At 38.1% G+C, this 115,343-nt stretch carries 127 protein-coding genes and 1 pseudogene (2 of these 128 cut by a window edge); 105 read left to right on the top strand and 23 right to left on the bottom strand.

Annotated elements, in window-relative coordinates:
- The 6 genes from IGI65_RS01545 to lepB (IGI65_RS01520) all read left to right on the top strand — a co-directional run.
- Nucleotides 1-369, top strand: the final stretch of a protein-coding gene (locus IGI65_RS01545; RefSeq protein ID WP_071864083.1) for a WxL domain-containing protein. 396 nt of this gene lie to the left of the window's left edge; 369 of the gene's 765 nt are visible here — the last part of the coding sequence; the start codon falls outside the window, past its left edge; the stop codon is at nucleotides 367-369.
- Between the two features lie 19 nt (nucleotides 370-388).
- Nucleotides 389-1,147, top strand: a complete 759-nt coding sequence (locus tag IGI65_RS01540; RefSeq protein WP_438773018.1) for a WxL domain-containing protein — start codon at nucleotides 389-391, stop codon at nucleotides 1,145-1,147.
- Nucleotides 1,148-1,238: 91 nt separating this feature from the next.
- Entirely contained in the window at nucleotides 1,239-2,330 is a 1,092-nt protein-coding gene (locus IGI65_RS01535) for a DUF916 and DUF3324 domain-containing protein (protein WP_438773017.1), read from the top strand.
- Nucleotides 2,331-2,342: 12 nt separating this feature from the next.
- The gene (locus IGI65_RS01530) at nucleotides 2,343-3,002 is read left to right on the top strand and encodes a hypothetical protein (protein WP_438773016.1); all 660 of its coding nucleotides are present in this window, start codon (nucleotides 2,343-2,345) and stop codon (nucleotides 3,000-3,002) included.
- 8 nt (nucleotides 3,003-3,010) lie between these two features.
- Nucleotides 3,011-3,622: a signal peptidase I gene (gene lepB / locus IGI65_RS01525; protein ID WP_438773015.1), complete on the top strand. Its 612-nt coding sequence runs from the start codon at nucleotides 3,011-3,013 to the stop codon at nucleotides 3,620-3,622.
- A gap of 5 nt (nucleotides 3,623-3,627) precedes the next feature.
- Complete coding sequence (lepB, locus tag IGI65_RS01520; RefSeq protein ID WP_438773014.1) at nucleotides 3,628-4,302, top strand: signal peptidase I; 675 nt, start codon at nucleotides 3,628-3,630, stop codon at nucleotides 4,300-4,302.
- 159 nt (nucleotides 4,303-4,461) lie between these two features.
- On the opposite strand, the gene IGI65_RS01515 is transcribed toward lepB (IGI65_RS01520), so the two are convergent.
- A complete protein-coding gene (locus IGI65_RS01515) occupies nucleotides 4,462-5,229 on the bottom strand; it encodes an alpha/beta hydrolase (protein WP_438774400.1) in 768 nt (255 codons plus the stop codon).
- A gap of 601 nt (nucleotides 5,230-5,830) precedes the next feature.
- Here IGI65_RS01515 and IGI65_RS01510 point away from each other — a divergent pair.
- Nucleotides 5,831-9,406 carry a SpaA isopeptide-forming pilin-related protein gene (locus IGI65_RS01510; RefSeq protein ID WP_438773013.1) on the top strand — a complete coding sequence of 1,192 codons (3,576 nt, stop codon included), beginning with the start codon at nucleotides 5,831-5,833 and terminating at the stop codon, nucleotides 9,404-9,406.
- 253 nt (nucleotides 9,407-9,659) lie between these two features.
- Nucleotides 9,660-10,700 (top strand): helix-turn-helix transcriptional regulator, encoded by a 1,041-nt coding sequence (locus IGI65_RS01505; RefSeq protein WP_438773012.1) that lies wholly within the window; start codon nucleotides 9,660-9,662, stop codon nucleotides 10,698-10,700.
- A 766-nt stretch (nucleotides 10,701-11,466) separates the two neighbouring features.
- Here the strand turns inward: IGI65_RS01505 and IGI65_RS01500 are convergent.
- The 5 genes from IGI65_RS01500 to IGI65_RS01480 form a co-directional block, all read right to left on the bottom strand.
- The gene (locus IGI65_RS01500; RefSeq protein ID WP_438773011.1) at nucleotides 11,467-12,015 is read right to left on the bottom strand and encodes an ECF transporter S component; all 549 of its coding nucleotides are present in this window, start codon (nucleotides 12,013-12,015) and stop codon (nucleotides 11,467-11,469) included.
- Between the two features lie 190 nt (nucleotides 12,016-12,205).
- Nucleotides 12,206-13,408, bottom strand: a complete 1,203-nt coding sequence (locus IGI65_RS01495) for a tyrosine-type recombinase/integrase (RefSeq protein ID WP_438773010.1) — start codon at nucleotides 13,406-13,408, stop codon at nucleotides 12,206-12,208.
- A gap of 2 nt (nucleotides 13,409-13,410) precedes the next feature.
- Nucleotides 13,411-13,605, bottom strand: coding sequence for a DUF3173 domain-containing protein (locus IGI65_RS01490; RefSeq protein ID WP_095803326.1), 195 nt, complete (start codon nucleotides 13,603-13,605; stop codon nucleotides 13,411-13,413).
- A 46-nt stretch (nucleotides 13,606-13,651) separates the two neighbouring features.
- Nucleotides 13,652-14,497: a rolling circle replication-associated protein gene (locus IGI65_RS01485; RefSeq protein WP_438773009.1), complete on the bottom strand. Its 846-nt coding sequence runs from the start codon at nucleotides 14,495-14,497 to the stop codon at nucleotides 13,652-13,654.
- A 204-nt stretch (nucleotides 14,498-14,701) separates the two neighbouring features.
- Nucleotides 14,702-15,052, bottom strand: coding sequence for a hypothetical protein (locus IGI65_RS01480; protein WP_424684367.1), 351 nt, complete (start codon nucleotides 15,050-15,052; stop codon nucleotides 14,702-14,704).
- Nucleotides 15,053-15,233: 181 nt separating this feature from the next.
- Here IGI65_RS01480 and IGI65_RS01475 point away from each other — a divergent pair.
- Together IGI65_RS01475 and IGI65_RS01470 are read left to right on the top strand one after the other, a co-directional pair.
- Nucleotides 15,234-16,096 (top strand): annotated as a pseudogene (locus IGI65_RS01475) (helix-turn-helix domain-containing protein).
- A gap of 27 nt (nucleotides 16,097-16,123) precedes the next feature.
- Nucleotides 16,124-16,651, top strand: coding sequence for a helix-turn-helix domain-containing protein (locus tag IGI65_RS01470; protein WP_161999956.1), 528 nt, complete (start codon nucleotides 16,124-16,126; stop codon nucleotides 16,649-16,651).
- Nucleotide 16,652: 1 nt separating this feature from the next.
- Here IGI65_RS01470 and IGI65_RS01465 read toward each other — a convergent pair whose 3' ends face one another.
- Complete coding sequence (locus tag IGI65_RS01465; RefSeq protein ID WP_438773008.1) at nucleotides 16,653-17,138, bottom strand: DUF5626 family protein; 486 nt, start codon at nucleotides 17,136-17,138, stop codon at nucleotides 16,653-16,655.
- Nucleotides 17,139-17,381: 243 nt separating this feature from the next.
- On the opposite strand from IGI65_RS01465, the gene IGI65_RS01460 reads away from it, so the two are divergent.
- Entirely contained in the window at nucleotides 17,382-18,032 is a 651-nt protein-coding gene (locus IGI65_RS01460) for a hypothetical protein (RefSeq protein ID WP_438773007.1), read from the top strand.
- Between the two features lie 19 nt (nucleotides 18,033-18,051).
- Nucleotides 18,052-18,480, top strand: a complete 429-nt coding sequence (locus tag IGI65_RS01455) for a hypothetical protein (protein ID WP_438773006.1) — start codon at nucleotides 18,052-18,054, stop codon at nucleotides 18,478-18,480.
- Nucleotides 18,481-18,703: 223 nt separating this feature from the next.
- Here the strand turns inward: IGI65_RS01455 and guaA are convergent, their stop codons facing one another.
- Both guaA and coaA read right to left on the bottom strand, forming a co-directional pair.
- Nucleotides 18,704-20,269 carry a glutamine-hydrolyzing GMP synthase gene (gene guaA, locus IGI65_RS01450; RefSeq protein ID WP_438773005.1) on the bottom strand — a complete coding sequence of 522 codons (1,566 nt, stop codon included), beginning with the start codon at nucleotides 20,267-20,269 and terminating at the stop codon, nucleotides 18,704-18,706.
- A gap of 82 nt (nucleotides 20,270-20,351) precedes the next feature.
- Nucleotides 20,352-21,275, bottom strand: coding sequence for a type I pantothenate kinase (gene coaA, locus IGI65_RS01445; RefSeq protein ID WP_438773004.1), 924 nt, complete (start codon nucleotides 21,273-21,275; stop codon nucleotides 20,352-20,354).
- 237 nt (nucleotides 21,276-21,512) lie between these two features.
- Here coaA and IGI65_RS01440 point away from each other — a divergent pair, with 237 nt between their 5' ends.
- The 17 genes from IGI65_RS01440 to IGI65_RS01360 all read left to right on the top strand — a co-directional run bounded on the left by IGI65_RS01440 (nucleotide 21,513) and on the right by IGI65_RS01360 (nucleotide 37,872).
- A complete protein-coding gene (locus tag IGI65_RS01440) occupies nucleotides 21,513-22,085 on the top strand; it encodes an SGNH/GDSL hydrolase family protein (RefSeq protein ID WP_438773003.1) in 573 nt (190 codons plus the stop codon).
- A 4-nt stretch (nucleotides 22,086-22,089) separates the two neighbouring features.
- Nucleotides 22,090-22,695 (top strand): class I SAM-dependent methyltransferase, encoded by a 606-nt coding sequence (locus IGI65_RS01435; RefSeq protein WP_438773002.1) that lies wholly within the window; start codon nucleotides 22,090-22,092, stop codon nucleotides 22,693-22,695.
- 430 nt (nucleotides 22,696-23,125) lie between these two features.
- Nucleotides 23,126-23,404, top strand: coding sequence for a hypothetical protein (locus IGI65_RS01430; protein WP_438773001.1), 279 nt, complete (start codon nucleotides 23,126-23,128; stop codon nucleotides 23,402-23,404).
- A gap of 25 nt (nucleotides 23,405-23,429) precedes the next feature.
- Nucleotides 23,430-24,353 carry a LacI family DNA-binding transcriptional regulator gene (locus IGI65_RS01425; RefSeq protein ID WP_438773000.1) on the top strand — a complete coding sequence of 308 codons (924 nt, stop codon included), beginning with the start codon at nucleotides 23,430-23,432 and terminating at the stop codon, nucleotides 24,351-24,353.
- A 177-nt stretch (nucleotides 24,354-24,530) separates the two neighbouring features.
- Nucleotides 24,531-25,550, top strand: a complete 1,020-nt coding sequence (locus IGI65_RS01420; RefSeq protein WP_071864059.1) for a LacI family DNA-binding transcriptional regulator — start codon at nucleotides 24,531-24,533, stop codon at nucleotides 25,548-25,550.
- Between the two features lie 124 nt (nucleotides 25,551-25,674).
- Nucleotides 25,675-26,976 carry a pyrimidine-nucleoside phosphorylase gene (locus IGI65_RS01415; protein WP_438772999.1) on the top strand — a complete coding sequence of 434 codons (1,302 nt, stop codon included), beginning with the start codon at nucleotides 25,675-25,677 and terminating at the stop codon, nucleotides 26,974-26,976.
- A gap of 131 nt (nucleotides 26,977-27,107) precedes the next feature.
- Nucleotides 27,108-27,770 (top strand): deoxyribose-phosphate aldolase, encoded by a 663-nt coding sequence (gene deoC, locus IGI65_RS01410; protein ID WP_071864057.1) that lies wholly within the window; start codon nucleotides 27,108-27,110, stop codon nucleotides 27,768-27,770.
- Nucleotides 27,771-27,819: 49 nt separating this feature from the next.
- Nucleotides 27,820-28,218 (top strand): cytidine deaminase, encoded by a 399-nt coding sequence (locus IGI65_RS01405; RefSeq protein WP_095006480.1) that lies wholly within the window; start codon nucleotides 27,820-27,822, stop codon nucleotides 28,216-28,218.
- A 78-nt stretch (nucleotides 28,219-28,296) separates the two neighbouring features.
- Nucleotides 28,297-29,418: a BMP family lipoprotein gene (locus IGI65_RS01400; protein WP_412257404.1), complete on the top strand. Its 1,122-nt coding sequence runs from the start codon at nucleotides 28,297-28,299 to the stop codon at nucleotides 29,416-29,418.
- Between the two features lie 262 nt (nucleotides 29,419-29,680).
- The gene (locus IGI65_RS01395; RefSeq protein WP_438774399.1) at nucleotides 29,681-31,243 is read left to right on the top strand and encodes an ABC transporter ATP-binding protein; all 1,563 of its coding nucleotides are present in this window, start codon (nucleotides 29,681-29,683) and stop codon (nucleotides 31,241-31,243) included.
- Nucleotides 31,236-32,387 (top strand): ABC transporter permease, encoded by a 1,152-nt coding sequence (locus IGI65_RS01390; RefSeq protein ID WP_438772998.1) that lies wholly within the window; start codon nucleotides 31,236-31,238, stop codon nucleotides 32,385-32,387. The genes IGI65_RS01395 and IGI65_RS01390 overlap by 8 nt, the downstream gene beginning before the upstream one ends.
- On the top strand, nucleotides 32,387-33,340 hold the full coding sequence (locus IGI65_RS01385) for an ABC transporter permease (RefSeq protein ID WP_438772997.1): 954 nt from the start codon (nucleotides 32,387-32,389) through the stop codon (nucleotides 33,338-33,340). The genes IGI65_RS01390 and IGI65_RS01385 overlap by 1 nt, the downstream gene beginning before the upstream one ends.
- A 130-nt stretch (nucleotides 33,341-33,470) precedes the next feature.
- A complete protein-coding gene (gene deoB, locus IGI65_RS01380; protein ID WP_071864052.1) occupies nucleotides 33,471-34,637 on the top strand; it encodes a phosphopentomutase in 1,167 nt (388 codons plus the stop codon).
- 106 nt (nucleotides 34,638-34,743) lie between these two features.
- Nucleotides 34,744-35,562 carry a purine-nucleoside phosphorylase gene (locus tag IGI65_RS01375; protein WP_438772996.1) on the top strand — a complete coding sequence of 273 codons (819 nt, stop codon included), beginning with the start codon at nucleotides 34,744-34,746 and terminating at the stop codon, nucleotides 35,560-35,562.
- A 39-nt stretch (nucleotides 35,563-35,601) separates the two neighbouring features.
- Nucleotides 35,602-36,309: a purine-nucleoside phosphorylase gene (deoD, locus tag IGI65_RS01370; protein WP_071864050.1), complete on the top strand. Its 708-nt coding sequence runs from the start codon at nucleotides 35,602-35,604 to the stop codon at nucleotides 36,307-36,309.
- Between the two features lie 132 nt (nucleotides 36,310-36,441).
- Complete coding sequence (locus IGI65_RS01365; RefSeq protein ID WP_438772995.1) at nucleotides 36,442-37,626, top strand: iron-containing alcohol dehydrogenase; 1,185 nt, start codon at nucleotides 36,442-36,444, stop codon at nucleotides 37,624-37,626.
- A gap of 15 nt (nucleotides 37,627-37,641) precedes the next feature.
- Nucleotides 37,642-37,872, top strand: a complete 231-nt coding sequence (locus tag IGI65_RS01360; protein ID WP_438772994.1) for a hypothetical protein — start codon at nucleotides 37,642-37,644, stop codon at nucleotides 37,870-37,872.
- A 177-nt stretch (nucleotides 37,873-38,049) separates the two neighbouring features.
- Here the strand turns inward: IGI65_RS01360 and IGI65_RS01355 are convergent, their stop codons facing one another.
- The 3 genes from IGI65_RS01355 to rpiA form a co-directional block, all read right to left on the bottom strand.
- Nucleotides 38,050-38,736: a 2,3-diphosphoglycerate-dependent phosphoglycerate mutase gene (locus IGI65_RS01355; protein WP_071864047.1), complete on the bottom strand. Its 687-nt coding sequence runs from the start codon at nucleotides 38,734-38,736 to the stop codon at nucleotides 38,050-38,052.
- Between the two features lie 136 nt (nucleotides 38,737-38,872).
- Nucleotides 38,873-39,457, bottom strand: a complete 585-nt coding sequence (locus IGI65_RS01350) for a recombinase family protein (protein ID WP_071864046.1) — start codon at nucleotides 39,455-39,457, stop codon at nucleotides 38,873-38,875.
- Between the two features lie 426 nt (nucleotides 39,458-39,883).
- Nucleotides 39,884-40,570: a ribose-5-phosphate isomerase RpiA gene (rpiA, locus tag IGI65_RS01345; RefSeq protein WP_438772993.1), complete on the bottom strand. Its 687-nt coding sequence runs from the start codon at nucleotides 40,568-40,570 to the stop codon at nucleotides 39,884-39,886.
- 409 nt (nucleotides 40,571-40,979) lie between these two features.
- On the opposite strand from rpiA, the gene rpsL reads away from it, so the two are divergent.
- The 4 genes from rpsL (at nucleotide 40,980) to tuf (ending at nucleotide 45,447) form a co-directional block, all read left to right on the top strand.
- The gene (rpsL, locus tag IGI65_RS01340) at nucleotides 40,980-41,393 is read left to right on the top strand and encodes a 30S ribosomal protein S12 (protein WP_003127956.1); all 414 of its coding nucleotides are present in this window, start codon (nucleotides 40,980-40,982) and stop codon (nucleotides 41,391-41,393) included.
- 59 nt (nucleotides 41,394-41,452) lie between these two features.
- Complete coding sequence (gene rpsG, locus IGI65_RS01335; protein ID WP_071864205.1) at nucleotides 41,453-41,923, top strand: 30S ribosomal protein S7; 471 nt, start codon at nucleotides 41,453-41,455, stop codon at nucleotides 41,921-41,923.
- Between the two features lie 100 nt (nucleotides 41,924-42,023).
- The gene (gene fusA / locus IGI65_RS01330) at nucleotides 42,024-44,108 is read left to right on the top strand and encodes an elongation factor G (protein ID WP_071864206.1); all 2,085 of its coding nucleotides are present in this window, start codon (nucleotides 42,024-42,026) and stop codon (nucleotides 44,106-44,108) included.
- A 151-nt stretch (nucleotides 44,109-44,259) separates the two neighbouring features.
- Nucleotides 44,260-45,447 carry an elongation factor Tu gene (tuf, locus tag IGI65_RS01325; protein WP_071864207.1) on the top strand — a complete coding sequence of 396 codons (1,188 nt, stop codon included), beginning with the start codon at nucleotides 44,260-44,262 and terminating at the stop codon, nucleotides 45,445-45,447.
- 177 nt (nucleotides 45,448-45,624) lie between these two features.
- On the opposite strand, the gene IGI65_RS01320 is transcribed toward tuf, so the two are convergent.
- Entirely contained in the window at nucleotides 45,625-46,347 is a 723-nt protein-coding gene (locus IGI65_RS01320; RefSeq protein WP_438772992.1) for an NADPH-dependent oxidoreductase, read from the bottom strand.
- A 30-nt stretch (nucleotides 46,348-46,377) separates the two neighbouring features.
- On the bottom strand, nucleotides 46,378-47,802 hold the full coding sequence (locus IGI65_RS01315) for a PLP-dependent aminotransferase family protein (RefSeq protein ID WP_438772991.1): 1,425 nt from the start codon (nucleotides 47,800-47,802) through the stop codon (nucleotides 46,378-46,380).
- Between the two features lie 174 nt (nucleotides 47,803-47,976).
- Between IGI65_RS01315 and thiD the strand changes: the two genes are divergently transcribed.
- The 39 genes from thiD (at nucleotide 47,977) to truA (ending at nucleotide 71,516) form a co-directional block, all read left to right on the top strand.
- Nucleotides 47,977-48,801, top strand: a complete 825-nt coding sequence (gene thiD / locus IGI65_RS01310) for a bifunctional hydroxymethylpyrimidine kinase/phosphomethylpyrimidine kinase (RefSeq protein ID WP_438772990.1) — start codon at nucleotides 47,977-47,979, stop codon at nucleotides 48,799-48,801.
- Nucleotides 48,798-49,346: an ECF transporter S component gene (locus tag IGI65_RS01305; RefSeq protein WP_438772989.1), complete on the top strand. Its 549-nt coding sequence runs from the start codon at nucleotides 48,798-48,800 to the stop codon at nucleotides 49,344-49,346. Before thiD ends, IGI65_RS01305 begins: the two co-directional genes overlap by 4 nt.
- Nucleotides 49,347-49,748: 402 nt before the next feature.
- Nucleotides 49,749-50,807, top strand: a complete 1,059-nt coding sequence (locus IGI65_RS01300) for a phosphate/phosphite/phosphonate ABC transporter substrate-binding protein (protein WP_438772988.1) — start codon at nucleotides 49,749-49,751, stop codon at nucleotides 50,805-50,807.
- Between the two features lie 373 nt (nucleotides 50,808-51,180).
- Nucleotides 51,181-51,933, top strand: a complete 753-nt coding sequence (phnC, locus tag IGI65_RS01295; RefSeq protein WP_412259432.1) for a phosphonate ABC transporter ATP-binding protein — start codon at nucleotides 51,181-51,183, stop codon at nucleotides 51,931-51,933.
- A gap of 9 nt (nucleotides 51,934-51,942) precedes the next feature.
- Complete coding sequence (gene phnE, locus IGI65_RS01290) at nucleotides 51,943-52,743, top strand: phosphonate ABC transporter, permease protein PhnE (protein ID WP_095006491.1); 801 nt, start codon at nucleotides 51,943-51,945, stop codon at nucleotides 52,741-52,743.
- Nucleotides 52,744-52,752: 9 nt separating this feature from the next.
- Nucleotides 52,753-53,562, top strand: a complete 810-nt coding sequence (gene phnE / locus IGI65_RS01285) for a phosphonate ABC transporter, permease protein PhnE (protein WP_438772987.1) — start codon at nucleotides 52,753-52,755, stop codon at nucleotides 53,560-53,562.
- Between the two features lie 346 nt (nucleotides 53,563-53,908).
- Nucleotides 53,909-54,217, top strand: a complete 309-nt coding sequence (gene rpsJ / locus IGI65_RS01280) for a 30S ribosomal protein S10 (protein ID WP_002290443.1) — start codon at nucleotides 53,909-53,911, stop codon at nucleotides 54,215-54,217.
- Nucleotides 54,218-54,245: 28 nt separating this feature from the next.
- Nucleotides 54,246-54,875, top strand: a complete 630-nt coding sequence (gene rplC, locus IGI65_RS01275) for a 50S ribosomal protein L3 (RefSeq protein WP_016173519.1) — start codon at nucleotides 54,246-54,248, stop codon at nucleotides 54,873-54,875.
- Nucleotides 54,876-54,903: 28 nt separating this feature from the next.
- Nucleotides 54,904-55,527, top strand: a complete 624-nt coding sequence (gene rplD / locus IGI65_RS01270) for a 50S ribosomal protein L4 (RefSeq protein ID WP_071864215.1) — start codon at nucleotides 54,904-54,906, stop codon at nucleotides 55,525-55,527.
- Nucleotides 55,527-55,817 carry a 50S ribosomal protein L23 gene (locus IGI65_RS01265; protein WP_016173521.1) on the top strand — a complete coding sequence of 97 codons (291 nt, stop codon included), beginning with the start codon at nucleotides 55,527-55,529 and terminating at the stop codon, nucleotides 55,815-55,817. The genes rplD and IGI65_RS01265 overlap by 1 nt, the downstream gene beginning before the upstream one ends.
- Before the next feature lie 37 nt (nucleotides 55,818-55,854).
- Nucleotides 55,855-56,688, top strand: a complete 834-nt coding sequence (rplB, locus tag IGI65_RS01260) for a 50S ribosomal protein L2 (protein ID WP_071864216.1) — start codon at nucleotides 55,855-55,857, stop codon at nucleotides 56,686-56,688.
- Between the two features lie 42 nt (nucleotides 56,689-56,730).
- Nucleotides 56,731-57,009, top strand: coding sequence for a 30S ribosomal protein S19 (rpsS, locus tag IGI65_RS01255; RefSeq protein ID WP_071864217.1), 279 nt, complete (start codon nucleotides 56,731-56,733; stop codon nucleotides 57,007-57,009).
- A gap of 22 nt (nucleotides 57,010-57,031) precedes the next feature.
- Nucleotides 57,032-57,379, top strand: a complete 348-nt coding sequence (gene rplV, locus IGI65_RS01250; protein ID WP_071864218.1) for a 50S ribosomal protein L22 — start codon at nucleotides 57,032-57,034, stop codon at nucleotides 57,377-57,379.
- 13 nt (nucleotides 57,380-57,392) lie between these two features.
- Nucleotides 57,393-58,058: a 30S ribosomal protein S3 gene (gene rpsC / locus IGI65_RS01245; RefSeq protein WP_016173525.1), complete on the top strand. Its 666-nt coding sequence runs from the start codon at nucleotides 57,393-57,395 to the stop codon at nucleotides 58,056-58,058.
- A gap of 2 nt (nucleotides 58,059-58,060) precedes the next feature.
- Complete coding sequence (gene rplP / locus IGI65_RS01240) at nucleotides 58,061-58,495, top strand: 50S ribosomal protein L16 (protein WP_071864219.1); 435 nt, start codon at nucleotides 58,061-58,063, stop codon at nucleotides 58,493-58,495.
- Complete coding sequence (gene rpmC, locus IGI65_RS01235) at nucleotides 58,485-58,673, top strand: 50S ribosomal protein L29 (protein WP_002288664.1); 189 nt, start codon at nucleotides 58,485-58,487, stop codon at nucleotides 58,671-58,673. Before rplP ends, rpmC begins: the two co-directional genes overlap by 11 nt.
- Nucleotides 58,674-58,697: 24 nt before the next feature.
- Complete coding sequence (gene rpsQ / locus IGI65_RS01230) at nucleotides 58,698-58,961, top strand: 30S ribosomal protein S17 (RefSeq protein WP_016173527.1); 264 nt, start codon at nucleotides 58,698-58,700, stop codon at nucleotides 58,959-58,961.
- A gap of 51 nt (nucleotides 58,962-59,012) precedes the next feature.
- A complete protein-coding gene (rplN, locus tag IGI65_RS01225) occupies nucleotides 59,013-59,381 on the top strand; it encodes a 50S ribosomal protein L14 (RefSeq protein WP_071864220.1) in 369 nt (122 codons plus the stop codon).
- Nucleotides 59,382-59,415: 34 nt separating this feature from the next.
- A complete protein-coding gene (gene rplX / locus IGI65_RS01220) occupies nucleotides 59,416-59,727 on the top strand; it encodes a 50S ribosomal protein L24 (RefSeq protein ID WP_016173529.1) in 312 nt (103 codons plus the stop codon).
- Nucleotides 59,728-59,750: 23 nt separating this feature from the next.
- Nucleotides 59,751-60,290: a 50S ribosomal protein L5 gene (gene rplE / locus IGI65_RS01215; RefSeq protein WP_016173530.1), complete on the top strand. Its 540-nt coding sequence runs from the start codon at nucleotides 59,751-59,753 to the stop codon at nucleotides 60,288-60,290.
- Between the two features lie 18 nt (nucleotides 60,291-60,308).
- Nucleotides 60,309-60,494, top strand: coding sequence for a type Z 30S ribosomal protein S14 (locus IGI65_RS01210; protein WP_016173531.1), 186 nt, complete (start codon nucleotides 60,309-60,311; stop codon nucleotides 60,492-60,494).
- 32 nt (nucleotides 60,495-60,526) lie between these two features.
- A complete protein-coding gene (gene rpsH, locus IGI65_RS01205) occupies nucleotides 60,527-60,925 on the top strand; it encodes a 30S ribosomal protein S8 (protein ID WP_071864221.1) in 399 nt (132 codons plus the stop codon).
- Between the two features lie 29 nt (nucleotides 60,926-60,954).
- Entirely contained in the window at nucleotides 60,955-61,491 is a 537-nt protein-coding gene (gene rplF, locus IGI65_RS01200; RefSeq protein ID WP_071864222.1) for a 50S ribosomal protein L6, read from the top strand.
- 111 nt (nucleotides 61,492-61,602) lie between these two features.
- Nucleotides 61,603-61,959: a 50S ribosomal protein L18 gene (gene rplR / locus IGI65_RS01195; RefSeq protein WP_071864223.1), complete on the top strand. Its 357-nt coding sequence runs from the start codon at nucleotides 61,603-61,605 to the stop codon at nucleotides 61,957-61,959.
- A gap of 20 nt (nucleotides 61,960-61,979) precedes the next feature.
- Nucleotides 61,980-62,480: a 30S ribosomal protein S5 gene (gene rpsE, locus IGI65_RS01190; RefSeq protein ID WP_016173535.1), complete on the top strand. Its 501-nt coding sequence runs from the start codon at nucleotides 61,980-61,982 to the stop codon at nucleotides 62,478-62,480.
- A gap of 14 nt (nucleotides 62,481-62,494) precedes the next feature.
- Nucleotides 62,495-62,674: a 50S ribosomal protein L30 gene (rpmD, locus tag IGI65_RS01185; RefSeq protein WP_071864224.1), complete on the top strand. Its 180-nt coding sequence runs from the start codon at nucleotides 62,495-62,497 to the stop codon at nucleotides 62,672-62,674.
- A 38-nt stretch (nucleotides 62,675-62,712) separates the two neighbouring features.
- On the top strand, nucleotides 62,713-63,153 hold the full coding sequence (gene rplO, locus IGI65_RS01180) for a 50S ribosomal protein L15 (RefSeq protein ID WP_071864225.1): 441 nt from the start codon (nucleotides 62,713-62,715) through the stop codon (nucleotides 63,151-63,153).
- Nucleotides 63,153-64,448: a preprotein translocase subunit SecY gene (gene secY / locus IGI65_RS01175; protein WP_438772986.1), complete on the top strand. Its 1,296-nt coding sequence runs from the start codon at nucleotides 63,153-63,155 to the stop codon at nucleotides 64,446-64,448. The genes rplO and secY overlap by 1 nt, the downstream gene beginning before the upstream one ends.
- A gap of 65 nt (nucleotides 64,449-64,513) precedes the next feature.
- On the top strand, nucleotides 64,514-65,158 hold the full coding sequence (locus tag IGI65_RS01170; protein ID WP_071864227.1) for an adenylate kinase: 645 nt from the start codon (nucleotides 64,514-64,516) through the stop codon (nucleotides 65,156-65,158).
- 182 nt (nucleotides 65,159-65,340) lie between these two features.
- The gene (gene infA, locus IGI65_RS01165; RefSeq protein ID WP_010754744.1) at nucleotides 65,341-65,559 is read left to right on the top strand and encodes a translation initiation factor IF-1; all 219 of its coding nucleotides are present in this window, start codon (nucleotides 65,341-65,343) and stop codon (nucleotides 65,557-65,559) included.
- 32 nt (nucleotides 65,560-65,591) lie between these two features.
- On the top strand, nucleotides 65,592-65,708 hold the full coding sequence (rpmJ, locus tag IGI65_RS01160) for a 50S ribosomal protein L36 (RefSeq protein ID WP_002288710.1): 117 nt from the start codon (nucleotides 65,592-65,594) through the stop codon (nucleotides 65,706-65,708).
- 18 nt (nucleotides 65,709-65,726) lie between these two features.
- Nucleotides 65,727-66,092 carry a 30S ribosomal protein S13 gene (gene rpsM, locus IGI65_RS01155; RefSeq protein ID WP_016173540.1) on the top strand — a complete coding sequence of 122 codons (366 nt, stop codon included), beginning with the start codon at nucleotides 65,727-65,729 and terminating at the stop codon, nucleotides 66,090-66,092.
- A gap of 27 nt (nucleotides 66,093-66,119) precedes the next feature.
- On the top strand, nucleotides 66,120-66,509 hold the full coding sequence (rpsK, locus tag IGI65_RS01150) for a 30S ribosomal protein S11 (protein WP_016173541.1): 390 nt from the start codon (nucleotides 66,120-66,122) through the stop codon (nucleotides 66,507-66,509).
- Nucleotides 66,510-66,591: 82 nt separating this feature from the next.
- On the top strand, nucleotides 66,592-67,530 hold the full coding sequence (locus tag IGI65_RS01145) for a DNA-directed RNA polymerase subunit alpha (RefSeq protein WP_071864228.1): 939 nt from the start codon (nucleotides 66,592-66,594) through the stop codon (nucleotides 67,528-67,530).
- Nucleotides 67,531-67,562: 32 nt separating this feature from the next.
- Nucleotides 67,563-67,943 carry a 50S ribosomal protein L17 gene (rplQ, locus tag IGI65_RS01140; protein ID WP_071864229.1) on the top strand — a complete coding sequence of 127 codons (381 nt, stop codon included), beginning with the start codon at nucleotides 67,563-67,565 and terminating at the stop codon, nucleotides 67,941-67,943.
- A 352-nt stretch (nucleotides 67,944-68,295) separates the two neighbouring features.
- The gene (locus IGI65_RS01135) at nucleotides 68,296-69,135 is read left to right on the top strand and encodes an energy-coupling factor ABC transporter ATP-binding protein (RefSeq protein WP_438772985.1); all 840 of its coding nucleotides are present in this window, start codon (nucleotides 68,296-68,298) and stop codon (nucleotides 69,133-69,135) included.
- On the top strand, nucleotides 69,111-69,968 hold the full coding sequence (locus tag IGI65_RS01130) for an energy-coupling factor ABC transporter ATP-binding protein (RefSeq protein WP_438772984.1): 858 nt from the start codon (nucleotides 69,111-69,113) through the stop codon (nucleotides 69,966-69,968). Before IGI65_RS01135 ends, IGI65_RS01130 begins: the two co-directional genes overlap by 25 nt.
- Complete coding sequence (locus IGI65_RS01125; RefSeq protein WP_412258329.1) at nucleotides 69,965-70,762, top strand: energy-coupling factor transporter transmembrane component T family protein; 798 nt, start codon at nucleotides 69,965-69,967, stop codon at nucleotides 70,760-70,762. Before IGI65_RS01130 ends, IGI65_RS01125 begins: the two co-directional genes overlap by 4 nt.
- A 10-nt stretch (nucleotides 70,763-70,772) precedes the next feature.
- On the top strand, nucleotides 70,773-71,516 hold the full coding sequence (truA, locus tag IGI65_RS01120) for a tRNA pseudouridine(38-40) synthase TruA (protein WP_412258326.1): 744 nt from the start codon (nucleotides 70,773-70,775) through the stop codon (nucleotides 71,514-71,516).
- Between the two features lie 49 nt (nucleotides 71,517-71,565).
- Here truA and IGI65_RS01115 read toward each other — a convergent pair whose 3' ends face one another.
- On the bottom strand, nucleotides 71,566-74,172 hold the full coding sequence (locus IGI65_RS01115; protein WP_438772983.1) for a YfhO family protein: 2,607 nt from the start codon (nucleotides 74,170-74,172) through the stop codon (nucleotides 71,566-71,568).
- A gap of 494 nt (nucleotides 74,173-74,666) precedes the next feature.
- Nucleotides 74,667-74,855, bottom strand: coding sequence for a 50S ribosomal protein L28 (gene rpmB / locus IGI65_RS01110; RefSeq protein WP_016173549.1), 189 nt, complete (start codon nucleotides 74,853-74,855; stop codon nucleotides 74,667-74,669).
- Between the two features lie 324 nt (nucleotides 74,856-75,179).
- Between rpmB and IGI65_RS01105 the strand changes: the two genes are divergently transcribed.
- The 15 genes from IGI65_RS01105 (at nucleotide 75,180) to IGI65_RS01035 (ending at nucleotide 94,956) form a co-directional block, all read left to right on the top strand.
- Nucleotides 75,180-75,542, top strand: a complete 363-nt coding sequence (locus IGI65_RS01105; protein ID WP_016173550.1) for an Asp23/Gls24 family envelope stress response protein — start codon at nucleotides 75,180-75,182, stop codon at nucleotides 75,540-75,542.
- Nucleotides 75,543-75,587: 45 nt separating this feature from the next.
- Nucleotides 75,588-77,276: a DAK2 domain-containing protein gene (locus tag IGI65_RS01100; RefSeq protein WP_438772982.1), complete on the top strand. Its 1,689-nt coding sequence runs from the start codon at nucleotides 75,588-75,590 to the stop codon at nucleotides 77,274-77,276.
- 121 nt (nucleotides 77,277-77,397) lie between these two features.
- The gene (gene recG / locus IGI65_RS01095; protein WP_438772981.1) at nucleotides 77,398-79,434 is read left to right on the top strand and encodes an ATP-dependent DNA helicase RecG; all 2,037 of its coding nucleotides are present in this window, start codon (nucleotides 77,398-77,400) and stop codon (nucleotides 79,432-79,434) included.
- 83 nt (nucleotides 79,435-79,517) lie between these two features.
- Nucleotides 79,518-80,528 (top strand): phosphate acyltransferase PlsX, encoded by a 1,011-nt coding sequence (plsX, locus tag IGI65_RS01090; protein WP_438774398.1) that lies wholly within the window; start codon nucleotides 79,518-79,520, stop codon nucleotides 80,526-80,528.
- A gap of 113 nt (nucleotides 80,529-80,641) precedes the next feature.
- Entirely contained in the window at nucleotides 80,642-80,884 is a 243-nt protein-coding gene (acpP, locus tag IGI65_RS01085; RefSeq protein WP_071864237.1) for an acyl carrier protein, read from the top strand.
- Between the two features lie 667 nt (nucleotides 80,885-81,551).
- Nucleotides 81,552-82,556 (top strand): ABC transporter ATP-binding protein, encoded by a 1,005-nt coding sequence (locus tag IGI65_RS01080; protein WP_438772980.1) that lies wholly within the window; start codon nucleotides 81,552-81,554, stop codon nucleotides 82,554-82,556.
- Nucleotides 82,557-83,501 carry an ABC transporter ATP-binding protein gene (locus tag IGI65_RS01075; protein ID WP_071864239.1) on the top strand — a complete coding sequence of 315 codons (945 nt, stop codon included), beginning with the start codon at nucleotides 82,557-82,559 and terminating at the stop codon, nucleotides 83,499-83,501.
- A gap of 1 nt (nucleotide 83,502) precedes the next feature.
- A complete protein-coding gene (opp4B, locus tag IGI65_RS01070; RefSeq protein ID WP_071864240.1) occupies nucleotides 83,503-84,465 on the top strand; it encodes an oligopeptide ABC transporter permease in 963 nt (320 codons plus the stop codon).
- A gap of 16 nt (nucleotides 84,466-84,481) precedes the next feature.
- A complete protein-coding gene (locus IGI65_RS01065; protein ID WP_438772979.1) occupies nucleotides 84,482-85,411 on the top strand; it encodes an ABC transporter permease in 930 nt (309 codons plus the stop codon).
- 74 nt (nucleotides 85,412-85,485) lie between these two features.
- Nucleotides 85,486-87,273 (top strand): oligopeptide ABC transporter substrate-binding protein, encoded by a 1,788-nt coding sequence (locus IGI65_RS01060; protein WP_438772978.1) that lies wholly within the window; start codon nucleotides 85,486-85,488, stop codon nucleotides 87,271-87,273.
- A 211-nt stretch (nucleotides 87,274-87,484) separates the two neighbouring features.
- A complete protein-coding gene (gene rnc / locus IGI65_RS01055; RefSeq protein WP_438772977.1) occupies nucleotides 87,485-88,177 on the top strand; it encodes a ribonuclease III in 693 nt (230 codons plus the stop codon).
- Nucleotides 88,178-88,203: 26 nt separating this feature from the next.
- Nucleotides 88,204-91,785, top strand: a complete 3,582-nt coding sequence (gene smc / locus IGI65_RS01050) for a chromosome segregation protein SMC (RefSeq protein ID WP_438772976.1) — start codon at nucleotides 88,204-88,206, stop codon at nucleotides 91,783-91,785.
- 33 nt (nucleotides 91,786-91,818) lie between these two features.
- Complete coding sequence (locus IGI65_RS01045) at nucleotides 91,819-92,628, top strand: Cof-type HAD-IIB family hydrolase (protein WP_438772975.1); 810 nt, start codon at nucleotides 91,819-91,821, stop codon at nucleotides 92,626-92,628.
- Between the two features lie 32 nt (nucleotides 92,629-92,660).
- Nucleotides 92,661-94,151 carry a signal recognition particle-docking protein FtsY gene (gene ftsY / locus IGI65_RS01040; RefSeq protein ID WP_438772974.1) on the top strand — a complete coding sequence of 497 codons (1,491 nt, stop codon included), beginning with the start codon at nucleotides 92,661-92,663 and terminating at the stop codon, nucleotides 94,149-94,151.
- Nucleotides 94,152-94,299: 148 nt separating this feature from the next.
- Nucleotides 94,300-94,956, top strand: coding sequence for a lysostaphin resistance A-like protein (locus IGI65_RS01035; protein WP_438772973.1), 657 nt, complete (start codon nucleotides 94,300-94,302; stop codon nucleotides 94,954-94,956).
- A gap of 108 nt (nucleotides 94,957-95,064) precedes the next feature.
- On the opposite strand, the gene IGI65_RS01030 is transcribed toward IGI65_RS01035, so the two are convergent.
- Entirely contained in the window at nucleotides 95,065-96,876 is a 1,812-nt protein-coding gene (locus IGI65_RS01030; protein WP_438772972.1) for a sensor histidine kinase, read from the bottom strand.
- Nucleotides 96,877-96,914: 38 nt separating this feature from the next.
- Between IGI65_RS01030 and IGI65_RS01025 the strand changes: the two genes are divergently transcribed.
- Complete coding sequence (locus IGI65_RS01025; RefSeq protein WP_438772971.1) at nucleotides 96,915-97,625, top strand: response regulator transcription factor; 711 nt, start codon at nucleotides 96,915-96,917, stop codon at nucleotides 97,623-97,625.
- Here the strand turns inward: IGI65_RS01025 and citG are convergent, their stop codons facing one another.
- The 3 genes from citG to IGI65_RS01010 all read right to left on the bottom strand — a co-directional run bounded on the left by citG (nucleotide 97,626) and on the right by IGI65_RS01010 (nucleotide 100,740).
- Nucleotides 97,626-98,483: a triphosphoribosyl-dephospho-CoA synthase CitG gene (citG, locus tag IGI65_RS01020; protein ID WP_438772970.1), complete on the bottom strand. Its 858-nt coding sequence runs from the start codon at nucleotides 98,481-98,483 to the stop codon at nucleotides 97,626-97,628.
- The gene (locus IGI65_RS01015; RefSeq protein WP_412258284.1) at nucleotides 98,476-99,171 is read right to left on the bottom strand and encodes a GntR family transcriptional regulator; all 696 of its coding nucleotides are present in this window, start codon (nucleotides 99,169-99,171) and stop codon (nucleotides 98,476-98,478) included. The genes citG and IGI65_RS01015 overlap by 8 nt, the downstream gene beginning before the upstream one ends.
- 174 nt (nucleotides 99,172-99,345) lie before the next feature.
- The gene (locus IGI65_RS01010; RefSeq protein ID WP_412258282.1) at nucleotides 99,346-100,740 is read right to left on the bottom strand and encodes a CitMHS family transporter; all 1,395 of its coding nucleotides are present in this window, start codon (nucleotides 100,738-100,740) and stop codon (nucleotides 99,346-99,348) included.
- Between the two features lie 430 nt (nucleotides 100,741-101,170).
- On the opposite strand from IGI65_RS01010, the gene IGI65_RS01005 reads away from it, so the two are divergent.
- The 13 genes from IGI65_RS01005 to IGI65_RS00945 all read left to right on the top strand — a co-directional run bounded on the left by IGI65_RS01005 (nucleotide 101,171) and on the right by IGI65_RS00945 (nucleotide 110,824).
- Nucleotides 101,171-101,488, top strand: a complete 318-nt coding sequence (locus IGI65_RS01005) for a hypothetical protein (RefSeq protein WP_438772969.1) — start codon at nucleotides 101,171-101,173, stop codon at nucleotides 101,486-101,488.
- A gap of 21 nt (nucleotides 101,489-101,509) precedes the next feature.
- Entirely contained in the window at nucleotides 101,510-101,911 is a 402-nt protein-coding gene (locus IGI65_RS01000) for an acetyl-CoA carboxylase biotin carboxyl carrier protein subunit (protein WP_438772968.1), read from the top strand.
- Nucleotides 101,912-101,950: 39 nt separating this feature from the next.
- A complete protein-coding gene (locus IGI65_RS00995) occupies nucleotides 101,951-103,066 on the top strand; it encodes a sodium ion-translocating decarboxylase subunit beta (RefSeq protein WP_071864255.1) in 1,116 nt (371 codons plus the stop codon).
- A 44-nt stretch (nucleotides 103,067-103,110) separates the two neighbouring features.
- The gene (locus IGI65_RS00990; RefSeq protein WP_095006513.1) at nucleotides 103,111-103,233 is read left to right on the top strand and encodes an OadG-related small transporter subunit; all 123 of its coding nucleotides are present in this window, start codon (nucleotides 103,111-103,113) and stop codon (nucleotides 103,231-103,233) included.
- 22 nt (nucleotides 103,234-103,255) lie between these two features.
- Complete coding sequence (gene citC / locus IGI65_RS00985) at nucleotides 103,256-104,251, top strand: [citrate (pro-3S)-lyase] ligase (RefSeq protein WP_438772967.1); 996 nt, start codon at nucleotides 103,256-103,258, stop codon at nucleotides 104,249-104,251.
- 10 nt (nucleotides 104,252-104,261) lie between these two features.
- Complete coding sequence (citD, locus tag IGI65_RS00980; RefSeq protein WP_095006515.1) at nucleotides 104,262-104,570, top strand: citrate lyase acyl carrier protein; 309 nt, start codon at nucleotides 104,262-104,264, stop codon at nucleotides 104,568-104,570.
- Nucleotides 104,558-105,445: a citrate (pro-3S)-lyase subunit beta gene (gene citE / locus IGI65_RS00975; RefSeq protein WP_071864258.1), complete on the top strand. Its 888-nt coding sequence runs from the start codon at nucleotides 104,558-104,560 to the stop codon at nucleotides 105,443-105,445. Before citD ends, citE begins: the two co-directional genes overlap by 13 nt.
- A gap of 1 nt (nucleotide 105,446) precedes the next feature.
- Nucleotides 105,447-106,979, top strand: coding sequence for a citrate lyase subunit alpha (citF, locus tag IGI65_RS00970; protein ID WP_071864259.1), 1,533 nt, complete (start codon nucleotides 105,447-105,449; stop codon nucleotides 106,977-106,979).
- Nucleotides 106,972-107,508, top strand: a complete 537-nt coding sequence (gene citX, locus IGI65_RS00965; RefSeq protein WP_438772966.1) for a citrate lyase holo-[acyl-carrier protein] synthase — start codon at nucleotides 106,972-106,974, stop codon at nucleotides 107,506-107,508. The genes citF and citX overlap by 8 nt, the downstream gene beginning before the upstream one ends.
- A gap of 4 nt (nucleotides 107,509-107,512) precedes the next feature.
- Nucleotides 107,513-108,907, top strand: a complete 1,395-nt coding sequence (locus IGI65_RS00960; protein ID WP_071864261.1) for an oxaloacetate decarboxylase subunit alpha — start codon at nucleotides 107,513-107,515, stop codon at nucleotides 108,905-108,907.
- Nucleotides 108,908-109,207: 300 nt separating this feature from the next.
- On the top strand, nucleotides 109,208-109,663 hold the full coding sequence (locus IGI65_RS00955; protein WP_438772965.1) for a GNAT family N-acetyltransferase: 456 nt from the start codon (nucleotides 109,208-109,210) through the stop codon (nucleotides 109,661-109,663).
- Between the two features lie 15 nt (nucleotides 109,664-109,678).
- Complete coding sequence (locus IGI65_RS00950) at nucleotides 109,679-110,251, top strand: GNAT family N-acetyltransferase (protein WP_438772964.1); 573 nt, start codon at nucleotides 109,679-109,681, stop codon at nucleotides 110,249-110,251.
- Nucleotides 110,252-110,320: 69 nt separating this feature from the next.
- Nucleotides 110,321-110,824, top strand: coding sequence for a hypothetical protein (locus tag IGI65_RS00945; RefSeq protein WP_438772963.1), 504 nt, complete (start codon nucleotides 110,321-110,323; stop codon nucleotides 110,822-110,824).
- A 43-nt stretch (nucleotides 110,825-110,867) separates the two neighbouring features.
- On the opposite strand, the gene IGI65_RS00940 is transcribed toward IGI65_RS00945, so the two are convergent.
- The gene (locus tag IGI65_RS00940) at nucleotides 110,868-111,032 is read right to left on the bottom strand and encodes a hypothetical protein (protein ID WP_412258254.1); all 165 of its coding nucleotides are present in this window, start codon (nucleotides 111,030-111,032) and stop codon (nucleotides 110,868-110,870) included.
- A gap of 89 nt (nucleotides 111,033-111,121) precedes the next feature.
- Between IGI65_RS00940 and IGI65_RS00935 the strand changes: the two genes are divergently transcribed.
- From IGI65_RS00935 to IGI65_RS00925, 3 genes are all read left to right on the top strand, one after another.
- Nucleotides 111,122-111,784: a cyclic nucleotide-binding domain-containing protein gene (locus IGI65_RS00935; RefSeq protein ID WP_438772962.1), complete on the top strand. Its 663-nt coding sequence runs from the start codon at nucleotides 111,122-111,124 to the stop codon at nucleotides 111,782-111,784.
- A gap of 161 nt (nucleotides 111,785-111,945) precedes the next feature.
- Nucleotides 111,946-112,716, top strand: a complete 771-nt coding sequence (locus IGI65_RS00930; protein ID WP_438772961.1) for a hypothetical protein — start codon at nucleotides 111,946-111,948, stop codon at nucleotides 112,714-112,716.
- Nucleotides 112,717-112,725: 9 nt separating this feature from the next.
- Entirely contained in the window at nucleotides 112,726-113,076 is a 351-nt protein-coding gene (locus tag IGI65_RS00925; protein ID WP_412258248.1) for a DUF2200 domain-containing protein, read from the top strand.
- Nucleotides 113,077-113,358: 282 nt separating this feature from the next.
- Here the strand turns inward: IGI65_RS00925 and IGI65_RS00920 are convergent, their stop codons facing one another.
- Together IGI65_RS00920 and IGI65_RS00915 are read right to left on the bottom strand one after the other, a co-directional pair.
- On the bottom strand, nucleotides 113,359-114,432 hold the full coding sequence (locus IGI65_RS00920; RefSeq protein ID WP_438772960.1) for an anti sigma factor C-terminal domain-containing protein: 1,074 nt from the start codon (nucleotides 114,430-114,432) through the stop codon (nucleotides 113,359-113,361).
- Entirely contained in the window at nucleotides 114,413-114,922 is a 510-nt protein-coding gene (locus IGI65_RS00915; RefSeq protein WP_438772959.1) for an RNA polymerase sigma factor, read from the bottom strand. Before IGI65_RS00915 ends, IGI65_RS00920 begins: the two co-directional genes overlap by 20 nt.
- Nucleotides 114,923-115,115: 193 nt before the next feature.
- Here IGI65_RS00915 and IGI65_RS00910 point away from each other — a divergent pair, with 193 nt between their 5' ends.
- Nucleotides 115,116-115,343, top strand: the start of a protein-coding gene (locus IGI65_RS00910; RefSeq protein ID WP_438772958.1) for a zinc-binding alcohol dehydrogenase family protein. Its footprint extends 801 nt past the window's final position; only the first 228 of its 1,029 coding nucleotides appear in the window; it begins with the start codon at nucleotides 115,116-115,118; its stop codon lies beyond the right edge, outside the window.

Genomic DNA, 115,343 nt, shown 5'->3' with positions numbered 1-115,343 from the left:
GACGGTGCGATGTTGTCTTTTGATTATTCTTGGACGAATGGTTCGGATAAAAACAAAGCACCAGTTGTAAAAAAAGACATCATTGAAATGAAAATTGGCGAAACACAAGAAATCGCCAATGCTAAAAAAGGTACAGGGGATGGTACTTGGTTTATCTCATTTGGCGCATCACAAAATAATTCGCAGGGTGTAAAAAATACTTTAGAACCGAGACTTGACCGTGACGATCAAGTAATTATGCACGATACGTTTAACAAACCATTATTTTTAAATTCTGCTATCCAACTGACAGTCCCAGGACGAACAGAAAAAGTTATCGGTAAACCTTATAAAACGGAGCTAACTTGGATTTTATCTGAGTTACCATAAAAAATTGGAGGAAAAGAAGATGAAAAACATTACAAAATTAACTACCACAGCATTACTAGGAGCATTGGCGTTAGGCGTGGTTGCCCCAGTCGCAAGTGCAGCCCCAGAAGAAGTTACGGGAAAAGGTGTGATTCGCTTTGACCAAAGTAATCCAGAAATTCCTGAAGTAACACCACCAGGAAAAGATGAACCTGAAATTGATGAACCCGAAATTAACCCAGATAAAGGGCCATTAATGATTGTATCGGTAACGGATTTAGACTTTGACACGCATTCAATTCCTGTCGGGAATGCGGATCGCGAATATTTTGCGAAACCTTTTACAACCAAAGCAACAGGTACAGAAGATGATGTAACAATGGCGCATTTTGTTCGCTATATGGATATTCGAGCTGATGGTCAACAAAATCATCATAGTATTATGGCGCAACTGACATCACCATTTACACACGAAACAAATGCGAGTAGTACATTAGAGGGTGCCTCGATTCTTTATGACGATATTTCTATTCTGCCAGTAACACCAACACCAACCGCACAAGTTCCTCAAACTGGAGTTAAAACGAGTGTTGAAATTTCAGATGAGCCGGTTGAAATAGTAAACAACAATCAAGATGCAGATGGCGGTCGTGGTCTATTTGATTTAGTTTTTGGTTACGATGAAAATGATAATTATGATAATTACGATAGCGTATCCTTAAAAGTACCGGCGGCAGTAAATATGCAAGAAGGTGAATATACCGGTGAGGTTACGTGGACAATTGGTGATGCACGATAATTTGTAAGACATAGTTTTACCATTCAGACGGCTGCGGTGTGTGGTCATTTTCAAGTAGCCGTCTGATTTAATGACTAAAGGGGTGTGTACCATGAATAAAAAGGCCTGGTTGGGAATAATCTTAGTCTACATAACAGGATTATTTCTCGGAAATGCAACCATCAGTTACGCTGATGAGAGCGGTGAGGTGGAAGGTGGCTTCTCTTATGAAGTCATCCGACCGGAAAATCAAATAGATAAGGGTGTCGGCTATTTTGATTTGTTAATGAAACCAGAACAAAAACAGACAGTCAAAATAAAGTTGAACAATACAGGTGACAAAGAAATCACCATTTTGGTGGGAGCCTATGGTGGAAAAACCAACAGTGGTGGTGTGATTGAGTATAGTAATAATGCGATTGAAAATGATAAATCATTAAAATATCCTTTTGAATCGATTATAAAAGTACCAAAAGAAGTCAAACTGGCGGCCAATTCATCAGAAGATTTAAATATCGAAATTACAATGCCTAAATCAGAATTTGAAGGCTATATTGCTGGTGGTATTTTATTACAGGAAAAAGATGCGGAAGGGGCAAAATCTCAAAGCCAACAAGGAATGGTAGTCAATAAGTTTGCCTATCTAACCGGCATGTTACTAAGTGAGAAGAAAACAGATAACATAAAACAAGAAATGAAATTAAATCGGGTTTATGCAACATCTAAAAATCATCGCAATGTGATCAATGTGAATTATTCCAATATCCAACCAGATTTTGTTGATGGTATGACGACAGATGTGCAGATTATGAAAGCAGATGCCGATGAAGTAGTATATGATGCGAAAAAATCACAAATGCGCATGGCCCCAAACTCGATGATTGATTTTCCGGTTAGTTTAGAAGGTTCGGAAATGGTGCCGGGAGATTATCGGGCTAAAATTTTAGTAACAACGGAAGCAGGTGGCCGGTGGGAATGGGAGCAAAAATTCACCATTACCGATGAAGAAGCAGATAAATACAATGCACGCGATTTAACCTTGGTACAAGAACCAGGACTGAACTGGCGTTTGATTTTACTAATTGTCGGCGGTCTATTACTGGTGTTGCTGCTCATTTATTTAATTGTCCGCAAAATGAATAAAGAGCGTCGCAAAAAAGAATTAATTGCCAAAAAATTAGCAGCGAAAAAGAAAAAAGAATAGGGGGAGGTAGTGATGGAACTACTTGATTGGCTTTTTGTCATCCTCTTATCACTGGCTATTTTCGCGGTAATTTTCTTAGTTATTTCACTGATTGGCTGGACTGTAGGTAGTCAAAAGTTAAGTAAAGTTAGTGCACTAAAGCCCAATAAAAAACAGCGACGTGCTTGGCTAGAGTATCGACTGGAATTGACGAATCAAATTAGTAAAAAAAGAAATCATGCAGTTTTTGCGCTGATCTTTGCAGCAGTTTTTGCTGGTGGAAGCTTTTATATTCAGTATCACCAATCTACCAGTTTGACCGCCAAAGACTCAGAAAATGTAGTGCAAGGCTATTTTATCTTGCAAGAATTGGAAAAACAATTAACCGAACTTCCCAATAGTAGTAATAAAAAAAAGACGCAAGCGACTATTTATGAACTGTCTTCGCGTTTGGTTAGTTATGGCTCAAATGTTCCTGAACCAAGATTAGGAAAAGAAGAAAAATTGGTCTTAAAACAACTCTACACCCGCATGAAACAATTAGGAATTAATTTAGCTGGACTTTCCATTACCCAGCTAAAAACAGAAGATGTCAATACCGGTTATTTAAATGATATAAAAAGAACGCAATTAGCCCAGGAAAAAGTTTTTGAGCACTTTAAGGTCAATAAAACTGCCCTCCAACAAGAATAGGAGGGCTAATGATGAAAAAGAAATTAACGCCCTATCAACTTAGTATCCTAGCTCGTCATATTGAGCAAAAAAGGCGTCAGCAAATTTGGCGGGACAGTCTGATTACAATCCTGATTTTTAGTCTATTGGTAATCGGTACTTTCTTAGCATTCTTTCGCGTTTGGCAAGTTGAAGATTTTAGCATGTTGCCTAATTTGCAAGCAGGTGATCATTTACTTTTAGCCAAACATAAAGAGATCACGCGCTTTGATTTAATCGCGTTTGACATCCCTGGGCAAAACAAACAAGCAATTCGGCGGGTAATTGGTTTACCGGGAGAAGATATTCGTTATTACGACGATATTTTATACGTGGGAAGTCGCGAAATACCGGAACGCTTCTTAAGTGAGGAGTTATTAGCAGCTAAAGAGCAAGATTATCAATTGACGCAAAATTTTACGTTGCAGGATATTCGTGGAACAAAAAAGCAACGAATTCCTGAAAATCATTATTTGGTTTTGGCAGATAACCGTAGTTTTGGTATGGATAGTCGTGACTATGGTCTGATTGCCAAAGAAAATATTTTAGGCGTTGCCAGTGGAATAATTTTTCCTATTTCTACGATGCAGTTTAGGAGTTGAAGGTGATGGCAGAAATAAAGAAAAAGCAGCAAAAATCACAAATTACATCGCCTACAATGACTCAAAAAAGAAAGCGTAAAAAGTTGTCACAAGCTCAAATCGCCCTTATTTTACGTCACCGTCGAAAGCAACGATTACAAAAGTATTGGGATTACTTTTTATTATTTGTAGCGATTGCATTTTGTATTTTCTTTTTGACCAACTACAAAGCCCATCAAATTGTTGGCAATTCTATGCTGCCAACCTTAGCAAACGGCGATCGTATTCTAATAAAAAAAACACAAAATATTCAACGTTTTGATATCGTTACCTTTCGTCCGGATGAAAAAAATACAGAAGAAACTTATATTAAACGGGTCATCGCAATGCCAGGTGATAAATTTGTGATTCAAGGAACGAATATGTATTTATTTTTCCAAAAAAGTATTGTAGAAGATTTTGAAGCTATGCGCTATACCAGTAATTTACCAGACAGTACGGAAGTTTTGCAGTTGGATAAAAAAGTGGCGGATAACTTACGCAATAAAACCCAAATTCCGAAAGACTATTATTTGGTTTTAGGAGATAATCGTAAAAATTCGGCAGATAGCCGCGTCTTAGGTCTTATCCCCAAAAATAATCTTGAAGGAGTAATGAAATTCCGCTTTTATCCACTCAGTAAAATAGAAATAGTCCACTAATTTAATCAAAAAAATAAGACGAGCTAGTCTGACTGTACTTGCTAAAAGAAGATAGATTTTAGCAAGCTAACACAGTAGCCTATTTCGTCTTTTTTGATTGCAAAAATTTACTTTTAGATTTGAGATTAGGGTCGCAAAAATGGCGAAACTAAAAATAAATTAATTTTGGCTTTGATAAAACGTTTTTGTTGCCATTTTGTAATTTTTCATCAAGTTATGATGGGCTTTTTTGGAAATTTTGGCTTTAGGAACGACTAAATCAAAAGCGTGAAATACGCCTTGATAGACGTCTAGCTGCGCTTTTATACCGGCTTTTTGCAACTGCTCGATATAATTTTTGGTCTCATCATAAAAGGGTTCTTCGCGGCCTACATAAGAATAAGTCGGCGGTAATCCTGCGTAGGTGTTAAGACGGGCTGGCGCAGCGTAAACAGAAACATCATCTGTTTTAAAAGCTGTACCTAGATAGAGTTTCCAGGCAGTTTTATTGGAGGTAATATTCCACAAGGGCCCATTATTATCTTGCATTGAAGGTGTTTGCATCCGGTCATCTAACATTGGATAAAGTGGTATCTGATAGGCAATGTTTACTTCACCTTTGTCTTTGGTATAAACAGAAAGACAACACGTCAGACCTCCGCCTGCACTTTCGCCACCAATAAATAATTGGTTTTTATTGATACCAAGCGTTTTTGCGTTGTTTTTCATCCATAAAAGACTAGCATAAGCATCTTCTAAAGCCGCAGGAAAAGGTGCTTCAATAGATAGACGATAATCTGGCGCAATTACGATTGTCTCACTTGTATGAATAAATTCTTCGATTGTTCCTGTTTCTTGTTCTGGCAAGCCATTGGCATAACCACCACCATGGAGCCAAAGTAGCCCGGTGGTAGGTTTTGTTGTCGTGGGGTTTTTAGGGCCGTAAATACAAAGACGAATCTTATTGCCGGCGTTTCCTTTAATCCATTCTTCACGATAAAAAATGTCGTCACTTTTGGGTCTTTTTTGGCATAAAGTTTTTTATAAAGCCATTGGACTTTTTTGAAAGTTTTGGGTGATTTTACTTGTGTGATAGGCTGCAAAAGGCACCTACGACACGTAGTTGCTTATCTAAATGACTCAATTTGAATTTCATCTGCTACGCTCCTTTTTCTACAGTGTAGCATTAATAAAAGGCGAGAAAAAATTGTTTGATTTTATTTATCTAGATAGAGATAAAAAGATTTAATTTAACGAAATAAATTTAGGTGGGCTCTTTTTAAAGAGGTTTATATTCGAAATGAAATTGAATCAATCATACTTGTGCGGTTTTGGTAAATTTTAAATTCCATTTTTGTTCGTTATTTTAATCGTTTTTTTTAACACGTTTTTCTAGGTTTTAGTCTTAAAGCTAGCAAAAATTAATTTGTCAAAAAGTTTGAATTATGGCGCTAATAACCCACTTCTTGTGATCGTTTTCTTGTCAAAATGGTAATTACTTGAAAGATTGATTTGAGAATTATATACTCGCAAAAAAGGGGGGATTAGCATGAAAAGAAAGGTTCAAAGGTTGGGTAAGTTTCTTTTTGCGGCAATGTTGGTTTTACCAATTTTATTGCCTGTTATTTTTTCTGGATCCGTACTGGCTGCAGATCAAAAATTGGCGTTAACATTTCAGCCACAGCCGACACAAGTTACAGATCAAGGTGAACTATTGGTAACAACTGCAAATCCTGATAATTTAATGGTTACGGTGACGCCAGATACAGGATTGCAATTGACTAAAAAGAATGTGATGGCTGGTATTGTTACATATCATTACAAGGTAGATGCGGTCGGAAAATACACGATTAGCGCCAAACAAGGTACAAATCAAAATGATGTAGAGTCTGTGACGGTTGATATTGCAGCAAAAAATACCACGACAACTAAAGATGTATCAGCAACGGCTACCAGCGGAGTGCAAACGAGTACACAAACTGCGCAAAGTCAAACTGCCACCAGCAGTAAAGAAAGTACAAGTATCAGTGAAAGTACACGTACACCAAAAACAAAGCAAATAACTAATCAAAGTACGTCTCAAACAACACAAGAAAAAGCAACAAGTAAAGCGGTAAAAGGAGCAACTGTCCCAGAATTACCAGCAGAAGATGAAGATAAGTTGGGGAATCTTTGGGATTACAATGCTTATTTAACCGGACAACATTCGGCAAACATGGCCGATACTGAAGGTGCATTAGCGGTAAAAGGCGATAGCGTTTTTCCTGATGATTTACAAACATTTACTTATGGTGCTTCATTTCGGGAAGTGAACACGACAATCGGAGACCCGATTCGACCAGATCAGTACGTCAATGTCTTGATTGGGGGTAAAATTGATAATCGCGCCAAAAATGATTGGGTAAAACCAGTCGTCGAAAATCGGACGAATGATGAGAAAACGCAAGGCTGGCTAGTAGGCCGGATGAATATGAACGATTGGATTTATAAAAATTTAGGGGAATGGTTTTCAGCTATTGCTTACAAAACTAGTGACAGTGTCATTGATAGTGCGTTTGCTAAACTGCAAGCACAACAAGACCAGTTAACTGAAAAATTAACGCAATTGACAACTAATTTAGGGGAAACAGTTTATGAAGGGGACAATTTTAACTTAGTCACTTCAAAAAGTGACGCCCAAGTATTGATTTTAAAACCAACGAGTACCCAAGATTCTTTAGAGCTTAAAACACTTTCTATTCCCGCAGAATATCTCCAAGGGAGTCGTTACAAACAAATTATTGTCAGTTCCACAGCTACAAAAGTTGTGATGAATGGAACCAGTATTGCTGGCGCTGTCCAACAAGATGTGGGGACGTATAGTCAATTAGCCAGTAAAGTTTCCTTTTATTTTCCCAATGCGCAAAGCATTACAAATTATTTAGAAGATGACGGTTCTTATCCTGACACATCACGCCCTGGTATTGCAGAAGATGGGTCGGATAACTATGGTAAAGATAATGGCAAAAATTATTACCATAGTTTTACCATTGGGAGTATGATCGCTCCTAATGCGACGATAGTTTATCACTCAGGTAGTATTAACGGTTACGTTTTTGCCAAAAATTTACATCAACGTGACGGCATGGAGATCCATAACTTCTATAATCCGTGGTTACCAGAGATTGAACAAGAACAAGACGGGGAAGTGCAGTTGCACAAAGAAGATGCCGCCGATAAAACGGCTCTTGCTGGAGCTGAATTTGGTATTCGTAAAAAAGGGGACACCGATTTTATCGCGGTGAAAGCAACAGATGAAGCTGGTGATTTAAGCTTTAATAATTTGGCCTATGGCGAATATGAAATAGTAGAAACAAAAGCGCCCGCAGGTTATCAATTATCTACAACTGTTCATGCAGTGACGATTAATGAAGAAAAAACAACAATTCAACTGACCTTAGAAAACAAAAAAGAACTGATGATGAAAGTTGGCCTTGAGATTCATAAATTTGATTCTGAAAATCAGGCATCCTTATCTGGTGCAGTCTTTGGTTTAAGAGGATTGCGGGAACATGATTTTATCAAAGAAGAAACAGATGCATATGGTAATGCTGAATTTGGTGATCTTCTACCTGGTTTTTATGAACTTGTTGAATTAACTTCACCAGAAGGTTATGAAATTGCGCCACAAACGCAAATTGTTTATGTGGATGGTCAAGAGCAAAAGAAAGTGATTAACTTTGAAAATAAAGCTAAAGTAGCAAAAAAAGGGAGCATTCAACTGAAAAAAATTGATGCCACAACAGGAGAAGCCTTAGCTGGCGTTGAGTTTGGGGTGCGGGAATTAGGACAACGAGATTTTATCACCAAAAAGACGGATAGTCAGGGTGTAGTTCAATTTACCGATCTAAAAGCAGGCGCATTTTATACGGTAGCAGAATTAAAAGCTATTCCGGGCTATGAATTAACACCCCGACCATTAATTGTAAAAGTCAGTGAAAAAGGACAAGATGTCAATATTGGCAACTGGACCAACCAAAAAGAAGTCTTCAAGACAGGTTCTTTACAAATTGAGAAAACCGATCAAGATACTGGTGCAGCACTCCCAGGGGCAATTTTTGGGGTGCGCGCATTAGGTCAAAGAGAATATAATGAAAAAGAAACAGATGCTAACGGTATGGTGCGTTTTGATGATTTAGCCCAAGGCGTTTATGAAGTGCGGGAATTAAAAGCCCCCCTTGGCTATGGAAGTACCAATCTGGTTAAAAAAGTTAGCGTCGGTTATGATGAAGAAAATGTGCTTACGGTTGAAAAGTGGACAAATGTGAAAACCGCAGTCCAACTTGGTAGTGGTAAAATCATTAAAACAGATGAAAGCGGCACACCACTCGCAGGGGCAGAATTTGCCATTCGTAACGATCATGAAAGAGAGTTTAGTCATAAGGCCACCACAAATGAACAGGGGGAAGCTTATTTTAATAATCTACCTTTTGGCAAATATGACGTAATTGAAACAAAAGCGCCTGCTGGCTATCAACCTGATGGGAAAATGTACCATCTCTTTGTCGGTAACGCCGAAACAGATGAAGAAACGCTAACGATTACAAACCAAAAGAAAACTACTACTACAGGCCAAGTTGCCCTTGAAAAAAGAGATACGAGTGACATGGTAATGAGTGGCGTTGTGTTCAGTTTGGAAAAAGCGGACGGTACGGCATTGGGTACTTATACGACAGATGAAAATGGCCGTATCTTTGTCAAAGATTTACCTTTTGGAGATTATCAATTTGTCGAACAAAAAACTTTGCCAGGCTATGTTCTTGATCAAACACCGTTAACTTTTAGTTTGACCCAAGAAAATGAGACACAAGTCCTGTTGTTAAATATGGTGAATGAAAAGGAAACACCAACTGAGTCGACAATAGACTCAACGACAAGTACAACAGATAGCACAACGACAACAGATTCCACGACAAGTACGACAAATTCTACGCCAGGGAAGTCTGATGCAACCACCAATAGACCCACCAGCTCAACTAATACCCATTATCCTAAAACAGGAGATCAGCCAAACTGGTATTTGGTGATTGGTGGAACGGGGCTATTAGCTGGAGTAGTTTATCTGTTTTATCGAAAAAATAAATAATGGCTAGGCAAAATTAAATTCTAAAAACCGCATCCAAAAGTACTCTTTAAAGCGTACTTTTGGTGCGGTTCTTCCTTTTTTAGCCCTTGTTGCCCCATTGAAACTGGATTAGTTTTTACTCGCATTTTAAGGAGTGGAGGAAATTGGTTTTGATGATAAGATAATTCGTAACTGAAGTTGTGGGAAAATATTATGTGCGAGAAATTTTAGTTTATAATAAAGAGTGAGAAGTAATGACAAGGAGGCCTTTTTTGTGAATGGACAAAAGCGCATATTAATGATTTTTTTGCAATTGTTGCGTGGTAGAAAGATTACGAAAAGAGAATTAATGGCAACATTTGACAAAAAAGAATCCACGATTCAGCGGGATATGGCGATTATTGATGAAGTTCTTTTAGAAGAAATAGAAGGAAAAACAATGCGTGAAACGGTTTTTGTAGCTCGTGATGGTAAAGGAAATTATCAATTAAAAGATTACGGGAATTTATTTGATTTAGAAAAACTTTCAGATGAAGAGTTACTGGTTTTGCTAAAAATTCTTTATGGCAGTCGCGTATTTAATGCCCATGAGTTAAAACAAATGCACGAAAAGTTACTTTCTATGGCCCAACAACCCGAAATATTGCAAAATTTCTTACGTAATGAAGAATTTTATTATGAAGGTGTAGCCAAAAATGACTTATTAGATCAAATTCAGCTAATTTGTGAAGCGATTCAAGAAAGTCGATTGGTAGAGTTTACTTATACAAAAAATGGAGTTACCAAAACGTTGAAACGTCTACCAGAAGCGATTCATTTTTCGGATATGTATTTTTATATGATTTCAGATAATCATTATGGTAAAGACAATGCAAATTTAACTGAGATGAATAAGTTTCGCATTAACAACATGGAAAACCTGCAAAAGCTAGCGGAGTATTTACCCCACAAAGCATACAAAGAACGTTATGAAGGGGGCGTGTTACGCAATCAGACCGGTAAATTTTCATATTTTGGTCAGCCCATTACCATGATAGTGGAATTTTATTTTGATCCAGTTTATGTCTTGGATCGCTTTCCCAATTCTAAAATTATTCGACAAGAAGATAATGTTTACACCATTGAAATGCAAGTTAATGATGGTTATGGAATGAAAATGTGGTTATTGAGCCAAGGAGATATGATTAAAGTGCTCTCGCCTGCGTCCATGCGGGATTATACTGTTAACGAGATGATTGGTGCTTTAGAAAGTTATGGTTTTGAAGTATATAAAGATGGCGAGCAAAAACATGTGCAAGATCTGGATAGTAATTGATTCTTTATAAAAATGGGGAAGTATGAAGCGTGTTGGTTTGATTTTTTTAAGTGATATATAGAAGTAAAAGGCAAGTGTATAAAGTAAGTAAATTTATAGGCAATGTTAAAGCCAGTGGTTTTTTCAACCCCTTACTGGTACATGGAAAAAATACTTAGATGTAACAAACTGCACTCTAAGTGTTGAAAATCAAGGATAGATTTTGTTTACTCCAAAAATTTGACTATTTTTAGTAACGTAAAACCCGCTGTAAGCAAACGCTTTTTATGCGTCTGTTTATAGCGGGTTATTTTAAAGATAAAGTGATTATATGCTTCACAATGATTTAGGTATTGTGTTTTTCTTTAGTTAAGCATTATAAACGAACGGGCTCCCTAGGATAGTAAGTTGTCGAAATTTTTTAATTTCAGTTTACTACTTGAGAGCCAAAACAGTTCGTTATACTTTTATGTGCTTATGAACTTTTTTTGTTCATAACAAAAGTGATGCTATGATATTAAATAAATCTTTGGTGTATGGAAATTACTGCTAAGAATACATCTGATGACAAACTGTGCCATTTGCTCAATTTGACAGATGTTGTTTTCTTTGGCGAAATTCCAGTTGCCAAAGAGTTATTAACACATGAATCGCGCACTTTGCAGAGAAAATTTTCCTTAGAGAAAGGTTTTATAATTCTCATCTCTTTTAGTATAACGTATTAGGTAGTCATCATATGACTGGTAAAAAATCACTTCTTTTTGAGAGGTGGCTTTTTAGTGACAGATTAAAAATGTAGGCGAGAACGATTCAAAAGGGGATGTTTCATTACCCAAGCGACAACTAAACAGGACAATATCTTATCAACTATGCTGTCAGTCACTGCTCCCCAATAAGCTGCTGTAATCATTTTTTGTCCGTTGGCTTTTAAACTAATAATCAAAAAATCAGTAATAGAATTTGAAAAGCCACCGAACATGATTAAGCGAATCGGCGCACTAATCAGAGAACCAAGTAAGGTTATCAAGATGCCTGTAAAAAAGGCCCGTTTGTAGTCAAAGCCATTTTTTGCTATCAGATTTGTAATAATCGCAATCGCGATACTGACGAAAATAAAAGGTAAAAAAAGTGGTCCACTGATGATACTAATCACTAAACTGGTAACGATTGCGGTCAAAATGCCATAACGCATTTCAAAATTTGCCGCTACAAAAATGGTCCCAACTACATCAAAATAAAGAAAAGGGATACGGGCAGAGGCAATAATTGTTCCCAAAATAATATTAACGCACACAGCTAGTGCACAAATAGCAAAAATTTTAGTCGAACGATTCATTATAATAGTATAGTCTCCTCTAAATAATTAAAACAAAAACCAGTCGAGATTACTCGACTGGTTCAGTACTCATAATTGAGATTTATTTCACCTGTTTTTTATTCCCACTCAATATGAGTAGCTTCGTTAAAAAGCTATTATACCAGTGTTTTTCCAGCCTGTTCTTCAATTTGGTAGGGAAATGGTAGGGTTAGATTTTTACTGCTTGATTTCCGTTAAAGTTCGCAACACTTGATTCTTTTGCATAGGTAAATTTGATATTCCCAGTCATTTGTTCTGCAATTCCTTCATCATTGCGGCTCCACAAATGTGCGTAGTGCTTCAATGTGATTTCGGGACTCGAATGTCCCAGTCGTTGAGATACGACTAGAATATCGGCATTAAATTCATTGATTAAGTAGCTGACGTGAGAATGGCGTAATCCTTTTCCTTGAATGATGGGAACTTTTGCTAATTTGGCGTAGCGCTGAATAATTCTCTGAACCGTTGAACGATAAAGAGGGAGATCAGTGTAACTAAGAATAAATTGCTCTACTCCATGATTCTTTTGAACCTTTTGCCACTCTTCAAGTACTTTAATGGTGTCATTATCCAAAGAAATGATTCGAAGACCACTTTCAGTTTTTGTATAGGGTTTTCGGATAAAATTTTTTTGATTTTCCATTTCCAAAGTATGGTGAATTCTTAGCTTTTTCCGCTTGAAATCTACATCATTCCAATTCAATGCCAAACCTTCGCTTACTCGAATTCCTGTCATATAGTACAACCAAATTAATACAAAGCACATATGTTCATAGAAATCGTCTTTATAGATTTTTGCCAAAACTTTTTCAAATTCTTCTTTCGTCCAATAGGGAACAATCGATTTTCCTTTTGGAATTGCTTTTGTCCTTTTGGAGATATTATCATTCAAGAATTGGAGAGTAACGGCATAATCGAGTGATTTGCGAAACATACCATACATAAGAGAACTGTATGCTTGGGAATAGCCACTTTCATTGAGTAGCCAGATTCGATAATTCTCACAGTCACGTACATTTATTTCGCGTAACTTTTTATCTCCAAAATGTTCAGTAATTTGAGTGAGTCCACATTCACGAGAACCCCACGTACTTTTTTGAACACATGCTTTGTAGTGAGGAACGTAAGATTGTTCCATGAAGTCTTTGTAGGTTAAATCATAATTAGCAAAGCCGTTTGCAACCATGTATTCGTTTTTGATGCGCATAACTTCTTTATGTGCTTCACGAGCGGATGAAAATCGTTTACCTAAAGAATCTTTTGTTCCTTTCTTCTGAATCCTTTTACCAGTTACTTGGTCTGTACCTAATTCAACTAGATAGGAAATCCGACCATTTTTATCTTGATAGACACATGGGTACTTCGTCTTCATAATTATTCCTCCTGCGAAAGAGGAATCCCTAGAATTTCTTCAATAACTTGTCGGGGAACGACCCCAACTCTTTTATTATTATAATATGGGTATCCCTGGTTTACCATTCTTACTTTAGCTTGTCTAATAATGGTGACAGCTTGATTCGTTTTGAATCCAAGTTCTTCTAAATCTTTTCGACAGATCATATTTTTCATTTCATAAACTCACTTTCATAGAAAACACAGACATTGATTAGTAGTGTTACTTCTTTATTTTTGTATAACGAACAGTGCTTTCTTGAAAATCCATCACTTGTTCTGGATTCCCATCTTCATTAACAGCACTGTAAAATATTGGACGTCTTACAAGATACTCATTGGTATAAAGCACGTCTTGATTTGTGGTATCAAAAGGTTGGTCCACGAGTTGTTTTGTGACACTAGGTATTTTGAGATTCTGAGATTTGAAGAACGCTTTTTTCTTATGCTCTTTCATATCCAAGTCCTTATCAAAATATTTACTGATATAGCATCCACGATTTTCGATACTATCCACATCAATCTTGTTGATTTTGACAAATCCATGTCCCCAGATGGTTGTAAGGCGATTGAAGGAGATAAAAGGAAAGTCAAACAGGATAATGTGATAATGGATGGCGCCTCGTTCTTGTTTTTCCCACGTGGCAAGGTATTTTAGTTTCGATTTTTTTGTGTGATAGAGTTCGTAGTTTAGTCGTTTGATAAATTTATTAAATTCATTATTCGCATAGGCAATGTCTTGAATGTTTTCTCTGAAAGTGAGGGTTAAAAATTTTGTCTGATTGTCAAAGTTCATATCCACGAGTCGAGCAATTTCAAATCGCATATTTTGATAGTGTTTTTGTTTTCGTTTTAAGCTATCGTATTGTCCTTGAGCGGATAGTTCATCATAGTTTTTTCTTTTATCAGTAGTCGTATTTTCTTCTTCATAAAGCCAGGCTAATTCTTTTTTTCGTTTTGGATTGGTTTCATTTTTGTCTGCTTTTTGTTTCGGAGTAATGATTGCTTCATAATCATAAATTTCAAGGTACGTGGGAGTTTCAATGATTTTCTGATTATAAGCCTTCAAAAATCATCACTCCTTGTTGTTTATTCAATTGTCAATGAGCCGTTTATTTTCTCTAGATGTTGTTCTATAAATCAAGTTAAGGGGAAGTCCTGCAAAGCAGTCCTTCCAGCCTATGTGTTTATTGGGCGGTCTTAACGGACAGAAGCGGCTCTATGGCGCTGCCCCGCCGTTTCGTCCTAACCACCCAACAAACCCATAGGAAAATTAGTCTTGCGCAGTGGGACCTTGTTTTTTCGGAATCAAAGTTGCCGCATCTGCCGTGGCTGATAAACCATAGCTGACAAATTGACCGTTAGAGCGACCCCAAGGTGCAATCACTAAATTGGCAAATGTAACCATGGCTAAACCTTGTTGGGTAAGTTCTTCCGGAGTAATCACAGGATATTCAGATTTGACTTTGACACTGATTTTCTCGTAGCGGAGTTTTGGTAGGATACATTCGTAACTCCAACCTAGAATTTCTCCGTCTTTTTGCCAGCGAGTAACATTGACAACTTGATATTCTTTTTCGAGTTTTTCTTTTGGTAAAGTGAGATCATTGATTTTAATTGGCATAATAGCCCTCCTTTTTTGATATACGATAATTTATACGATTGGGTTAAAAAAATATAGATGGCCATCTACGATTTGTATTTTATACGTTTATTTATACGAAGTCAAGAGATTTAGCAAAAAAATATATACGAAATTTTATACGAGTGATATAATAGGGAAAATGACAAGGAGGAAGTAATCTATGTTTGGCTTATTACAACCTGATAAAGTGAAGGTAGGACAACGAATCAAAGAAATCAAAGAGAGTATGAATCTGTCCTTTACAGAGTTAGGAAATCGCTTGGGGATAAAGAAACCAACAATCAGTTCCTATGTTCAAGGCTATGCGCTAGCTCCTGAAAGTGTCATTAATCAATTATCTAGTATTAGTGGGAAACCGGTAGGCTGGTTTTACTTTGGTGATATTGATGAATATATTGCGGACTATTTGCAGTTAAAAGGGCAGAATAGGATTGTGCAAGAACATCCAGAAGTTGTGAAAGAAATTAAAGAAGAGTTTTACACTGGGGAATTTAAAAATCCGGCATGGGAAAATGAAGTTGGTTATCCATGTGAGGAGTTTATGGATGATTATTTTTATGAACTGCAACAAGAAGTCATTAAAGAAGAACTTCAAAAAATGGTACGTGATCAGATAAAAAATTTACCGATTGCCGACGAATTATCTAAACAGAAGAAAGATGAGGCAGTCACCATTATTACGAGTGGTATCATCGAATACATGAATGTAGCCGGCGAATTTAACTATGAAAAAAAGATGATATGATAAAAGTAGTAAAAGAAGAGGTTGCGAAATTTGATTTTTTTGCAAATAGTAAATTTGAAGATAAATATTTGATTGGGAAATTGATCAATATACTTTCTGACAATCAGCAGACCATTCAGTTACTTAATCATTTGTCTAAAGAATTGACAGATAGAACATTTACAGGATTGTTTGGTGGCGAAGAGTTGGTGGAAACAATTCAGACATTAAGACCGGGGCTAATTAATCTGTCCAATAAAATTAGTGATGATCAGCTTGAGGATTGGTTTGAAAAGTAAACTTAATTTAAATTAGGGGTTGATGGTATGTCGCTAGGTGATCAATTGAGGCTGAACCGACAACGGATAGGGCTATCTCAGGGGGAAGTTGCAACTAAACTCAATATTACCCGTCAGTCTATTTCAAAATGGGAAACTGGTAAAGGGTATCCAGACTTAGATAATTTAGTTCTATTGAGTGAAATCTATAATGTTTCGATTGATGAGTTGCTTAAGGAAGATGAACGAAACAGAAATCGCAACGTAGACAATAGTAATGATACGATCTGTATTGAGGATAGTAAGATAGAGTCTAGAACAGAACCGCATAAAGAAATGAAAAGGGATGATAGTCTATTACTTATGATATTGGCAATAGTTTCTTGTGCTATACCGCCTTTAGGAATTATTATCCCTTTGATATTGTATAAAAAAATAACAACAACAGATAGATTTCATAAGTTACTGAAATTTATTTGTATCTGCTGCTGTCTTTTAAGCATATATAATAGCTTTTTATTGGCAAATTCTTGGATTTTTCACTATGGGGATAGTTCTGTTGAATTAGTAGAATAAATTAGAATCCAGATACTTTGAGGCTATTTCCAGAAATTATTGCTTTAATGCCATCTGAATTATTAACGTATCCTTTTGTCCAAATAAAAGAATAGCGACTTTCTTTTGAATTGATTAATCGTAAATTTTTTTGAGAGATAGTTCCGGTAGTAGGAATTGCATTACCTGAAAATACAGAGGTCATTTTGCCAGAGCTAATCTTTGTTTTAAAGCTGGCTTTCCAAGCATCTGGAGAAGAATATTTGATTAGGTAAGTACCAGATTTAATGGTTCGTAGTAAGTTAGTGGAGTAATCTGAAATCTCTTCGATAGATATTTCAATTATCCCTTCTTCGGTGGGGATATTAAAATATTGATCTCCATTTTGAATTAAGTCGTAAGATATTTCTACTTTGTTTTTTGAAGAAGTAATTTCGCTAGCAAAACTTATAGAACAACTCACAAAACTAGAAATAATAACGAATGCGAATAAAATTATTTTTTTCATTAAAAGAACTCCTTTCCATGTAGTTAACATACACGGAAAGGAGTTTCTTTTATAGCAACTAGTGGATGCAACCTAGCAACTGTTGGTTGCTATATAAATTAGTTGCTGAGTGTAAATTAATAGTTGCTAGGTTAAAAGAAAATTCAGTAATAATATAAAAATATAAATTACGAAAGGAGCTAGTGAAAAAAGTTAGAAAAGCTTGTTTAATGTATTCTATTTAAAGAGGAGAGTTGATTTGTTATGAAGAAAAAAATGATTCTATTTTCAACGTTTTTTTTGTTATTGATTTATCCATCTCAAGTATTTGCATCAAACTTAGAAAATGATGCTGCCAGGGAATTACTTAATCAGGCAGAGTTAGTTGCAAGCATAGCTAACCCGGATGAACAAGATAAAGAAGTAATTAAGCTACAAAAAATGTTAGAAAATTATGATGTAGATATTTCTGAATCATATTGGACTCCAGAAGAAAATGAAGCGTTGACACGTGGTTATGGACAGTGGCATGATTTAGGAAAAGGCTACAAGGTAAGGGTAGATAGACCGCATGGGAGTAATGACACAAAACCACATGTACATGTGAAAAAAGGAAATAAAGATGTTACTGAAAACGTTGATGGATCCAATTCTCACGGAACAAATATGACAAGAGGAGGAGTACCTAAAGATATTCAAAAAAAGGTTAAAGGGCTAAATGATTATAAAAAGGCTCAAAAAGATTTAAAAAGTATGAATGCAGCTCGTTCGAAAATTAAAGCTCGAAAATTAAATATGAAGAAAACGGCTGATATTGTAATTGCAATTGGAATATTTATTGCTGTAGTTGGCTTTGCAATTTTTGCTGCTTCTGCAATAGCTAGTTGGGGCGCGTTTTTCTTAGTATTCATTTAGATAAGGAGAATACCTATAAATGGAATATTTTGTTAATGATGAACACTGGGATATCGAAGGTTATTATAAAAATTTAGAACAATTATCTAAACGTTTGGGTACTTCATATCATTTTCTAAAAGATAATTCTCTTCATGACTATCGATTAGTAAAGATAGAAGTAGAAGAATTAGCAAATCTAGTAATAGAAGTCAATCTGTATTTACGTAATCTTTATGAAAATATTGACTATATTATTAAATGGAAAAATATACAGAAATTTTCTTTTCGGTATGATTGCTTACAGTACAAATTTGCTAATACGGATGATTTTGTTACAGATGACGGCTACGGGAGCGTTGCAGAAGATGAAATCACCGCCTATGATGACAAGTATTTGCAACATGAGCTTCTTTTTACTTCGAAAATGAAGCTCTACTTAGTGGGGGAAAGTGTTGAAGTATGTTAGGAACAACTATTAAAGTATTTTCAGTTGCTTGAAAAAAAGTTGAGCTAATTAGCTCTAAAAAGTAGTGAACAAAAGAAAAAGCCCTTGTCAGCCGTTAATCTGACAAGGGTTTTTTGGTAGGGAAAATGGTAGGGAACCATCTTATTTTTAATGAAAATCAAGTCTTTTAGCTATTGAAGAATGTTGATTTATCGGGATTCCCCTTCCATATTCTGTTGGCTCTTTATTCCCACTCCACAGTTGCAGGTGGCTTAGAGGTAATATCGTACACGATGCGGTTAACGTGATCTACTTCGTTAACGATGCGGACAGAAATTTTTTGCAATACATCCCAAGGGATACGGGCAAAATCGGCTGTCATTCCATCGATTGATGTTACTGCACGGATACCGACTGTGTAATCATAAGTTCTGCCATCACCCATAACACCGACAGAGCGGATGCCAGGTAATACAGTGAAGTATTGCCAGATGTCTCGATCAAGACCGGCTGCAGCGATTTCTTCTCGTAAAATGGCATCTGACTCACGGACGATTTCTAATTTTTCTTCGGTTAATTCACCTAAGACACGAATACCAAGACCTGGGCCTGGGAATGGTTGGCGCCAAACGATAGCATCGGGCATGCCTAGCTGTGTTCCTAATTCCCGCACTTCATCTTTAAATAAAGTGTTTAATGGTTCAATTAATTTGAACTGCATATCTTCAGGAAGACCACCAACATTATGGTGAGACTTAATGGTTTGGGCAGTTTCAGTTCCAGATTCGATTACGTCAGTGTAAAGTGTGCCTTGGGCTAAGAAGGAAATGCCTTCTTTACCGGCAAGTTTAGTTGCTTCATCGTCAAAGACGTAGACGAATTCATTCCCGATGATTTTGCGTTTTTGCTCAGGATCAGAGACACCTTTTAATTTGTCTAAGAAACGATCTTTGGCATCTACTTTAATAATGTTTAAACCAAATTTGCCGCCAAGACTTTCCATGACTTGTTTGCCTTCATCTTTACGCAACAAGCCGTGGTCTACAAAAATACAGGTTAATTGGTCGCCGATGGCTTTTTGTAATAAAACCCCAACAACAGAAGAATCTACCCCGCCTGATAGGCCAAGTAAAACTTTTTTGTCGCCAACAGTTTTGCGAATTTCAGCAATTTGCATGTCAATAAAGTTATCCATTGACCAGTCGCCTTTACATTGACAAACGTCCATTGCAAAGTGTCTTAATAATTCATTGCCGTGTTCTGAATGACGAACTTCAGCATGGAATTGGATACCGTAAATTTTGTCTGCTTTATTTTGGATGGAAGCAATTGGGCAATCTTTACTTGTTGCAACAACTTCAAAACCACTTGGTGTTTGGGTTACCAAGTCACCGTGGCTCATCCAAACGGTTTGTTTTTTCGGTGTGCCAGCAAAAAGCTCCGCGTCGTCTGCGGTTACTTCTAATTCGGCTTTACCATATTCTTTGTTTAATGCGGGCTCAACTTTACCACCTAATTTATAAGTGATTAGCTGCATGCCGTAACAAATACCTAAAACTGGGATTCCTAACTTCAAAATCTCTTCATCAATGCCAAAGGCGCCTTCATCATAAACGCTATTTGGTCCGCCAGAAAGAATAATTCCCTTTGGATTAATGGCTTTGACTTCTTCTGCAGTGATTTTGTGGCTCATCAATTCAGAAAAGACACCAAACTCACGGATGCGGCGTGTAATCAATTGGTTGTACTGGCTACCATAGTCTAAAACGATAATCTTTTCGACTGTGGGTAGGTGGTCAACATGTGTCACAGTTAAATCCCTCGATTCTTTAGATTATTTATTGTAAAGAAGTAAGCTTCTTACAAGCAGTTTAACAGGCATGAAAATAAAATCAATATTTTCGCAAATAGATTTCATCAATTAAATGATGGTTTGTTTTATGGAGAATTATATCTGCTCTGCTTCTAGTAGGCAAGATGTACTCCTCTAAATTTTTCAAATTCACATTTTGCCACACGTTTTCAGCCATAGCAAGCGCTTTTTTGCGGTCTCCAATAGCAAACTGATAGTAATAATTGGTTGGATCTAAAAAGGCGGTGTCGAGTAATTGTTCAAAGCGTTCCAGATACCATTGTTCAATTAATTCTGGGTTTGCATCCACAAAAAGAGAAAAGTCAAAAAAGTCGCTGACGTAAATTTGTTGATTTTGTGGCAGTTGTAAAGTATTGATTCCTTCAACGATTAAAATATCTGGTTGTTCAATTAATTCAAATTGATCGGGCACAATATCATAAACACTATGGGAGTAAACCGGCACTTTAATCTCTTTTTTGCCTGACTTGACTTCATTTAAAAATTGAATTAATCGCTCCATATCATAGCTTTCAGGAAAACCTTTGCGATCCATGATGCCTTTTTCTTGGAGTGTAGCATTAGGGTATAAAAAACCGTCTGTAGTTATCAATTGGACGTTGCGTCTTGGAAACAGGCGAGACAGCAAGGTTTGGACTAAGCGGGCAGTCGTTGATTTTCCTACAGCAACCGAACCGGCGATTCCAATAATAAAAGGCGGTGTTTTGACATAGCGATGTAAAAAAAGACCTTTACTTAAATTTAAAGATTCCGCTTCTTTCATATAAAGGTGAATCAAATGGCACAACGGAATATAAACATCTTCCACATCTTGCATGGATAAGCGATCATTTAAACTTTTAATGCCATCTAATTCTTCTTGGGTTAGTGGCATATTCTTACTATTGTAAAATCCTTGCCATTCTTGGCGCGAGATTTTGTAGTAATTGATTTTTTCCTCCATAAGCGACTCCTTTAGGTTGCTTTGCTACCATTAATTAATGCGTAATAAAAGATACTGACAAAATAATGGTGGACTACCTGATTGGCAGACTTCGCGAACATTTTAACACAAAACAGTCCGCTTTATTAGTGAAAACACAAATAAATGCAGTTTACCAACCTTTCTGCTAGTATAAAGAGGAAGAGTCTAACAAAAAGAGACAGAGTATGTGCGAAAATTAAAAAAGGAGCGAGGAAGATGAAAAAAATTGTCATCATGGGCGATAGCATCGCAGCTGGTTTTTTTGAAGGTGAAGTAACGAATTTGTTAAATGAATATGTTTTAGAAACTTTAACTGGCATGGGTTTTCCTGATTATACAGTCGTAAATTTAGGTGAAAGAGGAGCTTCAACGACTACAGCGTTAGAACAATTACCTAAAGCGGTGGCAGAAAATCCTGATTTTATCGCGCTAAATGTGGGGATTAATGACGCTTTAAATGATGGTCAAAATATCCAGGGCTATGGCGAAAACTTAAAGAAAATGATTGCTTCTTTCCCAGTTGAAAAAGTTATTTTGGTAGGACCGAGTTGGGTTGATTTTACAATTCGCACCATTGGCGATAAAGAAACACTACTAAAATACATTGCAATGGCAAAAGATATTGCACAAGAAACAGGGGTCAATTACATTGATATGTATCATCACATGTCAGTTTACCCAGAGCCAGAAGAATTTTTACAAAGTGATGGTTTACATCCTTCTAAATTTGGGTATCATTTATTAGGAGCTTTAATTGCTCGTGATATTAAAAATAAATTATTAGGATGAAATTATGAGTGATCATTATTATACCAACCAACCCCATGCGGCCCACGACTTTACTGAATTTGATTTTGAATTAAAAGGACATAAATTTCATTTTGTAACAGATAGTGGTGTTTTTTCCCGCAATACAATCGACTATGGTTCAAGAGTTTTAATTGAAACTTTTTCGGCTACGGATTTGCCTAAAGGGCCACTTTTAGACGTTGGTTGTGGCTATGGACCAATCGGTTTAACATTGGCCGCAACTACTGAGCGCTTTGTAGAAATGATCGATGTCAATCAACGTGCCATCGACTTAGCAAAACGCAATGCTGGGCGCAACCAGATTGAAAATGTGGTAATTCATGAAAGCAACATTTACGAAACTGTGAACGAGACAGCTTATGCGGCAATTTTAAGTAATCCGCCGATTCGCGCAGGTAAAAAAGTCGTCCACACGATTTTAAGTGACGCCTATCCGCTTTTAACAGAAGGTGGAACGCTAACTGTGGTCATTCAGAAAAAACAAGGTGCACCGAGCGCCGAGAAAAAAATGAAAGAAGTTTTTGGCAACTGCACAATTTTAACCAAAGATAAAGGCTACTATATTTTACAAAGCATCAAAGAAGATTAATGAAAAATCGTCAGCTTCTCGCAAACTTAATGAGGGGCTGGCGTTTTTTTGTAAGGCGGGATATATATTGATCTAGTTTTGCAAACGAAATCTTAGGGATATTCAGACGAAATGATACGAAATTGCCCCTCGAATTTCGTATCATTTTGCCTGAATGCTAAAGAGTTAAACGCATTTGTTTAGCTTTTCTATTGATCTAGCAGCATGAACGAATTCTCTGCGTTAATCAGCCGGAAATTTAAGAATTTTGCCAAACAATTTATCAAGATTATGGCTTATTACTTAAGAGCTAACCACGTTCATTCAGTTTTTCTGATAAAAAGTGAGTTTTTTTCCTTGCTCTGAAACGAGTTTCATAGATTATGCTTTGAATGTAGTTAAAAAAGCGCTTTTTAACCGGCAATCTGAAACGGAAATAGGAGGAAGGTTTATGTTTACTTATGTGAAATTAACTCAAAATGGCATTACGCAACTTTATTATGTGCAAGTGGAGATTAAAGCAGGAAAAATTATATTAACTGATGTTAGCGGCTTGCAATCAAAAGTGCTTTTAGCAGAAGATATTTGTAAACTAGATTGGCAGGTTTTTGATGAATATTATGGCGGTCGTCGCTTTTCTTTTGGCAAAGGAGAAATGAGTTGCCAAGTTTATGAAGCAGGCCTAGCTGTGATAGACTATCTTTATCAACAATTACCAGTAGCTGTCTAAGTAAGATAAATTAGAGGTGGGAAAAGTGGCAAATATTCGAGATATTGCAAAAATGACGGGGTATTCGGTGACGACCATTTCGCGGGTGATTAACAATCATCCTTATGTGGCAGAAGAAAAAAGACAAAAAGTTTTGGAAGTCATGAACGCCCTAGATTATAAGCCTAATCGAACGGCGCAAAATTTGAGCAAAGGCATTACGAAAAACGTGGGAGTTATCGTGCCTTTTGTCGATCACCCTTTTTATAATCAGTTATTAAAGGGAATTATGAAAGCCGCTTTTGCCCACCAATATAAAATTACATTATTACCGACAAATTATGACGAAAAATTGGAAAAAAGTTATCTGGAAGAATTAGCCGCTAAAAGTTTTGACGGTCTAATTGTCACCACGCGAGCCAATCATATGGATGTTTTTTTACCTTATTTAGCGAAAAATAATATTGTGTTTTGTGAAGCATCGGATTTAAAAGAAGTCCGTTTTGTCGCCATTGATCTGGCCGCTTCGTTAAAAGCCAGTATTCTATATTTAAAAAAGCAAGGTATAAAGCGTTTAGGCCTAACTTTAGGGCGTAGTAAACGGCTAAGTGGCAACTCAATTTTAACGATTGCCCAAAGCAAAAAGTATTTTCCTGCTTTTGATGAAGCGGATATTTTCTGGGACTGTATTCATGCTGAAGATGGTCTTCAAGCCGCGGAATTTTTCCAAAAGCGCCAAGTAGACGGGATTATTACTAATGGGGATGAAGTGGCAGCGATGATTTTAGCTCAATACCCGCCCGAGCAAAAGCCTTTTGTAATTGGTCGGGAGAATTTGTTAGTCAGCCAATTGTTGCAATTTTCGACTGTTGATCATCAATTAAAACAATGTGGCAAAGCGGCCTTCCAACTTTTTTATGAAGAAAAAAATGCTCAACTGACGATCCCACACCGCTTAATCATTCGTTAAAAATCTCTTCTGCCGATTTGGTGGAGGAGATTTTTTTGATGGAAAAAGGGGGGAAGATCTTTGATGCATGAATGTATTTTAGAAATGAAATAGCGCTTGTAATTTCTTACATCCTCTTTTAACTCCCTATTTTTTTAAAGTAGATTTTGGTACACTATTGCGTGTGGGGGGATAAAAATGAAGTTGACAATTAAGCAAATAGCAGAGATGGCGGGCGTTTCGGTGACGACGGTTTCGCAAATCTTAAATAACAAAGGAACACGTTTTAGTAGTGAAACACGACAAAGAGTTTGGGATATTGTGAATAAATACCATTATAAACCCGATTTTTTTGCCTCAAACTTAATTAATCGGCGTTCCAAAACGATTGGAATGATTATTCCAGATGTGACCGACTTTTTCTTTTCAAAAGTGGTGGAAGGCGCAGAACGCTATGTTAATCCACTCGGCTATATGATTATTCTTTGTAACTCCCAGCAAAGTCAGGAAAAAGAGATTACTTATCTGGAGGAATTGAGTCATCGTTCTGTCGATGGTGTTTTATTGGCGACACCGCATTTACTAGCAAGTGGCTATGAGTTGGGGAGTCCGATTTATAACAATATGCCAACGATTTTAATCGACCGTGGGATTAATCAGCGTAATAGTGGTCGTTTAATTGTGAAAGATTATGAAGGTGCTTACCAGGCGATTAATCATTTAATCTCACGAGGACATAAAAATATTGGTATGTTAAAGGAAAGTACGGGTTATTATCAACTCCAAGAACGTTTTAATGGTTACCGTCACTGTCTAAAAGATCACGGAATTGCTTATAAAAGTCGTTACGTGGTGGAAAATGAATTGACAGTAGCTGGTGGGTATCAGGCGGCTAAAGAATTACTACGGCAAAAAGAGTTAACGGCTATTTTTTGTAGCAACGATTCCATGGCGATTGGGTGTTACCAAGCTATTTACGAGTTAGGTAAAAAAGTACCAGAAGATATTTCTGTGATTGGTTTTGATGGTTTGAATTTAACAGAATACGTCACACCTCCACTGACAACGGTCTTACAGCCAGCTTTTGATATTGGTTTTTATGCCGCGAAGTTTTTAGTCGATGCAATTGAGTTTCCAGAACGTCGAATTCCGAATAAAGTATTTGATACTAAATTAATTATTCGTGAGAGTGTGAGGACCTTGACAAGCGAGAATTAATACAGTATATTGCTCCTGTAAGCGCTTTAGCGCGATGGAGTTTATTAGGTAAACTGTTTTACTAAAGTGGTTTACCAATCGAAAAATTGTTGTATAATGACACTGGACTTGAGGAGGAAAAAGCATGCGAATGGTCGATTTGATCGAAAAGAAGCGTGATGGTCAATTGTTATCTAAAGAAGAAATTGACTTTATTATTACGGAATACACTAAAGGTACAATTCCTGATTATCAAATGAGTGCCTTATTAATGGCAATTTATTTTACCGATATGACAGATGAGGAGATTACGAACTTAACCTTAGCGATGGCGCATTCTGGTGAAGTGATTGATTTGTCTTCTATTGACGGTATAAAAGTCGATAAACATTCTACTGGTGGTGTGGGAGACACGACGACTTTGGTTTTAGCTCCCCTTGTGGCAAGTGTCGGGGTTCCAGTCGCTAAAATGTCTGGTCGTGGTCTTGGTTTTACTGGTGGCACATTGGATAAATTAGAAGCAATTCCTGGTTTTAAAATTGAACTTACGGATGAAGAATTTATTCGGGTTGTAAATGAAAGTAAAGTAGCGGTGATTGGCCAATCAGGTGATTTAGCCCCTGCGGATAAAAAACTTTATGCCCTGCGAGATGTGACGGCGACAGTAAGCTCGATTCCATTAATAGCTAGCTCCATTATGAGTAAAAAAATTGCGGCCGGTGCAGATGCTATCGTCTTAGATGTAACTACAGGAGATGGCGCCTTTATGAAAGACATTAAAGATGCCCGCCGCCTTGCTCATACGATGGTACGAATTGGGAAATTAGCCAATCGCCAAGTAATGGCAGTAGTTTCTGATATGTCCCAACCTTTAGGTGAAGCCATTGGTAATAGTTTAGAAGTAGTGGAAGCAATTGAAACGCTACAAGGTAATGGCCCTGAAGATTTAGTCGAAATGTGTTATGCCTTAGGAAGCCAAATGGTAGTGTTAGCCAAACAAGCGCAAACATTAGAAGAGGCGCGGAAAATGTTAGCAGAAGCCCTATCTTCTGGTAAGGCATTAGCAAAATTCAAAGAGATGATTAAAAATCAAGGTGGCGACGAAACAATAGTTGATGCGCCCCAACGTTTACTAACCGCTCAATATGAGATTGCTTTACCGGCTAAAAAAAGCGGGGTAGTGACCCAACTTGTTGCCAATGAAATTGGTATTGCCGCCATGCTTTTAGGGGCGGGAAGAAAAACCAAAGAAGATGAAATTGACTATGCAGTCGGGTTAAAACTGCATAAAAAAGTTGGTGACAAAGTAGCAAAAGGTGAATCGTTACTGACAATTTACAGCAACACAGAAGATGTCACAAATGTTAAAGAATTGCTTTATAACAATATTACCATTGGTGAAAACGGTAGTGAACCACCACTTATTCATGACATTATTACTGAATAAGTGTCTTTACAGGAATCATTTTTTGATTAGCTGAATACATGGTAAAATAAGTATGATGAAAGTTTTTTAAAAAATTGGGTTTTGTAAAGGATAAAAAAATTTACAAACTAAATATTTAGGAGTTGTCCAAAATGGAATTAAATCGCATGATTGACCACACTATTTTAAAAGCAGACGCGACACAAGAAGACGTATTGCGAATTATTGAAGAAGCAAAAAAATATCATTTTTATTCTGTCTGCATCAATCCAACGTGGGTAAGTTTTGCAGCGGAACAATTAAAAGGTGAACCAACAGCGGTTTGTACCGTAATTGGGTTTCCTTTAGGTGCAAATACATCTGAAGTGAAAGCCTATGAAACAACAGATGCGATTCATAATGGTGCTGATGAAGTTGATATGGTCATTAATGTTGGTGCGTTAAAATCTGCCCAATACAAAAAAGTACAACAAGATATTGAAGCAGTGGTTCATGCTGCTAAAGATAAAGCGTTAGTCAAAGTAATTATTGAAACGGCGCTGTTAACGAATGAAGAAATTGTCAAAGCTTGTGAGCTAGCCAAAGCTGCGGGAGCGGATTTTGTTAAGACATCTACTGGTTTTTCAACTGGTGGGGCAACGGTAGAAGATGTTCGTTTAATGCGTCAAACTGTAGGACCTGAAATGGGTGTGAAAGCATCTGGTGGCATCCACAACGAACAAGAAGCAATGGCAATGGTGGAAGCTGGTGCTAACCGCTTAGGTACTTCTGCTAGTATTGCGATTGTAACTGGTGCACAAGGTGGCGGCTATTAAACGCAATTAATATGCAATCTGAGATCTATAATTAAGGTCAGGTGAAAAAATGAAAGCAAAAGAAGAATGGATTGAAGTGGCTACAGATGCGCTAACAAAAGCCTATGTGCCTTATTCTCATTTTCCTGTGGGGGCTTGTTTAGTCACAAAACAAGGCAAAGTTTATCAAGGGCTAAATATTGAAAATGCTTCTTATGGGCTAGCCAATTGCGCCGAGCGGACCGCTTTTTTTAAAGCAGTTTCTGAAGGCGAAAGAGAATTTAGTCATTTAGTGGTAGCTGGAAATACGCCAGAACCCATTTCACCATGTGGCGCTTGTCGCCAAGTGATGGCAGAATTTTGCCCGCCGGATATGCCTGTTACATTAGTGGGTAAAAACGGTGTAACAAAAGAGATGACAGTAGGAGAATTATTACCATATTCTTTTACTGACAAAGATTTTGACTAGTTTTGACTAGTCGCTAACTATGTTCATTCAGTCATTCGGGCTGTTGAAAAAAACTTACTTTTAGGGGGCTTTACAGAAATGAAAAAAGCAAAATTATTTGGTCTGGCAACAGTTGCGTTAGCATCAATCATGTTGTTGGGTGCCTGCGGTAGCGGCGGTAGCAACAGCACTGATAGCACAGGTGGCGGTTCAGATGAAGGCAAAGATCCAAAACACAGTGCAGCAATCGTAACAGATATTGGCGGGATTGATGACCGTTCTTTCAACCAATCTGCTTGGGAAGGTTTACAAGCTTGGGGTAAAGAACACAAGTTGGAAAAAGGTGTGGGCGGTTTTAACTACTTCCAATCAAATGATGCGTCACAATACACAACAAACATTGACAATGCTGTTTCAAATGGTTTTAAAACTGTCTTTGGTGTAGGTTATTTATTAACAGATGCAATCAGCCAAGCAGCAGATCAAAATCCTGATACTAATTTTGTTATCATCGACAGCGTTATCGATGGCAAAAACAACGTCGCTTCTGCAACTTTTAAAGATAATGAAGCTTCTTATTTAGCAGGTTACGCAGCAGCTTATACAACAAAAACTAATAAAGTTGGTTTTATCGGTGGTGAAGAAGGTGCCGTAATCGACCGCTTCGATGCTGGTTTCACACAAGGTGTTAAAGATGCAGCGAAAAAATTAAACAAAGAAATTACAATTGAAAACGAATATGCAGCTTCATTTAACGATGCCGCTAAAGGGAAAGCTTTAGCAGCAGCAATGTACCGTGATGGCGTAGACGTAATTTTCCACGCTTCTGGTGGTACTGGTGCCGGTGTCTTTTCTGAAGCAAAAGAATTAAACAAAAAATCAACTGAAGCAGAATTAAAAGACAACAAAGTTTGGGTTATCGGTGTAGATAGCGACCAAGAAGCAGAAGGTAAATTTGAAACTGCCGATGGTAAAGAAGACAATTGTACACTGGCTTCTACGCTTAAAGGTGTTGGTGCAGCAGTACAAGATATTTCTAACCGTGCTTTAGAAGACAAATTCCCTGGTGGCGAACACTTAGTATATGGTCTTAAAGACGGCGGTGTTGATTTAACAGAAGGTTTCTTATCAGACGATGCTAAAAAAGCAATTGACGAAGTGAAAACTGAAGTTGCTGACGGTAAAGTTGAAGTTCCTGAAACACCAAAAGATGTTAAATAATTAATTTTTCAGGTCTTGTCTGTTTGACGGGCAAGACCTGATTTTTCAATTGATTTCTTTAATAGTGAGTTTGACTGGCTTAAATTTACGCGCAAAAAACGGTAAAGTAAGCCAAACTTAGTTTTAAGGAAAGCAATTTCCTGGCGGGAATGCCGCAAAAATTTTTGCATTTATAGATAACGTATTTCATTTTACAAGTTGCGCAAGACAAAAAGTAAGGATGTGAAAAAATTTGGCACAAGAAGAGAAATATGTCATTGAGATGCGACATATCACCAAAGCTTTTGGCGATTTCAAAGCCAATGACGATATCAATCTACGGGTCAAACCAGGAGAAATTCACGCTCTCTTAGGAGAAAATGGTGCCGGTAAGTCAACCTTGATGAATGTTTTGTCCGGATTATTAGAGCCTACTTCTGGCGATATTTTTATGAAAGGGCAAAAAGTGAATATCACGAGCCCAACTGCTGCCAATAAGTTAGGTATCGGTATGGTGCATCAACACTTTATGTTAGTGGATGCTTTTACTGTAACTGAAAATATCGTATTAGGCAGTGAACCGACAAAAGGCGGCGTCATTGATCGGAAAAAAGCACGGGAAGAAATCATGCGGGTTTCTGAACAATATGGTTTAGCTGTTGATCCGGATGCCTATGTGCGGGATATTTCAGTCGGGATGCAACAACGGGTAGAAATTTTAAAAACTTTGTATCGTGGTGCCGAAGTGTTGATTTTTGACGAACCAACGGCCGTTTTAACGCCTCAAGAAATTGATGAATTAATTGCTATCATGCATGGGTTAGTTAAAGAAGGCAAATCCATTATTTTAATTACTCACAAATTGGATGAAATCAAAAAAGTTGCCGATCAATGTACCGTCATTAGACGTGGTAAAGGAATTGGCACGGTGGCAGTTAAAGATGTGACCAGTCAAGAATTAGCCGATATGATGGTAGGACGTGCTGTTTCGTTTAAAACACCGAAAAAAGATGCCAATCCGCAAGAAGTTATTTTGTCAGTTGAAAATCTAGTTGTAAAAGAAAGCCATGGTTTAGAAGCGGTGAAAAATTTAAGCTTACAAGTGCGGGCAGGAGAAGTTTTAGGGATTGCCGGAATTGACGGCAATGGTCAGTCTGAACTGATTCAAGCACTAACGGGATTGCGGAAAGTCGAAAGTGGTAAAGTCTTTTTAGATGGCGATGATATTACCAATAAAAAACCACGGCAAATCGTGGAAAAAGGGGTCGGCCATGTACCGGAAGACCGGCATAAATATGGGCTTGTCTTAGAGATGACATTAGCTGAAAATATGGCATTACAAACGTATTATCAAGAACCGTTAAGCAAAAATGGTTTTTTAAATTATAGTGAAATTAACGAAAAAGCCCGGGACTTAATTAAAGAATACGATGTGCGGACCACAAATGAATTGGTGCCTGCTAAAGCATTATCTGGTGGGAATCAACAAAAAGCAATTATCGCACGAGAAGTAGATCGCGATCCGGATTTACTAATTGTTGCCAATCCGACGCGTGGATTAGACGTAGGCGCGATTGAATTTATCCACAAACGTTTAATTGAACAACGGGATAAATTTAAAGCTGTCTTATTGGTTAGTTTTGAATTAGAAGAAATTTTGAATGTTTCAGACCGGATTGTTGTGTTGCATGCTGGTGAAATTGTCGGAGAAGTTAATCCTAAAGAAACTAGTGAAAAAGAACTTGGTTTATTAATGGCAGGGTATTCCTTAGAAGAAGCACGGGCTGAATTAATTAAAGAAAACAAACAAGCGCAAACTGAGGAAGTAGGTGAGGCAGTTGAATAATCGTTCCGAAAAAATTCGAAATATGTTGGTGCCGATTATCGCTGTATTACTTGGTTTTGTAATTGGCGGCATCATTATGGCAGCTTTTGGTTTTAGTCCAATGGCCGGTTATAGTCAAATGATTAAAACGGCCTTTTTAAATCCCCAAACCGGTGCCATTAATCCGCGGAATATCGGTGAAATTTTTGTGACGGCAGGACCGTTAATTTTTACCGCACTTGGTTTTTCAGTGGCAAATTCGGCTGGCTTTTTCAATATCGGTCTTTCCGGTCAAGCCCTTTGTGGCTGGGTGGCTAGTATTTGGGTCGCTTTAGCCATGCCAGATGCGCCAAAAATTGTTGTTTTACCTTTAGCGATTCTTGCCGGTGCGTTTTCTGGGGCAGTGGCAGCTGCAATTCCAGGGGTATTGCGAGCGTTGTTTGGTACAAGTGAAGTTATTGTAACGATTATGATGAACTACATTTTGTTATATACCAGTACACATATCGTCAATAATGTGATGGACGAAAAGTTGATGAGCAATAAAGGGGTCACCAAAATGATTGGAGCAAACGGTTCATTACGGACTAACTTTTTGACGGAAATTTCCAATCACTCCCGTTTAAACATGGGGATCTTTCTGGCTTTGATTTTCCTAGTTCTCGTTTACTTTTTAATGAAGAAAACAACATTGGGCTATGAAATTCGTTCAGTTGGGTTAAATCCCTTCGCTTCAGAATACGCGGGGATGAGTAGTAAGCGCACGATCATTATCTCGATGGTAATCTCAGGCTTTTTAGCAGGTCTTGGTGGTGTCGTTCAAGGCTTAGGAACCTTCCAAAACTTCTTTATCCAAGGAACATCACTGTCCATCGGGTTTGATGGAATGGCCGTTTCGTTATTAGGGAGTGGTAGTTCAGTCGGAATTTTATTGTCGGCGCTATTGTTTAGTATTTTAAAACTTGGCGGCCAAGGGATGCAGGTAGCAGGTATTCCATCTGAATTAGTCGATGTGAATATTGCGATTATTATTTTCTTTGTCGGAATTAGTTTTGTGATCCGTTTTGTATTGGCAAAATTCTTTGGTACTAAAAAAGAAGTTGCGGTAGTAGAAGAAGTGGAAGCTAATCCAAGTGATCAAGATGAAGAAGGAGGGAAAATCTAATGAGTATTGATTTGATTGCCTCAATTTTAACCCAAACCTTGATTTATTCAGCGCCTTTAATCTTGACAGCTTTGGGTGGTGTTTTCTCAGAGCGTAGCGGGATTGTTAACGTGGGATTAGAAGGAATCATGGTAATGGGGGCCTTTACCTCCATCGTGTTCAACTTGGAGATGTATGATCAATTAGGTGCGATGACACCTTGGTTAGGTATTTTAGTGGGCGGTTTAGCCGGAGTTATCTTTGCACTTTTACATGCAGTAGCAACAATTAACTTTCGGGCTGATCATATCATTTCTGGTACGGTTATGAACTTAATGGCGCCTGCTTTAGCTGTCTTTTTAGTTAAAGCTATTTATGGTAAAGGACAAACAGATAACATTGATGGCACGTTAGGTTACTTTAGTTTTCCTGTCTTAAAAGATATTCCAGTCATTGGACCAATTTTCTTTAAAGATACTTTTTTACCAGCTTATGTGGCGATTTTAATTGCGGTTTTAGCTTGGTTTATTATCTTTAAAACAAAATTTGGCCTGCGTCTGCGTTCAGTCGGGGAACATCCCCAAGCGGCAGATACATTAGGGATTAACGTCTATCTTATGCGTTATTCTGGCGTATTAATTTCTGGTTTTCTTGGTGGTATGGGTGGTGCTGTTTTTGCACAATCTATTTCCGGCCGTTTTGCGGTAACTACAATTGCTGGTCAAGGGTTCATTTCCATGGCGGCAATGATTTTTGGTAAATGGAATCCACTTGGTGCGATGGGGGCAGCTTTATTCTTTGGCTTTGCGCAAAATATCAGTATCGCGGGTTCAAAATTGCCAATCATCTCTTCAATTCCAGATGTTTACTTGCAAGCAGCACCATATGTATTAACCATTTTAGTCTTGGTAATCTTCTTAGGGAAAGCTTCTGGCCCTAAAGCTAATGGTACAAATTATATTAAATCAAAATAGTTTATTTAAAGGGTGGGACTAAGGGACATTGTTGCTTTGTTCTGCCCTTTTTAGTTGTTTACAACTGTCAAATAAGGCAACTATCTAGTAAGATAGAGATAACTTAAAATTATAGAAAGTAGGGAATAAAATGTTTAAACGTGTACATTTAATCGTCATGGATTCAGTTGGAATTGGTGAAGCGCCAGATGCTGAAAAATTTGGTGATGTCGGTGCCGATACATTAGGACACATTGCTAAAGAAGCTGGTTTAACTATTCCTCATTTGGAACAATTGGGCTTAGGCAGCATTCGCCCACTAGCCGGTGTAAAAGATGAAAAAGACCACCAAGGCTATGCGACAAAATTAGAAGAAATTTCTGTTGGTAAAGACACAATGACAGGTCATTGGGAAATTATGGGACTAAATATTAAAAAGCCTTTTCGTGTTTTTCCTAATGGCTTTCCTGATGAATTATTAAAACAAATTGAAGATTTTTCTGGTCGTAAAGTTGTCTGCAACAAACCTTATTCTGGGACAGAAGTAATTAACGATTACGGCGAACATCAAATGAAAACAGGAGACTTGATTGTTTATACGTCAGCTGATCCGGTATTACAAATCGCAGCTCACGAAGAAATCATTCCTTTAGAAGAATTGTATCGTATTTGCCAGTTTACACGGGATATTACCAAAGATGAACCTTATATGATTGGCCGCATTATCGCCCGACCTTATGTTGGCGAACCAGGTAATTTCACCCGCACTAGCAATCGTCATGACTACGCCTTAGATCCTTTTGGAAAAACGGTGTTGGATTCACTAAAAGATAATGGCAAAGATGTAATTGCCGTTGGTAAAATTAATGATATCTTTAATGGTCAAGGGATTACAGAAGCGATTCGCACTAAGAGCAATATGGATGGCGTCGATCAATTATTAACGGTAATGAAAAAAGACTTTACCGGTTTAAGTTTTACAAACTTAGTTGATTTTGATGCATTATATGGTCATCGTCGTGATGTTGTCGGTTATGCTCATGCGATTGAAGATTTTGATTTGCGGATTCCAGAAATTTTAGACAATCTAGCTGAAGATGATTTGTTGTTAATTACCGCTGATCACGGCAATGACCCGACTTTTTCAGGAACTGACCATACACGAGAATATGTACCATTGTTAGCTTACAGTAAAAAAATGCAAGGACAAGGCGCTTTGCCGCAAGGTTTTTATGCAGATATTGCGGCAACTATTGCAGAAAACTTTGCGGTTCCTGCGACAGAAAATGGCAAAAGTTTCTTAGCCGCTTTAAAATAGTTTTTTTGCTTAGTGATAGTTAACAAACGTATTTTTAGCAACTAGCTTATTTTAAGCGTGTAAGAAAACAAACCGCTTATTTAAATTTTATTTAGTGGAGGTCTTTATGACAGCGATTTTAGCACAATTAAAAGAAACAACTGATTTTATTAAAGAACAAGGGGTAAAAGACGTTGAATTTGGCTTAATCTTAGGTTCTGGTTTAGGAGAATTGGCCGAAGAAATCGAAAATCCGGTAGTCATTCCATATAATGAAATTCCGCATTTTCCCATTTCCACGGTTGTCGGTCATGCAGGACAATTAGTTTATGGCCAGTTAGCCGGTAAAAAAGTATTAGCGATGCAAGGACGTTTCCATTATTATGAAGGAAACGCAATGCAAACAGTGACTTATCCTGTGCGGGTCATGAAAGCACTAGATGCGCATTCAGTCATTGTGACCAATGCCTGTGGTGGAGTAAATGAAACATTTGCGCCTGGTGATTTAATGTTAATTACTGACCACATTAACTTTATGGGGGCAAACCCTTTAATTGGCCCAAATGAAGATACATTGGGACCGCGCTTTCCAGATATGAGCCAAGCTTATTCACCTGAATATATGACAGTTGCTAAAGAAGTAGCCAAAGCTTCTGGGTTGCATTTAAAAGAAGGCGTATATATGGGTTTTTCTGGTCCAACTTATGAAACACCTGCTGAAATTCGTTTTGCTCGTACGATAGGAGCAGATGCGGTAGGGATGTCTACTGTGCCAGAAGTAATCGTTGCCGCCCACAGTGGTTTGAAAGTTTTAGGGATATCTTGTATCACTAATCTGGCTGCTGGAATGCAAAAAAATCTGAACCACGAAGAAGTTGTCGAAACCACTGAACGTGTGAAAGCAGAATTCAAAGCTTTAGTAAAAGAAACATTAGCCCAGTTATAAAAAAGTTAAACTGACATTTACCCAGAAAGGAAGTTATTCATGAGCGTTCATATTGAAGCACAAGCCGGTGAAATTGCCGATAAAATTTTGTTACCAGGAGATCCGTTACGGGCCAAATATATTGCCGAAACATTTTTAGAAGATCCCATTTGCTATAATAATGTGCGGGGCATGTTAGGCTATACCGGAATTTATAAAGGAGAACGTGTTTCTGTTCAAGGAACAGGGATGGGGATGCCTTCTGCGAGTATTTATGCCCATGAGTTAATCAACTCTTATGGTGTGAAAAAATTGATTCGAGTAGGAACTTGTGGCGCTTTATCAGAAGATGTACACGTCAGAGATTTAATTATTGCCCAAGCTGCTACCACCAGCTCTTCGATTGTCCAAAAGAACTTTCAATCGTTTCATTATGCGCCAATTGCTGATTTTGAACTATTGAAAAATTCTTATGAAATCGCCCAAGCCAAAGGTTTTACGACTCACGTTGGGAATATTTTATCAGAAGATACTTTTTATAAAGATGATTTAACTGAAACATTTGCCTTAGCTGATATGGGAATCTTAGGTGTGGAAATGGAAGCAGCGGCACTTTATTATTTAGCGGCTAAATTCCACGTTAAAGCGTTAGCTATTTGCACGGTAAGTGACCACATGATTACCGGTGAAGAAACAACTGCTGAAGAACGCCAAGTAACCTTTAATGATATGATTGAAGTCGGCTTAGAAACAGCAATTAAAGATTAAGAAAAAAGAGCTATTAAAGAAGACATTTCTTTAGTGGCTCTTCTTTTTGTAGATAGAGGAGCCCGGGCTTTCTTTTATTTAAACTTCGCGTTAAAGTAAAAGTATCAATTAATTTTTAAGGGAGTGACGTCAGTGAATAATTTTACATTTCAAGTTGGAACGGATATTCGTTTTGGGAAAGATCGGCTTGAAGAATTAGCGCCTGTTTTGACAGAATTTGGCAAGACCGTTTTACTGGTCTACGGTGGTGGTAGTATTAAGAAAAATGGTTTGTATGACCGTGTTTTAAAAGAGTTGCGTGATTTTACTATCATTGAACTAGCTGGTGTGGAACCAAATCCGCGAATTGAAACAGTTGCAAAAGGTGCTAAACTTTGTGCTGAAAATGAAGTGGATGTTATTTTAGCAGTTGGTGGTGGTTCAACGATTGATTGTGCCAAAGCAGTAGCTGCGGTTTATGGTAGTCCTGATTTGGAACCGTGGGCTGTAATTGAAAAAAGAAGTTATGATGGGCCTGCTTTACCGATTGTAACCATTTTGACGCTCGCTGCCACCGGTAGTGAAATGAATCGCGGTGCAGTGATTACTAACTGGCAAACCAACCAAAAATTAGGTATGGGTGGTAAAAATCTATTGCCAAAAGTTTCCTTTTTAGATCCTCAAAATACGTATACTGTCAGCAAATATCAAACAGCTGCTGGTTCAGCCGATATTATGAGTCACTTGTTTGAAAATTATTTCAACAATACACCAGCAACCGATGTTCAAGATGGTATCAGTGAAGGATTAATGCGGACAGTTACTAAAAATTGTCCAATTGCTTTAGAAACACCAGATGATTATGATGCCCGAGCTAACTTGATGTGGGCGAGCACCTTAGCTTTAAACGGTTTAACTGGTAGTGGTAAAGGCGGAACGTGGTCTTGTCATGCGATGGAGCATGAATTGAGTGCTTTTTATGATATTACTCACGGGATTGGTTTGGCAATTTTAACGCCGCGTTGGATGCATCACGTTTTAAATGAAGAAAACGCACCCCAATTTGCCCAATACGGTCGTAACGTATGGGGAATTACCGAAACAGTACCGATGATGGCTGCCCGCATGGCGATTCAAAAAACTTATGATTATTTCAAAGATTGCCAGATTCCAATGACGTTACCTGAAGTTGGCATTAAAGATGAGAGTAAATTTGAAGAAATGGCCCAACAGGCTGTAGCTTATAGTAAAATTGCCACCGATGCTTTTGTACCATTACAAGTGGAAGATGTTGTTAAAATTTATCAAGCGAGCATGACAGAACAAAACTATCTGTAAAAAGGAGTAATTGCGATGTTAAAAGAACAAGAAATGTTTTTAAACTTCATCAAAGAACGTGCCGTTAAAGGCAATGAAGAGAAAATCGAAGCAATTTTAGTCGATGCTTTTGCCAAATTAGCCACTGATGAATTTACAACTGAAGAATTTACGAATGTAAGAGAAAAGTTGCTGCCTTTAATTGCGCCTGAATATCAAACAGAAGTAAAAGAAGCAATGGCACATTTTGCTAGCATGTTGAAATAAAAGTAATTGTGACAGAAGTGTTCTGCTTCAAGCAGTAAGAGGGAATTTTAAGAAAAATTGCTATTCAGGTTTTGGCAAAATTTTAGCTTATGTAAGTAGCAGTTGCTTTTGGACCGTCGTTTATTCAAAAAAATAAGGTATGACAAGAGTCTTGTCATACCTTATTTTTATTGCTAATTATAAGTAGTATTTTTTCGCTACTGTTAAATCGTCGTTTAATTCATAAACAAGTGGTTGGCCAGTTGGAATTTCAAGATCCATGATGTCATCATCAGAGATTCCTTCAATGTGTTTTGCCAAAGCGCGTAATGAATTACCATGAGCTGCAACTAAAACAGTTTTGTTATCTTTTAATGCAGGGGCAATTTCATCTTGCCAGAATGGTAATGCGCGTTCTAAAGTAACTTTTAAGTTTTCCCCACCAGGTACGTCACGAGGGTCTAACATTGCATAACGACGATCGTTTGCAGCAGAACCAGGATCAGTTGCATCCAATAATGGAGGTAATGTGTCGTATGAACGACGCCAGATGTGAACTTGTTCGTCACCGTATTTTTCAGCGGTTTCTTTTTTGTTCAAACCTTGTAATGCACCGTAATGACGTTCGTTTAAGCGCCATGATTTAATTTGTGGTACCCACAATTGGTCAGATTCTTCTAAGATATAGTTACAAGTTTTGATAGCGCGTTTTAATACAGAAGTATAAGCGATATCGAATTCGATGCCGGCTTCTTTAATTTTGCGGCCGCCTTCTTTTGCTTCTTCAACACCTTCTGGAGCTAGGTCTACGTCAACCCAACCAGTAAATTGGTTTAATGCATTCCATTCGCTCAAACCGTGACGAGAAAATACTAATTTTGGCATGAATAACTCTCCTTTGTCATTTGGTTTCTGAAATTTTCAATTCCTTCCATATTGTACACTGTTTTGGTTCATTTTGCCACTAAAAAAAGGCACAGCAACTTGTTTCTCAGGTGAGAATAGGCTGCTGTACGTCATTTTAATTTGTAATTTTTGCCAATTCATCAGGAGCTAAATTAATGTATTTATAGCAAGTTCCCACTGATACACCACACTTGGAAGAAATGAATTGGATTGTTTCTTTTTTATCGTAATAAAGTTGGCGAATTTTTTTGACGGTCTTCATATCAATTTTAGGACGACCGCCAATTTTTCCCTTTTGGCGAGCTTTGTTTAAGCCAACTAAGGTCCGCTCTTTAATTAGCGCACATTCCATTTGGGCTAAACCTTCCATTAAATTAAAGTAAATATCGCCCATTTCGCTACGAGTATCGATACCTTCAGTCAAACTGACTAAATGAAGGTTACGCTTTTTAAATAAACTAGTTAATTCTGTCAATTGACGCGTAGAACGTCCCAAGCGATGCAAATCAGACACCACCAAAGCGTCTCCTTGTTGCATTTGTGCAATCACAGTGTCTAAATCCGCATGATTTTCTTCGTGATATTTTTGTTCAAAAGTATCTTGAAAAATTGTTGCACAACCATAGTCAGTCAAAGACTTCAATTGGGAATCTAAATCATTGTCGTTGATTGTTGTCCGAGCATAGCCAAAAATTGTCATGATAAATCCTCTCAGTCTTCATTTTCATTAAGAAAAATGTAGCATAAACTCCGTGAAAATGGTACCGTTTCTTGCAAAAAAATCAAAAAAACTAAAGAGTGAAAATTACAAGGATCTATAGTCTTAAAAATTGCAGGTAAAAGATGTGATGAGATAAGTTGTTGATAAGATACTCTTGATGGAGAAAAAAAGCGGTGGGAACAAGTGGTCAGTTGTAAGAAAAAAGAAGAAATTTTTTTAATTGCTGCTTAAAATTTCAAAAATTTTGGCTTATGTTTGGCCTAGGTAAGAATAAATTATTATTCTAACACCGTAGATTTGCAAAAAGAGGTTGTGATAGAAGCTGCTTCTGTCACAACCTTTATTCGAAAATAGGAGGCGTGACAAAATTTTGTCACGCCTCTTCATACCGCCGCTATTGGTTAATTATTTTTCTAATGCTGGATTAATCAGTGTTTTAGGACCTTCTTTTTCACCGACGATGACAAAGTTTGTCATATCTAAAAACAAACCATGTTCCACGACCCCTGTCATGTGAATTAATTCTTCGGCTAGGGCGTGAGGATCTGTTATGGCTTCTAGGTGAAGGTCAATAATATAGTTACCACTATCCGTGTGTAAAAATTCGCCATCGCTGGTTTTGCGGAAAGTTGGACGGTAACCGCGTTTTTCTAAAATATTAAAGATTTGTTGGCTGCCAAAAGGAATCACTTCAACTGGTAAGGGAAACTTGCCTAATTGTGGTACCATTTTAGATTCATCGACAATCCAAATCACTTTATCTGAATAAGTTGCCACAATTTTTTCATATAAAAGAGCAGCGCCGCCGCCTTTAATTCCCAGAAAGTTTGGATCGATTTCATCTGCGCCATCAATGGTGATGTCGATGTGATCGACTTCATCAATTGAAGCTAATGGAATTCCCAACTCACGAGCTTGGATTAAGGTTTGGGTGGAAGTCGTGACCCCTGTAATTGTCAAATTTTCTTCTTTTATCATGCGACCTACTTCTGCTACCATATGATAGGCTGTTGAACCAGTTCCAAGACCGACTGTCATCCCGTTTTTTATATGTTTGCAAGCTTCTTTTCCGACCATTTCTTTTAAATCCATCGTTATTTCGTGCTCCTTTACAAACTGATTTTGAGTTTATTTTAAAGCTTTTTTTTAAGAAATGATAGCCTTCTTGCCTTTCTTTTACAGTTAAAAAAACTATAATGTCTTTTCTTTCGGGGTGGGAACAAAAATGATATTCTGTCATAGGACTGTTGATTAAAGACGAAGCTTTATAAAAACTATAATGACTGCAAAAAATATTGGGGTTTTTGTTGACACGTTATTTCAATCATGCTATTCTAACAAAGGTGCTTTGTCTACAGGTCTCTTAAAACAGACGTGCTGACTGTAAGAAAAGTACAACTGACGATTATGCACAAGGCTGCATTATTTTTTATCGCCGAAAAAGAACCACCTGGATGTGTGGAGCTAGAAAAGGCGAATCAAGGAAGGAGGAAAACAAGGGATGCCTACAATTAACCAATTAGTACGTAAACCTCGTAAATCCAAGGTTGAAAAATCAAATTCACCAGCATTGAACAAAGGATATAACAGTTTCAAAAAAGCTCAAACGAATGTGAACTCTCCGCAAAAACGTGGGGTTGCCACTCGTGTGGGTACAATGACACCAAAAAAACCGAACTCAGCTTTGCGTAAATATGCCCGTGTTCGTTTGTCTAACTTGATCGAAGTAACAGCTTATATCCCAGGTATCGGCCACAACTTACAAGAACACAGCGTTGTTTTATTACGTGGTGGACGTGTAAAAGACTTACCAGGGGTACGTTACCATATCGTTCGTGGTGCATTAGATACAGCTGGCGTTAACGACCGTAAACAATCTCGTTCTAAATACGGTACAAAACGTCCTAAAGCTTAATCTAGTTTACAGACTATATAAACACAATACAAAATGACTACGTAAAGGAGGAGTTACGGATGCCTCGTAAAGGTCCAGTTGCAAAACGCGATGTTTTACCAGATCCTATGTATAACTCAAAATTAGTAACCCGTTTAATCAACCGTGTTATGGTTGATGGCAAACGCGGGATTGCTGCAAATATTATCTATAATGCTTTTGACATTATTAAAGAATCTACTGGTAATGATCCATTAGAAGTCTTTGAACAAGCAATGAAAAATATCATGCCTGTCTTAGAAGTTAAAGCTCGCCGTGTCGGTGGTTCTAACTACCAAGTCCCAGTTGAAGTTCGTCCTGAACGTCGTACAACTTTAGGCTTACGTTGGGTTGTAAACTACGCACGTTTGCGTGGAGAACACACAATGGAAGAACGTCTTGCAAAAGAAATCATGGATGCAGCTAACAACACTGGTGCTTCTGTGAAAAAACGTGAAGACACACACAAAATGGCTGAAGCCAACCGTGCTTTTGCCCACTATCGTTGGTAAGATCTTTTTTGTTCTTGCAAAAAAGACAATTCGATTGTTACAAATAAGCGAGCAAAAGATTTCTTTTGCCGCTTTTTAAAGAGAGGAGCACAAGCAAGAAATGGCTAGAGAATTTTCGTTAGAAAAAACTCGTAATATTGGTATCATGGCTCACGTCGATGCAGGTAAAACTACTACGACTGAACGTATCCTTTATTATACAGGTAAAATCCATAAAATTGGTGAAACCCACGAAGGTGCTTCACAAATGGACTGGATGGAACAAGAACAAGAACGTGGTATCACTATCACTTCTGCTGCGACAACTGCTCAGTGGAAAGGTTACCGTGTCAACATCATCGACACACCAGGACACGTAGACTTCACAATTGAAGTACAACGTTCATTGCGTGTATTAGATGGTGCTGTTACCGTCCTTGACTCTCAATCAGGGGTTGAACCACAAACTGAAACAGTTTGGCGTCAAGCTACAGAATACCGCGTACCACGTGTTGTATTCTGTAACAAAATGGATAAAATTGGTGCAGACTTCTTGTACTCAGTTTCTACTTTACATGATCGTTTGGGCGCAAATGCGCATCCAATCCAATTACCAATTGGTTCAGAAGAAGATTTCACAGGTATCATTGACCTTGTGACAATGAAAGCTGAAATCTACACAAACGACTTAGGTACAGAAATTCAAGAAACTGAAATTCCTGAAGAATACCTAGAACAAGCGCAAGAATGGCGCGAAAAATTAGTCGAAGCAGTAGCTGAAACTGATGAAGATTTAATGATGAAATACCTAGATGGCGAAGAAATTACTGAAGCTGAATTAAAAGCTGGTATCCGTCAAGCAACAATCAACGTTGAATTCTTCCCTGTAATGGCTGGTTCAGCCTTCAAAAACAAAGGGGTTCAATTAATGTTGGATGCAGTTCTTGACTACTTGCCTTCACCATTAGATGTAGAAGCAATCAAAGGGATCGATCCAAAAACTGACGAAGAAACAACTCGTCCAGCTGACGACGAAGCACCTTTTGCTTCATTAGCATTTAAAGTTATGACTGACCCATTCGTAGGTCGTTTAACTTTCTTCCGTGTTTATTCTGGTATCTTGGAAAGTGGTTCATATGTATTGAACGCTTCTAAAGATAAAAAAGAACGAATCGGACGTATCTTACAAATGCACGCGAACACACGTAACGAAATCGACCGCGTTTATTCCGGTGATATCGCTGCTGCGGTTGGCTTGAAAGATACAACAACAGGGGACACTCTTTGTGCCTTAGATTCTCCAGTAATCTTAGAATCAATTGAATTCCCTGACCCAGTTATCCAAGTCGCTGTTGAACCTAAATCAAAAGCTGACCAAGATAAAATGGGGATTGCATTACAAAAACTTGCAGAAGAAGATCCATCATTCCGCGTTGAAACAAACGTTGAAACTGGTGAAACAGTTATCTCAGGGATGGGTGAATTGCACTTAGACGTCTTAGTTGACCGTATGCGTCGTGAATTTAAAGTTGAAGCGAACGTTGGTGCTCCTCAAGTTTCTTATCGTGAAACTTTCCGTGCTGCTACTGAAGCAGAAGGTAAGTTTGTACGTCAGTCTGGTGGTAAAGGTCAATACGGTCACGTATGGATTGAATTTACGCCAAACGAAGAAGGTGCCGGTTTCGAATTCGAAAACGCCATCGTCGGTGGTGTGGTTCCTCGTGAATACATCCCAGCAGTTGAAAAAGGTTTAGTAGATGCAATGGAAAATGGTGTCTTAGCTGGTTATCCATTAGTAGATATTAAAGCAAAACTTTACGACGGTTCTTACCATGATGTCGATTCAAGTGAAACTGCCTTCCGTGTTGCTGCTTCTATGGCATTGCGCGCTGCAGCCAAAAAAGCAAAACCTGCAATCTTAGAACCAATGATGAAAGTTACAATTACTGTTCCAGAAGATTACTTAGGTGATATTATGGGTCATGTAACTGCTCGTCGTGGTCGTGTTGAAGGTATGGAAGCACACGGTAACTCTCAAATCGTTAATGCTATCGTTCCGTTAGCAGAAATGTTTGGTTACGCAACAACATTGCGTTCAGCTACACAAGGTCGCGGTACTTTCATGATGGTATTTGACCACTATGAAGATGTGCCAAAATCTATTCAAGAAGAAATTATCAAGAAAAACGGCGGTAAAGCTGAATAATTTTTGATGATTAGGATTTTTTTAAAAGAGCTATATTTTTTTAAAAAATTCGTGTACAATGTTAACGATGATAAGGGCAAACTGCCGTACACGGCAGTTTACCTATCAAAAAATAAAAACTATTACGTATTTTTAGGAGGAACATTTTAAAATGGCAAAAGAAAAATTTGACCGTTCTAAACCCCATGTAAACATCGGTACTATCGGACACGTTGACCATGGTAAAACTACTCTTACAGCTGCAATTACAACTGTATTATCTAAAAAAGGTCTAGCACAAGCTTCTGCTTACGATCAAATTGATGGTGCACCTGAAGAACGCGAACGCGGTATCACAATTTCAACTGCTCACGTTGAGTATGAAACTGAAAACCGTCACTACGCTCACGTTGACTGCCCAGGACACGCGGACTACGTTAAAAACATGATCACTGGTGCTGCTCAAATGGACGGCGCGATCTTAGTAGTATCTGCTGCTGATGGTCCTATGCCTCAAACTCGTGAACACATCCTATTGTCACGTAACGTTGGTGTTCCTTACATCGTCGTATTCTTGAACAAAATGGACATGGTAGACGACGAAGAATTATTAGAATTAGTTGAAATGGAAGTTCGTGACTTATTGTCAGAATACGACTTCCCAGGCGACGACACTCCAGTTATCGCAGGTTCAGCTTTGAAAGCTTTAGAAGGCGACGCTTCATACGAAGAAAAAATCTTAGAATTAATGGCTGCAGTTGACGAATACATCCCAACTCCAGTTCGTGATACTGACAAACCATTCATGATGCCAGTCGAAGACGTATTCTCAATCACTGGTCGTGGTACTGTTGCAACTGGTCGTGTTGAACGTGGACAAGTTCGCGTTGGTGACGAAGTTGAAATCGTAGGTATCGCTGAAGAAACAGCTAAAACTACTGTAACAGGTGTTGAAATGTTCCGTAAATTGTTGGATTACGCTGAAGCTGGCGACAACATTGGTGCATTATTACGTGGTGTGGCTCGTGAAGATATCCAACGTGGTCAAGTATTATCAAAACCAGGTTCAATCACTCCACATACAAAATTCTCAGCAGAAGTTTACGTTTTAACTAAAGAAGAAGGTGGACGTCATACTCCATTCTTCACTAACTACCGCCCACAATTCTACTTCCGTACAACTGACGTAACAGGCGTTGTTGAATTACCAGAAGGTACTGAAATGGTTATGCCTGGCGATAACGTAACTATGGACGTTGAATTAATCCACCCAATCGCGATCGAAGACGGTACTCGTTTCTCAATCCGTGAAGGCGGACGTACTGTTGGTTCAGGCGTTGTTACTGCAATCGAAAAATAATTCTTGAACTTAACTTGAGGTTGTAACAGGGAACTGTTACAACCTCTTTTTTAGCAATAAAAAACACCGCACAATTACTAGAGCCGCTTAATTAAAAGCTTTAGTAATTGTGTCGGTGTTTTTTGTATTACATATTAGGCTAAAGACGCTTGAAATCAAGAGGTGCGTTGGTTAGGGCTAAAGTAGTTTTTGATTTTTTAGGTAATCGTTAAAACTTTTATCGCTGCTAACGCTGTAGTAATCTGCGAATTTTTTCGTCCAAAGTTTTGTTTCCCGTGCTTCACCGAATTTTTTCATCGTTTTGTCGTAGTCTTCAATTAGTTGGTAATCATATTCTTTATAGGTATCATAATGAATAACGGCTTGTTGGGGCAAACGGGGTTTAATTTGCATTTCAACAGTCGGCTTACCGATACTAAGTCCAGCGACGGGATAAATATAATCAGGTAGATTAAAAAGTTTGCTGACTGCTTCAATTTGATTGCGCACACTTCCCACAATGACACTTCCTAATCCTAAAGCTTCAGTGGCGATGACGGCATTTTGCAATGCTAAACTGGCATCTGTTGTGGCAATAATCAAAGGATTCAAACTATCTGTAATTTCATAAGCAACCTGTTCTTTTCTTGCTACCATTTGCGTTCGTTTTAAATCAGCTACAAAAAGTAAAAAGACGGAACTGTGGAGCATGTGGGGGTTAGTTGGGTTTATTGCCACTAGTTTTTCCCGCAGTGCTTTATCTTTCACCACAATAATGGAGTAGGCTTGGCCGTTCATCCAAGAAGGAGCCTGTCTACTGGCGGATAAAATCGCCTCTAATTCTTCATCTGTCAGCTCGTAATTTTCAGCGAAATTTCGATAAGTGCGATGGTTTTTTAATAGTGCAATCACGTCATTCATTTTTTTCCTCCTTTTACCAAAGTGACGGCTTTAAAGCGTAGGCTGTGTCAGGAGTATTTGCGTAATTCCTGCGATTTTTTTTGCTAAAGCAGTCGCTTTACTTGGGGTCAAACTGGTGTAATTTATTCTCATTGACATTGTATCATTACTAAAGAAAAAAGAAGGCGCTACGAGTAAATTTTCCTTTAAAAAAAGCTGCCAATCTTTTCTGCTTAAATTTTGATGTTGCCAAGTGAACCAATAATAAAGTCCCCCTTTAATTTCTGTAAACTGCCAGTCAGCTTTAAAAGGGGCAAAGGTTTGGCATAACAAGTCGCTTCTCATTTTGAGATTATGGAGTAATTGAGTGTGCTCCTCATCGTACTCCTGATTATTTAAAGCAAAATTGGCCACTATTTGACTAAATAAATTGGTTTCGTTATCCAATATTTTTTTTGTGTTAGCCAAACTCTGAATTAAATTTGTGGGGGCCAGTAGCCACCCGATTTTGATGCTTGATCCAAAAATTTTGGATAGTGAGCCCAAATAAAGTACTTGCTCCGGTGCAATTTCTTTTAGCTTTGGGATTGGGGTAGAAAAATTCAGCTCGCCGAATATATCATCTTCAATGATGGGAACATAATATTTGCGACAGATTTCAATAATTTTTATCCGCCGTTCATAGGAAAGACAGCGACTGGTTGGATTTTGAAAAGTTGGATTTAAGTATAAGAGTTTTACTTTTTTTGCCAAAATTTGCTTTTCCAATTCTTTGGGCATGATCCCTTCTTGGTCAGTCGCAATTCCTTGTAACCGTAACCCGAGAGATTGAAAGAGAGGGAGTGCAAATAAAAAGGACGGATCCTCAGTGGCGATAACATCTCCGGGTTGTAAAAGTGTTTGCAAAATTAAAGAGATTGCTTGGGTGGACCCGGCGGTAATTAGCAAGTCTTGATTTTCTAAAGGAAGATGAAATTTTTGGGCTAGTTTTTTTGTGATGGTATCTTTTAGTGGCGTATAGCCCGTGACGGTTAAATTTTTTTCTTCCTTTATAATTTGATCCCACGTTAAAGCGGGAAATTTAAAATCAGGAATTAAATCTGGTGGTAGCTCCCCGCTAGCAAAGTCCAGCGTCGCAGGATTTTTTTTCAGCCTATTTTGTTCTTTAATATAAGGGTCTGGTTGATTACGGGTAGTAAGTAAATGTTGCCACTGAAATTGAGGCGCCTGGCGCGACCCCCAGCGTCCTTTAGCGACTTCTGTTCCACTACCTTGTTTGCGTATTAGCCACCCTAGACTAGTAAGTTCTTCTAATGCGTGATTGACGGTGGAACGATTAACTTGATAAAAAGCGGCCATTCTACGTTCAGGCATTAAGCGATCGCCTGGGGCCAGTTTACCTGATTCAATTTCAGCGATAATGATTTCCATTAATTGCTGAAATAAAGGTGTTTTACTTTTACGATTTAAAGTCATGGGGGCTCCTTTTAATAGAAAAATCACTTTATAGTAGCGATTTTCATCGACAGTATCAGCTCTAAAATGATTGGTTGGTTTCAAAATAAACCAATTGGTCGTTTTCGTCAAGGGCGGGAAGTTTTATACTTAAAACGAGTTTTTGCAATTATTCGGACAAAAAGGAGTGTTTCAATGAAAAAAGTTTTAACGATTGCAGGTTCTGATTCTACCGGTGGTGCCGGCTTAGAAGCAGATTTAAAAACCTTTGAAGAATACGGTGTCTTTGGCTTTGCGAGTATTACTGCCATCGTCACGATGGATCCTGCAACAGGTTGGTCTCACGAAGTTACGGAACTGCCGGCAGATTTATTAGTCAAACAATTGATTTCTGCTTTTGCCGGTGAAGAAATGGCCGCTTTAAAAACGGGAATGATGGGTAATGAAGCCAATATCTTAGCTACAGTTGATTTTTTAGCTGATAAAAAAGTAGCCAATATCGTCGTAGATCCTGTGATTGCTTGTAAGGGAACAGCGCAGATATTACAACCGCAAGTGGTTGCAGCATTGAAAAAATATCTATTACCGCTAGCGACTATCACTACTCCTAATTTAGTGGAAGCAGGGATTTTATCGGAATTGGGAGATTTAACCAGTGTAGCGGATATGCAAAAAGCTGCGCGGGCAATTTATCAACAAGGGGCTAAAAATGTCATTGTAAAAGGGGGACATCGTTTAAAAGAAGATAAAGCGATCGATGTGTTTTACGATGGGACTGATTTTGTTACTTTGGAAAATGAATTGTATCAAACCGACTACAATCACGGTGCTGGTTGTACCTTTGCGGCTGCTGTAACTGCTGGTGTTGCAAAAGGAGCGCCGGTAAATCGGGCTGTCAGTATGGCCAAACAATTTGTCGCCGCAGCAATTAAAGAAGGTCTACAAATTAATTCTTATGTGGGGCATGTTTGGCATGGTGCGTATAATCAAGCGGAAAAACGAATGGCGGTGACACAGTGAGAAAACAATCTTCTATTCAAGCGCTGGTCTTAGTGGCGCTTTTTACCGCGTTGACTGTTATTGGTACCACCATTAAAATTCCCTTACCAACGGGGGCGTTCGTTCATTTGGGCAATGCCGTCTTGTTGTTGGCTGTTTTGTTATTAGGTTATCTAAAAGGATCTCTTGCTGGCGGATTGGGCTTTTTTATCTTTGATTTATTAAATGGTTACGCCACAGAAGCGCCTTATTTTATTTTGGAAAGTTTTATTGTTGGGGCTGCGGCCTATGGTGCACTGCTTATTTTTAAGAAAAAACCAACTGCAATTTGGCAAGTAGTTGTCATTGGCGTGGTAACTGCAATTGCGAAACTTTTGATGACCCAAATTAAAAACATGGTGATGTTGTTGATTGCCGGTGCGGATTTTCAAGCTGCTTTTGCCGGTGCATTAACGAAATTACCTGCGACTTTAATTAATGTTACATTGACAGTGGTTATTGTAGCGTTGGTATATTTTCCGTTGAAAAAAGCGCTTGTGAGCACGATGAAACGTTCTTTTGTTTAAAAATTAGCGCTGATAGGCGCTAGATTGTTTGTTAGGAGGTGTGACAAAAGTCTGGTCACGCCTCTTTTTTTGTAAACAAAAGGTAGGACAAAAACTGCTTTTGTCACACTTTTTTTATAGTTATTAGAATAATGTTCGGCTTTGGGTAGAAAAAAGAGTGGGAAATTGGCTGTTGGCTTTGCATCAAATTATGAAAAGTGTTTTTTATTTTCAATTATTAGGCGGAATAATTTCATTTCTTAAGGTTAAGAGCCCAAAAATTCTTTCAAGTATTATTTACCTAAAAACTAGATAAATTCCCTGCCTTTTTTAGAAATATTCGTCTTTTCAAGGGGTATAAATTATGTTATTATTTGTTCGCAGTGAAATCTGTGCTGTAGTTATTCATTATGGGAGGATATTATGTTTAAAAAAGTTTTGAAAGTGGGTTTGGCCAGTGCAGCGGCAATGCTTTTACTAGCTGGCTGTGGTAGTTCTTCTTCAAACGATAGCAAAGGTGAAAAAGATGCCGACGGTAACATTAAGTTGGAAAAATTAACGATTGGTTTTGTACCTTCACGGGATGCAGACGAAATCGTAACCGCTACAGAACCTTTGAAAAATCTTTTGAAAGACCAAATGAAAAAAGAAGGCTATAACATCGAAAATGTCGACATCTCAGTTGGTACAAGCTATGAAGCAGTCGGTGAATCATTGTCTTCTGGTACGCTTGATGTTGGTTTCATTCCTGGTGGGACATACGTTTTATATGAAGATGGAACAGATGTATTGTTAACTGCAACACGAAAAGGTTTGTCAATTGATTCAGACGATGCCAAAGTTTGGAACGATGAAAAACCAACTAAAAACACAGACGAACAAGTGGCTTATTACCGCGCTTTAATTATTGCAGGACCTTCAGCAAAAGGCCAAGCTTTAGCTAAAAAAGTCAACGCAGGTGAAAAATTAACTTGGGATGATCTAAACAGCGCTTCTTGGGCAATGGCTAACTCTTCATCTTCAGCAGGTTACATCTATCCAACCTTATGGATGAACAAAAACTACGATAAAACATTGTTAGACTTAAAAGATGCGGTTCAATCTGATTCATACGCAAGTTCATTTGCCCGTTTAGCAGCAGGTCAAATTGACGTGGTAATGGCTTATGCAGATGCGCGCTTAGACTATGTCGACACTTGGACAAAAGAATTTGGTCGTAAAAATGATATCTGGTCTGAAACAAACGTAATCGGTGTAACAGACCCAATTTATAACGATACTATCAGCGTCAGCAAAAATGCACCAAACATGGATGCAGGCTTGAAAAAAGCTTTAAGTAAAGCCTTCATTGAAATTGGTAAAACAGAAGAAGGTAAAAAAGTAATCAGCATTTATAACCATGAAGGTTACAAAGAAGCCAAAGCTTCTGATTACGACGATGAGAAAAAAGCGCAAGAATTAATCAAAAAAATTAGTGAATAATCACAATTAGTTTTAAAAACAGAAAAACAGAGGTTGTGACAAAAGTCTTGTCACACCTCCTATTTCCGAATAAACGGTTGACAGAAGCAGCTTCTTCGGAAATAAGACGGAATTTCCCAAAATTTGAAAAACAATTTTCGGGAATTCCGTCTTATTTCTTGAAGCTGATCACTTCTGTCACAATCTCTTGCTTTTTTGTATGAATGATTGAACACTTTGCAGGATAAGCCGAAATTTTAAAATTTAGGAGGTAAAAGCTTTTACCTCGCATATCGTATCACGATGGTTAGTAAGCTTAAAATTTCGTCTTATTGTGGGAAGGGATTTTTTTTCGACAATAGTAATTAAAACTTCAGTGTGAAAGGATACAGCAATGATTAAATTTGAAGATGTGCAAAAAGTTTATCCTAACGGTACAGTTGCACTAAAAGACATTAATTTAGAAATCCAACAAGGTGAATTTGTAGCCATTATCGGTCTTTCCGGTGCCGGAAAATCAACCCTTATTCGCTGCATTAACCGCATGCACGATATTAATTCAGGTACTTTGTTAGTCAATGATGTCAATGTAAGCCAATTAAAAGGCAAAGAAATTCGTGAATTTCGCAAAAATATTGGGATGATTTTCCAATCATTTAATCTAGTTACACGCTCAACAGTTTTGAAAAATGTTTTGGTTTCTTCTGTACCAGACATGCCTTTATGGCGTCGGGTCCTTGGTGTTTTTCCAAAAGAAGACAAAATTCGTGCCTTAGAAGCATTGGATAATGTGGGGATTTTGGATAAAGCATATACACGGGTAGACCAGCTTTCTGGTGGGCAACAACAGCGGGTAGCTCTAGCACGGACGCTAGCGCGCAAACCAGGGATTATTTTGGCCGATGAACCAGTCGCTTCTCTTGATCCGGTGACAGCAAAATCTGTAATGGAAGATTTGCGTCGGATTAATCGTGAAATGAATGTGTCTATTTTACTAAATATTCACCACGTAGAATTAGCCTTAGAATACTGTGATCGCGTTATCGGGATTCGCCAAGGGGAAATCGTCTACGATGGCCCAACTGATGTCGTCGACCAAAGTATTTTGGATGAAATTTACGGCAAAAATCAACCTGTGGAAGCGTAGGTGGTCAGCTTGTTTAAAAAGACATTAACTTTAAGTAACGGCAAACAAGTGACAAGTAAACGGTCATTTTTGCCTATTTATATTTTTATTACTGTTGTCTTTATGTTTGTGGCAGCAGATGTAACGAACTTTTCTTTTAGTACTTTAATTTTAAGAAGTAAACAATTCTTCGTCATTATCGGCGATATGATTCCGCCCAACTGGAAATACATGGATCGCGTTTTTGGACCATTGCTAGAAACGATTAAAATGTCTTTATTAGGTTCTATCATTGGCTCACTTTTAGCGATTCCTTTTGCAGTTTTATCTTCTATTAATATCGTCAAAAATCGTTTTGTCGCAGGTATCTTCAAATTCATTTTAAGTGTCTTGCGGACTTTACCAACATTAGTAGTAGCGTTAATTGCGACATTTATTTTAGGTTTAGGCGCGTTTGCCGGAACGATTGCAATCTTTATCTTTACGATTTCTTATGTGGGTAAAATCATGTACGAACAAATTGAAACTATTGATATGCGCACTTTTGAAGCGATGGAATCGTTTGGCTTAACTAAAATGCAAGCATTTCGTTATAGTATTTTGCCAGAAATTTTGCCAAACTACTTATCAACTTCAATTTTCTGTTTTGAAGGAAACGTCCGCTATGCTTCAATTTTAGGTTATGTTGGTGCCGGCGGTTTAGGTTTATTGTTAAATGAACGACTAGGTTGGCGTGATTATGCCAGCGTAGGTTCTATTTTAATGATGTTAATTGTAACAGTTGCGTTGATCGAGATGCTAAGTGAATACTTGCGTCAGAAATTAAAATAGGGGGACGCCATGAATACATTAGTAGAAAAACAATTGGCAAAAGAGCCCAATAAGAAAATCCAGTATGCCACTATCGCTTTAATTGTAGTGGGGATGTTCATCTGGTCACTAACTGCCATCAAAATTAATAAAACCAGTACCGATGGTTCCCAAGTGGCGTTAAATATTTTAAAAGGAATTGTAACGCTGGATTTAAATTTCTTGTTTGACTTTTCCAACACTGGGGTGGCTTATTTACTTTTTGAAACAATTTGTATTGGTTTTTTAGGCACGATTTTGGGTTCAATCTTCTCAATTCCGATTGCCTTTTTAATGTCACCAAGTATTATGCCAAAACCAGTTTATGTAATTACGCGTTTTTTAGTTGTCATTATTCGGACAGTGCCGGCATTAGTTTATGGACTAATGTTCGTGCGGGTAACTGGAACAGGTCCTTTTGCTGGGGTGATGACAATGTCTGTGACCTCAATTGGGATGGTTTCGCGTTTATATGTGGATGCGATTGAAACCATTGATACGGGTGTCTTGGAATCGATGACTTCAATTGGAGCGACAACCTTTGACAAAATTCGGTTTGGCATTTTGCCACAGTTAATTAGTAACTTTGTTTCCATTACAATTTATCGTTTTGATATGAATTTACGGGATGCGACAATTTTAGGTTTAGTGGGTGCCGGTGGTATTGGCTCACCATTAATGTTTGCCATCAACGGCTACAAGTGGAATCAAGTCGGTTCGATTTTAATTGGTTTAATCGTTTTAATTTTAATCGTCGAAGTTGTATCCAATAAAATTCGGGCTAAATTAATTAACGGCTAAAAATTAGTCAGTAACAAAAATTTTTAGAAGAAATAGGACAATCTAAAAAGCAGCGGCAAATTTTGTCGCTGCTTTTTAGCTACAAAAAATGAAACCCTTTACAATATAAAGTAGACAAAAAGTGCGTGAAATCAATAAAAAATGCTTGCTATCATAGGTGAGATATACTATAATCATAAAGGTGCTGCTTACAAAAACGTGAAATGCACTGGTAGGATAAGCTTTTATTCTGCCGGCTACGAAACGAGAGGTTGCGACACGCCCGGACGCTTTGCCATGGACGAGCGTGACGGAAATTTTCGTGGAGCTATGTCTACTTTTCAAAATAGGCGAAGGAGGGAAAACAATGGCAAAACAAAAAATTCGTATCCGTTTAAAAGCGTATGAACATCGTATTTTAGATCAATCAGCGGATAAAATCGTGGAAACTGCAAAAAGAACTGGAGCTTCTGTGTCAGGTCCAATTCCATTACCAACAGAACGCAGCTTGTACACAATTATTCGTGCGACTCATAAATACAAAGATTCTCGCGAACAATTCGAAATGCGTACTCACAAACGTCTAATCGACATTGTGAATCCAACACCGAAGACAGTTGATGCTTTAATGAAGCTAGACTTGCCAAGCGGCGTTAACATTGAAATCAAACTATAATTAATCAAATTAAGATGGAGGTGTAATCATGACCAAAGGAATCTTAGGGAAAAAAGTGGGAATGACTCAAATCTTCACTGAATCTGGTGAGTTAGTACCTGTAACTGTTGTCGAAGCTACTCCAAACGTAGTATTACAACTTAAAACAGTGGAAAACGACGGCTATGAAGCAGTTCAAGTCGGTTACCAAGATATGCGTGAAGTTTTATCAAACAAACCTGCGCAAGGTCATGTTGCAAAAGCAAACACGGCTCCTAAGCGCTTCATTCGCGAATTCAAGGATGTTGAGCTAGAGGGCTTAGAAGTAGGATCAGAAATCAAAGTTGATATTTTCGAAGCTGGGGATATCATCGATGTAACTGGTACAACTAAAGGTAAAGGATTCCAAGGCGTAATCAAACGTCACGGCCAAAGCCGCGGACCAATGGCTCACGGTTCTCGTTATCACCGTCGTCCTGGTTCAATGGGTCCTGTAGCACCTAACCGAGTATTTAAAGGCAAACGTTTAGCAGGCCGCATGGGTGGCAACCGCGTAACAATCCAAAACTTGGAAGTTGTTCGTGTTGATGCTGAACGTAACGTAATCCTAATTAAAGGTAACGTTCCTGGCGCGAAGAAATCATTGATTACTATTAAATCTGCTGTGAAAGCAAAATAAGTAAACTTAAGGAAGGAGGAACTTAGGAATGCCGAATATTGCATTATTTAAACAAGATGGTAGCCAAAATGGCGAAATCACATTAAACGAAGAAATCTTCGGAATTGAACCAAATGAAAGTGTTGTCTACGATGCAATCATCATGCAACGCGCTTCATTACGACAAGGAACACACGCTGTGAAAAACCGTAGCGCAGTTCGAGGCGGTGGCCGTAAACCATGGCGCCAAAAAGGAACTGGTCGTGCTCGTCAAGGTTCAATCCGTTCACCACAATGGCGTGGCGGTGGCGTTGTCTTTGGACCAACTCCACGTTCATACAGCTACAAACTTCCTAAAAAAGTTCGTCGCTTAGCAATGAAATCTGTTTTATCAGAAAAAGTTGCTGAAAATAAATTGGTTGCAGTTGATGCATTAAGCTTTGACGCACCAAAAACAAAAGAATTCAAACAAGTTTTAGCAAACTTGTCAGTTGATACTAAAGTATTAGTTGTACTTGAAGCAGACAACGACTTTGCTGCTTTATCAGCTCGTAACTTACCAAACGTATCGGTTGTTACTTCTAACAACGTATCTGTATTGGATGTAGTTTCAAGCGATAAAATGTTAGCAACTCAAGCTGCTCTGACTCAAATTGAGGAGGTGCTTGCATAATGAACTTACTAGACGTTATCAAACGCCCAGTGATCACTGAAAAATCTATGCTTGCCATGGATGATAAGAAATACACTTTCGAAGTGGACACAAAAGCGAACAAAACTTTAGTAAAACAAGCAGTTGAAGCTGCTTTTGACGGTGTTAAAGTGAAAAACGTTAATATCGTGAACGTGCGTCCTAAATTCAAACGCATGGGCAAATATGCAGGATACACAAAGAAACGTCGTAAAGCGATCGTTACTTTAACTGAAGAATCAAAAGAAATTACAATTTTCGAAGCTGAATAAGCATTAAATTCTACTACTATATAGGAGGGAAACAGGCGTGGCAATTAAAAAGTACAAACCTACCTCAAATGGTCGCCGTAATATGACAAGCTCTGACTTTGCTGAAATTACAACAAGCACTCCAGAGAAAACATTATTGGCACCGTTGAAAAACAATGCCGGTCGTAATAACAACGGTCGTATCACTGTACGTCACCAAGGCGGCGGTCACAAGCGTCAATACCGCGTAATCGACTTCAAACGTAACAAAGATAACGTTGTTGCTACAGTTAAAACAATCGAGTATGATCCAAACCGTTCTGCTAACATCGCGTTAGTACATTATTCAGACGGTGTTAAAGCTTACATCTTAGCTCCAAAAGGCTTAGAAGTAGGTATGACAGTAGTTTCTGGTCCAGAAGCTGATATCAAAGTTGGGAATGCATTACCACTTGCAAACATCCCAGTTGGTACTGTTATCCATAACATCGAAATGAAACCAGGTAAAGGCGGACAATTAATCCGTTCTGCTGGTACAAGCGCTCAAGTATTAGGTAAAGAAGGCAAATATGTCTTAATCCGCTTAAACTCAGGCGAAGTACGTATGATCTTAGCAACTTGCCGTGCAACAATCGGTTCTGTTGGGAATGAACAACATGAATTGATCAACATTGGTAAAGCTGGTCGTTCTCGTTGGATGCGTAAACGTCCTACAGTTCGTGGTAGCGTAATGAACCCTAACGATCACCCACACGGTGGTGGTGAAGGTAAAGCACCAATCGGTCGTAAAGCTCCAGTATCACCTTGGGGTCAACCTGCATTGGGTTACAAAACACGTAACAAAAAAGCTGCTTCAGACAAACTTATCGTACGTCGTCGCAAAGCTAAATAAGTTTTTTGACCATGTGGTCTACATTTTGGAAGGAGGTTCACCATGGGTCGTAGTTTAAAGAAGGGACCTTTCGTCGATGAACACTTGATGAAAAAGGTCGAAGCACAACAAGGTGCCGAAAAGAAAAAAGTCATCAAAACTTGGTCACGTCGTTCAACAATTTTTCCGAACTTTATCGGATTTACTATTGCTGTCTATGACGGACGCAAGCATGTCCCAGTTTACATTCAAGAAGACATGGTAGGACATAAATTAGGTGAATTTGCACCAACCAGAACTTATCGTGGGCATGCCGCTGACGATAAGAAAACAAGACGTTAATATTTGAGGGGAGGATATCATCATGGCAGAACAAATTACAAAAGCTAAAGCAACTGCGAAAACAATTCGCGTATCTCCTCGCAAATCTCGTCTAGTAATCGATTTAATTAGAGGTAAAAGCGTTGCTGAAGCAATTGCAATCTTAAAGTTCACACCAAATAAAGCTGCCGGAATCATCGAAAAAGTTTTGATGTCAGCAGTTGCGAATGCAGAAAACAACTTTGACTTAGATGTTGAAAACTTAGTTGTTTCCGAAGCCTTTGTTAACGAAGGACCAACAATGAAACGTTTCCGTCCACGGGCTAAAGGTTCAGCTTCACCAATCAACAAACGTACAAGTCATATCACTGTAGTCGTATCAGAAAAATAAGGAGGGATAATCAGTGGGTCAAAAAGTACATCCAATTGGAATGCGTGTAGGCATCATCCGCGACTGGGATGCAAAATGGTATGCTGAAAAAGAGTATGCTGACTTCTTACACGAAGATTTGAAAATCCGTAAGTTTATCGCGACTAGATTAGCTGACGCTGCAGTTTCTACTGTTGAAATCGAACGTGCTGCTAACCGCGTGAACGTTTCTATCCACACTGCTAAACCAGGTATGGTTATTGGTAAAGGTGGTTCAGAAGTTGAAAACTTACGTAAACAATTAAACAGCTTAACTGGCAAACGTATCCACATCAATATCGTGGAAATCAAAAAACCAGATTTAGATGCAAAATTAGTGGGCGAAGGAATTGCTCGCCAATTAGAAAACCGAGTTGCGTTCCGTCGCGCTCAAAAACAAGCAATCCAACGCACAATGCGTTCTGGTGCTAAAGGAATCAAAACAATGGTATCTGGTCGTTTAAACGGCGCTGATATCGCTCGTAGCGAAGGCTACTCAGAAGGTACTGTTCCACTTCACACATTGCGTGCTGATATTGACTACGCATGGGAAGAAGCAAACACTACCTACGGAAAATTAGGAGTTAAAGTGTGGATCTATCGTGGCGAAATCTTGCCAACGAAAAAGAACGCTCAAAACACTGAGAAAGGAGGGAAATAAACATGTTAGTACCTAAACGTGTAAAACACCGTCGTGAGTTCCGCGGTAAAATGCGTGGCGAAGCAAAAGGTGGTAAAGAAGTAGCATTTGGTGAATACGGCTTACAAGCTTTAGAATCTCACTGGATTACTAACCGCCAAATCGAAGCAGCGCGTATTGCAATGACTCGTTATATGAAACGTGGCGGGAAAGTATGGATCAAAATTTTCCCTCATAAATCATATACAGCAAAAGCTATCGGGGTCCGGATGGGTTCTGGTAAAGGGGCACCTGAAGGCTGGGTATCACCAGTTAAACGTGGTAAAATCATGTTTGAAATCGCCGGTGTACCTGAAGAAGTTGCTCGTGAAGCATTACGTCTTGCTTCTCACAAATTACCAGTGAAAACTAAGATCGTAAAACGTGAGGAAATGGGTGGTGAATCGAATGAAGGTTAAAGAAATCAGAGAATTAACCACTGCCGAAATGCTTGATCAGGAAAAACAATTGAAAGAAGAATTGTTCAACTTGCGTTTCCAATTAGCAACCGGTCAATTAGAAAACACTGCACGTATCAAAGAAGTACGTAAATCGATTGCACGCATCAAAACTGTATTGCGTGAACAAGCGAAGTAATTGTGGAAGGAGGCCATTAGCGGTATGACTGAAAGAAATCAACGTAAAGTTTACCAAGGTCGCGTGGTATCTGACAAAATGGATAAAACCATTACTGTTGTTGTCGAAACAAAGAAAAACCACCCTATCTACGGTAAACGCATGAACTATTCTAAGAAATACAAAGCGCACGATGAAAACAACGAAGCTAAAGTTGGCGATATCGTGAAAATTATGGAAACTCGTCCATTATCTGCTACTAAACGTTTCCGTCTAGTAGAAATCGTTGAAAAAGCTGTAATTATCTAATTGCACTTTGAAACTTGTTAGTTAAATAAAGCGATAAAGGAGGATACAACCGTGATCCAATCAGAAAGCCGATTAAAAGTTGCTGATAACTCAGGTGCGCGTGAAATTTTGACGATCAAAGTCCTAGGTGGCTCAGGTCGCAAAACTGCTAACATCGGAGACGTGATCGTTGCTTCAGTTAAACAAGCAACGCCAGGTGGGGTTGTCAAAAAAGGCGACGTTGTCAAAGCGGTCATCGTCCGCACTAAATCAGGTGCGCGCCGTGCTGACGGTTCTTATATTAAATTTGATGAAAATGCTGCGGTAATTATCCGTGACGATAAAAGCCCTCGTGGAACTCGGATCTTTGGCCCTGTTGCCCGTGAATTGCGTGAAAACAACTTCATGAAGATCGTTTCCCTAGCACCAGAAGTATTATAAGAAAACCTATTTTAAAAGGAGGTGCGAAACAGTAATGTTTATTAAAAAAGGCGACAAAGTCAAAGTTATCACCGGTAAAGATAAAAACAAAGAAGGCGTTGTTTTAGAAGCTTTCCCGAAAAAAGATAAAGTTGTAGTCGAAGGTGTTAACATCGTGAAAAAACACCAAAAACCTTCTCAAGCTGCTCCGCAAGGCGGAATCGTTGAAATGGAAGCTCCGATTCATGTATCAAATGTCATGATCATCGACCCATCAAACGGTGAAGCTACTCGGGTTGGCTACAAAGAAGTTGACGGTAAAAAAGTCCGCGTTTCCAAGAAAACCGGTGAAGTTCTAGATAAATAATTAAAGGAAGGAGGGGCAACTAAATGAACCGCCTGAAAGAAAAATACTCAAAAGAAGTAGTTCCAGCTTTAATGGAAAAATTCAATTATAATTCAGTGATGCAAGCACCAAAAGTTGAAAAGATTGTAATCAACATGGGTGTGGGTGACGCTGTTTCAAATGCGAAAAATTTAGATAAAGCAGTAGAAGAATTAACTTTAATCGCTGGTCAAAAACCATTGATTACAAAAGCTAAAAAATCTATTGCCGGCTTCCGTTTACGTGAAGGTATGCCAATCGGCGCGAAAGTTACTTTACGCGGCGAACGCATGTATGAATTCTTAGACAAATTGGTAAGTGTTTCACTACCACGTGTCCGTGACTTCCATGGTGTAAGTAAAAAATCATTCGATGGTCGCGGTAACTACACTTTAGGTATCAAAGAACAATTAATCTTCCCTGAAGTTGATTATGATTTGGTCGACAAAGTACGCGGGATGGACATCGTTATTGTGACAACAGCCAACACTGATGAAGAATCACGTGAATTGCTGACACAATTAGGCATGCCATTCCAAAAATAATTAAAGGAGGCGAACTACGTGGCTAAAAAATCAATGATTGCTAAACAACAACGTCCTGCTAAACATTCAACACAAGCTTATACTCGTTGCGAACGTTGCGGACGTCCACATTCAGTTTATCGTAAATTTAAACTTTGCCGTATTTGCTTCCGCGAACTTGCCTATAAAGGTCAAATTCCCGGCGTGAAGAAAGCTAGCTGGTAAACAAATACTCGCATAAAGGAGGTAAAGAACCCATGGTCATGACAGATCCAATCGCAGATTTTCTAACACGCATTCGTAATGCTAACATGGTTAAGCACGAATCTTTAGAAGTGCCTGCATCAAAAATCAAGCGTGACATCGCTGAAATCTTGAAAAAAGAAGGTTTCGTGCGTGATGTTGAATATATCGAAGATGACAAACAAGGCGTGATCCGTGTCTTCCTGAAATACGGCAAAAACGGTGAACGTGTTATCACTAACTTGAAACGTATCTCTAAACCAGGTTTACGTGCTTACGTTAAAGCTGACGAAGTACCAAAAGTATTAAATGGTTTAGGTATCGCCATTATCTCGACTTCTGACGGTGTAATCACTGATAAAGAAGCGCGTCAAAAAAATGTCGGCGGCGAAGTTGTCGCATACGTATGGTAATATAATCTTTTACAAGGAGGTGTCTTTAAGTGAGTCGTATCGGTAATAAAATCGTTGAATTGCCTGCTGGCGTAGAAGTCAAGCAAGATGGCAACAACATTACAGTCAAAGGTCCTAAAGGTGAACTTACACGTACTTTTTCTTCTGATATTACTATGAATATCGAAGGAAACGTGGTAACTTTCACTCGTCCAAATGACACAAAAGAAATGAAAACAATCCACGGAACAACTCGTGCCAACTTTAACAACATGGTCGTTGGTGTTTCTGAAGGTTTCCAAAAAGCTCTTGAACTTATCGGGGTTGGTTACCGTGCCCAATTACAAGGCAAAAAATTAGTCTTAAACGTTGGCTACTCTCACCCAGTTGAGATTGAAGCGCCAGCGGGTATTGAAATTGAAGTTCCTGCAAACACTCAAGTGATTGTTAAAGGAATCAACAAAGAAGTAGTTGGCGAATTAGCTGCGAACATCCGTGGCGTACGTCCACCAGAACCTTACAAAGGCAAAGGTATCCGCTATGTTGGCGAATATGTCCGCCGTAAAGAAGGTAAAACTGGTAAATAATAAAGGATATAGCCGAAGCCCGTATGCAAATTACGGCTTCACATCTTCCTTTTTAGAAGAGGGCTATTTACTTTTCGCGGCTTAGGCCAGCAAATAGAAGAGGTGACAATTGTGATTACAAAACCAGACAAAAACAAGACACGTCAAAAGCGTCATCGCCGTGTCCGTAACAAAATCTCTGGTACTGCTGAGTGCCCACGTTTGAACGTGTTCCGTTCTAACAAAAACATCTACGCGCAAGTTATTGATGACGTAGCGGGTGTAACGCTAGCAAGTGCCTCTGCCTTGGATAAAGAAATTTCAGGTGGAACTAAAACAGAACAAGCGCAAGCCGTTGGTAAATTAGTTGCTGAACGTGCTGCTGCAAAAGGTATTAAAGAAGTAGTCTTTGACCGTGGTGGTTACCTTTACCATGGCCGTGTGCAAGCTTTAGCTGAAGCTGCTCGCGAAAATGGACTAGAATTTTAGGAAAAGGAGGAACACCATTCATGACTTACATCGATCCAAATCATTTGGAATTAGAAGACCGCGTTGTTGCGATCAACCGTGTAACAAAAGTTGTTAAAGGCGGACGCCGTTTGCGTTTTGCAGCTTTAGTTGTAGTTGGCGATAAAAACGGACACGTAGGTTTTGGTACTGGTAAAGCCCAAGAAGTACCAGAAGCTATCCGTAAAGCGATCGAAAGTGCTAAGAAAAACTTGATTGAAGTACCTATGGTGGGAACAACTATCCCTCATGAAGTTATCGGCGTCTTTGGCGGTGGCCGCATTTTAATGAAGCCAGCTGTTGAAGGTTCTGGGGTTGCTGCAGGTGGACCTGTCCGTGCCGTCTTAGAATTAGCAGGCGTTTCAGATATTACTTCTAAATCATTAGGTTCAAACACACCAATCAACGTTGTTCGCGCAACTGTTGAAGGTTTATCTCAATTAAAACGTGCTGAAGAAGTTGCTGCATTACGTGGCAAATCAGTTGAAGAAATTATCGGATAAGGAGGACAACAATAATGGCTGAATTAAAAATTACTTTAAAACGCAGTGTTATCGGGCGTCCTCAAAACCAACGTGATACTGTTAAAGCGTTGGGTCTTGGTAAAGTGAATACAACTGTAGTAAAACCTGCTAATGATGCAATCAAAGGCATGGTTAATACTATTTCTCACTTAGTGGACGTTGAAGAAATTTAAGCAAACTTAGTTTAACTTGTTAAGGAGGTGCCAACCCTATGAAACTTCATGAATTACAACCTGCAGAAGGATCACGCCAAGTACGCAATCGCGTCGGTCGCGGTACTTCATCTGGTAACGGTAAAACAGCTGGTCGCGGACAAAAAGGTCAAAAAGCGCGTTCAGGTGGCGGTGTACGTTTAGGTTTTGAAGGTGGTCAAACACCATTATTCCGTCGTTTACCAAAACGTGGTTTTACTAACGTTAACCGTAAAGAATACGCAGTAATCAATTTAGATGTCTTAAATCGCTTTGAAGACGGTACTGAAGTAACACCTGTTACTCTAGTAGAAGCTGGAATCGTGAAAAACGAAAAAGCTGGAATCAAAGTTTTAGGAAACGGTGAATTGACTAAGAAATTAACTGTGAAAGCAGCTAAATTCTCAAAAACAGCCGAAGAAGCTATCACAGCTAACGGTGGGTCAATTGAGGTGATCTAATGTTTAAACTGTTGAAAGACTCTTTTAAAGTTAAAGATATTAGATCAAAGATCTTCTTTACCGTTTTTGCTTTATTCGTCTTTCGTCTAGGAGCTCATATCACCGTTCCTGGTGTTGATGCTAGTCGCCTACAAAGTATCGCTGAACTACCATTTTTAAACATGTTAAACATGGTAAGTGGTAGTGCGATGCAAAACTTTTCGGTCTTTTCAATGGGTGTGTCACCTTATATTACTGCTTCAATTGTTATTCAATTGTTGCAAATGGATATCGTGCCTAAGTTCGTTGAATGGTCCAAACAAGGGGAAGTAGGCCGACGTAAATTAAATCAAGCGACTCGTATTTTGACATTGGTATTAGCCTTTGTTCAATCTGTCGGGATTACTGCTGGATTTAATTCTTGGACTCAGCTTGGCTTTGTGGATAACCCAGATGTGATGACTTTTGTCGTGATTGGTTTGATCTTAACCGCAGGTACAATGTTTGTAACGTGGTTAGGGGAACAAATCACGGAAAAAGGCGTCGGCAATGGGGTTTCTATGATCATCTTTGCTGGTATTATCTCGCGTTTACCTGATGCGATTAAACAATTAGTGGAAGATTATTTCATTAATATCGAATCAAGTGAAATTTGGAAATCGGCACTGTTTATGGTGGCATTGGTAATTGCTGTTTTAGTTATTATCACGTTGGTCACTTTTGTCCAACAAGCCGAACGTAAAATTCCGATCCAATATACAAAACGCGTAGCTGGCGCACCAACAAGCAGTTATTTACCGCTTAAAGTGAACGCTGCCGGCGTTATTCCAGTTATTTTCGCCAGTTCTTTCATTGCTACCCCGAACGCTATTTTACAAGCTTTAAGTGGCTCGTATCGTGGTGAAGGTTGGTATGATGTAATGATGCAAATCTTTAACTATAACACAGTGCCTGGTGCAACGATTTATACGTTATTGATTGTAGCATTCACGTTCTTTTACGCTTTCGTGCAAGTTAACCCTGAGAAATTAGCGGAAAACTTACAAAAGCAAGGAAGTTATATTCCATCGGTCCGACCTGGTAAAGGTACTGAAGATTATGTCTCTCGCTTATTGATGCGTTTAAGCGCAGTTGGGGCTTTGTTCTTAGGGTTAGTTGCGTTATTACCAATTATTGCGCAAATGGTCTGGAACTTGCCACAATCAATTGGTTTGGGTGGGACAAGTCTATTGATCGTAATCGGTGTTGCCTTAGAAACTGCTAAACAGTTAGAAGGGTTAATGCTGAAACGGAAATATACTGGTTTTATCAATTAGAGTGAAGGTGAAGTGTTGAGGTTTTTCCTCAACACCCCCACCATAAACTTACAGGAGGAGTTAGTATGAACCTTGTATTAATGGGATTACCTGGTGCAGGAAAAGGTACGCAAGCTGAACGAATCGTTGACGCATATCAAATTCCGCACATTTCAACAGGTGACATGTTTCGGGCGGCTATGGCCAATGAAACAGCTCTCGGCCTGGAAGCAAAAGCTTATATGGATAAAGGCGAATTAGTGCCTGACGAAGTTACCAATGGTATCGTAAAAGAGCGTCTAGCTGAACCAGATACTGACAAGGGTTTCTTGTTAGATGGTTTTCCTAGAACGTTAGATCAAGCAAAAGCATTGGATCAAATGCTAAAAGAACTTGGCAAAAAATTAGATGCTGTCGTTGAAATCCATGTTCCGTCAGAAATCTTAGTTGAACGTCTTGCGGGTCGCTATATGTGTCGCAATTGCGGTGCAACTTATCACAAAATCTTCAACCCAACTAAAGTTGAAGGCACTTGTGATCGTTGTGGGGGCCACGAGTTTTATCAACGAGAAGATGACAAGCCTGAAACAGTCAAGAATCGTCTAGCTGTCAACATTAAAAGCAGTGAACCGATCTTAAGTTACTATAAAGATCAAGGTTTATTGCAGTCGATTGATGGAGATCGTGATATCGATGCAGTCTTTGCCGACGTGCAAAAGATCATCGGGTAACACGCGCAAACAGCTACCGACTTGCAAAGAAACTTTCTCTTGCTAAGTGTGATATATTATGATAGAATATGTCAGTCCGCCTTTAGCGTTAATTAAAGGCAAGTTTTGAGAATCTCAGGTGGGAACGCCAGTTTCCGCCATTTTATCGTGTAAAGCGAAACAAGTACAAGGAGGTACTGTGCGTGGCAAAAGAAGATGTTATCGAAATCGAAGGTACAGTCGTCGAAACTTTGCCGAATGCAATGTTTAAAGTGGAATTGGAAAACGGACACCAAGTGCTCGCTACGGTATCAGGTAAGATCCGTATGCACTACATCCGTATCCTGCCCGGTGATAAAGTGACGGTAGAATTATCGCCTTATGATTTATCACGCGGTCGGATCACATACCGTTTTAAATAATTGTACTCCGTAAACTTCAAGGAGGTATTATCATGAAAGTAAGACCATCAGTAAAACCAATGTGTGAACATTGTAAAGTAATTCGTCGTAAAGGACGCGTTATGGTGATTTGCCCAGCAAATCCAAAACATAAACAACGTCAAGGATAATCGGAGGTGTAACAAAATATGGCACGTATTGCAGGAGTAGATATTCCTCGTGATAAACGCGTAGTAGTTTCTTTAACTTACATCTATGGTATCGGAAACACTACTGCGAAAAAAGTGTTAGCTGAAGCTGGCGTATCTGAAGATGTTCGTGTTCGTGATTTAACGAATGAACAAACAGATGCTATTCGTGCAGCAGTTGATACATTAAAAGTTGAAGGTGATCTTCGTCGTGAAGTCAACTTAAACATCAAACGTTTGATGGAAATCGGTTCATACCGTGGTATCCGTCATCGTCGTGGTTTGCCAGTTCGTGGTCAAAACACTAAAAACAATGCCCGCACTCGTAAAGGACCTTCTAAAACAGTTGCAGGTAAGAAAAAATAATAATCTAGTGAAGGAGGTTAAAACTTCATGGTAGCAAAAAAAGTGAATCGTAAACGCCGTGTCAAAAAGAATATTGAAACCGGTATTGCACATATCCATTCAACATTCAACAATACAATCGTAATGATCACAGATACTCATGGTAACGCGTTAGCATGGTCATCTGCTGGTGCTTTAGGTTTTAAAGGTAGCAAAAAATCAACACCTTTTGCCGCTCAAATGGCAGCTGAAACTGCTTCAAAAGCAGCAATGGAACATGGATTAAGAACAGTTGATGTAACTGTTAAAGGCCCTGGTTCTGGACGTGAAGCAGCAATTCGTTCATTACAAGCAGCAGGTCTAGAAGTGACTGCAATCCGTGACGTGACTCCAGTTCCTCATAATGGATGCCGCCCTCCAAAACGCCGTCGTGTTTAATGAGTGCTGCTCAATTTGAGTTTCTACATTTTTACGTCATTGAACAAGACACTTTTCGTTTTGAAAGGGGTAAAAGATAAGAATGATTGAATTCGAAAAACCAAGAGTTGCAAAAATTGATGAAGAAAAAGATTATGGCAAGTTCATCGTTGAGCCTCTAGAACGAGGTTATGGGACTACTTTAGGCAATTCCCTACGTCGTATTTTATTATCTTCATTGCCTGGGGCAGCGATCACAAGTATTCAAATCGATGGCGTCTTACACGAATTCTCCACCGTTAAAGGTGTGCGCGAAGATGTCGCACAAATCATTTTGAATATCAAAGGTCTTGCTCTTAAAATGTACACGCAAGAAGAAAAAACCCTTGAAATCGACATTACCGGTCCAGCGACTGTTACTGCTGGTGACATTATCGTTGACAGTGATGTAGAAATTTTAAACAAAGATATGTATATTTGTAGCGTTTCTGAAGGGGCAACTTTTCATGCCCGCTTGACTGTTCGACCTGGTCGTGGTTACGTGCAAGCTGATGAAAACAAACGGGAAGATATGCCAATTGGTGTTATCCCAGTTGATTCAATTTACACACCAGTGAATCGTGTTAACTACCAAGTAGAAAACACACGGGTTGGCCGTCGTGACGATTTTGATAAATTGACGATGGAAATTTGGACTGATGGTTCTATCATGCCGATGGAAGCAATGAGTTTAGCTGCGAAAATCATGACTGAACATTTGGATATTTTTGTGAATCTAACTGATGAAGCCAAAAATGCTGAAATCATGATTGAAAAAGAAGAAACACAAAAAGAAAAAATGTTAGAAATGACAATCGAAGAATTAGACTTATCTGTTCGTTCATATAACTGTCTGAAACGTGCTGGAATTAATACAGTACAAGAATTAACAAATAAATCTGAACCAGAAATGATCAAAGTACGTAATTTAGGTCGTAAATCACTTGAAGAAGTGAAAGCCAAATTACACGATCTTGGTTTAGGATTACGTAAAGACGACTAATAGTCGCAGAATCAAAAAGGAGGGAATTCCACGTGAGTTACCGCAAATTAGGACGCACATCTAGCCAACGTAAAGCGATGTTGCGTGATTTAACAACTGATTTATTGATCAACGAACGTATCGTAACGACTGAAGCTCGTGCTAAAGAAGTTCGTTCAACTGCTGAAAAAATGATCACTTTAGGTAAACGTGGCGATTTGCATGCCCGTCGTCAAGCTGCTGCCTTCGTACGTAACGAAGTAGCAAGTGTACGGGAAGAAAACGACGAAATCGTGATTGAATCAGCTTTACAAAAGCTATTTAGCGATATCGCACCTCGTTATGCAGAACGCCAAGGTGGCTACACTCGCATCTTGAAGACAGAACCAAGACGCGGCGATGCAGCACCAATGGTTATCCTAGAACTTGTTTAATATCACACTTTTCATCACTTTATCGATGTCCTTTAGAGTGTTATGATGTTGGAAGTAAATTCCGAGTCTAGCTCAGCGCCGCCCCTTAGTTTTACTAAGGGGCAGGCACTCATCATAAAGTGCTTTTTTTTTACCCAAAATTTACTGTCAAGACATTAAAACCGAATGCCTCCTAAATAATTTTTAAAAAATTTAGTAATAGAAAAGATTGTTTAGGAGACATTCAGTCATAACCATTTGTATTTGCCCTTATTTTCTGCTAAATTTAGTAAGAAAAGCGGTCTAAACCAGCTTTTTTACTAGTAAGAGTTTATTTTTGTATAAAGACTACGAATGAAGGACAGGAGTCGTCATGGAAGATATTATTGAACTTGTTGATATAAAATTCAGCTACGATCCAGAAGCTGAACGTAATGCGTTAGATGGTGTTTCCTTTCAGATAAAAAAAGGCGAGTGGGTGGCGATCGTCGGTCACAACGGTTCTGGTAAATCAACGTTAGCCAAAACGATTAACGGCTTATTATTACCACAAGCTGGAACAGTCAAGGTTGGCGGGAATTTATTAAACGAAGAAAATGTCTGGGACATCCGTAAGATGGTGGGCATGGTCTTTCAAAATCCTGATAATCAGTTCGTTGGTTCGACTGTTGAAGATGACGTCGCTTTTGGACTAGAAAATCAAGGTATTCCCCGTGAGGAGATGTTAGTTCGCGTGGAAGATGCGTTAGAACAAGTCCGCATGAGCGCTTTTAAACAAAGAGAACCCGCGCGTTTATCCGGTGGTCAAAAACAACGGGTAGCTATTGCAGGGGTGGTGGCGTTACGACCAGATATTATTATTTTGGATGAAGCGACGAGTATGTTAGATCCAGAAGGTCGTGAAGAAGTTATTGCCACGATCAAAAAAATTAAAGATCAAAATAATTTGACGGTATTATCGATTACCCACGATATTGATGAAGCAGCTAATGCCAATCGCATTTTAGTGATGCAAGAAGCAAAATTAGTAAAAGAAGGTACTCCTGCAGAAATTTTTTCAGCTGGTGAAAAGTTAATTGAATTAGGCTTGGACTTACCCTTTCCAGAAAAATTAAAAGCAGCGTTAAAAGAACGAGGCGTAGCAGTACCTGAAGAATACTTGACTGAAGAAGGGATGGTGGAGTGGTTATGGACATCCGTTTTGAACAAGTAGGATTTACCTATCAACCGGGCACGCCTTTTGAACAAAGAGCATTATATGATATTGACCTTGAAATTCCGGCTGGTTCATATACGGCCATTGTTGGACATACAGGTAGTGGCAAGTCCACATTACTCCAACATTTAAATGCACTACTAAAACCCACTAGTGGTACAGTAACCATTGGTGAACGCAAAATTGTCGCAACGACAGACAATAAGAATTTAAAACCGATTCGCAAAAAAGTCGGCATTGTCTTTCAGTTTCCTGAAGCGCAGTTATTTGAAGAAACAGTAGCAAAAGATATCGCCTTTGGTCCCAAAAATTTTGGTGTCACAGAAGAAGCAGCCCAAACTTTAGCAGAAGAATATCTTACCCTAGTTGGCTTAGATGCCTCTTATATGGAGCGTTCACCTTTTGACCTATCCGGTGGACAAATGCGACGGGTAGCTATCGCAGGCGTTTTAGCAATGGAACCTGAAGTTTTAGTTTTAGATGAACCGACAGCGGGCCTTGATCCAAAAGGCCGTAAAGATATGATGGATATGTTTTTACGTTTGCATCAGGAAAAAAATATTGCGATTGTCTTAGTTACGCATTTAATGGATGATGTGGCGAACTTTGCTGATTATGTTTATGTCTTAGAAAAAGGCGCATTAGTGAAATCAGGCCGTCCAGTAGATGTCTTTCAAGATGTCAAATGGGTGCAGGAAAAACAAATTGGTGTACCGATGGCAACCGAATTTGCTTTGCGGCTACAAGAAAAAGGTTTGCATTTTGATCGTTTACCGATTACTGCCGAAGAATTAGCGGATATGCTTTTAGCTGGAGGTGGCGGCAAATGATGAACAAATTAATTTTTGGACGTTATATTCCAGGAGATTCTCTCATTCACCGTTTGGATCCGCGGGCGAAATTAATTGCCAGTTTTTATTTTATCGCTGTAATCTTTTTTGCGAATAATTGGCAAAGCTATGCCTTTTTGGCACTGTTTACTTTAGGCTGCATCTTACTTTCCAAAGTAAAAATTTCCTTTTTTATTCGCGGTGTTAAACCGTTAATTTGGTTGATTTTATTTACTGTCTTGCTACAAGTATTGTTTACCACTGGTGGTAATGTGATGTGGCATTGGTGGGTCTTTACCGTGACAGATTATGGTTTAATGAATGGGGCTTTTATTTTCTGCCGCTTTATTTTAATCATCTTTATGTCGACTCTTTTGACACTTACTACAGCGCCTTTAGAGCTATCTGATGCGATTGAATATATTTTACGACCTTTAAACGTCGTTCGTTTTCCGGTGCATGAAGTAAGTTTGATGTTATCTATTGCTTTGCGATTTGTGCCAACGTTAATGGATGAAACAGAAAAGATTATGAACGCCCAACGTGCTCGTGGTGTTGATTTTGGTGAAGGTAGTTTAGTTCAAAAAATGAAAGCTATCATTCCGCTATTAATTCCATTATTTGTTTCGAGTTTTAATCGAGCTGAAGATTTAGCTACTGCGATGGAAGCCAGAGGATATACCGGCGGTGAAGGGCGAACGAAATATCGTAAATTAGATTGGCACTGGCGCGACACGATGGTAATTGTAGTCTTTGCAATCGTGACAGTCTTATTGATTTTAATTCGGAATTGAGGAAATAAAATTGCGCTATAAAGCTATTATTGCTTATGATGGAACGAACTTTCACGGCTTTCAACGGCAAGTGTCTGGTCGCACGGTTCAAGCAGAATTAGAAAAAACATTAACGAAGATGAACAATGGTAATTTTGTTGAAGTACAAGGGTCAGGGCGAACAGATGCCGGGGTACATGCATTAGGACAAGTCATTCATTTTGATTTTCCTAATGAGCGCCCTTTAGAAAAAATGCGCTTTGCCCTAGATACCCAAACTCCTCAAGATATTGCCTGTAAAAGTGTGGAAGTTGTCGCCGATGATTTTCACGTTCGATACTTGGTCAAAGAGAAAACGTATCAATTTAAAGTAGATATTGGCAAGCCCCGTAGTCCTTTTCGGCGTTTTTATGCCAGTTACTATCCTTATCCTTTAGATTTAGCCAGAATAGAAGCGGCATTACCGGCTTTTTTAGGTACGCATGATTTTACTTCTTTTTGTGCTGCTGGCAGTTCTGTAGAAGATAAAGTCCGCACCATTCGCGTCGCTAAAATGACGGTTAATGATTTAGGCGATGAATTGACCTTTACGTTTACTGGCGATGGCTTCTTATACAAGATGATTCGGATTATGGTCGGTACACTTTTAAAAATCGGCAATGGCCGGATGGAACCAGATGCGATCTCGAAGATTATTAAAGCCAAAGATCGGAATTTAGCTGGACCGACAGCTCATCCAGAAGGCTTGTATTTGGTAGAAGTGAAATACGAATAAAAAAATCGTTGCACTAAATGTCTTAATCGATATTTAGCGCAACGATTTTTTAATTTTGGGTTTGATGAATTTGCTTTTGATAAAAGCGATCAAAGCAATAAAACAAAAGCAGACAAATGATAAACAAAGCCACACCAATAGTAAAACCTGGTGGTAAGTAGCTAAGCGTAATTTGGTGCTTGCCTTTTGAGACTTTTACACTAACCAAAGCATCTTGAAAAGCGGTGACGGGAACTTTTTTACCGTCAATTTTTACTTGCCAACCTCGATCAAAAGGAATTGTAGTCACAAGTAGTTGATCTTTTGGTGCAGTAAAAGTACCCGTGGCACTCCGGTTGCCTGTTTTTAAAGCAACTCCTTGTGTTTTTAATGCATCCATAGCTTGTTTGTAAGCGTCCGTATCAAGGGTTACGACTTGGGGATTTTGGAAGCCGATTGATTTGGTACCATAAAAACTAGCCGTAAAAGTAATCGTGGTTTCTTTATCGTAATAACCCAAATCGTAGTACTGGCCGCTAATATTAATTTGCGTTTTGCGTTGTTGCCCGTTTAACAGAATCGTAACAGTAGAACTTTCTAATTCTGCGAAATCTTGTGGATAAAGACTTAAATAGGCTTGTTTATGAGCTGGCACAGTCACACTCCAGGTAATATCTTTAGCTAAATTAGCTTTTTCTTCGGTTAGGCGTAAGAAGTTACCCGTATCTGAGACTGTCGCATTTGCTGTTTTAACTAAAGCTAAAGGTAAAAAATCAAAATAGCGGAAATTTTCCCCGCTTAAACCATTCATTAAATTGGTTTGGCTAGTTAGATTATCATTAGGCGGCTGAATGATTGCTTGGGCGCTAGGGTCAGCTAAGAAAGCTAAAGGTAGCGCATATTCATTTTCATACAAGTGATAATCTTCTTTTTTGGCGATTTCTTTAAAGCCAAATTTGTTTAACGGTGTTTTGGTCAAATTGTATTTAATCCCAGTAAAGCCATCCATCAATAACGTATTATTAGCGTAACGAATATTTAAATTGGTGCCTCTTGAACGAAAACCTAACTGATCTAAATAACTAGAAGAATGGCGATTTCTAATGGAAGAAAACATACTAATGCCACTATAGCCATAATTAAAGCTGTCGTTACTGGAGACAGGATCTAAGTTTTCTAAGCGGTAAAAGCTCTGGTTGCTACTTTTAGTTTGGTCAACCAGATTTTTAATCGCAGGATAAGGCTGGGTATAAAGGCTTCGAGAAGCGTAATTCCAGTCATTTAAAATACCACGTACCATGCCGTTAGTATTGACTGCTGCTTCACAACAAATGACAGCAAGTAGTAAAATGCGCGCAGTCTTTTTGGTAAAACTGTCTTTTGCGGTAAAGGTAAAGACTAAAATATATAACAGTAAAAAACAAATCGTTAAAATAAAAGAACCGAATTTAACATACGTATATTCATTGTCGCCTCTTAGTCCCATCGCTAAACAAAAAATCAGCATCATCGCAATAAAGAGTGCTACGAGTTTTGGCCACTGTTTGGGTTGGTATTGTTCCCAACCATAACCGGCTAACATGATAACTAAAAAAGAAAATAGATACGCATAGCGGAATAAAAACATATTAGGCGCATGCATTCCTTGCCAGAACAGATTTAAAGGAACGAAATAAAAACTCGCAATTAAAATAGCGAATAAAGCGGCAAACAACAGCTTTTCTTTACGGGCTACCCCTTTTGCAAAGAAATAAAACAAACAAAAGGTTAGTGGCAATAAGCCAATATAAATAAACGGAATACTACCATACTTGGTTGTATCGTAAACGCCAATCATATTTTTCATGATAATATCTAAAAAATTGGTGGCTTCAGTTTTTAGCTGAGTGATTTGTGTTAGTTCTTCGCCGTTAGTGCGTAAATCCAAAACTGCCGGCAAAATAATAATCATTGAAGCGCCACCGGCCAAAAGGGAAGTTGTGGCATAAGGGAGAATTCTTTTTTTATTAGTTTTGAAATTTTCAATCAGACGCACGCCAAAGTATAAAACAGAGAAGATACCGATCATAAAGCCCATGTAAAAGCTTGAAATAAATAAAAGTAAGTAGCTAAAAAACAGTAACCGCGGTTTTTGGAATAATAAAAGCCGGTCGATGCCCCAAATAATTAAAGGCAAATAAACAAGGGCGTCAATCCACATAATAATCTCAGAATGAGCAACGATAAAAGACATTAGCGCATAACAGACAGAAAGTGCCACTTGCGCCCATTTATCAATCTTAAAAGTATGTTTGGCGTAAAACCAGAAAGCTAGGCCAGCGCTGGCAACTTTTAGTAAAGTCAAAAAGTATAATGCATCAGGCATGAGCTGATTAGGAAAAAACAAGACCAGTGGAGTGAAAAGCCCACCTAAATAATAAGAAATTAAAGAAAGATAATTCAGTCCCAAAGAGGTATTAAAGGAATATAAAAAACTTTGTTTGCCTAACATTGCATTACGGAAGCTGGCATGAAAGTTAGAGAACTGGGAAAAAGCATCACTGGCCAGAATACTACGACTACTGCCAGGATAAATCCCAATCGTTAAATAAATAAAAGCCAGAATTAAAAAAGGTAGGCCAAAACTCGCCAACATAAAGAGGCGATTTTCTTTTAAAAATAGTTTTACTTGCTGCATTTTGTCACCAAATTTCTATAGAATAAGTTACAACTTGCTCTTATTTTATCATAAGTGTTCTATTCTGAAAGCTGACAACTAAAAAAGAAAAGTTACTTTTAAATAATAGGAAGTGTGACTGCAATCGGGTGAGATGATTATTGCATGTTATTTGAAAATATGTGAATTGGTATATTCCCCCTTTTACTAGCAAATCGTATTGACACTCTACAAAAAATGCAGTATTTTTAGGATATTAAAAAAACATAATTCGTCTCAGTATTATTTTATTAATATTGGCACATATTAAAAAAGACTGGCGCTTTGCCAGTCTTTTTTGGTTTAAAGGAAAATGTTCCAAGCTATAAAAGAAAAATATGTAATTATTCAATAACAACATAAAAGAAAATGGTCAAATTGTATGAAAAATATATAATTTTGTGAAAAAAGAGAAAATAAGAAAACAAAAAAACCGTCTACGTTATTGTAGACGGTGTATTGTAATCTAGTGTCAATTAAACGCGCTCAACTTTTCCTGATTTCAAAGCACGAGCTGATACCCAAACTTTTTTAGGTTTACCATCGATTAAAACGCGCACTTTTTGTAAGTTAGGTTTAACTGTACGTTTTGTAGCGTTCATCGCATGGGAGCGGTTATTTGCACTTGATGTTTTACGACCTGTAAAATAGCAAACTTTTGCCATGTGACTAGTTCCTCCTTTGCCTTGATATGGAGCGCATATTAGGGCTCATACTAACTGAATTTACCATAAATAAGACAAAGATGCAAGCTAAATTTACCAGCAAATATTGACTTTTCCCCTTAAAACATGTAAATTAAACAACGTTGCAGGCTTAGTGAAAGTTTTTATTGCCGTTAGCTCTTTCTTTTATTTAAAGGGTAGCTATGATAAAATACTATAGAAGAAAATGGGGCACTTAGCGCCATCTTTTGTTATATTCCAATGAAGTAAAGAAATGCAAAAGAACACATTTTTGTAAAGCTTAAATTAAGGGGGCTTATTTTTATGGCTGTAAAAATTAATACTGCATCTGGCACAATCGAAATTACAAACGAAGTGATTGCCACAGTGGTCGGTGGTGCAGCTACTGACGTATTTGGCATTGTTGGCATGGCCAGCAAAAGTCAAATCAAAGACAATATCAATGAAATTTTACGTAAAGAAAATTATTCCCGTGGCGTTATCGTGCGGCAAGAAGAAAATGGCGTTGCGGTGGATGTTTACACCATCGTTAGTTATGGAACGAAAATTTCAGAAGTTTCTCGCAATGTACAAGAAAAAGTGAAGTACAATTTGGAAACAATGTTAGGCGTAACAGCTAATTCTGTTAATGTTTTCGTTCAAGGTGTACGTGTACTGCCAGATTAGGCAGCAGATCAGCTTTTGAGGGATCGATTCTAAGGAGGATTATCAGTGAAAGTAACGGAAATAAGCGCAAGTCAATTCCAGGAAATGGTCCAGGCTGGTGCTAGTCGTCTGCAAGTCAATGCAGAGTATGTCAACTCGTTGAACGTTTTTCCGGTGCCAGATGGCGATACCGGAACCAACATGAATATGTCCATGACCAGTGGTGCTAAAGCTGTTTCTGATTCAGCATCAGAAAATGTTGGGGAATTAGCCAACGTTTTAGCAAAAGGATTATTAATGGGCGCCCGTGGTAATTCTGGCGTAATCTTATCACAATTATTCCGCGGATTTTCTAAACAAATTCCGGATGTTAAAACGTTAAATGCGACTGATTTAGCACAAGCTTTTACTCATGGCGTGGAAACAGCTTATAAAGCAGTTATGAAGCCTGTTGAAGGAACAATTTTAACAGTCGCTCGTATTGCAGCTGAATATGGTGAAAAAAAAGCAGCTGAAACAGATGACTGTATCGAAGTTTTAAAAGCAGTTGTAAAAGGTGGCAAACGTGCCTTAGCCAAAACGCCTGATTTATTACCTGTTTTAAAAGAAGTTGGTGTAGTAGATAGTGGCGGTCAAGGACTATTGTTTGTTTATGAAGGTTTTTTAGCTGCTTTGACCGGTGAATATCAAGCCGATGAAACATTTGAACCGACTCCAGCGGCGATGGATGAAATGGTCAATGCAGAACATCATCGTAGCGTGCAAGGTCAGTTAGCAACTGAAGATATTAAATTTGGTTACTGTACTGAAATTATGGTAAATATTGGCGAAGGCCCAACTGTTGATAGTGAATTTGACTATGAAACTTTCCGTAATTATTTAGACGGTTTAGGCGATTCATTATTAGTTGTAAACGATGATGAAATCATCAAAGTCCACGTTCACACCGAGCATCCGGGTGAAGTGATGAACTACGGTCAAAAATTTGGTGCATTAGTTAAAGTAAAAGTGGACAATATGCGTCTGCAACATGAAACTATTTTAGAACATGATCACCAAGTAGAAGAATTTGCCACAGAACCAGCTAATTTACCGCGGGTCCCTTACGCCGTAATTGCGATTGCCGCAGGTGAAGGTGTAGCAGAATTGTTCCGTAGTTTAGGGGCTAATTATGTTATCTCTGGTGGCCAAACGATGAATCCAAGTACGCAGGATATTTTAGATGCGATTGAAAAAGTTAATGCCGATAAAGTGATTGTCTTACCAAATAATAAAAATATCTTTATGGCAGCTGATCAAGCCGCAGAAGTTGCGGAAATTCCCGTAGCGGTGATTCCATCGCGGACAATTCCACAAGGGATGACTGCGATGTTGAGCTTTAATGAACAAACTGACTTACAAGCAAATAAACAAGCAATGACAGATGCTTTAGCAGATGTTGTTTCTGGTTCTGTAACCCACGCTATTCGTGATACTAATATTGACGGAATCGAAATTCATGAAGGCGACTTCTTGGGGATGGTCGATGGGAAGATTGTGATTTCAGATGCAGATCAAATGCAGACTGCTTTGACAACCTTAGAAAAAATGATTACAGCAGATACAGAAATCATTACGATTATTTTTGGTGATGAAGCGAATGAAAAGGATGCTGAGAAAATCTCAGAAGCGTTATTAGCTAAACATGAAGATTTAGAAGTTGAAATTCATGAAGGCAATCAACCTGTATATCCTTACTTGTTTGCTGCGGAATAAAAGTAAAGTTGTACTTAGCGGTGAAACCAGCTACTCCCATTGTGTGAGACTGGTTTCACTTTTTTTAATAGCAAATAATGTTTAAGTAAATGCGTAAATTTAGGTGAAGTGAGGTGAAATTATGACGACTGGATTAAAAACAGAAGTGGCTTATTTAAAAGGTGTGGGGCCAAAACGAGCACAAGATTTAGCGAGTCTGGGAATTTTGACTGTAGAAGATTTGTTATCGTATTATCCGTTTCGCTACGATGATATTAAAGAACGAGATTTAACGGAGCTTTCTGACCAAGAAAAGGTTACCTTAAAAGGCGTCGTTGTTGCTCCTGCGGTCGTAAATCGTTTCGGGTATAAAAAATCGATGCTAAAATTTCGGATGATGCAAGATCATGTGGTTTTTAATGTCTCTTTTTTTAATCAGCCTTACTTAAAAGATAAAGTAGTTTTAGGGGAAGAGTTGGCGGTTTACGGCAAATGGGATGCAAAACGAAAAGCCATGACAGGAATGAAAATTCTGGGTTCTGGGACCGATGATGATTTTGCTCCGATTTATCACGTCAATAAAAGTATTAAACAAAAAACCTTAATTGACTTAATTCGGCAAGCCTTTGAACTATATGGCAGTCAAATTGAAGAAAATTTACCACTACCCTTAAGAGAAAAATATCGTTTACTAAATCGACAGCAAGCAATGTATGCTATGCATTTTCCAAAAGACAAAGAAGAAAGTCACCAAGCCAAGCGCCGCGTAGTTTTTGAAGAATTCTTCTTATTTCAAATGAAATTACAAGCTTTAAAGCAAAAGGAAAAAGCTGTTATTAACGGTTTATCCATTCAATATGATGTCAAACGGTTAAAAGGATTTATTGAGCGTCTGCCCTTTGAATTGACCCAAGCGCAAAAAAAGGTGACCAATGAAATTTGTGCGGATTTAAAAAGTCCCCAACATATGCAGCGTTTATTACAAGGAGATGTTGGTAGCGGGAAAACAGTTGTTGCAGCGATTGCATTATACGCTACTTTGACAGCTGGTTTTCAAGGGGCGTTAATGGTCCCAACAGAAATTTTAGCCCAACAACATATGGAAAGTTTGAATCAGCTCTTTGATCCTTTAGAGGTTTCAACCGCACTTTTAACCGGCTCAACAAAAGCAAAAGAGCGGCGAGTTATTTTGGAACAATTAGCCAATGGTGAAATTGATGTCATAGTTGGTACCCATGCTTTAATTCAAGAAGATGTCACCTTTTCACATTTAGGTTTAGTCATTACCGATGAACAACATCGCTTTGGTGTTAATCAGCGCCGTATCTTACGAGAAAAAGGCTTGCGTCCAGATGTCTTGTTTATGACAGCAACTCCCATTCCGCGAACGTTGGCTATTACAGCTTATGGTGAAATGGACGTTTCAATTATTGATGAATTACCTGCTGGTCGCATTCCAATTGAGACACGTTGGGTACGTCCTGGTCAGTTGGATAGTGTATTGGATTGGTCTTATCGCGAACTACAACAAGGGCATCAAATGTATGTTATTTGTCCTTTAATTGAAGAATCTGAAACACTGGATGTAAAAAATGCGACTGAAGTTTATGAACATTTACAAGCCTTTTATGGTGATGCGTATCAAGTTGGTTTACTCCATGGCAAAATGAAAAATCAAGAAAAAGAAGCCATCATGACAGAGTTTAAAGAAAACCAGATGCAGATTCTTGTTTCTACTACCGTAATCGAAGTCGGTGTCAATGTGCCCAATGCGACTGTAATGTTGATTATTGATGCCGAACGCTTTGGTTTAGCGCAATTGCATCAATTAAGAGGGCGCGTCGGTCGAGGAGCTAAGGCTTCTTATTGTATTTTAGTCGCAGACCCTAAAAATGAAACAGGAGCTGCCCGCATGAAAATTATGACGGAAACTAACAACGGATTCGTCTTAAGTGAAGAAGATTTGAAACTACGGGGACCTGGGGAAGTCTTTGGTTTTAGGCAATCAGGAATTCCGCAATTTATCGCCGGTGATTTAGTCGCCGATGCAACAATTTTGGAAGTTGCCCGTAGTGAAGCCCAAAAGATATGGCAAATGAAAAATTGGCAAGTCTTACCTGCTTATAAAGGATTACAAGAAGCAATAAAAAATCAGACTGACGCGCAATTTTTCGATTGATTATGCTATACTTTGTAGCATACGTAAAGCTGTATTGTTTTTAGTGCAGCCCACTAGTTGAGCTTAGGAGGCCTAATGAAATGATGAAAATCGCAGTAGATGCGATGGGTGGCGATAACGCCCCCAAAGCAATTGTCGAAGGCGTAATGTTAGCGAAAAAAGATTTTCCTGACATTGAATTTCAATTATACGGAAAAGAAGTAGAAATAAAAAAATACGTAACCGATGAAACAAACGTTAAAATTATTCACACCGATGAAAAGATCAACAGTGACGATGAACCGGTAAAAGCGATTCGCCGTAAAAAGCAAGCATCAATGGTACTAGCAGCTCAAGCGGTAAAAAATGGTGAAGCCGATGCCGTTTTTTCAGCGGGCAATACGGGGGCGTTACTCGCCGCTGGATTATTTATTGTCGGCCGGATTAAAGGAATTGAACGTCCTGGTTTGATGTCGACGTTACCGGTCTTAGGTAAATCAGAAGGGTTTGACATGTTAGACCTTGGTGCCAATGCCGATAATAAACCAGAACACCTTTTACAATATGGTATTTTGGGTTCTTTTTATGCCCAACATGTCCGCGGTGTTAAAAAACCACGGGTAGGATTGTTAAATAATGGGACGGAAGAAACAAAAGGCAGTGAACTAACTAAAAAAGCCTTTGAACTTTTATCTAAAGAAGACAGCATCAACTTTATTGGCAATGTCGAAGCCAGAGAATTGTTAAATGGCGCAGCTGATGTCGTAGTGACAGATGGCTTTACCGGGAATGCAGTTTTAAAAACAATTGAAGGTACCGCTTTAAATATGATGGCACTTTTAAAAGAGTCCATTTTAGCAGAAGGCTTTAAAGGCAAAATGGGCGCCTTACTTTTAAAAGATGGTTTGCGCAATTTGAAAAACGAAATGGATTATGCCAAATACGGTGGCGCTGTTTTATTTGGATTAAAAGCACCAGTTATAAAGACTCATGGTGCGACAGGTCCTGAAGCAGTTAGTTATACAATTCGTCAAATTCATACGATGTTAAAAAGTGAAATGGTCCCACAGCTTGTGAGCCAATTTGAAATGCGAGCTGAAAAAACAGCGGAATAAAAACCAGTGAAAATAACAATTCGCCCAAAAAAAGCTAGACAAAGCATCAAGAAACACTTAAAATGTTTGATAGCTATCTTTTGATATTGTCATAAACGTGGAGGTGAATACATTTGACGCGTGAAGAAGTATTTAAAAAAGTTGCAGCTGTGATTGCAAACCATTTTAATGTGGATGCAGATCAAGTTACGGATACAATGAGCATCAAAGACGACCTAAATGCAGATTCCATTAGCGTGATGGAATTTGTCTTGGAATTAGAAGATGAATTTGGTACGGAGATTTCTGATGAGGATGCCGAACAAATCGAAACAGTTGGTAGTGCAGTCGATTATATTGCGAGCCATTTGTCATAAGGGGCCTATTGGGGTAACTTTTGTCAGTTAAAAGAGTAAAGAAAGTTTTTAGTAAACTTTCTTTACTCTTTTTTAGTATTTACGCTTATAAAAGATAAATTATGTTTTTTTAGTAATTACAAGAAATTTTTTTTAGCTAGTCTGAGACTAATTTTTGAGGCAACAATAAGGTAATGGCAAGAAAAATATTTTTCACACTCGTTAATTAGTAAAAAATATTTTTATCTTAGAATGAGATAAGTTGTTGTTTAATCGTGTAATTTTAGCAGGATAAAAATACAAAAAAATAGACTGTTTTGCATGAATTTTCGCCTGAAAAGAAGATTGGAAGTGCTTTTTTCAACCGAAAAAAATTTTTGTAGTGGGTTTATCACGGTAATTTAATCGAAATTGACTAAATTGTGTCAAAAATATATGCTTTAATTTTTATGAAAGATTAGCATAACAGCAAGATTTTCTTCAGATTCAGTAGAAAGCAGAATTAATTTTGGGAGTTTTCTGAAAATTCTGCTTTCACAGCTCTTTAACTTGCATTATGATACACCTTTCTATATAATTATTAAGAAATATTAGCGAAAGTGATTAGAGACTGGGAGTAGACAGCATCTCTCCCATGCTTTTTTACATTTTCTAAAAAATCTCCGCATAGCGAAAGAGGGGTATTGGATTGTCACAAGATAATCAATTATTAGAAGTTCAAGATCTTCACACAGGCTTCCGTATCAAAGACGAATACTACGATGCTGTGGACGGTGTGTCTTTTACTTTAGAACGTAACGAAATTTTAGCAATTGTTGGTGAATCTGGCTGTGGGAAAAGTACACTTGCTACAACAATCATGGGTCTTCATGATTTGCAAAACACTCGAATCACCGGTGAGATGCTTTATAAAGACTTGGACTTAGCCAATTTAAATGAAACTTTATATAACAAAATTCGCGGTAACGATATCGGCATGATCTTCCAAGATCCATTGTCAGCTTTAAATCCATTGATGCGAATTGAAGACCAAATTAAAGAAGGTTTGGTTTATCACACTGATATGACAGCAGAACAACGACAAGCACGGGCGATAGAATTATTAGAACAAGTTGGTATTCCAAATCCTAAACGGGTTGGACGTCAATATCCCCATGAATTATCTGGTGGGATGCGTCAACGGGTGATTATTGCGATTGCCATTGCCGCCAAACCACCGATTTTAATCGCCGATGAACCAACGACTGCTTTGGACGTAACGATTCAAGCGCAAATTTTGGACTTATTAAAAGATTTACAAGAAGAAACAAAATCCGGCATTATTTTAATTACCCATGACTTAGGGGTTGTAGCTGAAATGGCTGACCGAGTTGCGGTAATGTATGCGGGGCAATTTGTGGAAGTAGCGCCGGTAGAAGAGTTGTTTAACAATCCGCAACATCCTTATACCCGTTCATTGTTAAATTCAATTCCACAAGAAGATAACCACGATAATGAATTACACGTTATTGAAGGAATTGTGCCAACCTTGGTGAAAATGCCACGGACAGGTTGCCGTTTTGCACCACGGATTCCTTGGATTCCAGCAAGTGATCACGAAGAAAATCCAAGCTTACATGAAGTTGGACCAGATCACTTGGTGCGTTGTACTTGTTACAAGCACTTCCATTTTAAAGACGAAGGAGAAGTGTAAATGTCAGAATTAATTACGATTAAAGATCTGAAAATCCACTATCCAATTCGCAGCGGCTTTTTTAACCGCGTGACAGATCACGTTTATGCCGTTGACGGTGTTGATTTTGTCATCGAAAAAGGTAAGACGTATGGTCTGGTAGGGGAATCAGGTTCAGGCAAATCTACGACAGGTAAAGCCATTTTGGGTTTAGAAAAAATTACGAGTGGCGAAATTATTTATAATGGTCAAGATGTAACAAAAAGAAGTACCCGTAAGAAAATGAATTATAACAAAGACGTCCAAATGATTTTCCAAGACTCCATGTCTTCTTTAAATCCGAAAAAACGGGTGTTAGATATTATCGCAGAACCATTGCGTAACTTTGAACGTTTAAGTGATCAAGAAGAAAAAAAACGGGTCAAAGAATTATTGGATATCGTTGGGATGCCAGAAGATGCGTTGTATAAGTATCCCCATGAATTTTCAGGTGGACAAAGACAGCGTTTGGGTGTAGCGCGGGCAGTTGCCACAAATCCCAAATTAATTGTCGCCGATGAACCCGTTTCTGCTTTGGACTTATCGGTGCAAGCGCAAGTATTAAACTTCATGAAACGGATCCAACAGCAATATGATTTAAGTTATCTCTTTATTTCCCATGACTTGGGCGTGGTAAAACACATGTGTGACAACATCGCGATTATGTACAAAGGTCGCTTCGTTGAAATTGGCAGTCGGGAAGATATTTATAATGATCCCCGCCATATTTACACCAAACGTTTATTATCCGCCATCCCTCGTATTGATGTACCAAATCGTGAGGCCCATAAAGAAAATCGCCGCCGCGTCGAAGAAGAGTACATCAAGAATCAAAAAGATTATTACGACAATACTGGACGCGTGTATGACTTACGGAAAATTACCGACACGCATTCTGTCGCATTATTGAATGAGGGGGCGAAATAAAATGTGGAAAACAATTTTACGACGTGTGCTTTTAATGATCCCTCAAGTTATTATTTTGAGTGTTTTAATTTTTATGTTAGCCAAAATGATGCCTGGGGATCCTTTTACTGGGTTGATTAGTCCAACTACTTCACCATCACGAATCGCAGAATTAAGAGAGCAAGCTGGGTTAAACGATCCATGGCCACAACAATATGTGCGCTGGGTAGGAAATGCTCTAAAAGGTGACTTTGGTGTGAGTTATAACTACAAATATGCAGTTACTACCGTTATTGGTCAACGAATTGGCAATACAGTTCGTTTGGCGATCGTGACAGTTATCTTGACGTATTTGATTGCGATACCGATGGGGCTATTTGCAGGTCGTTATCAAAACTCTTGGTTTGATAAATTTGTTGTAGCCTATAACTTCATTAGTTTTGCCATTCCTGTGTTTGTTTTAGCATTAATTATGTTATTGATTTTTGGGTATCGTCTTGATTGGTTCCCAACAACAGGGAGTGTCTCTATTAATTCTACTGCCGGATCTTTCAGGTACTTTTTAGATGAGTTATATCACGTGGCATTACCAGCAATTGTACAAGCATTACTGGGTACGGCAGTTACAATCCAATACCTACGTAGTGAAGTTGTCGATGCAAAACAAATGGATTATGTTCGGACAGCCCGCTCTAAAGGGGTTCCGACCAATCGCGTGTTTACACGCCACATTTTCCGAAATGCGTCATTGCCAATCGCATCACAATTGGGTTATGAAATTGTCGCTTTGATTTCCGGTTCAGTCGTAATCGAGCGTATCTTTAACTATCCGGGGATTGGGAACTTGTTCATCTCAAGTATCCAACAACGGGATTATGCTATCATCACTGCGTTGACGTTGATCTTTGGGATTGCTACTTTGATCGGGACATTGATTTCTGACATCGTGATGAGTATTGTTGATCCTCGGATCCGGATTCAGTAGGTAGGGGGATAGTAGAATGTCTGAAAAAAATACAGCAGTCAAAACAGCACCAGTTGAAAAAGTATCGGCTCCACCAATGGGGATTCGAATGATTGCCCGCGAGTTTATTAAAGATCGCTTGGCTCTTTTTTCACTGATTGTCTTAGTTTTATTATTACTTTTTGCATTTGTCGGATCACTGTTTTTTGATCAAAGTTTGGTCAATACGGTTAATCCAATTGATCGTTACTTAGCCCCTGGCTCTGTTTCGATGGAAGGTAACAAATTGCTTTTAGGTTCTGATGATGGGGGCCGTGATGTATTAGGCCTACTCGTAATTGGTGCAAGAAACTCCATCTTTATCGGTTTTGCAATTACGATTGCAACTTCCATTATCGGGGTAGGAATTGGCATTATGTCGGGTTACTTTGGCGGTATTTTTGACATGATCGTCATGCGTATTGTCGATTTTGTTATGATTTTACCGATTCAATTAATCATCATTGTCTTAGTAACAATTATTCCGCGTTACACGGCTTTAAGTTTGGTTATTATTATGAGTGCCTTTTATTGGACGGCAAAAGCGCGACTTTTCCGCGCCAAAACGTTATCAGAAGTTAGACGGGACTATGTTTCAGCTTCCAAAACGTTAGGAACCAGTGATTTCAAAATTATGTTCCGTGAAATCATGCCCAATTTGAGCTCACTGATTATTACCAACTTAACCATGAACTTTGCTGGTAATATCGGGATTGAAACGACATTGACATTCTTAGGCTTTGGTTTACCAAATGAAACACCAAGTTTGGGAACGTTGATTTCATTTGCGACCGATTCTGATGTCTTAGTCAATAAACAATGGGTTTGGGTACCGGCATCCATTTTAATTTTAGTATTAATGTTATCAATTAACTACGTTGGGCAAGCCTTCAAGCGCTCAGCTGATGCAAGACAACGCTTAGGCTAATTGTGGTATAACCATCTTTTATAGATGTTTGTATAAAGTTTAGATTTTTAATTACAAGTATGGGAGGAAAAGGAATGAATAAAAAAATCATGGGTATGGTATCATTGTTTAGCATTTTCGCGTTAGCTGCCTGCGGTTCTGGTGGCTCAGATAATAGCTCAAGCAATGATAGTGGTTCAAGCGACAAAGCAGCAACAACATCTTTTGAAATGGCAACAAAAAATGATAAAAAGGCAATTGATGGGGGCACTTTAGAAGTTGCTGTCGTATCAGATACTGACTTTACTGGTATTTTCAGTCCCGCCTTCAGCCAAATTACATTGGATGATTATTTTAGTGAACCGGCACAAGAAACATTGATTACAGTTGATGATGATTTAAAGATTAAAGAAGACAATCCAGCAGCGACTGTAAAAATGGATCCAGATAATAAAACAGTTACCATGACCATTAAAGATGGCGTAAAATGGAGCGACGGTAAAGACGTCACTGCAGACGACATGATCTTCCCGTATGAAGTAATCGGTGACAAAGAGTATACTGGCGTACGTTATAGCGATGCAATTCAAGAAATTGAAGGTATGGTAGAGTATCATGACGGCAAAGCAGATACGATTAGCGGGATTGAAAAAGTCAACGATAAAGAAATCAAAATTAAATTTAAAACATTTGTTCCTTCAATTTTACAAGGTGGGAATGATCCAATCTTAGGTTATGCAATGCCAAAACATGCGTTTGACGGAATTGCAGTTAAAGATATGGAAGGTTCAGATCCGGTTCGTAAAAATCCTGTTACAATGGGACCATACAAATTTAATAAAATCGTTGCTGGTCAATCAGTTGAATTTGTACCAAACGAACATTACTATGGTGAAAAACCAAAATTAGACAAAGTTGTGATGACAAAAGTTGGTACCGCTGCAGCTGCTGAAGCGATGAAATCTAAAAAATATGACATGTTCATTGAAATGCCAACTAACACTTATGACTCTTGGAAAGACAACGATGGTTACCAAATGTTAGGTCAATTAGACAACGCCTATGACTACCTTGGCTTCAAATTGGGTAAATGGGATGCTGACCAAGGTAAAGTCGTAATGGATGAAAATTCTAAAATGGCTGATAAGAGCTTGCGTCAAGCAATGGGTTACGCGTTAGATAATAAAATTATCGGCGATCGTTTCTTTGCTGGATTAAGAATTCCTGCGAACTCTTTAATCGTACCAACATTTGCTACTTTACACGATAAAGATCTTAAAGGTTACACACAAGATGTAGATAAAGCCAATAAATTATTAGATGACGCTGGCTTTAAAGACACTGATGGTGACGGACTACGTGAAGATAAAGATGGTAAGAAATTAACAATCAACTTTGCTTTCCGTGATAACTCTGGTGTTGCAAAATCAATTGCTGACTACTACATCCAATCATGGAAAAAAATTGGTTTAGATGTACAATTAACTGGTGGCCGTTTGATGGAAGTAAACAGCTTCTATGATAAATTAGGTGCTGATGATCCTGAAATTGATGTTTACCAAGCGGGTTGGTCAACTGGTTTTGATCCAAATCCAAGTGGTTTGTATGGTACAGTAGCACAATTTAACTTCACTCGTTTTGAATCTGAAGAAAACACAAAACTATTAAAAGAAATGTCATCTGAAGATGCATTAGATGAAACAAAACAAGTCGAAATGTACAAAGAATGGCAAGAATATGCGTTTGACCAAGCATTTGCAATTCCAACAATGTATATGTATGTATTGCGTCCAGTAAGTGACCGTGTGGTGGATTACTCAATCCAACGTCAATATGACGCTTACCCATGGGCTACAATCGGTGTAAGTGCTGAAAATCGTTAAAATAAGTATTTAAAAGACCGCGAGTATTCGCGGTCTTTTTTATGGATAGAAACTTTTGCTGAACCGTTTACCAGCTCCAAAGAAAAAAGAATTAAAAGATATTGCTAAAAGGATTTAGATATCGTGAATAACATTTCCTAATCGCGTGAAAATCAGTATAATAAGAAGGTGAGTATTGAAACAAAATCCAACCTAAAAAGGACTGTCAGTAATGGATAATCAATTACAAACTATGTTAAAAGAAAATTTTGGGATTGTTTTTAAAAACGTCTCGTTATTAGAACAAGCATTTACCCATTCATCTTATGTCAATGAGCATCGCAATTTGAATTTAGCCGACAATGAGCGCTTAGAATTTTTAGGCGATGCAGTTTTAGAATTATTGGTTTCCCGGTATTTGTACCGCCAATATCCCGACTTACCTGAAGGCAAACTAACGAAAATGCGCGCGTCAATTGTGCGGGAAGAAAGTTTAGCTGCTTTTGCTAAGGAATGTCACTTTGATGAAGCGATTAAACTAGGTAAAGGGGAAGAAAATTCTGGAGGCAGAACTCGCCCTTCACTTTTATGTGATCTTTTTGAAGCATTCTTAGGGGCCCTTTATTTGGATCAAGACTTAGAAACAGTTAAAAGCTTTATTCAAAAGGTAATTTTCCCTAAAGTAGCAGCCGGTGCTTTTTCACATGAGATGGATTATAAAACACGTTTGCAAGAAGTTTTGCAAAAAGGCGGCGATGTGCATATCGACTACCGTCTTGTTAAAGAAGAAGGTCCGGCCCATGAACGGATTTTTTGGACAGAAGTCTATTGTGATGAGCGCTTAATTGGCAAAGGCCAAGGGAAATCGAAAAAATTAGCCGAGCAAGCGGCAGCAAATAACGCACTCGAAAAACTTGCAGAGTAGAAGTCAGAAGGGGGCCCGGAGCTTTCGTGTATTTAAAGAAAATTGAAATCGCAGGCTTCAAATCTTTTGCAGATCGCACCGTAATTGATTTTGAAAATAGCGTAACAGCCGTTGTAGGGCCTAACGGTAGTGGGAAAAGCAATATCACTGAAGCAATTCGTTGGGTCTTAGGCGAACAATCAGCTAAAAGTTTGCGAGGAGGCAAAATGCCAGATATTATTTTTGCCGGTTCAGATTCTCGCAAGCCCTTAAATATTGCCGAAGTAACAGTTGTACTAGATAATAGTGATCATTATTTACCTCTTGATTATAGTGAAATTAGTGTGACGCGCCGTTTGCGTCGGAGTGGTGAAAGTGATTTTTATATCAATAAACAAAGCTGTCGCTTAAAAGATATTCAAGATTTGTTTATGGACTCAGGCCTTGGCAAAGAGTCTTTTTCTATCATTTCCCAAGGTAAAGTAGAAGCAATTTTTGCGAGTAAACCAGAAGATCGACGCGGTATTTTTGAAGAAGCAGCTGGTGTTTTAAAATATAAACAGCGTAAGAAAAAAGCTGAGCAAAAATTATTTGAAACAGAAGATAATTTAAGTCGGGTACAAGATATCGTTTATGAATTAGAAGATCAACTGACGCCGCTAAAAGAACAAAGTCAAGCGGCCAAAGAGTTTTTGCGCTTAAAAGAAGCGTTGAAGCGAATCGATGTTGCGCAAACAGTGACAGAAATTAAAATGACAAAAACCGCTTGGGATGACGCCGAGCATAATTTGCAACAATTAAACAAAGCGCTACAAGCTTTAACAAGTAAAATGACCGCTGCAGAAAGCCAATTACAATTAAAACGACAAAAACGACAAGAATTAGATCAATGGCTAGAGACCGCTAACCAGCAGTTGCTTTTTCTAACTGAAAGTTTAAAACAAGCTGAAGGACAACGAGAAGTGCTTTTGGAACGCTCAAAGCATACCCAACGCAGTTTTGCCGAATACGAAGAAAATTTGGCGGAAAACAATGAAAAGATAACGCAACTAGAAGATAAAAAGCAAAAAATTATTCAAGAACTTTCCACTAAAAACGGTCAAGTGCAACAATTAGAAACAGAAGTTAGTGGGTTAAAAGAAACATTAACCCGTTTGCAAAAATCGACTAAAGAGCTTTTAGAAGAATTACGGGCTCAATACGTTGAAAAAATGCAAGAACATGCGAATATCGGCAATGAGCTAAAGTATTTGGAGCGTCAATATTTACAAGAACATGCTAAAAATCAAAAAACAATTACGAAACAAGGCGAGCTACATCAACAAACGGCAACACTGTCTGTTCAAAAAAACGAGTTAGAAGAAAAATTGACAGAAGCCGAAAATACGTTGGCAGAACAGCGGAAAAATTATATTTTAGTGCAACAACAAGCCCAAAAGTTACAACAAGAATTTGAAACAGAACAAAAGAAAATGTATAGCTTGATGCAACAAGTGCAACAAGTACGGGCCAAACAAAAGAGTCTACAAGATATTCAAGATAATTACACTGGTTTTTATCAAGGTGTTAAAATCGTCTTGCAAAACAAAGAAAAACTTTCAGGAATTGTAGGTGCTGTAGCCGAGCTGATTCAAGTACCAACGGAATATACTTTAGCAATTGAAACAGCATTAGGTGGCTCTGCGCAACACGTGGTGGTAGAAAATGAAGGGGATGCTAGACAGGCGATTACTTTCTTAAAACAACGCCAAGGGGGACGGGCAACCTTCTTACCTATGACCACGATAAAAGGACGTCATTTGAGTGAAACTGTGGTAAATCAGGCTACTAGAAATCAGGGCTTTTTAGGTGTTGCAAATGAATTAGTCCAGGTTGCACCAGAGTTGCAAGCAATTTGTGATAATTTACTCGGAGCGACATTAATCGCCCAAGATCTAACCAGTGCAAATGAAATTGCCCGCGACATCCAATATCGTTATCGGGTGGTCTCCCTTGAAGGTGACGTCATGAATGCCGGCGGTTCTATGACTGGTGGGGCCACTAAACGGGGCAACCAAGGTAGTTTGTTTAGTCAAACCAATGAGCTACAAAATTTAACTGCTCAATTACAGACGTTAGAAACACGACTGCAAGCGACGGAAAAACAAGTTCAATTAATTGAAACTAGAAAAACGCAAAAAGCATCTGCCCTAGAAGAATTACGAACTAGTGGGGAAAGTGCTCGCTTAGCAGAACAAGAATTAGGCAACCAAATCAAAAACGTTACGAATGAATTGCAACGTTTAGAAAAAGAACAAAAAGTATTTGCTTATGAAAATCGTGAAGTACAGCAATTTTTGACCGACTACGAAGAACAAAAAGTAGAATTGACTGCAAAACAAGCCCAAGTAGATAGTCAAAGAGAAAGCATTAATTTAGAAATTAAACAACTAACAGAACAAGAAGATGTCATTGAAGCCAAACGACAAGCAGCTAGTAGCGCACTAGCTGAACAACAAGCAGAATTGGCAGTTGCTTTGGAACAAGTCAGCCACTTAAAAGAGGCCCTTAAAACCAACGACATCGCCTTACAAGAAACCAACACCCGCAAAGAAAGCCTTGAACGGCAAATGGCGGCTCTAAATTCTAATTCAGGTGATCATGAATTATCAGAAGAAGCGCTGCAACAAAAAGTTACTCAATTGGATCAGCGTAAGAATGATTTGGAACAAGACTTAAGTGAAAAAAGACAAGAACGAAGTGATTTGCAGCAGATCATCACAAAAGCAGATGATGAAATTGCGCAATTGAATGTGGAACAAAAAACATTATTGTCGCAAAAAACGAAAGAAGAAGTCGCCAAAAATCGTGCGGATATTCATTTGGATAATTTATTAACTTATTTACAAGAAGAATACAGTATGACCTATGAGTTAGCTGCCAAAGAATATGATGAAGTAGAAGATACAGAACAGGCTAAAAATGAAATTCAACGCTATAAACGCGATATTGACCGTTTAGGGCCGGTGAATTTAAATGCGATTGAACAATATGAACAGGTATTAGAACGCTATACTTTCTTAACTAGTCAGCGAGATGATTTACTTGCTGCCAAAGATCAGTTGTTTAAGACAATGGATGAGATGGATGAAGAAGTAAAGATCCGTTTTGGTGAAATTTTTGAAGCCATCCGCTTACGGTTTAAAGAAGTTTTCCCACAAATGTTTGGTGGCGGTCGAGCGGAATTAATGTTAACTGATCCAACTGATTTACTAAATACAGGGATTGAAATTGAAGCCCAGCCTCCAGGTAAAAAACTGCAAAATCTTAGTTTGCTTTCTGGAGGGGAAAGAGCTTTAACTGCAATCGCATTACTATTTTCTATTATTCAAGTGCGACCGGTTCCTTTTTGTGTGTTGGATGAAGTTGAAGCGGCCCTTGATGAAGCAAACGTCACGCGTTTTGGTCACTATTTAAGTCGTTTCCAAGACGACACCCAATTTATTGTGGTAACCCATCGTAAAGGAACGATGGAAGCTGCTGATGTCTTATATGGGGTGACGATGCAAGAATCAGGTGTTTCTAAAATTGTTTCAGTACGCCTAGAAGATGTTAGTGAAGGTGGCAAAATTAAAAACGAAAGTAAATAAAGCGTTAGAATTTTTGATAAGGAGTCTAGTTCATTGATTAAGATGATTGCCATCGATTTAGATGGAACGTTGTTAGATAACAATAAGAAAATAAGTCCCCGCAATAAAGCAGCATTAGCCAAAGCAAAAGCACAAGGTGTTAAAATTGTGTTATGTACAGGACGACCATTACGGGCAATCCGGCCTTATTTAGAAGAATTGCAATTAAAAGAAGCTGGGGATTATAGTATCACTTTTAATGGTGGTTTAGTTCAAAAAAATGATACTGGTGAAGTCATGGCAAAATCCACTTTAAGTTATGCCAATGTCAAAGAATTAATCGCATTGGCTGAAGCGTTAGAGTTACCTTTAGATGTTGTTTCAGATGAGATTGTCTATGTTTTACCGACTGATCCAAATCATGAGTCGATTTATGCAAAACTAAACCCATTATTGCATTTTGAGCCACTTACAACAGCCGCGTTAACAGAAGATTTATTATACAATAAGGCAGTTGTAGCTTTTGAGCAGAGTTATTTGGATCAGCAGTTGGCAAAAATTCCAGCTGCATTAAATGAACGCTATGAAATTATTAAAACCCGCGATGTTTTACTTGAATTTATGCCAAAAGGTGTCACGAAAGCTTATGGCTGTCAATTGTTAGCGCAACATTTGAACATTACTGCTGCTGAAGTTATGGCAATTGGGGATGAAGAAAATGATCTACCAATGATTGAATATGCCGGCTTGGGCGTCGCGATGGAAAATGCTGTTCCTATGATAAAGGCTGCTGCGAATGTGGTGACCGCTAGTAATACAGATGACGGTGTGGCACAAGTAGTTGAAAAATACGTGTTACAATAAATGAAATACAAATTGTTAGAAGGAGGTTTACGATGGGCTTTTTCGATAAAATAAAAAAGGCGTTGATGGGAGAAACTGAAACCAAAACGTCTGAAGAAGTAAAAGAGCAACAAACACCAGTCGATACGACAGAAAATGAAAGTGAACAAGTGTCTCCTGAGACTGAAGAGATACCTGAAAATGCGCCAATAACATCAGAAAAAACTGCGGAAGCTAATCAAAAGGCTGACATTAAGACAGTTGGCGCAGAAAATTCTGAAGTAGAAAATTCTGAAGCAGAAAATCCACAGATGAAAGAAGCAGTGGACTCTCCGGCTAAAATGCCAGTTGATGAAAAAGAAACGACGGTGACAAAAGAACCAGCGTCAGTCACCAAGGCGGCTAATCAAACACCAACTGAACAAACACCGACTGATCAAATATCAACGCAATCTTCAGAGACGACTGTTGAAAAACAAGTACAACCAGATGATAACCAAACACTAGCGTCAGAGATTTCAACTGTTAAAGCGCCAGATGCAACAAATTTAACATCAGAAGAAGAAAAACAAGTTGAAGAAATTAAAGAACCACTTGCTTCTGATAACGTCCAAGCAAAATATGATAAAGGTTTAAAAAAATCTCGTAAGACTTTTGGTCAACGTTTAAATGAATTATTTGCCAATTTCCGTAGCGTTGATGAAGAATTTTTTGAAGAAGTAGAAGAGACATTAATCGGAGCGGATGTCGGCTTTGAAGCGGCGATGAAAATTGCAGATGATTTAAGACAAGAAGTGAAATTAAGAAACGTAAAAAAACCGGCTGAAGTTCAAAATGTCATGATTGAAAAAATGGTAGATTTATATGATGAAGCCGGTACAGATGAAGTTAATACGCTGAACATTCAAACCGATGGCTTAACCGTAATGCTTTTTGTCGGAGTCAATGGCGTGGGAAAAACAACGAGTATCGGTAAACTTGCATATGAATATAAACAAGCAGGTAAAAAAGTGTTACTAGCAGCTGCGGATACTTTTCGAGCTGGTGCAATTGATCAATTGGTTGTCTGGGGACAACGGGCTGGTGTAGAAGTTGTCAGAGGAAATGCTGGTGGTGATCCGGCAGCAGTCGTTTATGATGCCATGGCCAAAGCCAAAGAACAAAATGCGGATATTTTATTAGTGGATACGGCTGGTCGCTTACAAAATAAAGTCAATTTGATGAACGAGTTAGAAAAAATCAAACGCGTAATCAAAAGAGAAGCACCAACCGCTCCTCATGAAGTATTATTAGTATTAGATGCTACAACGGGTCAAAATGCGATGGTCCAAGCCAAACAGTTTAAAGAAACTACCGATGTTACCGGTCTAATTTTAACCAAGTTAGATGGAACGGCAAAAGGTGGAATCGTATTAGCTATTCGCAATGAGTTGCATTTACCGGTAAAATTAGTTGGCTTAGGAGAAGGCATTGATGATTTAGAACCTTTTGATCCTAATGAATTTATTGTGGGCTTATTTAAAGGTTTAATCAAAGACGTTTAAGCGACTATTTGCAAAGTTTAAAGAAATATTATTTGGAAATGAATGTTTCAGAATTAGGCGGAATTTTGCTTTTTATGGGTGCAAAATTTCGTCTTTATCTTTAATTTACAATAAACAAGTGGTGAGACACTTAATTAGGAGGAAGGATATGACAAATACAAGTTTATTGAAACGATTACTCTTTTATTGCGGTTTCATTTTACTGCAAAATATCGTCTCCACAGTAGTATTTTTGCCCGGAGTTAGTGACGGTTTATTGGCTATCCTTAGTATTTTAGTGGGGGGAGGATTTATTTATTTTTTAATCACCCGCTACCAAAAACAATTAGCAACTTATAACCCCCGTAAAATTGGGGAAACAAAAATTGCAGGAAAATGGAAATATGTCCTCTTGGGTGTAGTAAGTATGTTTGCGGCTAATATTGTCTTAGGTAATTTTTTATCTGAAACTACCGAAAATCAGGTGGGGATTAACCAAAGCTTTTTGGTCAATCCGATTACCATAACCGTTTATGGTGTTATTTTAGCGCCTATAATTGAAGAGTTACTTTTTCGTGGGATTTTTATGAATTACTTTTGGAATAAAGAAGAACCAACCGCTAAAATCTTAGCGGTCCTCACATCGGCATTGTTATTTGGGTTAATGCATGAACCGCGGCTTTCAGTTGCGCTGATCTTATATATGACTTTAGGAATCGTGTTAGCTTGTGTTTATCAAAAAACTGAGGATTTACGTTGTTCGATGATGGTTCATATGCTTTATAATGGTTTAGGCTTTCTGGGCATGTTTTTGACCTTAAAATAATACAACTAAAAAGACCTAAAAGGATCGCGACTAGTGGTAATGGCTAAAAGTCTAACTTTTTTAGCTATCACAACCTGCTTGCTACTCTTTTAGGCCTTTTTTTATTGGCTATGAGTTAAGGGTATCTTCTTTTTTTATAATGGGAATAATCAAACTAAAACAAGTACCGGCAGTGGAGCTGGTTACTTCTAATAGCCAACTATTACGTTTAATGATGGAAGAGACGACAAAGAGTCCTAAGCCAGTACCTCCTTCTTCTTTGCGAGTAGTTAAAAAAGGAGTGAATATTTGATCTTGAATACTTTGATCTATGCCAGGACCATTATCTGAGACTTGAATCATGGCCAAATTTTTATTTTGGTAAATAATCGCTTGGTTAGCGATTTTTTCCTGCATCGCAGCAGAAGGCGTTGTAAGAGAAACAGTAATAGTAGCATCTGCTCTTGCTTGGTAGGCGTTGGTGATTAAGTTATACAATAATACTTGGACGTCATCTTGTTGGAATAATGCGTCTGCTGCAAGTTCAATATCTGCTTTAATTGTAACAGAACGCGGAATTAAAATTTTCATGACGGCAATCGCTTCTGTTACTGCAGCAGTCAGCGATTGAACTTTTTTTATTTGATCCTGTTCTTTTGAAAAATGCAAAATCCGTTGTGAAAGTTGTTGCCCTTTTTTAGCGGCAAAGTGCATATCTTTTAAATCTTCAAAGAGTTCGGGATCATCTTTATATTCTGTCATAAGTAATTCAATATTGCCAAGTAGCGGTGTTAAAAAATTATTCATATCATGCACAATTCCGGTGGTAACCAGCCCGATTGTTTCCATTTTCGACTCTTGTAATAGCCTTTTTTCCAATTGATGCTTTTCACTTTCCAATTGTCTTTTGTCTTTTAGGTGCTGATTTTCATTTGCCACCTGTTGTTGTCTTGCGTTTAAGCGAGCCATTAGCACCAACAAAGAAGCAACCATTAATAAAATGACTACTAACCCCAAATTAATCAGTAAATCGTGCAAAATCCAACCATTATCTTGATAAAAATCAGATGTATTTGCAATCACAAAACGTTCCTCGCCAATTTTAACCCATTGAAAAGCATTCAGTTTTAAAACAGAGGTTAGATTTGATTCATTCCACCAATAAGAGTGATAGCTGAGACTACCTTTTTCATGTTGCTTTTGGTAGCGATCAAGCCTTTCTAAGTCCGTGTAGTCCAAATTGGGGAATTTTTTTTGACGACCAGTAATAATATTTAACCCAACCTGTTCTTTGGCTGGATGCATGACAACTTCCATTTTTTCATTTTTCATTAACGGATAACGCTGGTCAGTATCTGTTGGTTGAATTTTAGCTAAAAATAATTGCTCTAAGTTTAATGGGACCACCACTAATCCAACGCTTTCCTTTTTGGCGTTATAAATGGGATGATAGAGGTTAAAAAAAGAATTCTGATTGATAAAATAAGCTTTTCCATTTTGTGTTACTTGACCTTTTAAAGCATTCGAAAAAAAAGGATCTTGTTTTGCTTTATCTGCTAATTCATTATTTACTGTTGCATCTTCACTGGCAAAATGATGCTCTAGCTCTTGACCTGTTTTATCAAAAAGAAAGATACCAGCAAAAGCGCTATTACGTTTAAAAAACTGTGACAAGAGATCATTTTGCTGCGGTAACTGTAAGGGGACGCTGGCATCAACAGTATCGATGATAAAGCTATCTAAGTCATTAGCGCTACTGGCAACTTCTGCGACAATTAGTTTGGTACTCACCTCATTGACCTGTTCTAATTGTGTTTTTCCCATTTTTAAAGCCTCTTGTTGTATGTTATGATAACTTAAAGCCGTGATAATGATGCCTAAAAAGGTAATGACCATCACAGTAATAAAAAGCGCATTCATTTTTTTAGTCAACTTTTTCATTTTTTAAAGCCTTTCATTTTAACTTGGAGGAATTCATAATGCGGAGTGAAAAGATCTTAGTAGTTGATGATGATCCAGCAATTCGCCGTCTGATTTGGAAATCATTACAAGCAACCGGTATTTTAATTTATCAGAGTGATTCCATTGAAAAGACGATAGATATCATGAGTCGGGTAACATTTGATTTATTTTTACTGGATATCAGTTTAGAATATGAAAACGACGGCTACCATTTAGCTCAAATGATTCGCAATGAAAATAGTGTGGTACCGATTATTTTTTTAAGTGGTAAAACCAAAGAACAAGATATCGTAACCGGCCTTGAAACCGGCGCAGATCTTTATTTGACGAAACCTTTTTCGCCAGCTATTTTAAAAGCGCAAGTGCTGGCTTCTTTAGACCGTAGTTTAGTGATTAAAAAACATACTGGTCAACAAGTGAAAACCAGTAGTATTTTAAAACTGGGTGAATTTACTTATGATAAAAATCGCTATCAACTGTACAAAAATGATGTAGCAGTGAAATTGTCTTCTAAAGAAATACAATTGATGCAATTTTTTATGGAAAATCCCAATCAAGTTTTTTCCAAAGAACAAATTTATCAGAGTGTTTGGAATGAAGAAAAAACCGATCCTAACACTATTATGGTCTTTATCAATCATTTACGCAATAAGATTGAAGCAGATCCCAAAAACGCAAAATATTTGCAGACAGTGTGGGGAATCGGTTATACGTTTGTGACAGAATAGTTAAAATAATTCTTCTAAGAGTGCAAAATAAATACCAAGAGATAATAAATCAGCTGCGCCCCCGGGACTTAAATTACGTGAAATCAGCGTCTGATCGTATTGTATCAGCGCGTTTTTCAAATCTGGGAGTGCTAAGTTAGATAAATGGAGCTGTTTCATCTCACGTTGGAGTGTGACTAAAGATACTTCTCCACCGCGATGTAAGATATTACTATCTTCAAGTTCACTCATTAAAAAGACGAGGGCCCGCAGTAATAATTCTTCTTGGGGTAACTGACGATTTTGACGTAAATAAGGTAATAAATGAGTGGCTAAGGCAGGATAGCCTGCTGCTGCTTGGCCGCGAATACCAGTCGCACCGTTTAGTAAATAGAGTTTTTCACCATGAGTTAAGGTTGCTTTTTTTTCAATATATTTAAAATCTTTTTTTAGGAGATCTTGGGTGATTTCACGACTTAATTGTAAAATATTTTCAGAGTCAGCTGCTGTGAAGGGGAGCTGATTTTTTTGTAAATAAAGCCCCGTAGCCCCTAATAAAATCGCAAAAGAAAAATTGGCGCCTTTGTGAGTATTGACCCCTTTTGTCGCAGTGAACATGGCTGTCTCGGCTTCTTGCCCTATTTTTCGTAGTTCAGAAAATAAATCACGTTTTGCGCCGTCATGGGTGAAACCGGCATTTAAATATTGGCTAAAATAAGGGGATAAGGCCAAGATGCTATCGATAAAGAGATAAAAGTCCATATCTATATGTGCACCATTGGTTAAGCGGTCGACTAAGCCGGGCTTAGGAGAAAGAGCGACTTCATAAAACAAAGCCTTTTTGGCGGCGGCATCGACGCGATAAATTTGTTTATTCAATTTGATGAGACTCCATTTCTTGTAAAATAAATTGTAAGGAATGGTTCAAGTGTTCATGGGTAATCAAAGTAACTTGGGTGATATCATTTGTGACCATCCCCCGATAAAGGAGCCAATGTTCTTCTAAGGCGCGATAACGTCTTTCTGAAGAACGAATGGCAATGTCTCGGAAATAGACGAGGTAGGCTTGTAGATCAGTGACGATGGTTTTTAAACGCTTCATTTGACTTTTTTCGTAAATAAAGGAGTTAAAATCAGAAAAATTTTGTAAAACCTCATCCACTTTATCTGCTTGATTTAAGCGATCGCCTTCTTCTAATAGCGCCCGTAAATCATCAAAATCTTTTGGCGTCATTAACTGCATGGCTTTAATGGTGGCTAGTGTATCTAAAGACTTGCGAATATCATAAATTTCATGGGCATCTTTTATACTAATCCCTTTCACTACGATGCCAACTCTGGGAACATGTTCAACTAATTGTTCTTCCACTAATTGATGAAGAGCATAACGAATTGGAGTTCGGCTGATATTTAACGTTTCTGAAAATTCTTTTTCGTTGATACGCTCTCCAGCCGGAATTTGGCCGAGAATTATGCTTTTGCGAAAGGCTTCGTAAATAGAAAGTTTTAAGGGTTGATTTTGCGATAAGTCTAAGTTGTTTTTTACAGCGGCAATCGTTTCGTTCATCGTTATCAGTCATCCTTTTGTTAATTGTCTTTTGTCGTAGGAGTGAATTTCTCGGGCCCATCCTATTTTAATCCAGTGTTTTGTCAATATCTGAATTTAGCATAGCAGACATTAAAATAGTATTGAATAGTTAAAAAGAAAAAACCGAGTCAAAGCTGGCTCGGCTTTTTGCTTTTATTTTTGTGGGATATAAAAAGGTAAGTGCCCAAATAACATAATCGTCACGACGAAAATGATGAAGATACAAGCGGCCCATTTACCAGCTTCTCTTTGCCATTGCCCCATATCTAGTTTGGTTAGACGTAGTAATAAATAAATAAACGCTACTAACGGTGACAATAAGTGGAATGCTTGTCCCATTAATGAGGCAAGTGCCATTTGCATATTAGTAAAGCCATAGGCGCGGCCTGCTTCTGCTAAGACTGGCATAACCCCAAAGTAGAAACCATCGTTTGAAATAAAGAAAGTACCAGGAGCAGAAATTAAGGCGATCACAATTCCCCAGAAACCTGCCAGTTGTTTTGGAATAATATAAGTGAAACTTGTCGCTAATGCTTCAGCCAAACCGGAACCTTGGAAAATACCCATGAAGACACCGGCAGCAAAAACAAGGATTACAACTTGCACCGCATCACCACCGTTAGCACCAATTCGCGCTGACTGATCTTTTAAAACTGGGTAGTTTACGATTAAGGCAATACAAGTACCTAGTAAGAATAAGAATAAAGGTGGTTGGGCAAACCAGCCGGGTAAGCCAATTTGATCAGCAAAAGAACTTAAAACTAACCAAGCGATTAAAACAATCGTCATAATACCGTTAAAGGCAAAAAGTTTTGGCCGACGAATCGCCATTGTTTCAGGGTCTGTTACAGCAGTCATTTCTTCAATTTCAGCATCGGATAATTCTTTGATACCTAAGCGTTTTCTTTCTTGGCGTCCCATGTGAGGTGCTACTATAAAGATAACGAATAAAACAGAAATAATCATCCCTGGCATTAAGTAAGCTAAGATTTCAGCACCAACATCTAAAACAGCCATTGCGCGGGCTGTTGGACCACCCCAAGGCAATAAATTCATAATAGTATTTTGTAAAATAACCAAAACACCAAGATTCATTAACTTCATATCTAATTTTTTATAAATTGGAATAAAAGCAGAACAACAAATTAAAGTGGTTGTGGTACCGTCACCATTTAATGAAACAGCTGCGGCTACAACTGCGGTGGCGATCAAAACTTTCATCGGGTCACCTTTAGCAAAATGAATCATTTTTTTGGTGATGGGATCAAATAAACCAGCATCTAACATAATAGAGAAATAAAGAATCGCAAATAATAACATAATCCCAGTGTTAGAGGTCGTTTTAATACCTTCCATCACCCAGTCACCAATATTGTTACTACCAGCTACACCGTCTACTACTGGTGGCGCGGTTACACCTGCTGCAAGCGCGATTAATGCAAAAACTAAAGGAATAATAACTAATGACGTAAGGGGAGATAATTTCTTTTTCATGATCACAAACATGAAGACGATAATCATGAGATAGGATAAAATTGTAAGTAACATTTCCTTCTTCCTTTCAAAAGCCCATTTTTAGTTGCAGTTAAACGTAATCATTTGCAAGCCGGCTAATAAATGCAAATTTTCACAATATTTCTGCTAACGCTTACATCATAAACAATGATTTTCTAAAAAAAAACAAACTTTTTCAAAAGGAACACCAAAAAAACAATTTGATTTACTAAATCTTAGCAGGTACTTAAAAAGTTATTAATAAATTCTTAACGCGAGTAAAATGCTTTTAAATCAACGTTGTAAAGCGTTTTTAATAAAAAAGGGGATTTTGAAACAGCAAAAGAACAATTTAATCGCAAAGCAAAACTTCTCATGGTAGTAAATCATTCTATAATGAAGATGTTATTAATTCGTGACCTTAAATTTTTCAAATTACTGTATTTCTAAAGGTGGAAGTAATAAAAAAGAAAGGAGTGAGTCGATGGGATTATGGGATTTTTTCCGGCAGAAAAAAGGAATAGAAAACACACTGGTGAAAACGGAACCAATAGTAGAAAATGATCTAGCAGTTGGGCAAGAAGTACCCGCTTATATTGAAACAGATGCCAAAAACTATGAATTGGTCAGTGTTATTGCCGCGGCGATTATGGCCGGTGAGCAGACAGATAGTCAGTTTGTTGTCAAAAAAATTTTGGAACGCAATCCTGAGGCCCAGTTAGTTTCTGTTATCGCAGCAAGCATCGCTGCGGGAGAACAAGCAGATAGTCAGATGATCGTGAAAAAAATTATCAAAAAATAAAAAACGCAGAGGAGAATGATTATGTTACGTAAATTCAAAATTTCAATTGATGGAACAGAGTATTTAGTAGAGATGGAAGAAATTGGGGGCGTGCCACAACCAGCAACACCACAACCGGCACCACAAGCTGTCGCTGAACCAGTAGTTGCTGCTACAAGTAGTGCTGAAGAACCAGCAGATAAAGCACCGGAGGCTACGACACCAGCAAGTGCAGATGCGATGACTGCACCAATGCCGGGGACGATTTTGAAAATTTTAGTAAACGTTGGCGATGAAGTGAAAGAAAATCAACCGGTGATGATTTTAGAAGCGATGAAAATGGAAAATGAAGTTGTCGCACCAAAAGCTGGTACTGTAACAGGCATTCACGTGACACAAGGACAAATGGTAAATCCAGGAGAAGCGTTAATTACATTTAGTTAATGGTTTGGCAATGAAAATTTAAAATAGGAAGTGAATGAAGTGGAAACTCTTTTAGAAGGAATTATCGGTATGGGACAAGAGCCGGGCAGAATTGTGATGATGCTTATCGGTGGTTTGTTGATGTACTTGGGAATTAAAAAGGAATACGAACCAACATTATTAGTGCCCATGGGCTTAGGGACAATTTTAGTAAACTTCCCTAATTCAGGTGTTTTACAAGCAGGTGGCGAGGCTGGTCCTTTTCAAGTTTTATTTGATGCCGGTATCAGTACAGAATTATTCCCATTGCTATTATTTATCGGGATTGGTGCCATGATTGACTTTGGCCCATTATTACAAAATCCATTCTTGCTATTATTTGGGGCTGCGGCCCAATTTGGTATTTTCTTTACTGTTATCGTAGCAGTCTTGCTTGGTTTTGATATTAACGATGCAGCTTCAATCGGAATTATCGGTGCTGCAGATGGTCCAACTTCAATCTTTGTTGCCAACACCTTAAATTCCAAATATATGGGGGCAATTATGGTTGCGGCTTACTCTTACATGGCGTTAGTACCAATCATTCAACCAGTGGCGATTAAGGCTGTTACAACTAAAAAAGAACGTCAAATTCGGATGACTTATCACGCTGGTGCAGTCTCTCAAACCGCTAAAATTTTATTCCCAATCGTAATTACAATTGTCGCAGGCTTAATCGCTCCTGTGTCATTACCTTTAGTCGGCTTTTTAATGTTTGGTAACTTATTAAGAGAATGTGGCGTATTAGATCGTTTATCTGTTTCTGCCCAAAATGAATTAGTAAATCTTGTGAGTATTTTGCTTGGTTTAACAATTTCTGTCAAAATGCAAGCTCATGATTTCTTAAAAGTAGATACTTTAATCGTTATCGGCTTAGGTTTAGTGGCGTTTGTCATGGATTCAATTGGCGGCGTGCTTTTTGCAAAAGTCTTAAACTTATTTAGAAAAGAAAAAGTAAACCCAATGATTGGTGCTGCTGGTATCTCAGCTTTCCCAATGTCAAGTCGGGTAATTCAAAAAATGGCTACAGAAGAAGACCCACAAAACTTTATTTTAATGCATGCTGCTGGTGCGAACGTTTCAGGTCAGATTGCTTCAGTTATTGCAGGTGGCTTGTTATTAGCACTCTTAGTCTAATCATTGCAGCAGAAAAGTAATCTGACTACAAAAGGAGGATAACCATGTTTGAAGATTTAAAAATTGCGTTTGAATTATTAGGCTTTGGTTGGGGTGGCGTTTTTGTTGTAATTTTAATTATTTACGCAGCTTCACAATTATTGGCGAAATTATTTCCGCCAAAATAAAAAAGTAATCAGGTGAGAAAAGATGTTGACACAAAAAAGACTCTGGTTAGCAAAAGATGCCAAAGAGTATGAGCAGTGGCGTGAATTTTTAAAAACTGGCGATTTATTTCCAGAAGATGATGCCACTTATACTGTTGGTATTTATGACGGGGAAAAGTTAATTGCCACTGGTTCTTTAGCAAATAATATCATTAAGTATTTGCTGGTTTGTAAAAGTTATCAATCAGAAAACTTATTGACGCAAATTATTGTGCATCTAATCGATCGTTTACATGAAGAAAACATTTTTCATTATTTTGTTTACACCAAACCAGATAAAGAAGTGATTTTTCGCTCTTTGGGGTTTAAGAAAATCATCAGTGTAAAAGAAGTATTGTTTATGGAACAAGGAAATCCTGATTTTACTGACTATCTCCATGAAATTGGTCAGTTTGATCGTCAAGGGCAAAACGGTAGCATTGTCATGAATGCCAACCCTTTTACTTTGGGGCATAAATATTTAGTAGAGCAAGCGCGTAAAGTTTGCGATCATGTTTATGTTTTTGTTGTCTCAGAAGAAAAATCAGAGTTTAAAAGTTCCGAGCGTTTTACCTTAGTAAAAGCAGGTTTAAAAGAATTCGAAGATGTAACAGTTTTACCTGCACGGGATTATATGGTTTCATCTTTAACCTTTCCTGCCTACTTTTTAAAAGACCGAGCCCAATTAAATATTGCCCGCGTTCAAGCTCGCTTAGATGCAACACTTTTTAAAGAGCGAATTGCGCCGGTTCTGCATATCAAAAAACGCTTTGTTGGTGAAGAACCATATTCAAAAGTAACTAATATTTATAATGAAGCCATGAAAGAAGTCTTCGATCCGGAATTGTCACTGACTATCTTGCCTCGTCTGGCTATTAAAGGTGAAATCGTCAGCGCCACTAAAGTGCGACAAGCCCTAAAAGAACACAATGAGTCGCTTGTAGAGTCCTTTTTACCGGATAATGTTTTTGCTTATTTGAAAGATAAAAATAAAATTTGAGGTGAAAATTGTGGAAATCAAAAAAAGTGCAGTAGCTGGTACTGTAGAGTCTAGTGACATTATGGTAACGGTCGCTCCAAACCAAGAAGAAAAAATCGTGATTGAATTAGACAGTAGTGTTGAAAAACAATACGGGCAACAAATTCGCGATTTAATTACTGAAACACTAAATCGTTTGGGGGTAACAGCTGCTAAAGTCACGGCGATTGATAAAGGGGCATTAGATTGTACCATTCAAGCGCGCACTTTAACGGCGGTTCATCGTGCTAGTGAAGTAACAGCATACGACTGGAAGGAGATTGACTCATGGAACGCTTAAGAAGAACAATGATGTTTGTACCTGGAGCTAATGCGGCGATGTTAAGAGATGCACCTTTATACGGAGCAGATTCCATTATGTTCGACTTAGAAGATGCGGTTTCTTTAAAAGAAAAAGATTCTGCTCGGACATTGGTTCATTTTGCTTTAAAAACATTTGACTACAGTAGTGTTGAAACTGTCGTCCGCATTAATAGTTTGGACACGGTGGGTGTGCAAGATATTGCCGCAATGGTCTTAGCCGGAGTCAATGTCATTCGACTACCAAAAACAGAAACAGCCCAAGATATTGTTGACGTAGATGTAGAAATCACCAAAGTAGAAGAAGCTAATGGCATTACTGTGGGGACTACTAAAATGATGGCAGCCATTGAATCAGCTGAAGGCGTATTAAACGCAAGAGAAATCGCCAAAGCATCGTCCCGATTAATCGGGATTGCTTTAGGGGCTGAAGATTATGTCACCAATATGCGTACCCGACGTTATCCAGATGGACAAGAATTATTCTTTGCTCGTAGTTTTATCTTGCATTCTGCTAGAGCAGCAGGAATTGCAGCAATTGATACAGTTTATTCTGATGTTGATAATGAAGCAGGCTTCTTAAAAGAAGTGGAAATGATTAAACAGCTTGGTTTTGACGGTAAGTCAGTCATTAATCCGCGTCAAATCCCGCTTGTCAATAAAGTATATGCACCAACTGAAAAAGAAATTCAAGACGCAAAAGAAGTCATTTGGGGCATTAAAGAAGCCGAAGCCAAAGGATCTGGTGTTATTTCAGTTAACGGAAAAATGGTAGATAAACCTATCGTGGAACGGGCAGAACGTGTTATTGCGTTAGCAAAAGCTGCCAAGTTGATTTCCGAGGAGGATATTTAAAATGACAACAAATAAATTAGGTCGCGAAATTCCAACACAATTTGCTGATGAATACGGTGTTTTTGAAGGGGAATTAGCCAACATCAAAGAATACCAAGAATCAAGTCGTAAAATTAAACCCGTTAAACCGAGAGATACTAAATTATTAGGAAGTATTCGCGAAGCGATTGAAAAAACAGGCTTAAAAGATGGGATGACAATTTCTTTTCACCATCATTTCCGTGAAGGTGACTTTGTGATGAACATGGTTTTAGCAGAGATTGCCAAAATGGGAATTAAAAATTTGTCGATTGCACCAAGTTCTATTGCTAACGTTCATGAACCGTTGATTGATCATATTAAAAATGGCGTAGTAACAAATATTACTTCCAGTGGTTTACGCGATAAAGTTGGAGCTGCTATTTCAGCAGGTATTATGGAAAATCCAGTTGTGATTCGTTCCCATGGTGGACGGGCACGAGCGATAGCTGCTGGTGATGTGCATATTGACGTAGCATTTTTAGGTGCACCAAGCTCTGATGAATATGGTAATGCTAACGGAACTGTGGGTAAAGCAACGTGTGGTTCTTTAGGTTATGCGATGATCGATGCCAAATATGCTGATCAAGTCGTAATTATTACAGATACTTTAATGCCTTATCCCAATACACCAATTAGTATTCCTCAAACGGATGTTGATTACGTGGTAGAAGTCGATGCAATTGGTGATCCAAACGGCATTGCCAAAGGAGCTACGCGTTTTACGAAAAATCCTAAAGAATTATTAATTGCTGAATATGCAGCCAAAGTCATTACCAATTCACCATACTATAAAGAAGGTTTTTCTTTCCAAACAGGTACTGGTGGCGCAGCATTAGCTGTTTCTCGTTTTATGCGAGAAGCAATGCTTAAAGATGGTATTAAAGCGAGTTTTGCACTAGGTGGAATTACCAATGCGATGGTGGAATTATTAGAAGAAGGTTTAGTTGAAAAAATTATCGATGTCCAAGATTTTGATCATCCCTCTGCGATTTCGTTAGGAAAAAATGCAAACCACTATGAAATTGATGCCAACATGTATGCTTCACCTCTAAGTAAAGGTTCAGTGATTAACCAACTGGATACAGCAATTTTATCAGCGTTAGAAATTGATACTGATTTTAATGTGAATGTCATTACCGGCTCTGATGGTGTAATTCGTGGGGCTTCAGGCGGACACTCAGATACTTCAATGGCATGCAAAATGAGTCTTGTTATTGCGCCGATTATTCGGGGTCGCATCGCTACAATTGTGGACAAAGTGAATACAGTTGTAACGCCAGGTTCAAGTATCGATGTAGTGGTCACAGAAGTTGGGATTGCGATCAATCCAGCGCGTCAAGATTTAATCGAACATTTCAAAAAGCTAGATGTGCCACAATTTACGATTGAAGAATTAAAAGAAAAAGCCTATAGCATCGTCGGCACACCACAACCGATTCAATATGGTGATAAAGTTGTCGCTTTAATTGAATATCGCGATGGCTCAATTATCGATGTGGTTAAAAATGTCTAATTATTTTCAAGGGGAAATGGTTACTCTATCAGAAATATTAGCTGCTAGAGAACAAAGAGTGACATTGCAACAAGCACTACTAGCCCAATGTCCGCAGGCAAGTTTACTTTCAGCCACGCTGAATATTCCCGGACCAGTAAAAAACACACCGGCTTTGGAAAAAACATTTATTGCTTTAGTCGAAACAGTTCGTAAAGAATTAAAAGATTTCTTTATCATCGAAACAAATTATTTTTCGCGTAAAACTGGCCTAGAATTTTTTTTGTTAGCCGAAATTTCTCCAGAACTATTAAAAAGAAAAATGGTTGAAGTTGAAGAAAAGAACTCCCGAGGACGGCTGGTAGATTTAGATGTTTTGTGGTTAAAAGATGACAAAATACAATCAATCAGTCGACAGGATTTAGGCTTTCCGGCTAGAAGTTGCCTTATTTGTAATCAAGATGCCAAGGTCTGTGGGCGAGCTAGAACCCATACGATTGAAGAAATGCAAGCAAAAATTATCACTATAATTGAACAGGGAAAGGAGTAGTGGAATGACCAAACAAATTCGTTTTATGGAAACGGTCTTGCGGGACGGCCAACAAAGTCAAATAGCCACCCGGATGCCAACAGCAGATATGTTACCAATCATCAAAACAATGGATGAAGCGGGCTTTCATTCATTGGAGATGTGGGGAGGCGCAACGTTTGATTCTTGCCTACGTTTTTTAAATGAAGATCCATGGGAAAGATTGCGTCTTATTCGTAAAGAAGTAAAAAACACGAAGTTACAAATGTTATTACGAGGACAAAATCTCTTAGGATATAAAAACTATGCAGATGATGTGGTAAGAGAGTTTGTGATGAAATCAGTTGAAAATGGCATTGATATTGTTCGTGTTTTCGATGCTTTAAATGATACGCGTAACTTAAAGACCTCAATTGAAGCTTGTAAAGAAGCTGGCGGACATTGCCAAACAGCAATTTCTTACACTACTAGTGATTTTCATACAGTTGATTATTTTGTCGGTTTAGCCAAAGAAATGGCAGAACTTGGGGCAGATTCAATTTGTATTAAAGACATGGCGGGAGTCTTAACACCAGCTACTGGTTTTGAATTAGTCAGTCGCATTAAAGATAGTATTTCATTACCACTAGAAGTTCATACCCATGCCACAAGTGGTATTTCAGAAATGACCTATTTAAAAGTGGCAGAAGCCGGCGCAGATATTATTGATACTGCCATTTCATCATTTTCTGGTGGGACAAGTCAACCAGCGACAGAATCTGTCGCCATTGCATTAGCTGGATTAGGTTTTGATACAGGCTTAAAAATGGATAAATTGGAAGAAATTGCCAATTATTTCAATCCGATTCGCGATCATTTCCGCAATGAAGGCTTATTAAATCCTAAAGTAAAAGATACCGAACCTAAAACCTTAATTTATCAAGTGCCTGGTGGAATGTTATCCAATCTCTTAAGTCAGTTAACCGAACAAGGCAATGCTGATAAATATGATGAAGTTTTAGCCGAGGTGCCAAAAGTCCGCGCCGACTTAGGTTATCCGCCACTTGTAACGCCATTATCACAAATGGTGGGAACCCAAGCGTTAATGAATATTTTAGCTGGAGAACGATACAAGCTAGTGCCAAACGAAATCAAAGATTACGTGCGGGGATTGTATGGTAAACCTCCTGTTGCCATTAAACCAGAGATTAAAGAAAAAATTATTGGAAATGAACCAGTTATTACCCAACGTCCGGCTGATTTATTAGCACCACAACTGCCTGAATTTGAAGCAGAAATCAAGCAATACGCAAAATCAACCGAAGATGTATTAAGTTATGCTGTTTTCCCCCAACAAGCCAAAGATTTCTTAGGACGACGGGAAGATCCATTTTATGATGTGCCGCTCCAAACGGTGAATGTAAAAATTGACCTGGAATAAGAAAGTTTGCAATTCAAAATTTTAATGCAATTAATCACTGAAAGGAGGTTGTGGCATTTTGCCACGCCTCCTTTTTTGTCGAATAAATGACACTAAGGAAGTAACTTATTTTTTTATAAGATGAAATTTCCCCTAAATTTGAGCGGTAATTTACTGAAAAAGTATTCTTATGATTACTTGAGAAATAAACGAGTTCGTTTGGCTTTTCTAACTTTGATAGAAATTTGGTGTGAGCTATCTTCTAAGTTAGCCTTGTTATATACTAAATTTGAGCAATAAAACTGTCCAAGGAGGAGAAACTTGAAGATAAATAAATTTACTACCATCACGCCTGCTCACTGGGAATTATTATTAGATGCAGATCCCGCTAAAAAAATAGTTAAAGACTATACCAGTCGTGGGACGTGTTTTGAACTAAATCAAAATGGGAAACTCGCAGGTGTTATTGTTTTATTAGCCACACGGCCAGAAACTGTGGAAATTATGAACTTGGCAGTGGCAAAAAAATTTCGTGGCCAAAAATTGGCTCAGAAAATGATAACTGAGGCATTGAATTGGAGTAAGCAAGCGGGATTTCGTAGAGTAGAAATCGGAACCGGATCAACTGGAGTTGCGCAACTTTACTTGTATCAAAAATGTGGTTTTCGCATGACGCACATAGAGCAAGACTTTTTTGTACGTCATTATGAAGAAGCAATTATTGAAAATGGGCTTGTTTTAAAAGATATGGTTCGTCTAGCCCAAGATCTCGTTTAAAAGGAGTGAAAAGGTATGCTGGATAAATCAATCCCTTATCATGAAGTCTGGATGAAACGGCAATTAAAGCTACCGGTAGCAACAGCAAATCTTCCTTGTGGTTTTTCTTTTCAGTTTTATCAGGTAGGCGATGAAAAAGCATGGGCTGAAATTGAAACGAGTGTTTTAGAATTTGAGAGTAAATCAGATGCCATAACCTATTTTCAACGTACTTTTGCCCCCTATAAAGAAAAATTAGCGCAGCAAATGCTCTTTATTGTGGCGCCAAATGGAGAAAAAGTCGCTACTTGTACTGCTTGGCAAAAACAAATACAAAGGCAAAGCTATCCTTTATTCCACTGGTTAGCTGTGAAGCCTGAATATCAAGGTCTAGGTTTGGCAACGGCATTAGTGGCCCAGATATTAACGCTTTTTCAAAAATTAATGAAAGAAGAGTCGACCATTTATCTCCATACCCAAACTTGGAGTCATGATGCTATTTTTTTATATAAAAAATTTGGTTTTTCTTTAATGAGTGATAATCTTGACGGCAGTATCAATGTAGATTATCCGATTGTTATGCAGCTAATGACAGCTTTAGAAAAATAGATGTATCCGTTTTTACAACGAGTGTTTCGCGTTATAATAAAAGTGACAACGGGTTAAGGAGGAAAGAAAATGAAGGAGTTAACGTTTCAAAAAGGGAATGGCGCAGAAAAAAAATATCAAGTTTTAGCCGACGGAAAAGAAGTGTATTACGTCTCTGAAGTTTTAACCTTACCAACTAGAAAAAGATATTATTTGTATCAATCAGACGATAAAAAACTAGGCGAAATAAAACGCAAACGTTACAGTATGGGCTATGTTGATTTACCTCGCTTATTTTTGAAATTAAATGCCTACAACGAGATTAGTATTGTTAAAGACATGCAAAATTTCCGTACTAGCTATGAAATTAAAGGTGAAAAGTTAGCGCTTGCGGGGGCTTTTTTAGGGGAAAATTTTGATATAACAAGAGGAAATGAAAAAATTGCCAGTGTAAAAGTTACAAAAGAACAGGACAATTACATTTTTGCCGTTAAAGTTTTAAAAGAAAACTTAGAGGTATTAATTGTTGGCTTTGTCAGTCTATTAGGGTTTGTTTACGAACATGAAAATATAACTTTTGATAAAGCAGAATAAAAAAAGAAGTTGTTTGCTTTTTAAGTAAACAGCTTCTTTTTTATTATCTTCTTAAGGCATGGCGTATGACTTGTTTTTGCCAAGCATTTTCATAATGAGCCAATTGTTCATGATAGCTACGCGTCCCTTTTTGAAACTGAACTTGCATGAATTTGATCAAGAGTAAAAAAGCGGTGATGATACCAAATAAAACGATAAATTGTAACATCTTTCTCACCTCCTATAATTAGTTTAACTGCTTTTATTTTTCTTCTAATAGGACATATGTCATAATAAAAAAGATTGGAGGCGGATACATTGCAAAAAAAGTTGCTAGGTGCAAAACAAGAACAGATTTTAACCGAGTGGAACTTGGCAAAAGATTGTTTGCGAGGGTGTGAAGTGTGGCAGTTTGACCAAAGAGAAACGATTATTACCCAAGGAGGGTTATTCGATCGTTTACTGATAGTATTAGCTGGTAAAGCCAAAGTCTGTACATTAGCCGATAATGGTAAAAATTTAGTTTTAGCGTATTATATTTCAGATGGAATTATTGGAGATATGGAGTTTGCGATGAATAAAGATGAAGCGGCTACGACTATGGTGGCACTTTCTAATTTTCAGTGTATCGCCTTGCCCATTTTACCTAATGAAACGTATTTACGGCAGAATACGCTTTTTCTTAACCAGATGGCCAAAGGTTTAGCAGAAAAGCTTTTGTTAAGCTCTGAAAATTTTTTATCAGCGGCTTTTTATCCCGGCAAACAACGCCTATGTGGCTATATTTTGCAGTCGGCTTATAAAAATTTTTTCACTGATAATTTAACCGATGTGGCTGCTACAATCGGTATGAGTTATCGCCATATGTTTCGACTACTAAATGATTTAATCACAGACGGTATTTTGTTAAAAGTAGCCGGGGGGTATGAAATTATTCAACCAGTAAAATTAAAACAGTTTGCAAACGGCTATTTGTCATAAGACATATGTCCTAGTTGTCAAATTGCACAAACATTCATTTATAGTAGTAAAAATGGCGGTAGCTGACTATTTTAATTAGAACTGTTTGCTAGGCGCATTTATTGTTTGTAGGTCTTACTACCGCTAAAATAAAAGCAAAGAAATAAATAGGAGGCGCTAAGATGAACTTGAATTTTACTTTAACACTTACCGATGAGCTAACCGAAATTAATTGGGAACAATGGCAAAGTCATTTATATTTTGTGCCAGCAACAAAACTTTTGAAAAAAGTAGACCGCGGTATTTATTTAACAACAGCAGATAGACAAATTAAGACTGCAGAACTTGAAGGTGAGCAATCCGATAGCCACGATACGATTGTGATTGAAGTGCCTTGGGAAATGGAGCCGGTCCTTTTATTGCAACAGCTACTAAATGCGTGGGAAGATAATGGGTTAAAAGTGACGACCAAAAACCCGACCGAAAAAATTCCCAGCAATCAATACGATAATTTAGCTGCATTTCAAAGCGATCTTTTTACGGTGTTTAGTTTCTTAGGTTATCCGATGGAAAAAGTGAAAAAGAAACCTGCTAAAGCGCAACATCGTTGGAATAAAAAAGTAAGTGAGATTACATTTCATATTGATTACAATGGAGCTAAGGGGGCGGCTATTTGGCGTAAACGCAATGAACTGGTGTTATTAAAGGGCGCAGTTTTAAAAGCGGAGGCACCTTTAAATAAAGATGGCAGCGTAGGTTTTGCGGTTCGTTTTACCAATCAATTAAGAGACGAGCATGCAGATAAGATCAAAGACTTTGTGACGCTAGAAGATATTGTGTTTAAAAGTGTCAATGAGTTGGGGAATTTCTTATATTTTGCTGGTACCAATAGCTGGCTTGTTTTAAAAGATGATAAAGGTAATACGATCGATAGCTACACAGTAGTAAAATAGGAGGAAGAAATGTCAGAACGTATTTTCAAAATGCCATTTGCCAAAGTCTATCCTTTATATATCAATAAGGCAGAAAAAAAGGGCCGAACAAAAGCTGAAGTAGATGAAGTAATTATGTGGTTAACTGGCTTTACTTACGAGCAATTAGTAACTGAAATTGAAAATAAAACCGATTTTGCCACTTTTTTTGCTAATGCGCCCCAACTAAATCCTGCGGCAAATTCAATTAAGGGCGTAGTTTGTGGTGTACGTGTAGAAGAAATCGAAGACCCTTTAATGCAAAAAATTCGCTATTTAGATAAATTAGTTGATGAATTAGCCAAAGGTAAAGCGTTGGAAAAAATTTTGCGTAGCAATTAGCTTTATTTTTTAGCAGTGCTAATGTTCATGTCTTGAATTGTATGCCAGAACTTTATAAAGAAGTAGCAAAATGAAATTTAGTGAATTAAAAACAATCGCACAACAAACCTTAGCGTCCTGCGCTACTGCTCGTAATTGTGAGGTGGGCCAGTAACGCTAGAAACATTATTACTAAAAAGATGGGATGAAACGCACTAGTAGCTTAGATTAAAAAAACACCCAAATCACCAAAACAGTTAAGGACAATATAGCCTACTAACTGTGGTGGCTTTGGGTGATTTTCTATTTTTCGGTTGGATAGTGAAATCCAGGTAGTTGCGCGCTTTGGCTAGTAAGAGGAAAGACATCTAATTGCGTAATATAAGCAGTTTTTATCACTTCATTTTGTAAGATTTTTTCTAGTTCAAAAGCTGGTAAGCGTAAAGTTACACCATAAATCTTAATACCATTTGTTTCCACCGCTTGTAAGATGTTTTGTAGTGTTGTTTTTTGCAGTAAATGGGCATCTTGGGCCAGAAAATCTTCATTTTCAATAAGGTAGTTAAGCAGTGATTTAAAGTGAGTTGTTTGTCTTTTTTCTTCTGGCCAGTTATTTTGTTTATCATTAGCTAGATAGCCAATTAAGAGGGGAAAATCTTCATTTAATTTTTTTTCATTGGTAACTGTCACACTAATGCCCGAAAAACTGCCAGTAGGAGCATAGCCTACTACCGTTGGCGTTTTATTTGGAGTAATTGCATTTTGTGGCGGCCGAACAGCTTGCCATAATGTGTCTGCGCCAGTAGTAGTCTCATTTAGCCAGTCTGAATACTCAGGGATACTTTTATCTTCTTTAAAGGCAAGATCGACGGTCACATAAGTACTTTTTGGTAAAACTTTGATATTTTCCAACAAATTACTTTTGGCTAGATTATTATCTGCAGAGGCTGTTTTTTTGGTTGCTAATTCTTGGCTGAAAATAGGTGAGATGGGATAGAAATTATTATCATAGTGGCGTTTATTGCGCGTTATTTCTAAGCCTTGAAAACCTACGACCTCATTACTATATTTTGGACTATAAGTTTCTTTAATTTGATAGCTACCAATGCCAGTTTGATCTATTGTCAAGTCAGTCATCGTATAACTAGGTAAAGTTAGTTCGTTGTAAATTTGCCGCGTAAAAAGATACTGATTATTAGCTAAATACGTATTTTTACCAGCAGGATTATAAAAGAATTGGTTTAAAACTTTAGGTACTGACCAAAATAAGCAGAGCGTTAAAAGAACAGTCATCACGACAATAAGTAAATTTTTTCGCTGATTTTTTTTCTTAATATTTTTTTGTATTTTCTCAAAATCAAAATTTTGTGGTTTCATCTTGTAAAATCTCCTTTAATTTTTGCCGGCTGCGATACATTTTTGTTTTTACTTGTCCCAGTGATAAATTGGTAAAAGCGGCAATCTCTTTTGTCGACCAATCTAAAAAGTAAAATAGATAGAGTAGTTCTCGTTGGGAATCAGAAAGTAGATAAAGAGCTTGGTAGAGCCTGTTCTTTTTTTCGTTATGTAAAAGTTGTTCCAAAGGTGAAGTTGCAGAATTTGAAATTACTGGTGGTCTTTCCTGTTCAAAAGAGGTCATTTGCCACCTCTTTTTGTGACGTTGTTCGTCTAGATAACGATTTTTAATTACTCGCAAGAGCCAAAACTTCACCATATCTTTGGTTAAACTGTCTAATGACTTAACCAATTGATAAAAAGCTTCACTCACTAAATCTTCGGCTAAAGCAGCGTCTTTGGTTAGACTAAAAGCATAAAGCCAGCATTCTTTAGCATATTGTTCATATAAAATAGCCAGTTCTGGCTTCATCTTTTTCACCCCTTCACTTTAAAAACGTTTCTTTTACCAATTGGTTACATAATTTCTTTAATTTTAACATTTCCTTTAACTTTTTTTGAAAGGGGATTTATGAAGGTTAAAAAAATGTCTAAAAAAAAAATATTTGTTACACTAATTTTAAGTAATAGATAAAAAGTGATTTTTTTGGAAAGGATGAGAAAAGATGACGGGAAAAATTGCGGCAGTGGGTTTTTATGAAGGGTTACCCCTAAGTGATCCCAATAGTTTTCAAGATGTCGAGGTGTCACGTCCTCAGCCTTTATCCAATGATTTATTAGTTGCAGTTAAAGGTGTTTCGGTAAATCCAGTGGATACCAAATTGCGACAAACGGCCCCTAAAACCAAGCAACCGCAAATTTTAGGTTTTGATGCTGTGGGTGAAGTAATAGCA

It is taken from the genome of Enterococcus sp. DIV0755b, from assembly GCF_051713765.1.
Lineage (GTDB): Bacteria > Bacillota > Bacilli > Lactobacillales > Enterococcaceae > Enterococcus_C > Enterococcus_C canintestini.
This window is presented reverse-complemented; position numbering and strand designations above follow the sequence as displayed.

Bases quoted from the DNA above. Each gene is read 5' to 3' on its own strand.
- IGI65_RS01480 (WP_424684367.1), bottom strand. From the start codon at position 15,052: ATGCCAATTAAAATCAATGATCTCACTTTACCAAAAGAAAAACTCGAA.
- coaA (WP_438773004.1), bottom strand. From the start codon at position 21,275: ATGGAGGAAAAAATCAATTACTACAAAATCTCGCGCCAAGAATGGCAA.
- IGI65_RS01145 (WP_071864228.1), top strand. From the start codon at position 66,592: ATGATTGAATTCGAAAAACCAAGAGTTGCAAAAATTGATGAAGAAAAA.
- IGI65_RS01075 (WP_071864239.1), top strand. From the start codon at position 82,557: ATGTCAGAATTAATTACGATTAAAGATCTGAAAATCCACTATCCAATT.
- IGI65_RS01470 (WP_161999956.1), top strand. From the start codon at position 16,124: ATGTCGCTAGGTGATCAATTGAGGCTGAACCGACAACGGATAGGGCTA.
- IGI65_RS01170 (WP_071864227.1), top strand. From the start codon at position 64,514: ATGAACCTTGTATTAATGGGATTACCTGGTGCAGGAAAAGGTACGCAA.
- rpsE (WP_016173535.1), top strand. From the start codon at position 61,980: ATGACTTACATCGATCCAAATCATTTGGAATTAGAAGACCGCGTTGTT.
- rpsJ (WP_002290443.1), top strand. From the start codon at position 53,909: ATGGCAAAACAAAAAATTCGTATCCGTTTAAAAGCGTATGAACATCGT.
- IGI65_RS01460 (WP_438773007.1), top strand. From the start codon at position 17,382: ATGAAGAAAAAAATGATTCTATTTTCAACGTTTTTTTTGTTATTGATT.
- rpmJ (WP_002288710.1), top strand. From the start codon at position 65,592: ATGAAAGTAAGACCATCAGTAAAACCAATGTGTGAACATTGTAAAGTA.
- rplV (WP_071864218.1), top strand. From the start codon at position 57,032: ATGGCAGAACAAATTACAAAAGCTAAAGCAACTGCGAAAACAATTCGC.
- IGI65_RS01510 (WP_438773013.1), top strand. From the start codon at position 5,831: ATGAAAAGAAAGGTTCAAAGGTTGGGTAAGTTTCTTTTTGCGGCAATG.
- IGI65_RS00950 (WP_438772964.1), top strand. From the start codon at position 109,679: ATGCTGGATAAATCAATCCCTTATCATGAAGTCTGGATGAAACGGCAA.
- rpmB (WP_016173549.1), bottom strand. From the start codon at position 74,855: ATGGCAAAAGTTTGCTATTTTACAGGTCGTAAAACATCAAGTGCAAAT.
- IGI65_RS01490 (WP_095803326.1), bottom strand. From the start codon at position 13,605: ATGAAAAATATGATCTGTCGAAAAGATTTAGAAGAACTTGGATTCAAA.
- IGI65_RS01135 (WP_438772985.1), top strand. From the start codon at position 68,296: ATGGAAGATATTATTGAACTTGTTGATATAAAATTCAGCTACGATCCA.
- rpsK (WP_016173541.1), top strand. From the start codon at position 66,120: ATGGTAGCAAAAAAAGTGAATCGTAAACGCCGTGTCAAAAAGAATATT.
- deoB (WP_071864052.1), top strand. From the start codon at position 33,471: ATGTTTAAACGTGTACATTTAATCGTCATGGATTCAGTTGGAATTGGT.
- rplE (WP_016173530.1), top strand. From the start codon at position 59,751: ATGAACCGCCTGAAAGAAAAATACTCAAAAGAAGTAGTTCCAGCTTTA.
- IGI65_RS01265 (WP_016173521.1), top strand. From the start codon at position 55,527: ATGAACTTACTAGACGTTATCAAACGCCCAGTGATCACTGAAAAATCT.
- citC (WP_438772967.1), top strand. From the start codon at position 103,256: ATGTTGACACAAAAAAGACTCTGGTTAGCAAAAGATGCCAAAGAGTAT.
- IGI65_RS01375 (WP_438772996.1), top strand. From the start codon at position 34,744: ATGACAGCGATTTTAGCACAATTAAAAGAAACAACTGATTTTATTAAA.
- rpmD (WP_071864224.1), top strand. From the start codon at position 62,495: ATGGCTGAATTAAAAATTACTTTAAAACGCAGTGTTATCGGGCGTCCT.
- rplX (WP_016173529.1), top strand. From the start codon at position 59,416: ATGTTTATTAAAAAAGGCGACAAAGTCAAAGTTATCACCGGTAAAGAT.
- lepB (WP_438773014.1), top strand. From the start codon at position 3,628: ATGGCAGAAATAAAGAAAAAGCAGCAAAAATCACAAATTACATCGCCT.
- IGI65_RS01015 (WP_412258284.1), bottom strand. From the start codon at position 99,171: ATGAACGAAACGATTGCCGCTGTAAAAAACAACTTAGACTTATCGCAA.
- rplC (WP_016173519.1), top strand. From the start codon at position 54,246: ATGACCAAAGGAATCTTAGGGAAAAAAGTGGGAATGACTCAAATCTTC.
- phnE (WP_438772987.1), top strand. From the start codon at position 52,753: ATGAATACATTAGTAGAAAAACAATTGGCAAAAGAGCCCAATAAGAAA.
- IGI65_RS01500 (WP_438773011.1), bottom strand. From the start codon at position 12,015: ATGAATCGTTCGACTAAAATTTTTGCTATTTGTGCACTAGCTGTGTGC.
- rpsL (WP_003127956.1), top strand. From the start codon at position 40,980: ATGCCTACAATTAACCAATTAGTACGTAAACCTCGTAAATCCAAGGTT.
- IGI65_RS01025 (WP_438772971.1), top strand. From the start codon at position 96,915: ATGCGGAGTGAAAAGATCTTAGTAGTTGATGATGATCCAGCAATTCGC.
- IGI65_RS01415 (WP_438772999.1), top strand. From the start codon at position 25,675: ATGCGAATGGTCGATTTGATCGAAAAGAAGCGTGATGGTCAATTGTTA.
- rpsG (WP_071864205.1), top strand. From the start codon at position 41,453: ATGCCTCGTAAAGGTCCAGTTGCAAAACGCGATGTTTTACCAGATCCT.
- ftsY (WP_438772974.1), top strand. From the start codon at position 92,661: ATGGGCTTTTTCGATAAAATAAAAAAGGCGTTGATGGGAGAAACTGAA.
- thiD (WP_438772990.1), top strand. From the start codon at position 47,977: ATGAAAAAAGTTTTAACGATTGCAGGTTCTGATTCTACCGGTGGTGCC.
- IGI65_RS01405 (WP_095006480.1), top strand. From the start codon at position 27,820: ATGAAAGCAAAAGAAGAATGGATTGAAGTGGCTACAGATGCGCTAACA.
- IGI65_RS01065 (WP_438772979.1), top strand. From the start codon at position 84,482: ATGTCTGAAAAAAATACAGCAGTCAAAACAGCACCAGTTGAAAAAGTA.
- IGI65_RS01030 (WP_438772972.1), bottom strand. From the start codon at position 96,876: ATGAAAAAGTTGACTAAAAAAATGAATGCGCTTTTTATTACTGTGATG.
- IGI65_RS01005 (WP_438772969.1), top strand. From the start codon at position 101,171: ATGGGATTATGGGATTTTTTCCGGCAGAAAAAAGGAATAGAAAACACA.
- phnC (WP_412259432.1), top strand. From the start codon at position 51,181: ATGATTAAATTTGAAGATGTGCAAAAAGTTTATCCTAACGGTACAGTT.
- IGI65_RS01035 (WP_438772973.1), top strand. From the start codon at position 94,300: ATGACAAATACAAGTTTATTGAAACGATTACTCTTTTATTGCGGTTTC.
- IGI65_RS00920 (WP_438772960.1), bottom strand. From the start codon at position 114,432: ATGAAACCACAAAATTTTGATTTTGAGAAAATACAAAAAAATATTAAG.
- IGI65_RS01355 (WP_071864047.1), bottom strand. From the start codon at position 38,736: ATGCCAAAATTAGTATTTTCTCGTCACGGTTTGAGCGAATGGAATGCA.
- IGI65_RS01350 (WP_071864046.1), bottom strand. From the start codon at position 39,457: ATGACAATTTTTGGCTATGCTCGGACAACAATCAACGACAATGATTTA.
- IGI65_RS01465 (WP_438773008.1), bottom strand. From the start codon at position 17,138: ATGAAAAAAATAATTTTATTCGCATTCGTTATTATTTCTAGTTTTGTG.
- citE (WP_071864258.1), top strand. From the start codon at position 104,558: ATGGAACGCTTAAGAAGAACAATGATGTTTGTACCTGGAGCTAATGCG.
- deoD (WP_071864050.1), top strand. From the start codon at position 35,602: ATGAGCGTTCATATTGAAGCACAAGCCGGTGAAATTGCCGATAAAATT.
- IGI65_RS01320 (WP_438772992.1), bottom strand. From the start codon at position 46,347: ATGAATGACGTGATTGCACTATTAAAAAACCATCGCACTTATCGAAAT.
- IGI65_RS00990 (WP_095006513.1), top strand. From the start codon at position 103,111: ATGTTTGAAGATTTAAAAATTGCGTTTGAATTATTAGGCTTTGGTTGG.
- secY (WP_438772986.1), top strand. From the start codon at position 63,153: ATGTTTAAACTGTTGAAAGACTCTTTTAAAGTTAAAGATATTAGATCA.
- IGI65_RS01010 (WP_412258282.1), bottom strand. From the start codon at position 100,740: ATGTTACTTACAATTTTATCCTATCTCATGATTATCGTCTTCATGTTT.
- rplD (WP_071864215.1), top strand. From the start codon at position 54,904: ATGCCGAATATTGCATTATTTAAACAAGATGGTAGCCAAAATGGCGAA.
- rpsM (WP_016173540.1), top strand. From the start codon at position 65,727: ATGGCACGTATTGCAGGAGTAGATATTCCTCGTGATAAACGCGTAGTA.
- IGI65_RS01440 (WP_438773003.1), top strand. From the start codon at position 21,513: ATGAAAAAAATTGTCATCATGGGCGATAGCATCGCAGCTGGTTTTTTT.
- IGI65_RS01130 (WP_438772984.1), top strand. From the start codon at position 69,111: ATGGACATCCGTTTTGAACAAGTAGGATTTACCTATCAACCGGGCACG.
- IGI65_RS00930 (WP_438772961.1), top strand. From the start codon at position 111,946: ATGAACTTGAATTTTACTTTAACACTTACCGATGAGCTAACCGAAATT.
- rpiA (WP_438772993.1), bottom strand. From the start codon at position 40,570: ATGGATTTAAAAGAAATGGTCGGAAAAGAAGCTTGCAAACATATAAAA.
- IGI65_RS00960 (WP_071864261.1), top strand. From the start codon at position 107,513: ATGACCAAACAAATTCGTTTTATGGAAACGGTCTTGCGGGACGGCCAA.
- IGI65_RS01455 (WP_438773006.1), top strand. From the start codon at position 18,052: ATGGAATATTTTGTTAATGATGAACACTGGGATATCGAAGGTTATTAT.
- lepB (WP_438773015.1), top strand. From the start codon at position 3,011: ATGATGAAAAAGAAATTAACGCCCTATCAACTTAGTATCCTAGCTCGT.
- IGI65_RS01300 (WP_438772988.1), top strand. From the start codon at position 49,749: ATGTTTAAAAAAGTTTTGAAAGTGGGTTTGGCCAGTGCAGCGGCAATG.
- IGI65_RS00915 (WP_438772959.1), bottom strand. From the start codon at position 114,922: ATGAAGCCAGAACTGGCTATTTTATATGAACAATATGCTAAAGAATGC.
- rpsS (WP_071864217.1), top strand. From the start codon at position 56,731: ATGGGTCGTAGTTTAAAGAAGGGACCTTTCGTCGATGAACACTTGATG.
- IGI65_RS01420 (WP_071864059.1), top strand. From the start codon at position 24,531: ATGAAGTTGACAATTAAGCAAATAGCAGAGATGGCGGGCGTTTCGGTG.
- IGI65_RS00940 (WP_412258254.1), bottom strand. From the start codon at position 111,032: ATGTTACAATTTATCGTTTTATTTGGTATCATCACCGCTTTTTTACTC.
- IGI65_RS01105 (WP_016173550.1), top strand. From the start codon at position 75,180: ATGGCTGTAAAAATTAATACTGCATCTGGCACAATCGAAATTACAAAC.
- IGI65_RS01360 (WP_438772994.1), top strand. From the start codon at position 37,642: ATGTTAAAAGAACAAGAAATGTTTTTAAACTTCATCAAAGAACGTGCC.
- IGI65_RS00945 (WP_438772963.1), top strand. From the start codon at position 110,321: ATGAAGGAGTTAACGTTTCAAAAAGGGAATGGCGCAGAAAAAAAATAT.
- rpsH (WP_071864221.1), top strand. From the start codon at position 60,527: ATGGTCATGACAGATCCAATCGCAGATTTTCTAACACGCATTCGTAAT.
- IGI65_RS00925 (WP_412258248.1), top strand. From the start codon at position 112,726: ATGTCAGAACGTATTTTCAAAATGCCATTTGCCAAAGTCTATCCTTTA.
- opp4B (WP_071864240.1), top strand. From the start codon at position 83,503: ATGTGGAAAACAATTTTACGACGTGTGCTTTTAATGATCCCTCAAGTT.
- IGI65_RS01430 (WP_438773001.1), top strand. From the start codon at position 23,126: ATGTTTACTTATGTGAAATTAACTCAAAATGGCATTACGCAACTTTAT.
- IGI65_RS01400 (WP_412257404.1), top strand. From the start codon at position 28,297: ATGAAAAAAGCAAAATTATTTGGTCTGGCAACAGTTGCGTTAGCATCA.
- IGI65_RS01115 (WP_438772983.1), bottom strand. From the start codon at position 74,172: ATGCAGCAAGTAAAACTATTTTTAAAAGAAAATCGCCTCTTTATGTTG.
- citX (WP_438772966.1), top strand. From the start codon at position 106,972: ATGTCTAATTATTTTCAAGGGGAAATGGTTACTCTATCAGAAATATTA.
- IGI65_RS01385 (WP_438772997.1), top strand. From the start codon at position 32,387: ATGAGTATTGATTTGATTGCCTCAATTTTAACCCAAACCTTGATTTAT.
- IGI65_RS01060 (WP_438772978.1), top strand. From the start codon at position 85,486: ATGAATAAAAAAATCATGGGTATGGTATCATTGTTTAGCATTTTCGCG.
- tuf (WP_071864207.1), top strand. From the start codon at position 44,260: ATGGCAAAAGAAAAATTTGACCGTTCTAAACCCCATGTAAACATCGGT.
- IGI65_RS01395 (WP_438774399.1), top strand. From the start codon at position 29,681: ATGCGACATATCACCAAAGCTTTTGGCGATTTCAAAGCCAATGACGAT.
- recG (WP_438772981.1), top strand. From the start codon at position 77,398: ATGACGACTGGATTAAAAACAGAAGTGGCTTATTTAAAAGGTGTGGGG.
- citF (WP_071864259.1), top strand. From the start codon at position 105,447: ATGACAACAAATAAATTAGGTCGCGAAATTCCAACACAATTTGCTGAT.
- plsX (WP_438774398.1), top strand. From the start codon at position 79,518: ATGAAAATCGCAGTAGATGCGATGGGTGGCGATAACGCCCCCAAAGCA.
- IGI65_RS01315 (WP_438772991.1), bottom strand. From the start codon at position 47,802: ATGACTTTAAATCGTAAAAGTAAAACACCTTTATTTCAGCAATTAATG.
- rnc (WP_438772977.1), top strand. From the start codon at position 87,485: ATGGATAATCAATTACAAACTATGTTAAAAGAAAATTTTGGGATTGTT.
- deoC (WP_071864057.1), top strand. From the start codon at position 27,108: ATGGAATTAAATCGCATGATTGACCACACTATTTTAAAAGCAGACGCG.
- fusA (WP_071864206.1), top strand. From the start codon at position 42,024: ATGGCTAGAGAATTTTCGTTAGAAAAAACTCGTAATATTGGTATCATG.
- IGI65_RS01125 (WP_412258329.1), top strand. From the start codon at position 69,965: ATGATGAACAAATTAATTTTTGGACGTTATATTCCAGGAGATTCTCTC.
- rpsQ (WP_016173527.1), top strand. From the start codon at position 58,698: ATGACTGAAAGAAATCAACGTAAAGTTTACCAAGGTCGCGTGGTATCT.
- rplP (WP_071864219.1), top strand. From the start codon at position 58,061: ATGTTAGTACCTAAACGTGTAAAACACCGTCGTGAGTTCCGCGGTAAA.
- IGI65_RS01535 (WP_438773017.1), top strand. From the start codon at position 1,239: ATGAATAAAAAGGCCTGGTTGGGAATAATCTTAGTCTACATAACAGGA.
- IGI65_RS01540 (WP_438773018.1), top strand. From the start codon at position 389: ATGAAAAACATTACAAAATTAACTACCACAGCATTACTAGGAGCATTG.
- rplO (WP_071864225.1), top strand. From the start codon at position 62,713: ATGAAACTTCATGAATTACAACCTGCAGAAGGATCACGCCAAGTACGC.
- IGI65_RS01495 (WP_438773010.1), bottom strand. From the start codon at position 13,408: ATGAAGACGAAGTACCCATGTGTCTATCAAGATAAAAATGGTCGGATT.
- IGI65_RS01000 (WP_438772968.1), top strand. From the start codon at position 101,510: ATGTTACGTAAATTCAAAATTTCAATTGATGGAACAGAGTATTTAGTA.
- IGI65_RS01530 (WP_438773016.1), top strand. From the start codon at position 2,343: ATGGAACTACTTGATTGGCTTTTTGTCATCCTCTTATCACTGGCTATT.
- rpmC (WP_002288664.1), top strand. From the start codon at position 58,485: ATGAAGGTTAAAGAAATCAGAGAATTAACCACTGCCGAAATGCTTGAT.
- IGI65_RS01435 (WP_438773002.1), top strand. From the start codon at position 22,090: ATGAGTGATCATTATTATACCAACCAACCCCATGCGGCCCACGACTTT.